Origin of the sequence: Geobacter metallireducens GS-15 (genome assembly GCF_000012925.1) — a bacterium.
In the GTDB taxonomy this organism is placed as follows: Bacteria; Desulfobacterota; Desulfuromonadia; order Geobacterales; family Geobacteraceae; genus Geobacter; species Geobacter metallireducens.
The window spans coordinates 57,672-173,014 of the sequence record NC_007517.1 but is presented as its reverse complement, the minus strand read 5'-3'; the positions used below and the strand labels follow the sequence as shown (position 1 = coordinate 173,014).

At 62.5% G+C, this 115,343-nt stretch carries 100 protein-coding genes, 1 tRNA gene, 1 pseudogene and 1 riboswitch (2 of these 103 cut by a window edge); of the genes and pseudogenes, 63 read left to right on the top strand and 39 right to left on the bottom strand.

All coding sequences use genetic code 11. From position 1 onward, the window contains the following. Positions 1-573, bottom strand: partial view of a hypothetical protein gene (locus GMET_RS00720; protein ID WP_004512728.1) — the 5' portion only. Its footprint begins 453 nt before the window's first position; only the first 573 of its 1,026 coding nucleotides appear in the window; its start codon is at positions 571-573; its stop codon lies beyond the left edge, outside the window. Positions 574-747: 174 nt separating this feature from the next. Continuing rightward, a complete protein-coding gene (locus GMET_RS00715) occupies positions 748-1,989 on the bottom strand; it encodes a multiheme c-type cytochrome (RefSeq protein WP_004512727.1) in 1,242 nt (413 codons plus the stop codon). A 171-nt stretch (positions 1,990-2,160) separates the two neighbouring features. Here GMET_RS00715 and GMET_RS00710 point away from each other — a divergent pair, with 171 nt between their 5' ends. From GMET_RS00710 to GMET_RS00700, 3 genes are all read left to right on the top strand, one after another. Further along, on the top strand, positions 2,161-2,880 hold the full coding sequence (locus tag GMET_RS00710; protein ID WP_004512726.1) for a cytochrome c biogenesis protein: 720 nt from the start codon (positions 2,161-2,163) through the stop codon (positions 2,878-2,880). Positions 2,881-3,160: 280 nt separating this feature from the next. Then, positions 3,161-3,871 (top strand): cytochrome c biogenesis protein ResB, encoded by a 711-nt coding sequence (locus GMET_RS00705; protein ID WP_004512725.1) that lies wholly within the window; start codon positions 3,161-3,163, stop codon positions 3,869-3,871. Between the two features lie 106 nt (positions 3,872-3,977). Next, the gene (locus GMET_RS00700) at positions 3,978-5,108 is read left to right on the top strand and encodes a hypothetical protein (RefSeq protein WP_004512724.1); all 1,131 of its coding nucleotides are present in this window, start codon (positions 3,978-3,980) and stop codon (positions 5,106-5,108) included. 9 nt (positions 5,109-5,117) lie between these two features. Here the strand turns inward: GMET_RS00700 and GMET_RS00695 are convergent, their stop codons facing one another. The 3 genes from GMET_RS00695 to GMET_RS00685 form a co-directional block, all read right to left on the bottom strand. Then, entirely contained in the window at positions 5,118-6,527 is a 1,410-nt protein-coding gene (locus GMET_RS00695; RefSeq protein ID WP_004512723.1) for a DUF4139 domain-containing protein, read from the bottom strand. A 104-nt stretch (positions 6,528-6,631) separates the two neighbouring features. Then, complete coding sequence (locus GMET_RS00690) at positions 6,632-7,231, bottom strand: peptidylprolyl isomerase (RefSeq protein ID WP_004512722.1); 600 nt, start codon at positions 7,229-7,231, stop codon at positions 6,632-6,634. 37 nt (positions 7,232-7,268) lie between these two features. After that, entirely contained in the window at positions 7,269-7,913 is a 645-nt protein-coding gene (locus GMET_RS00685; protein ID WP_004512721.1) for a 50S ribosomal protein L11 methyltransferase, read from the bottom strand. Between the two features lie 157 nt (positions 7,914-8,070). Between GMET_RS00685 and GMET_RS00680 the strand changes: the two genes are divergently transcribed. The 3 genes from GMET_RS00680 (at position 8,071) to ppk1 (ending at position 12,720) form a co-directional block, all read left to right on the top strand. Next, entirely contained in the window at positions 8,071-9,480 is a 1,410-nt protein-coding gene (locus tag GMET_RS00680) for a phosphoglucomutase/phosphomannomutase family protein (RefSeq protein WP_004512720.1), read from the top strand. Positions 9,481-9,578: 98 nt separating this feature from the next. Next, positions 9,579-10,532, top strand: a complete 954-nt coding sequence (corA, locus tag GMET_RS00675; protein ID WP_004512719.1) for a magnesium/cobalt transporter CorA — start codon at positions 9,579-9,581, stop codon at positions 10,530-10,532. 1 nt (position 10,533) lies between these two features. After that, positions 10,534-12,720, top strand: a complete 2,187-nt coding sequence (gene ppk1 / locus GMET_RS00670) for a polyphosphate kinase 1 (protein ID WP_004512718.1) — start codon at positions 10,534-10,536, stop codon at positions 12,718-12,720. Positions 12,721-12,789: 69 nt separating this feature from the next. Here ppk1 and GMET_RS00665 read toward each other — a convergent pair whose 3' ends face one another. From GMET_RS00665 to GMET_RS00655, 3 genes are all read right to left on the bottom strand, one after another. Then, complete coding sequence (locus tag GMET_RS00665) at positions 12,790-13,746, bottom strand: IS110-like element ISGme8 family transposase (protein WP_004513407.1); 957 nt, start codon at positions 13,744-13,746, stop codon at positions 12,790-12,792. Positions 13,747-14,053: 307 nt separating this feature from the next. Beyond that, positions 14,054-14,695 carry a YXWGXW repeat-containing protein gene (locus GMET_RS00660; RefSeq protein ID WP_004514136.1) on the bottom strand — a complete coding sequence of 214 codons (642 nt, stop codon included), beginning with the start codon at positions 14,693-14,695 and terminating at the stop codon, positions 14,054-14,056. Between the two features lie 73 nt (positions 14,696-14,768). Then, positions 14,769-14,845: riboswitch (cyclic di-GMP riboswitch) on the bottom strand. A 177-nt stretch (positions 14,846-15,022) separates the two neighbouring features. Continuing rightward, a complete protein-coding gene (locus GMET_RS00655) occupies positions 15,023-15,673 on the bottom strand; it encodes a LexA family protein (RefSeq protein WP_004514135.1) in 651 nt (216 codons plus the stop codon). 265 nt (positions 15,674-15,938) lie between these two features. On the opposite strand from GMET_RS00655, the gene GMET_RS00650 reads away from it, so the two are divergent. Both GMET_RS00650 and uvrA read left to right on the top strand, forming a co-directional pair. Continuing rightward, entirely contained in the window at positions 15,939-16,229 is a 291-nt protein-coding gene (locus GMET_RS00650; protein WP_004514134.1) for a hypothetical protein, read from the top strand. A 173-nt stretch (positions 16,230-16,402) separates the two neighbouring features. Beyond that, complete coding sequence (gene uvrA, locus GMET_RS00645; protein ID WP_004514133.1) at positions 16,403-19,216, top strand: excinuclease ABC subunit UvrA; 2,814 nt, start codon at positions 16,403-16,405, stop codon at positions 19,214-19,216. A 78-nt stretch (positions 19,217-19,294) separates the two neighbouring features. On the opposite strand, the gene GMET_RS00640 is transcribed toward uvrA, so the two are convergent. The 7 genes from GMET_RS00640 to GMET_RS00610 form a co-directional block, all read right to left on the bottom strand. Further along, entirely contained in the window at positions 19,295-20,026 is a 732-nt protein-coding gene (locus GMET_RS00640) for a DUF1847 domain-containing protein (RefSeq protein WP_004514132.1), read from the bottom strand. Between the two features lie 2 nt (positions 20,027-20,028). After that, a complete protein-coding gene (locus tag GMET_RS00635) occupies positions 20,029-20,316 on the bottom strand; it encodes a DUF2288 domain-containing protein (protein WP_004514131.1) in 288 nt (95 codons plus the stop codon). Positions 20,317-20,396: 80 nt separating this feature from the next. After that, a complete protein-coding gene (locus tag GMET_RS00630) occupies positions 20,397-21,143 on the bottom strand; it encodes a TIGR03915 family putative DNA repair protein (RefSeq protein ID WP_004514130.1) in 747 nt (248 codons plus the stop codon). Further along, a complete protein-coding gene (locus GMET_RS00625) occupies positions 21,140-22,435 on the bottom strand; it encodes a putative DNA modification/repair radical SAM protein (protein WP_004514129.1) in 1,296 nt (431 codons plus the stop codon). Before GMET_RS00625 ends, GMET_RS00630 begins: the two co-directional genes overlap by 4 nt. Positions 22,436-22,521: 86 nt before the next feature. Continuing rightward, on the bottom strand, positions 22,522-23,646 hold the full coding sequence (locus tag GMET_RS00620) for an NADH:flavin oxidoreductase (protein WP_011365627.1): 1,125 nt from the start codon (positions 23,644-23,646) through the stop codon (positions 22,522-22,524). 15 nt (positions 23,647-23,661) lie between these two features. Next, entirely contained in the window at positions 23,662-25,104 is a 1,443-nt protein-coding gene (gene pyk, locus GMET_RS00615) for a pyruvate kinase (protein ID WP_004514127.1), read from the bottom strand. A 16-nt stretch (positions 25,105-25,120) separates the two neighbouring features. After that, positions 25,121-25,456: a hypothetical protein gene (locus GMET_RS00610; protein ID WP_004514126.1), complete on the bottom strand. Its 336-nt coding sequence runs from the start codon at positions 25,454-25,456 to the stop codon at positions 25,121-25,123. Between the two features lie 208 nt (positions 25,457-25,664). Between GMET_RS00610 and hypB the strand changes: the two genes are divergently transcribed. The 7 genes from hypB (at position 25,665) to GMET_RS00575 (ending at position 32,540) form a co-directional block, all read left to right on the top strand. Beyond that, the gene (hypB, locus tag GMET_RS00605) at positions 25,665-26,399 is read left to right on the top strand and encodes a hydrogenase nickel incorporation protein HypB (protein ID WP_004514125.1); all 735 of its coding nucleotides are present in this window, start codon (positions 25,665-25,667) and stop codon (positions 26,397-26,399) included. A 16-nt stretch (positions 26,400-26,415) separates the two neighbouring features. Then, positions 26,416-28,698 (top strand): carbamoyltransferase HypF, encoded by a 2,283-nt coding sequence (gene hypF, locus GMET_RS00600; protein ID WP_004514124.1) that lies wholly within the window; start codon positions 26,416-26,418, stop codon positions 28,696-28,698. A 5-nt stretch (positions 28,699-28,703) separates the two neighbouring features. Next, a complete protein-coding gene (locus GMET_RS00595) occupies positions 28,704-28,934 on the top strand; it encodes a HypC/HybG/HupF family hydrogenase formation chaperone (RefSeq protein ID WP_004514123.1) in 231 nt (76 codons plus the stop codon). Next, complete coding sequence (hypD, locus tag GMET_RS00590) at positions 28,931-30,022, top strand: hydrogenase formation protein HypD (RefSeq protein WP_004514122.1); 1,092 nt, start codon at positions 28,931-28,933, stop codon at positions 30,020-30,022. Before GMET_RS00595 ends, hypD begins: the two co-directional genes overlap by 4 nt. A 35-nt stretch (positions 30,023-30,057) precedes the next feature. After that, positions 30,058-31,068, top strand: a complete 1,011-nt coding sequence (hypE, locus tag GMET_RS00585; RefSeq protein ID WP_004514121.1) for a hydrogenase expression/formation protein HypE — start codon at positions 30,058-30,060, stop codon at positions 31,066-31,068. A 75-nt stretch (positions 31,069-31,143) separates the two neighbouring features. Continuing rightward, on the top strand, positions 31,144-32,001 hold the full coding sequence (locus GMET_RS00580; RefSeq protein ID WP_004514120.1) for a patatin-like phospholipase family protein: 858 nt from the start codon (positions 31,144-31,146) through the stop codon (positions 31,999-32,001). A 137-nt stretch (positions 32,002-32,138) separates the two neighbouring features. After that, complete coding sequence (locus tag GMET_RS00575; RefSeq protein ID WP_004514119.1) at positions 32,139-32,540, top strand: PilZ domain-containing protein; 402 nt, start codon at positions 32,139-32,141, stop codon at positions 32,538-32,540. Positions 32,541-32,552: 12 nt separating this feature from the next. On the opposite strand, the gene GMET_RS00570 is transcribed toward GMET_RS00575, so the two are convergent. Continuing rightward, positions 32,553-32,915, bottom strand: coding sequence for a hypothetical protein (locus GMET_RS00570; RefSeq protein ID WP_004514118.1), 363 nt, complete (start codon positions 32,913-32,915; stop codon positions 32,553-32,555). A gap of 244 nt (positions 32,916-33,159) precedes the next feature. On the opposite strand from GMET_RS00570, the gene GMET_RS00565 reads away from it, so the two are divergent. The 8 genes from GMET_RS00565 to GMET_RS00530 all read left to right on the top strand — a co-directional run bounded on the left by GMET_RS00565 (position 33,160) and on the right by GMET_RS00530 (position 41,180). Beyond that, positions 33,160-33,924, top strand: a complete 765-nt coding sequence (locus tag GMET_RS00565; protein WP_004514117.1) for a J domain-containing protein — start codon at positions 33,160-33,162, stop codon at positions 33,922-33,924. 62 nt (positions 33,925-33,986) lie between these two features. After that, positions 33,987-35,099 (top strand): general secretion pathway protein GspE, encoded by a 1,113-nt coding sequence (locus tag GMET_RS00560; RefSeq protein ID WP_004514116.1) that lies wholly within the window; start codon positions 33,987-33,989, stop codon positions 35,097-35,099. A gap of 123 nt (positions 35,100-35,222) precedes the next feature. Then, a complete protein-coding gene (locus tag GMET_RS00555; RefSeq protein WP_004514115.1) occupies positions 35,223-35,951 on the top strand; it encodes an OB-fold nucleic acid binding domain-containing protein in 729 nt (242 codons plus the stop codon). A gap of 14 nt (positions 35,952-35,965) precedes the next feature. Next, positions 35,966-37,231 (top strand): M48 family metallopeptidase, encoded by a 1,266-nt coding sequence (locus GMET_RS00550; protein WP_011365626.1) that lies wholly within the window; start codon positions 35,966-35,968, stop codon positions 37,229-37,231. 290 nt (positions 37,232-37,521) lie between these two features. After that, on the top strand, positions 37,522-38,400 hold the full coding sequence (locus tag GMET_RS00545) for an AAA family ATPase (RefSeq protein ID WP_004514113.1): 879 nt from the start codon (positions 37,522-37,524) through the stop codon (positions 38,398-38,400). Beyond that, complete coding sequence (locus tag GMET_RS00540) at positions 38,400-39,572, top strand: vWA domain-containing protein (RefSeq protein WP_004514112.1); 1,173 nt, start codon at positions 38,400-38,402, stop codon at positions 39,570-39,572. The genes GMET_RS00545 and GMET_RS00540 overlap by 1 nt, the downstream gene beginning before the upstream one ends. A gap of 147 nt (positions 39,573-39,719) precedes the next feature. Continuing rightward, positions 39,720-40,664, top strand: a complete 945-nt coding sequence (locus tag GMET_RS00535; protein WP_004514111.1) for a D-2-hydroxyacid dehydrogenase — start codon at positions 39,720-39,722, stop codon at positions 40,662-40,664. 51 nt (positions 40,665-40,715) lie between these two features. After that, entirely contained in the window at positions 40,716-41,180 is a 465-nt protein-coding gene (locus GMET_RS00530; protein ID WP_004514110.1) for a hypothetical protein, read from the top strand. A 10-nt stretch (positions 41,181-41,190) separates the two neighbouring features. Here GMET_RS00530 and glmS read toward each other — a convergent pair whose 3' ends face one another. Both glmS and glmU read right to left on the bottom strand, forming a co-directional pair. After that, positions 41,191-43,020 (bottom strand): glutamine--fructose-6-phosphate transaminase (isomerizing), encoded by a 1,830-nt coding sequence (gene glmS / locus GMET_RS00525; RefSeq protein WP_004514109.1) that lies wholly within the window; start codon positions 43,018-43,020, stop codon positions 41,191-41,193. A gap of 36 nt (positions 43,021-43,056) precedes the next feature. Further along, positions 43,057-44,487, bottom strand: coding sequence for a bifunctional UDP-N-acetylglucosamine diphosphorylase/glucosamine-1-phosphate N-acetyltransferase GlmU (glmU, locus tag GMET_RS00520; protein ID WP_004514108.1), 1,431 nt, complete (start codon positions 44,485-44,487; stop codon positions 43,057-43,059). Between the two features lie 153 nt (positions 44,488-44,640). On the opposite strand from glmU, the gene GMET_RS00515 reads away from it, so the two are divergent. The 3 genes from GMET_RS00515 to GMET_RS00505 all read left to right on the top strand — a co-directional run bounded on the left by GMET_RS00515 (position 44,641) and on the right by GMET_RS00505 (position 49,311). Next, the gene (locus GMET_RS00515; RefSeq protein WP_004514107.1) at positions 44,641-45,195 is read left to right on the top strand and encodes an MXAN_5187 C-terminal domain-containing protein; all 555 of its coding nucleotides are present in this window, start codon (positions 44,641-44,643) and stop codon (positions 45,193-45,195) included. Positions 45,196-45,252: 57 nt separating this feature from the next. After that, positions 45,253-47,127, top strand: coding sequence for a B12-binding domain-containing radical SAM protein (locus tag GMET_RS00510; RefSeq protein ID WP_004514106.1), 1,875 nt, complete (start codon positions 45,253-45,255; stop codon positions 47,125-47,127). A 327-nt stretch (positions 47,128-47,454) separates the two neighbouring features. Continuing rightward, a complete protein-coding gene (locus tag GMET_RS00505; protein WP_004514105.1) occupies positions 47,455-49,311 on the top strand; it encodes a cytochrome c3 family protein in 1,857 nt (618 codons plus the stop codon). Positions 49,312-49,453: 142 nt separating this feature from the next. Here the strand turns inward: GMET_RS00505 and GMET_RS00500 are convergent. Beyond that, positions 49,454-49,529 (bottom strand) — tRNA-Phe (locus GMET_RS00500). Between the two features lie 101 nt (positions 49,530-49,630). Beyond that, positions 49,631-50,194 carry an elongation factor P gene (locus GMET_RS00495; protein WP_004514104.1) on the bottom strand — a complete coding sequence of 188 codons (564 nt, stop codon included), beginning with the start codon at positions 50,192-50,194 and terminating at the stop codon, positions 49,631-49,633. Between the two features lie 100 nt (positions 50,195-50,294). Here GMET_RS00495 and yaaA point away from each other — a divergent pair, with 100 nt between their 5' ends. From yaaA to GMET_RS00475, 4 genes are read left to right on the top strand one after another with little or no spacing between them, the layout of a single operon-like run. Then, positions 50,295-50,492, top strand: a complete 198-nt coding sequence (gene yaaA / locus GMET_RS00490; RefSeq protein ID WP_004514103.1) for a S4 domain-containing protein YaaA — start codon at positions 50,295-50,297, stop codon at positions 50,490-50,492. Between the two features lie 14 nt (positions 50,493-50,506). Beyond that, entirely contained in the window at positions 50,507-51,772 is a 1,266-nt protein-coding gene (locus GMET_RS00485) for a DUF898 family protein (protein WP_011365625.1), read from the top strand. Beyond that, positions 51,772-52,815 carry a M48 family metallopeptidase gene (locus GMET_RS00480; protein WP_004514101.1) on the top strand — a complete coding sequence of 348 codons (1,044 nt, stop codon included), beginning with the start codon at positions 51,772-51,774 and terminating at the stop codon, positions 52,813-52,815. The genes GMET_RS00485 and GMET_RS00480 overlap by 1 nt, the downstream gene beginning before the upstream one ends. Next, the gene (locus tag GMET_RS00475) at positions 52,812-53,525 is read left to right on the top strand and encodes a uracil-DNA glycosylase family protein (protein ID WP_004514100.1); all 714 of its coding nucleotides are present in this window, start codon (positions 52,812-52,814) and stop codon (positions 53,523-53,525) included. The genes GMET_RS00480 and GMET_RS00475 overlap by 4 nt, the downstream gene beginning before the upstream one ends. A gap of 48 nt (positions 53,526-53,573) precedes the next feature. Here the strand turns inward: GMET_RS00475 and GMET_RS00470 are convergent, their stop codons facing one another. Beyond that, positions 53,574-54,530 carry an IS110-like element ISGme8 family transposase gene (locus tag GMET_RS00470; protein WP_004513407.1) on the bottom strand — a complete coding sequence of 319 codons (957 nt, stop codon included), beginning with the start codon at positions 54,528-54,530 and terminating at the stop codon, positions 53,574-53,576. Between the two features lie 425 nt (positions 54,531-54,955). On the opposite strand from GMET_RS00470, the gene GMET_RS00465 reads away from it, so the two are divergent. Further along, the gene (locus tag GMET_RS00465) at positions 54,956-56,125 is read left to right on the top strand and encodes an IS481-like element ISGme9 family transposase (RefSeq protein WP_011365616.1); all 1,170 of its coding nucleotides are present in this window, start codon (positions 54,956-54,958) and stop codon (positions 56,123-56,125) included. Positions 56,126-56,214: 89 nt separating this feature from the next. Beyond that, on the top strand, positions 56,215-56,907 hold the full coding sequence (locus tag GMET_RS00460; protein ID WP_004514749.1) for a Crp/Fnr family transcriptional regulator: 693 nt from the start codon (positions 56,215-56,217) through the stop codon (positions 56,905-56,907). Here GMET_RS00460 and GMET_RS00455 read toward each other — a convergent pair. Both GMET_RS00455 and GMET_RS00450 read right to left on the bottom strand, forming a co-directional pair. Continuing rightward, a complete protein-coding gene (locus GMET_RS00455; RefSeq protein ID WP_011365623.1) occupies positions 56,904-57,878 on the bottom strand; it encodes a lysophospholipid acyltransferase family protein in 975 nt (324 codons plus the stop codon). The genes GMET_RS00460 and GMET_RS00455 overlap by 4 nt on opposite strands. Before the next feature lie 45 nt (positions 57,879-57,923). Then, positions 57,924-58,433, bottom strand: coding sequence for a methylated-DNA--[protein]-cysteine S-methyltransferase (locus GMET_RS00450; RefSeq protein ID WP_004514747.1), 510 nt, complete (start codon positions 58,431-58,433; stop codon positions 57,924-57,926). A 135-nt stretch (positions 58,434-58,568) separates the two neighbouring features. On the opposite strand from GMET_RS00450, the gene GMET_RS00445 reads away from it, so the two are divergent. Next, entirely contained in the window at positions 58,569-60,797 is a 2,229-nt protein-coding gene (locus tag GMET_RS00445) for an ATP-dependent helicase (protein WP_004514746.1), read from the top strand. A gap of 141 nt (positions 60,798-60,938) precedes the next feature. On the opposite strand, the gene GMET_RS00440 is transcribed toward GMET_RS00445, so the two are convergent. Continuing rightward, positions 60,939-62,414, bottom strand: a complete 1,476-nt coding sequence (locus GMET_RS00440) for a sigma 54-interacting transcriptional regulator (RefSeq protein ID WP_004514745.1) — start codon at positions 62,412-62,414, stop codon at positions 60,939-60,941. A 287-nt stretch (positions 62,415-62,701) separates the two neighbouring features. Between GMET_RS00440 and GMET_RS00435 the strand changes: the two genes are divergently transcribed. The 6 genes from GMET_RS00435 to GMET_RS00410 all read left to right on the top strand — a co-directional run bounded on the left by GMET_RS00435 (position 62,702) and on the right by GMET_RS00410 (position 72,695). Continuing rightward, a complete protein-coding gene (locus GMET_RS00435; protein WP_004514743.1) occupies positions 62,702-63,706 on the top strand; it encodes an amidohydrolase family protein in 1,005 nt (334 codons plus the stop codon). Then, complete coding sequence (locus tag GMET_RS00430) at positions 63,703-67,089, top strand: acyl-[ACP]--phospholipid O-acyltransferase (RefSeq protein ID WP_011365621.1); 3,387 nt, start codon at positions 63,703-63,705, stop codon at positions 67,087-67,089. Before GMET_RS00435 ends, GMET_RS00430 begins: the two co-directional genes overlap by 4 nt. A gap of 55 nt (positions 67,090-67,144) precedes the next feature. Beyond that, positions 67,145-67,753 carry a fused DSP-PTPase phosphatase/NAD kinase-like protein gene (locus tag GMET_RS00425; protein WP_004514741.1) on the top strand — a complete coding sequence of 203 codons (609 nt, stop codon included), beginning with the start codon at positions 67,145-67,147 and terminating at the stop codon, positions 67,751-67,753. 95 nt (positions 67,754-67,848) lie between these two features. Then, the gene (locus tag GMET_RS00420; RefSeq protein WP_004514779.1) at positions 67,849-69,345 is read left to right on the top strand and encodes a YiiX/YebB-like N1pC/P60 family cysteine hydrolase; all 1,497 of its coding nucleotides are present in this window, start codon (positions 67,849-67,851) and stop codon (positions 69,343-69,345) included. A gap of 72 nt (positions 69,346-69,417) precedes the next feature. Next, on the top strand, positions 69,418-71,910 hold the full coding sequence (locus GMET_RS00415) for an SPFH domain-containing protein (protein WP_004514780.1): 2,493 nt from the start codon (positions 69,418-69,420) through the stop codon (positions 71,908-71,910). 110 nt (positions 71,911-72,020) lie between these two features. Continuing rightward, positions 72,021-72,695 carry a hypothetical protein gene (locus GMET_RS00410; RefSeq protein WP_004514781.1) on the top strand — a complete coding sequence of 225 codons (675 nt, stop codon included), beginning with the start codon at positions 72,021-72,023 and terminating at the stop codon, positions 72,693-72,695. 223 nt (positions 72,696-72,918) lie between these two features. On the opposite strand, the gene GMET_RS00405 is transcribed toward GMET_RS00410, so the two are convergent. Next, positions 72,919-74,172: an ISL3-like element ISGme6 family transposase gene (locus GMET_RS00405; protein ID WP_004514804.1), complete on the bottom strand. Its 1,254-nt coding sequence runs from the start codon at positions 74,170-74,172 to the stop codon at positions 72,919-72,921. Between the two features lie 581 nt (positions 74,173-74,753). Between GMET_RS00405 and GMET_RS00395 the strand changes: the two genes are divergently transcribed. The 11 genes from GMET_RS00395 to GMET_RS00350 all read left to right on the top strand — a co-directional run bounded on the left by GMET_RS00395 (position 74,754) and on the right by GMET_RS00350 (position 88,372). Then, a complete protein-coding gene (locus GMET_RS00395) occupies positions 74,754-75,644 on the top strand; it encodes an adenylate/guanylate cyclase domain-containing protein (protein ID WP_004514203.1) in 891 nt (296 codons plus the stop codon). A gap of 134 nt (positions 75,645-75,778) precedes the next feature. Further along, a complete protein-coding gene (locus GMET_RS00390; protein ID WP_004514202.1) occupies positions 75,779-77,287 on the top strand; it encodes a phospholipase D-like domain-containing protein in 1,509 nt (502 codons plus the stop codon). Between the two features lie 84 nt (positions 77,288-77,371). Continuing rightward, positions 77,372-79,426 (top strand): hybrid sensor histidine kinase/response regulator, encoded by a 2,055-nt coding sequence (locus GMET_RS00385; RefSeq protein ID WP_238378958.1) that lies wholly within the window; start codon positions 77,372-77,374, stop codon positions 79,424-79,426. A gap of 159 nt (positions 79,427-79,585) precedes the next feature. Continuing rightward, the gene (gatC, locus tag GMET_RS00380) at positions 79,586-79,873 is read left to right on the top strand and encodes an Asp-tRNA(Asn)/Glu-tRNA(Gln) amidotransferase subunit GatC (protein ID WP_004514200.1); all 288 of its coding nucleotides are present in this window, start codon (positions 79,586-79,588) and stop codon (positions 79,871-79,873) included. Then, a complete protein-coding gene (locus GMET_RS18685) occupies positions 79,870-80,022 on the top strand; it encodes a hypothetical protein (RefSeq protein ID WP_187148459.1) in 153 nt (50 codons plus the stop codon). The genes gatC and GMET_RS18685 overlap by 4 nt, the downstream gene beginning before the upstream one ends. 22 nt (positions 80,023-80,044) lie before the next feature. After that, on the top strand, positions 80,045-81,502 hold the full coding sequence (gatA, locus tag GMET_RS00375; RefSeq protein WP_004514199.1) for an Asp-tRNA(Asn)/Glu-tRNA(Gln) amidotransferase subunit GatA: 1,458 nt from the start codon (positions 80,045-80,047) through the stop codon (positions 81,500-81,502). Further along, positions 81,475-81,912 (top strand): BRO family protein, encoded by a 438-nt coding sequence (locus GMET_RS00370; RefSeq protein ID WP_238378957.1) that lies wholly within the window; start codon positions 81,475-81,477, stop codon positions 81,910-81,912. The genes gatA and GMET_RS00370 overlap by 28 nt, the downstream gene beginning before the upstream one ends. 61 nt (positions 81,913-81,973) lie before the next feature. Continuing rightward, entirely contained in the window at positions 81,974-83,413 is a 1,440-nt protein-coding gene (gene gatB, locus GMET_RS00365) for an Asp-tRNA(Asn)/Glu-tRNA(Gln) amidotransferase subunit GatB (RefSeq protein WP_004514197.1), read from the top strand. A 59-nt stretch (positions 83,414-83,472) separates the two neighbouring features. After that, positions 83,473-84,513, top strand: a complete 1,041-nt coding sequence (gene mtnA, locus GMET_RS00360; protein WP_004514196.1) for an S-methyl-5-thioribose-1-phosphate isomerase — start codon at positions 83,473-83,475, stop codon at positions 84,511-84,513. Next, positions 84,510-87,701 carry a bifunctional [glutamate--ammonia ligase]-adenylyl-L-tyrosine phosphorylase/[glutamate--ammonia-ligase] adenylyltransferase gene (glnE, locus tag GMET_RS00355; RefSeq protein ID WP_004514195.1) on the top strand — a complete coding sequence of 1,064 codons (3,192 nt, stop codon included), beginning with the start codon at positions 84,510-84,512 and terminating at the stop codon, positions 87,699-87,701. Before mtnA ends, glnE begins: the two co-directional genes overlap by 4 nt. Further along, positions 87,701-88,372 carry an endonuclease III domain-containing protein gene (locus GMET_RS00350; RefSeq protein ID WP_004514194.1) on the top strand — a complete coding sequence of 224 codons (672 nt, stop codon included), beginning with the start codon at positions 87,701-87,703 and terminating at the stop codon, positions 88,370-88,372. The genes glnE and GMET_RS00350 overlap by 1 nt, the downstream gene beginning before the upstream one ends. Positions 88,373-88,404: 32 nt before the next feature. Here the strand turns inward: GMET_RS00350 and GMET_RS00345 are convergent, their stop codons facing one another. The 4 genes from GMET_RS00345 to rsmB are packed head-to-tail and all read right to left on the bottom strand — an operon-like array spanning position 88,405 to position 92,047. Continuing rightward, positions 88,405-89,349, bottom strand: a complete 945-nt coding sequence (locus tag GMET_RS00345; protein WP_004514193.1) for a diguanylate cyclase — start codon at positions 89,347-89,349, stop codon at positions 88,405-88,407. Positions 89,350-89,403: 54 nt separating this feature from the next. Continuing rightward, positions 89,404-89,988, bottom strand: coding sequence for an NUDIX hydrolase (locus GMET_RS00340; protein ID WP_004514192.1), 585 nt, complete (start codon positions 89,986-89,988; stop codon positions 89,404-89,406). Positions 89,989-90,025: 37 nt separating this feature from the next. After that, positions 90,026-90,691, bottom strand: coding sequence for a ribulose-phosphate 3-epimerase (gene rpe, locus GMET_RS00335; protein ID WP_004514191.1), 666 nt, complete (start codon positions 90,689-90,691; stop codon positions 90,026-90,028). A gap of 15 nt (positions 90,692-90,706) precedes the next feature. Continuing rightward, positions 90,707-92,047 carry a 16S rRNA (cytosine(967)-C(5))-methyltransferase RsmB gene (gene rsmB, locus GMET_RS00330; protein ID WP_004514190.1) on the bottom strand — a complete coding sequence of 447 codons (1,341 nt, stop codon included), beginning with the start codon at positions 92,045-92,047 and terminating at the stop codon, positions 90,707-90,709. A gap of 166 nt (positions 92,048-92,213) precedes the next feature. On the opposite strand from rsmB, the gene cls reads away from it, so the two are divergent. Then, on the top strand, positions 92,214-93,647 hold the full coding sequence (gene cls / locus GMET_RS00325; RefSeq protein ID WP_004514189.1) for a cardiolipin synthase: 1,434 nt from the start codon (positions 92,214-92,216) through the stop codon (positions 93,645-93,647). A gap of 45 nt (positions 93,648-93,692) precedes the next feature. Here the strand turns inward: cls and GMET_RS00320 are convergent, their stop codons facing one another. Together GMET_RS00320 and GMET_RS00315 are read right to left on the bottom strand one after the other, a co-directional pair. Further along, positions 93,693-94,463, bottom strand: a complete 771-nt coding sequence (locus GMET_RS00320) for a sugar phosphate isomerase/epimerase family protein (protein WP_004514188.1) — start codon at positions 94,461-94,463, stop codon at positions 93,693-93,695. Next, positions 94,456-95,511 (bottom strand): potassium channel family protein, encoded by a 1,056-nt coding sequence (locus GMET_RS00315; protein ID WP_004514187.1) that lies wholly within the window; start codon positions 95,509-95,511, stop codon positions 94,456-94,458. Before GMET_RS00315 ends, GMET_RS00320 begins: the two co-directional genes overlap by 8 nt. 165 nt (positions 95,512-95,676) lie before the next feature. Here GMET_RS00315 and GMET_RS00310 point away from each other — a divergent pair, with 165 nt between their 5' ends. The 6 genes from GMET_RS00310 (at position 95,677) to cysS (ending at position 102,334) form a co-directional block, all read left to right on the top strand. Further along, entirely contained in the window at positions 95,677-96,381 is a 705-nt protein-coding gene (locus tag GMET_RS00310) for a GntR family transcriptional regulator (RefSeq protein ID WP_004514186.1), read from the top strand. A 105-nt stretch (positions 96,382-96,486) separates the two neighbouring features. Then, complete coding sequence (gene selA / locus GMET_RS00305) at positions 96,487-97,875, top strand: L-seryl-tRNA(Sec) selenium transferase (protein WP_004514185.1); 1,389 nt, start codon at positions 96,487-96,489, stop codon at positions 97,873-97,875. Positions 97,876-97,990: 115 nt separating this feature from the next. Continuing rightward, the gene (gene ispD / locus GMET_RS00300) at positions 97,991-98,689 is read left to right on the top strand and encodes a 2-C-methyl-D-erythritol 4-phosphate cytidylyltransferase (protein ID WP_004514184.1); all 699 of its coding nucleotides are present in this window, start codon (positions 97,991-97,993) and stop codon (positions 98,687-98,689) included. Further along, positions 98,686-99,159 (top strand): 2-C-methyl-D-erythritol 2,4-cyclodiphosphate synthase, encoded by a 474-nt coding sequence (gene ispF / locus GMET_RS00295; protein WP_004514183.1) that lies wholly within the window; start codon positions 98,686-98,688, stop codon positions 99,157-99,159. The genes ispD and ispF overlap by 4 nt, the downstream gene beginning before the upstream one ends. A 36-nt stretch (positions 99,160-99,195) precedes the next feature. Beyond that, positions 99,196-100,857, top strand: a complete 1,662-nt coding sequence (locus GMET_RS00290; protein ID WP_004514182.1) for a glutamine--tRNA ligase/YqeY domain fusion protein — start codon at positions 99,196-99,198, stop codon at positions 100,855-100,857. A gap of 19 nt (positions 100,858-100,876) precedes the next feature. Beyond that, positions 100,877-102,334, top strand: coding sequence for a cysteine--tRNA ligase (gene cysS / locus GMET_RS00285; RefSeq protein WP_004514181.1), 1,458 nt, complete (start codon positions 100,877-100,879; stop codon positions 102,332-102,334). 89 nt (positions 102,335-102,423) lie between these two features. Here the strand turns inward: cysS and GMET_RS00280 are convergent, their stop codons facing one another. Next, on the bottom strand, positions 102,424-102,615 hold the full coding sequence (locus GMET_RS00280; protein ID WP_004514180.1) for a hypothetical protein: 192 nt from the start codon (positions 102,613-102,615) through the stop codon (positions 102,424-102,426). Positions 102,616-102,849: 234 nt separating this feature from the next. Further along, a complete protein-coding gene (locus GMET_RS00275) occupies positions 102,850-105,120 on the bottom strand; it encodes a sigma 54-interacting transcriptional regulator (RefSeq protein ID WP_004514179.1) in 2,271 nt (756 codons plus the stop codon). Between the two features lie 405 nt (positions 105,121-105,525). On the opposite strand from GMET_RS00275, the gene GMET_RS00270 reads away from it, so the two are divergent. Both GMET_RS00270 and GMET_RS00265 read left to right on the top strand, forming a co-directional pair. After that, complete coding sequence (locus tag GMET_RS00270) at positions 105,526-105,732, top strand: hypothetical protein (protein WP_004514178.1); 207 nt, start codon at positions 105,526-105,528, stop codon at positions 105,730-105,732. A 9-nt stretch (positions 105,733-105,741) separates the two neighbouring features. Then, on the top strand, positions 105,742-107,196 hold the full coding sequence (locus tag GMET_RS00265) for a transglutaminase-like domain-containing protein (RefSeq protein WP_004514177.1): 1,455 nt from the start codon (positions 105,742-105,744) through the stop codon (positions 107,194-107,196). Positions 107,197-107,330: 134 nt separating this feature from the next. Here the strand turns inward: GMET_RS00265 and GMET_RS00260 are convergent, their stop codons facing one another. Next, entirely contained in the window at positions 107,331-108,629 is a 1,299-nt protein-coding gene (locus tag GMET_RS00260; protein WP_004514176.1) for a M16 family metallopeptidase, read from the bottom strand. Then, positions 108,626-109,687, bottom strand: coding sequence for a hypothetical protein (locus GMET_RS00255; RefSeq protein WP_004514175.1), 1,062 nt, complete (start codon positions 109,685-109,687; stop codon positions 108,626-108,628). The genes GMET_RS00260 and GMET_RS00255 overlap by 4 nt, the downstream gene beginning before the upstream one ends. A 190-nt stretch (positions 109,688-109,877) precedes the next feature. Between GMET_RS00255 and GMET_RS00250 the strand changes: the two genes are divergently transcribed. After that, on the top strand, positions 109,878-110,333 hold the full coding sequence (locus GMET_RS00250) for a hypothetical protein (RefSeq protein ID WP_011365620.1): 456 nt from the start codon (positions 109,878-109,880) through the stop codon (positions 110,331-110,333). A 255-nt stretch (positions 110,334-110,588) separates the two neighbouring features. Here the strand turns inward: GMET_RS00250 and GMET_RS18925 are convergent, their stop codons facing one another. Together GMET_RS18925 and GMET_RS19220 are read right to left on the bottom strand one after the other, a co-directional pair. Beyond that, on the bottom strand, positions 110,589-110,666 hold the full coding sequence (locus tag GMET_RS18925; protein ID WP_238379009.1) for a hypothetical protein: 78 nt from the start codon (positions 110,664-110,666) through the stop codon (positions 110,589-110,591). Positions 110,667-110,718: 52 nt separating this feature from the next. Next, positions 110,719-110,814 (bottom strand): annotated as a pseudogene (locus GMET_RS19220) (diguanylate cyclase); the annotation flags it as partial. A gap of 257 nt (positions 110,815-111,071) precedes the next feature. Here GMET_RS19220 and GMET_RS00240 point away from each other — a divergent pair. Further along, a complete protein-coding gene (locus GMET_RS00240; RefSeq protein WP_004514172.1) occupies positions 111,072-111,593 on the top strand; it encodes an NUDIX hydrolase in 522 nt (173 codons plus the stop codon). Further along, positions 111,590-112,477 (top strand): RluA family pseudouridine synthase, encoded by an 888-nt coding sequence (locus GMET_RS00235; protein WP_004514171.1) that lies wholly within the window; start codon positions 111,590-111,592, stop codon positions 112,475-112,477. Before GMET_RS00240 ends, GMET_RS00235 begins: the two co-directional genes overlap by 4 nt. A gap of 33 nt (positions 112,478-112,510) precedes the next feature. Here the strand turns inward: GMET_RS00235 and GMET_RS00230 are convergent, their stop codons facing one another. Continuing rightward, positions 112,511-113,467: an IS110-like element ISGme8 family transposase gene (locus tag GMET_RS00230; protein ID WP_004513407.1), complete on the bottom strand. Its 957-nt coding sequence runs from the start codon at positions 113,465-113,467 to the stop codon at positions 112,511-112,513. A gap of 469 nt (positions 113,468-113,936) precedes the next feature. On the opposite strand from GMET_RS00230, the gene GMET_RS00225 reads away from it, so the two are divergent. Further along, complete coding sequence (locus GMET_RS00225) at positions 113,937-114,893, top strand: IS110-like element ISGme8 family transposase (protein ID WP_004513407.1); 957 nt, start codon at positions 113,937-113,939, stop codon at positions 114,891-114,893. 83 nt (positions 114,894-114,976) lie between these two features. Here the strand turns inward: GMET_RS00225 and GMET_RS00220 are convergent, their stop codons facing one another. Next, positions 114,977-115,343, bottom strand: the 3' portion of a protein-coding gene (locus tag GMET_RS00220; protein WP_004513811.1) for a BCAM0308 family protein. It continues 152 nt past the right edge of the window; the window shows 367 of its 519 coding nt (coding positions 153-519); its start codon lies off the right edge, out of view; it ends in the stop codon at positions 114,977-114,979.

Sequence of the window (115,343 nt, the reverse complement as noted above, 5' to 3'; positions counted from 1 at the left end):
GGCCCGGAAGTTGGGGTACTCCCAGAGGGTGGCGCCGTTGGCGTCGAGGATCTGGGCGGAGGCGGAGAGGACGTTGTAATCGGAATCGAGGTATTTGACCAGGTTGCTGGAGAAGATCCGGTCCCGCATGGTGAGGCCGCTCACCGTCACCAGGAGCACCGCGTCCACGTTGTTCTGGGTGACCAGGGTCCTGATTTCCTCGGGCTTGAAGAACTGCTTGTTGTAGACCACGCCGGCGTCGTCGCGGCGCTCGGCCCGCAGGAGAAGTGTGCGGTAGAGTTCGTCGGGGGCGGCGGCATCCAGGAAGCGGACCGAGAAGTAGGCCCCGGATTCCTTGATCATCTCCGCCAGTTCCTTCTCGTTCTTCCGGTTGTACTCCCGCACCAGGGTAACGAGGGTATCCTTCTCCGGGTGCCGGATGTCGGAATCGGCGTCCATGAAGATGGGAGCCACGCCGAGAACCTTCACCTTCTGCTCGTAGTCTGCCCGGGGGATGTTGAAGGGGTCGTGGGCGCAACCGAAGGCGGCAAGGGCCAGGGCCGCCAGGCAGATCCACTGAATGATCCGTTTCATCGCTTCCTCCTGATTCGATCTCGGATAAAATCTTTGCTTCAGATTTTCGCTTTATAGCAGAAGCGGCCCCCGAAGACCACCCCTTTCGCTTTCCGCGAACCGGCCTCCACCACCGGAAACTAAAAAGAGACGGGGCTTTCGCCCCGCCTCCCGTTTCAACATCATGGCCGCGGATCAGTGCTTTTTCGCCTCGGCCCTCAGGCGTTCCGCGTCCTCCTTGATCCTGGCGGAGGCCTCCTTCACCTTGGCCCAGCCGTACCAGTGCATGTAGTCGGGGTTTGCGTGGAAGGCCCCCTGGAAGGCCCGCTGCCGGTATTCCAGGAAGATCAGGTAGAGTTCCTGCTCGGCGGCGCTCTTCGCCTCGTAGAACTGGAGGAGATCAGGGGCGTACTTCCAGTCGGCCGGCTTTTTGAGTATGCCGTCGTCGTAGAGGGCCTTCACGGTCCGGATGGAGTCGGCGAAGATCTTGTCCACCTCGCGGATGATGTCGTCGCCCGCCTTCAAGTTGGCCTCGGCGTAGCTCCTGGAGTGGCACTTGGAGCAGACGTCGATCATCTTTTTCCGTTCCTTATCGAAGTCCTCCTTGGTGAGCCGGGCTATCTTGGCTGCCTTCACCGCCTCGAAACGTTCGGTGGGCTGCCCTTTCTCGTCAAGAACACCGATGGCCTTGAGGATGGTCACGCGATTGTCCCACCACTCTTTGTCGTCCTCGGGAACCCGCAGCGCCAGGAAGCCCCAGGCAGTCATGACCCCGTGACTGCCGTCGGGCATGTGGCAGGTCTGGCAGGTGGGGGCGCGACCGGTGGTCGGCTCGATCTCCCAGATGGTGCCGTGCTTGGAGGTTTGCCACATCTCCCACTGCGGATGGTCGAAGCCCATGTGGCAGGTGCGGCAGGCCCGAGGGTCTCTGGCTTCCTTCACCGAGAAGGAGTGACGGGTGTGGCACGAGTCGCAGGCTCCAGTGCCGTAGCGGGTGAGGTCGGCCATGGGCTTTTCGCCGACTTTGTGGCAGGCCGAGCACCCCTTGAGGTCGCCGCCACCCACAGACGATGGCTGGTGGTTGATCATTGGCATCGCCTTCATGGAGACCCAAGCCAGGGCGTGCTTCCCTTCGCGGTATTCCTTGACCCGTTTCTCGTGGCACTGGGCACAGGTTTCGGGGGTGGGAAGCTTCACCTTTGCCACGTCCTTCTCTGTCTGGTGGTCGGAGCCGTGGCAGGTGGAGCAGTCCAGGGTCTTGCCCATCTTGCCGGAGAGGAACTGGGTCACCACCCCCGGCGTCACCTTCTCGTGACAGCTGATGCACTTCGACTTCTGGGCCGCTTCCGTCGGCGCCGCCCGCAGCCCCAGGGATGCTGCGATCCCGAGGACGGCCACGACGGCAACCATGCCGTACCGCACGATGAGTCCTTTCATCTTTCTCCTCCTTCGCTCGCCGGATGGGTTGAATTGCCGGCGGCATTCCACCGACAGAGTTTACCACTTCCTTGACGCAGGTCAAAAAGCGCGGAAAGCACAGGTTGCGTTCGGCCCGCCAAGCGTTCTGCGGCTTCCCTTCTCCCGGCGAATGTGCTATAGCCGAACCCTATGAAATGGCTCCTCATTCTTTCGGCAGGACTTTACCTCTTCGGCGCCTTCCGCCGCCCCTTCTTCGCGGCGGGGCTCGCGGCCGGCGCGGCCTACTTGGCAGTCCGGGGGATCGAGCTGGGGCGGCTCCCCCTGGTGGGGCCCCACGACACCCTCGCGTTCTTCTCCGTCTCCATCGGCCTCATGGCGCTGCCGTTCCTCTTGTCGCCCGCGCTGCGGCAACAATCTTTCTTTTCCTGGGGAATGGGGTGCGCCGCGGCCCTCTTCGGGCTCATGGCCCTGCTCTTTCCCGCCTTCGCCATGCCGCTTCCCCCCGTTCTCCGCACCCTCTGGTTCGAGCTCCACGTGGCGCTGGCCTTTTTCTCCTACGCCCTCTTCGCCATCGGCGCGGTCCTCGGGGGCATCTTCCTGGCCGGCGGGGAGCGGCGGATTCTTGACCTCCAGTACCGGGCCGCGCTGGTGGGGTACACCTTTTTCTCCGCATCCATGGTATCGGGGGGGATCTGGGGGTACTTCGCCTGGGGGACCTACTGGCTCTGGACCCCGAAGGAGTTCTGGACCTCCATCCTCTGGATATTCTATACCTTCTGGCTCCATCTGCGACTCCGGGGGACGGGGGGTGACAAGGCCCTGGCCTGGAGCGGCATCGTCGGGTTCGCGGTCGCGCTCTTCACCTACCTGGGAGTGAGCATCCTGATGAAGAGCTCCCACAGTTTCTAAAAGGCCTGAATCCGCGACGGCTACCGCACCATTTCGCTCCGAGTGCCGCTCGCACCGCCGCTGTACAGCTCATTTCGCTAGCGGCCTGTAACTCACCCTGTTGGGTTCAAACAAACAGGCCACTGGACGCTCCATTTCGCATACAGCGGCTGGCGCTCGGGCACAGTCGCTCCGTCGGCGCGCTATCCGTCACGGATTCAGGAGAGGGTATGCCGCGTATCATATTTAGTGGCCCCGTTATTGCATTGGTGATCCCTGCGATCACATCGGGTTTTTCGCGATGATCAAGAGAATCTACGAATTTTTGGCCTCCCTCTCCCTCGGTCTCTGGCTCATGGGGGGAGTCATGGCCTTTCTGGCAGCAGGGTCGTTTGGTGGAGAGGACGCAGCGTCCCTGAACGAAATGCCCCTCTTCGTCTGGCTTGGCGCGGCCCCCTTCTCCGCCTCCTGGTGGCTCTGGGGGACTCTGGTCCTGCTGGCCCTCATGGTGGTGAACACGCTCTTGTGCAGCGTGGAGGCGATCCGGAAGCGCTACGGCAAGAGCGGACTCCTGGCTCTCCTGGCACCCCAGCTCATGCACGCGGGGTTCCTCCTCATCGTTCTGGCCCACCTTCTGAGCGCCAAAGGGGGGGAGAAACAGGCGATGCAGCTCTTCGAGGGGTCCAACCTCCGCTTTCCCGGCGGGAGTTTCGTCATGGTTGACGCCATCGAGGTGGAAACCGATCCCCGGGGGATGCCGCTCGATTACCGGGCCCGGATGCGGGTCGTGGAGCAGGGAAGATCAACGCCGGTGACGGTGCGGCCCAACGAACCCCTGTTCCATGACGGGGTCGGCATCTACCTGAAGCAGGCGGCGCCGTTCCCGTACCCAACCGCCTATGTGGAGATCCACCGGGAACCGGGCGCGGGGTGGGCCCTGGCCGGCGCGCTTCTCTTCACCGCGGGGAACGTCATGCTCCTGGCGGTGCGGCGGGAGCGGCGAACGGCGTAAATAGCCGTTGCGGCGAAGGATTGTTGTGGTAAGATGGATAGCCTGGCGGCAAAAGCCGGCTCTGCCGGATGCATGGCCCGTTTCGGAATACATGGGGAGGATATGGATGGGACAGGGAATCAGGACGGCAGTGGTCACGGTCGCGGCACTAGCGGCGTGGGGAGCGGGGAGCGGGGTCTTCGCCGCCGGAATCGATGACGGTGCGGTGACCGCGCCGAAGCTCGCCGACGGAGCCGTCACCTACCGGGCCATCGTCCCCGGCGCCGTTACCAACAGCAAGATCGTCGACGGCGCCGTCACCGACGAGAAACTCGGCTTCGGTGCGGTGACCACGCCGAAGCTCGCCGACGGCGCCGTCACCGACGCCAAGATCGCCGGACCCATCGCCGGCCACAAGATCGGCCGCCACGGCCACGACGCTGCCGACATCGTCCAGGGGACCATTGACGCCGCCCGTCTTCCCGTGGGGACCGCCCCCGGCACGGTTGCCGCCGGCGACCATACCCACGAAGGGCTTCTCAGAAGGCCCGCCGAACTCATCACCGTGGCCCTGAGCGGCGGTGATTTCACCAATCCCATCGACGCCCTCAATTCAATCACCGACGCATCCGCCGATAAACCCTACCTGGTGAAAATCATGCCCGGCACCTATGACCTCGGAATCGACACCCTCGTCATGAAGTCCTACGTGGACATCGAAGGCTCCGGCGAGCTGACTACCCGGCTGCGGGGGAACGCCGCCGATGCCGGCGTAGTGGCCGGGGCGTCCATGGCCGAACTGCGGAACCTCACCGTGCAGGCCAGCGGCACCGAGGGGACCATCGTCGGCATCTTCAACGGGAGCGCCGCGCCGCGCATCGCCCACGTGACCGTCAGCGCCGAGGGTGGCAAGGGGGCCTACGGCATCTACAACCTCATGGCGGCGCCGGTTATCGCGGACGTGACCGTCTTGGCCGGGGGGAGCGACACGGCCTTCGGCGTCTTCAACCTCCACTCCTCCCCCATTGTCAGAAACTCGGCCATCAAGGCTGGAAACGGCATCTACAGCTACTATTCCGGCACAGTGACCGTGGAGGGGACCTCGGTTAACGCCTCCCTCACCACCCTCTTCACCGATGTCGGCGCCACCACCCTCGTGGCGAATTCACGCCTCACGGGGGGACGGCCCGCATCCAACGGCATCATGAAATGCGTCGGGGTCTACGACGGGAACTACGAGCCGGTCTCCTGCCGCTGATAGGTTTTTTCAGTACCGCATCCGCACCCGGTAGACGAGGGTCGCCTCCCCGTCCTTGGGCACCGGCACCTTGAACACGGCGCTGAAGGCGTCCCCCTTCTCGTGGGGGTGGGATGAGGAGAGCATCTGCCAGTCGCCGGGGACCGGCTCCACCACCTTCACGGTGATATCCTCCTTCTTGTGGTTGCGAAGCCTTATCTCAAAGGCCGACTCGTAGGTGTCGCTGGCCACCTTCCGCCACTCGGTCTGCTTCCGCTCCCCCACCACGTCGAAGGCGTCCCCCAGCTTCACCCGCACCGTCTCCTTCTCCGGGGTGTGGTCGATGGTGTCCTCCCCCACGAACTGGAGGCTTCCCCCGGCATCCCGCTTGTAGACCCGCACGATCCCCTTGGGGAGCGGCATCCCCAGGTTGTGCTCCTTCCGGTTCTCCATCTCCACGAAGACCCCCACCTTCTGCTTCTCGACCTCGCCGGCGGGGCTCTGGTAGTAGAAACTCTCCCCCTTCAGGAGGAATTCCTTCTTCACCGGCACGGCATCGGCGGTCACCAGATTGATCTGCTTGGTCTGGTTCTCCTTGATGGTGGAGGGGCGCTGGAGGGTATAGAGGTGGTACTCGAAGAAGGCCTCCTCCTGGAACTGGGGAGCGGGTGCCATGGCTTCGGCCCGCACGGACTTGGCGAAGCGGGTGGACTGCTCCTGCACCCGGTTCACGTCGCCGGCCACGAGCTTGAGGGTGGCATTGCGGTAGGCGGCGCCGCTCCGGTTGTCGATGGTGACCCAGCCGGCAAGGTTCGCCTGGTCGTCCTTCTCGCTCAGGGTCACCACGTAGTCGGCCCGCCAGGAGATGCCGCCGGTGAGGTAGGAGGCCTCGATGGTCCGCTTCTCGACTGCAGCTCCCTCCAGGAGCCAGACCAGGGTCGGCCGGGCGATGAGGTCGTCGGGGACCCCGGGAAAGATCAGGCGTCCGGGGTGGCCGAAGGTGATCTCGTCGCCGATGCGGTAGACCGGCCCGCCGTTATTGGAGAGGAGCGTGGCGGTCACCACCTCTTCCCGCTCGGTGTAAGGGTTCTTCTGGTGGAGCTTCACCTCCTTCCCCACGTACTTGTCCATGAGCTTCTGGGGTGAGAGGAGGTCATACTCGTAGTTCTGCTCCAGGACCTGGAGTTCCCCGCCGGCGAGGGAGGCGATGGAGACGCTGGTGGGGATGATCTGGGCCGCCACGTCCATGAAGCGGAGCTCGCCGTTTCCCGGGGCGAGGCGGATCTCCCGACGGTCCTTCACGAGGCCGAGGTTCCGGTTGTAGATGGTGAGGGCGATGCCCGTCTGGTCCGCCACCGTGGAAACGGTGGGGGCGGCGGGTGCGGGAAGGGGGAGGAGAAGGGAGAGGAGGGCGAGTAGGGGAAGGAAGCGCTGTCTCATGGCATACCTCGCGTCATGGTTTGTTGCGGACACAGGAGGATATACCACAAAAAAGGGCGCCCGTCAGGACGCCCTCTTGTGAAACGTGCGTGTTGCCTGCCCCGTTATTTGACGGCCTTCATCGACGTGATGACCACCGGCGTCACCGGGAGGTTGGCAAAGACCATGTTGAGGCGCTGGGTGGGGGTGGCGACGATTTTGTCCACCACGTCCATCCCTTCGACCACCTTGCCGAAGACGGCGTAGCCGAAGCCGTCCGGGTTCGGGCGGTTGAGACCGTCGTTGTTCACCACGTTGATGAAGAACTGGGCCGTGGCGCTGTCGGGGTTGGCGGTGCGGGCCATGGCGATGGTCCCCCGGTCGTTCTTGAGGCCGTTAGCGGCTTCGTTCTTGATGGGGGCCTTCGTTTCCTTCTGCTTCCGGTCGGCGGTGAAGCCGCCCCCCTGGGCCATGAAGCCGGGGATGACCCGGTGGAAGATGGTGCCGTTGTAGAAGCCGCTGTTCACGTAGTCGAGGAAGTTCTTCACCGATACCGGCGCCTTGTCGGGGTAGAGCTCGATCTTCACGGGACCGAGGGTCGTCTCCATGAGAACCACGGGGTTCTTGGCCTTTTCGGCCTTTGCCGCGGCATCGGCATTGCCGGCGATGAGAAGCACGCTGAAAAGACCGCAGATTGTCAGGGCCAGGATAATCCGTTTGAACATAGTGTCACTCCTCCGAGTCGATAATCAAACCGCTGAATTATAATGAGGATGCAGCCTTCTCGTCAATCATTTCATCGCCTTCCGCGTCAGGCTTGCGCAGGACGATGGTGACGTATTCCTCCAGGATTTGCCAGTCGTGCTCGATGCATCCCAGGTTCCGGAAGCGGCGCTGGATGTCGAACTTGTCCTGAAGCGGAATGCCGGAGAGGATGAGCCACCCGCCGGGGCGCACGAGCCCCACCATCTCGTGGGCCAGGGCCAGGTGGATGTCGGCGTAGATGTTGGCCAGGAGGAGGTCGTAGGGTTCCCGCCCCACCGAGGCCAGTTCGCCGCAGACGGAGAAGATCCGTCCCTCCATGCCGTTGAGGCGCACGTTGGCGGCGCACGATTCAGCGGCCTTTGGGTCGATGTCCACCGCCACCACGCTGGCGGCTCCGAGGCGGATGGCGGCCACGGCCAGGATGCCGGTGCCGCTCCCGAGATCGAGGCAGCGCATGCCGGCGATGCCGGGGATTCGCTCCATCTCTTCCAGGCAGGAGGCGGTGGTCTCGTGCTCGCCGGAGCCGAAGGCCCCTTTTTTCCCCATGATGAGGGGGAGGCCCGCTGCCGGGTCCTCGGGATGATCCTCCGGCACGATGGTGAACCCCCCGATGGCAAAGGGGGTGAAGATGCGTCCGTACATAGGCATGGGCCTCCTCGGTGGCGTGGTGAAGGGAAAACCATACCCCAATTCGACGGTGAAAGAAATAAACAAAAGGTTGACTTGACGGGCGATAGTGCGGAAAATTGTCTAGTTTTACGTACGATTACCCATGAACTGACATTCAGGAGGAGAGACGGTGCAGATAAAGTTCGGAACTGACGGCTGGCGCGGGGTTATTGCCCGGGATTTCACCTTCGACAACCTCTCCCGGGTGGCCCAGGCTACCATGGAGTACCTCATCCGCGAAGGACTCGCTCCCCGGGGGCTCGTGATCGGCTACGACCGCCGCTTCCTTTCCCGGGAGTTTGCCGAGCGGGTGGCGGAGATCGCCGCCGGCAACGGCATCCGGGTCTGGCTCACCGCAGGCTACGCCCCGACCCCGGCGGTCTCCTGGGCGGTCCACGAGCTGGGGGCCGGCGGCGGCGTCATGATCACCGCAAGCCACAACCCCCCCGCTTACAACGGCTTCAAGGTGAAGGAGTCCTTTGGCGGCTCGGCCCGCCCCTCCACCACGAAGATCCTGGAGGAGATGGTGGCCGCCAACGACGCCGCCGGCCGCGAGATCAAGGCCCGCCCCCTGGCCGAAGCCCTGGCCGACGGGAGTGTCGCCACCTTTGACCCCAAAGGGGGGTATTTCCGGCAGCTGGCCCGTTATGTGGATCTGGAGGCGATCCGGAAGGCGAACCTCCCCGTGGTCGTGGACCCTATGTTTGGTGCCGGCGCCGGCTTCGTGCCGGAGCTCCTCCCCGGGGTCCGGGAGATTCACGGCGACGAGAACCCTTCCTTCGGGGGACAGCCTCCGGAGCCCACTGAAGAGCACCTGACGGAGCTGGCGGCCCTGGTGGCAAGCGGCCGGTACCGCATCGGCCTGGCCCTGGACGGCGACGCCGACCGGATCGGCGCCGTGGACGAGACCGGCGAGTTCTTCTCCTCCCACCGGATCTTCACGGTGATCCTCCGGCACCTGGTGGAGCGCAAGGGGCTCACCGGCGGGGTGGTGAAGACTGTCTCCACCACCCGCATGGTGGATCTTCTGGCCGAGAAGTTCGGCCTCCCCCTCCACGAGACCCCCATCGGCTTCAAGCATATCTGCGAGCTGATGCTCGACCACGACATCCTCATGGGGGGCGAGGAGTCGGGGGGGCTCGGCGTCAAGGGGCACATCCCGGAGCGGGACGGCATCCTCATGGGGCTCCTCCTCCTGGAGGCCATGGCCGTGAGCGGCAAGGGAGTCCGGCAGCTTCTCGACGAGACCATGGACGAGATCGGCCGCTTTTGCTACCGCCGCATTGACCTCCCCATCGCCGACGCCGCCAAGGAGCTCCTCATCGCCCGGCTGAAGCAGGGAGGGATTGCCTCTATTGCGGGTCGTAACGTGGCACGGGAGAATTTCCGCGACGGCTTCAAGTTCATTTTTGAGGATGGCTCCTGGCTCCTGATCCGTCCGTCGGGGACCGAGCCGGTGCTCAGGCTCTACAGCGAGGCCGGCGATGCGCAGACGGTGGAGGAACTCCTGGCCGCGGCCCGGGAGATCGCCGGGCTGTGACGTTATGGGGGAAATGTTCCCTTGACCGTCCTTCCCCTTCCATCTACAATTTTTTCGATGCGCCAACGGCGCGATTTTGAACCGGGAAATGGTGTTCCATGATCAAGGCCTACCTCCGCGCGGAGGATTCATTCAGAACGGTCTCCGTTGAGCCCGATGAGCTCGTGGACCTGGATGTCAGCTCCCTCATCTGGCTCGACCTCCTCTCCCCCTCCACGGACGAGCTCGCCACCGTGGAGCGGAGCCTGAAGATCGAGCTCCCGACCCGCCAGGAGTCGGAGGAGATCGAGTTCAGCTCCCGGTTCTGGGAGGACGAAAGCGGCATCGACATCAATACCTACTTCCTGGTGCGCCAGGAGGAAAAGTTCCACAACGAGACCGTCTCCTTCATTCTCCGGGGGAAGTTCGTGGTCACCATCCGCTTCAGCGACCACCGGATCTTCACCGAGTTTTCCCGCAAGCTGCGCCTCAGCCCCCGTTCGTTTCGGGATGGGGCCGATATCCTGTCGGGGATCCTCGCCATGCGGGTCGACATGGACGCCGACACCCTGGAGGCGCTCTCCCGGGGGATCGCCAGCCTTGGCCGGCGCGGTCCCCAGACCTTCGAGAACCCGACCGAGTACCTCTCCCACATCACCGACTACGAAGACATCAACATCACCATCCGGGAGAACCTGACTGACAAGCACCGGGTCCTGTCGTCGCTCCTGAAGAGCGCTTCCATCTCCGAGAACCTCAAGAAGGAGTTCAGCATGATGATGAAGGACGTGAACTCCCTCGTCATCTCGGCCAACTTCAACTTCGAGCGCCTCGACTACATCCAGAACCTCTTCCTCAACCACCTGAGTGTTGAGCAGAACAAGGTCATCAAGATCTTCACCGTCATGTCGGTGATCTTCCTGCCGCCCACCATGATCGCCAGCATCTACGGCATGAACTACAAACACATGCCCGAACTGGAATGGGTCTTCGGCTACCCCTTCGCCCTCACGCTGATCATCCTCTCGGCCGTGCTCCCCCTCTACGTCTTCAAGAAGAAGGGGTGGCTGTAACATGGCCCGCAAGCCCTCCTCCCCGAAGAGAACCGCCCCCGAAACAGCGGCGGGCGGGGAGTGGTCGGTCTGCGACCTGGCCGCCCCCGAGCTCTACCTGAACCGGGAGCTCACCTGGCTCGCGTTCAACCGCCGGGTCCTCCACGAGGCCGAGGACGAGCGGACGCCGCTTCTGGAGCGGGTCAAGTTTGCCGCCATCGTCAGCAGCAACCTGGACGAGTTTTTCATGAAGCGGATCGGCGGCCTCAAGCAGCAGGTGGGGGCGGGCATCCAGAACCTGACCGTGGACGGCCGCACCCCCCGGCAGCAGATCGAGGAGTGCTACGCCGTGGTGCGGGAACTGGGGGAGCGGAAGCGGCTCCTTTTCGGCGAGCTCCTGACGCTCCTGCGGTCGGCCGGCATCCAGATCCTCGGCTACAGCGAGATCCCGGCCCGGGAGCGGAAAGGGCTCCGCGACTATTACATCCGGAACATCTTTCCCCTGGTCACCCCCCAGTCCATCGACCCCGCCCACCCCTTCCCCTTCATCTCCAACCTCTCCCTGAACCTGCTGGTGACGCTCCGCTACCCCCGGGAGCGGGAGACCTCCCTGGCCCGGGTCAAGGTGCCGGTGGGGACCGGGATTCCCCGTTTCCTCCGGGTGGGTGACAAGGACCGGTTCGTCCCCCTGGAGGAGGTGATGCAGCACAACCTGGACCTCCTCTTCCCGGAGATGGAGGTGGTGGCCTGCGAGTTCTTCCGGGTCACCCGCAACGCCAATACCGAGCGGAACGAGGAGCAGGCCGACGACCTCCTCTCCATGATCGAGTCGGAACTCCAAGACCGGCGCTTCGCTCCCATCGTGCGGCTGGAGGTTGTGGCCGGCATGGGGGCGGTGCACCGGGGGATGCTCGCCGCGGAGCTGGAACTGAACGAGGCCGCCGACGTCTTCGAGGTGGAGGGGATGCTGGCCCTGCGGGACCTGTTCGAGATCGCCGGCCTCGGCTACCCGGAGCTCCACGACCCGTCCCACCACCCGGTCGACCACCCCCGCCTCATGACCGACCGGAACATCTTTCACGTGATCCGGGACGCCGGCGCCATTCTCCTCCAGCACCCCTACGACTCCTTCGCCACCTCGGTGGAGCGCTTCCTCTTCGAGGCAAGCGAGGATCCCAAGGTGCGGGCCATCAAGATGACCCTCTACCGGACCGCCTCCGACAGCCGGATCATCGATTGCCTGGTGAACGCGGCGAGTAACGGTAAGCAGGTGGCGGTGGCGGTGGAGTTGAAGGCCCGCTTCGACGAGGCGGCCAACATTCGGCTTGCGGAGCGGATGGAGGAGGCGGGGATCCACGTCACCTACGGCGTGGTGGGGCTCAAGACCCACTGCAAGGTGATCCTCGTGGTGCGGCAGGACTACGATGGGCTGCGGCGCTACGTCCACATCGGCACCGGCAACTACCATCCCGGCACCGCCCGGCTCTACTCCGACCTGGGGCTCCTCACCAGCGACGAGGCGATTGGCCAGGACGCCACCGAGCTTTTCAACTACCTCACCACCGGCTACACCCCCCGGCGCAACTATCAGAAACTGCTGCCGGCGCCGAAGCACCTGAAGCGGGCGCTCCTGGCCAGGATCGAGCGGGAGGCGGAACTCCACTCGGAGAAGACGCCGGGGCTCATCCAGTTCAAAATGAACGCCCTGGAAGACGCCGACATCGTGGCAGCCCTCTACCGTTCGGCCCGGAAGGGGGTGCGGATCGACCTCCTCATCCGGGACAGCTGCCGCCTGCGCCCCGGCGTTCCGGGGCTCTCGGAGACGGTGCGGGTGGTGAGCGTGGTGGGACGGTTCCTGGAGCACTCACGGATCTACTACTTCCGCAACAATGGTGACGAGGAGTACTACATCGGTTCCGCCGACGCCATGAAGCGGAACCTGGAATACCGGGTCGAGGTCCTCGCACCGGTGGAGGCCCCGGACCTGCGGAAGGAACTCCGAGCCATGCTCGACGCGCAACTCGGCGACCGGCGGAGCGCCTGGGAGATGCAGCCCGACGGCAGCTCCGTGCAGCGGATGCCGGGGGAAGGGGACGACCCGAGGGGAAGCCACGAGATCCTCATCGCCCTGGCCGAAAAACGCCGCAAGGCCGGTGCGCGCCTCAAAAAGAAAAAGGCCAGGGGAGTTGTCCGGCGCCCTGTCCGGTAACTCCCTCGGGCCTGCGATAATCAGAACAAGCATTTGAAACACAGAGCAACCGTGTTCTCAGTCAACAAATTAGTGCAGAAGTGGAGTGAATTTCGAGTGATCCCACTTCTGGTTGTTTTTCACCATGGCATTGAGGATGGTGAGTAGTTTTCGCATGCAAGCGGTGATCGCGACTTTGTGAAGTTTTCCGGCGCTTGTAAGGCGTTGATAGAAGGCTTTTATAACCGGGTTAAACCTGGCGGCACACAATGTTGCCATGTACAGGACAGAACGCACGGTTGCTCTGCCACCGGAGATTGCGCGCTTTCCACGGAATTTGCCACTGTCCCGATTATAGGGGCATACTCCGACCAGAGCGCCAAGCTGCTGTCGGGAAATGGTCCCCAACTCCGGAAGTGCTGCCAGTATGGTGGCCGCAGTCACAGGGCCGATGCCCTTGACACTGGTAAGGATTTCTTCTTTTGCCTTCCAGGATTCGCTGGACTGAATAAGAGTTGAGATGTCTTTATCAACGTCATCGATCTGCTGTGTCAGCCAGGCAATATGGGTCATGATGCCTTTGCGGACCGTAGGTGCAGCGGAAATCACGCGATTTTTTTCCGCCACAAGCATCTCGACCAACTGCCGGCGGCGGGCCAGCAGTGCTGCTAGATTTTGGCTTGTCTCGTCCTTGAGCGGCCTGATTTCAGGCTTGATGGCTTGGGCAAATCGGGCAATGATCTTGGCATCAAGAATATCGGTCTTCGCCAGCAGCCCGCATGCTTTGGCAAAGTTTCTGACCTGCCGAGGATTAACCACGACCACTGGCAGACCCGCTGCTGATAAGGTGCTGACAGCTAGCATCTCCAAGCCGCCGGTGGCTTCGAGAACAATCCGACAAGGGGCGTTCGTAATGAGCCACGTCGTCAGCTCAGCACAACCGGCATCATCGTTAGTCACCCTTTTCTGGTCACCAGTTGGCATGAGGTAGACATCAAGATGCTCTTTACTAACGTCGACTCCAACAACTGCATCATTGGGTTCCATATTCTCTCCAGTCCCTTTCTTGCGAAAATTCGGGCTCGTTTCGGCCCAAGCAACCGTTCGGGTTGAGGAAAGATGGACACGACGCATTACGCTCTGTGACGGGCTCAATTGGCCCAAGCAACGACCAAGCTGTCGTGTCCAATTCTGGAGAACATATAACCGGTTACTGAAACATACAAGCAACTGAGCAAATTCTGAGACAAATTCCTATTAAAACTGTTTCTGAACACACCCGGGAAAGTTTTGCATCAAATTGAATTAACCGGGTTGATTCCTCTGTTGCTCAGTTGCTCTGTGTTATTCGCCCTCAGTCCCTGTCGTCATCATCCCAGCGGTCGCGGCCGTGCTTGCGCCACTCCTTCTCCCGCCACTTCGCTTCCCTCCACCGTGCCTTCTCATCTTGCCGGATTTCGCGCCGTTCCCTCTCAGGACGGAAGCTGCGCCACTGGTCATGGTCGTCATCGCACCAGCGGCGGTAATCCCGGTCCCGCTGGTAGCGGATCGTTGCCACCGGGTAGCGCCTCAGCTCACGGGGCAGGGAGCGGTACGTCACCGTGGTCCACGGTCCCTGGTACGAGGCGCCGTTGTACCAGACGCCGTTGCGGCTCAGGTAGTAGCGGTTTCCCGCATAGAAGAGGTCGTAGGGTGTGCCTATGGCGACGTAGAAACCGAGTGAAGGGGAGAGGACGAATTCGGGAGGCTCGGCGATTACCACCGGTGGTGGGGCCGGCACGTAGACAGGCCGAGGAGCAGATGCGTAAACCGGCTCATAGCGGACTGGCGGGGCGGGAGCATAGACAGGCGGCGGGGCGGGGGCGTAGACCGGTTCGTACACCGCCACGGGCCTGTTCCCCAGGTTGATCCCGATGCTGAAGTCGACGTTTCCGGCGTGGGCCGTTCCTGTCAGGGCGGCGAGACAGGCGATAGATGCGATAATTTTGCTGGTCATGGTGTTTCCTCCTTTCATGTTACGCCCCTTTCGGTCATGAAAAAAGCCGGGGCCGGCATATCCTGTTGAGATATTTGGCGACCCGGCTGTCTCGGGGAGACCCTGTAGGCTTTCCGTCCCACCCTCGCGGATGGTTTAGTATTATCGTCTATCGGTGGCTATGCGGTTGTTGGTCTTGCCCTGGAAAGAGCAGAGAGCGTGCCAACACACGACCAAAGGTAATAACGTGCCGTTGCTTCTGAGGAATTCCGGGATGGCCGGATTGGCGGGGAATAGGAGTTCCGCCTGAAATCTGGGAACGGCTGCCCCATTTGGGGTAAAAAGCGTCTATAGTTTCACCTTGCGCCACACCTCCGCCACGGTGCCGATGATCCGCGTCTCCGGGGCGGGGGTGAAGGGGGAGTAGGTGGCGTTGTCGGGGGAGTAGACGATATCGCCGTTCCTGACCCGATACCGCCGCAGGATCGCCTCGCCCCACCGGTTGGTCACCAGGACCACTTCGCCGTTCTGGGGTTCTTCCCCGGGCCTGAAGATCACCAGGTCGCCGTCCCGGATGGTAGGGGCCATGAAATCACCGTAGGCGACGATGGCGTAGCATCCCTCGCTGACCTCCGGCAGGGCCACGCGATCACGGATGTCATCCTCCCCGACCCGGTGGGGAAACTCTGGCCCTATCCGCTCCAGGAGCGGGATTCCTTCGCCACCGGGAGAAGTTGCGGGCTGCCCGGCGCGGCGCGGCGTCCGGTACATTTCTCCCTCTCCCGAGGCGAGCCATGACGGGCTTATTTCATAGAGATTACAGAGGGCGATCAGGAGGGTGTCCGAAGGGGTCTTCTTCTCCCGCTCGATGCCGCTGAGGAATCCCTGCACGATCCCGAGGGAGTCGGCAAACTCCTTCTGAGTCAGTCCTTTGTTTATCCGGATTTCCTTGATCCGTCTCCCTGTGGATGGGGTCGGGACGATGGGGGAAACAGCCATAAAATATCTCTCCGATGAAACAATATTTCTGGATGAAAAATTTTCGTTGACAATATATTTCTTTGGAATAATAATAAAATTACCAAGGAAATAAAATATCCCCCTTACCGGCCCACGGGAGAAGAGGTTTTAAGGAAAAATGGGCTTAATTTGAAGCCTATCATGGTGTGCCGGGTGGGGCAAGGCTAAATTGCTGGGAGATAGTGACCTCCTCCGTCAATGGAGGAAAAAGGAAGGCCCGCAGCAGGCGGGCGGGGAGGACGCCATGAAAGGGGCTCACGGACGGTTTTGCGAGGTTTCACAGCTTCTTGCGGGGGATGCCCGGGGAGGACAGCTTGCCGATGATCTTCTGAATGCCTGTTTCGACCATGTGCTGCCGGAGGATGGCGGCGAGGGGAGCATGAAAACCCTGGCCCATCTCATGGTGACACTGGATCGGTTCAATGCCCACGTGCGACGAGAGGGGGGAGAGGGGCTCTTTGTCGGGTCGCCGGAAGAGGTCGCGGCCTGGGCCGAGGAGCTCACCCGGCAGATCTGGGAGAACCGCCCCAACTGACCGGCATCGCTCCGGTCAGCGGGGAGCGTCGACGCGCGTCTCAACAATTTCGCTGTTATGCCATGGGGTCGGCCGAAGGGTCGGCCCTTTTTTTATTCTGTTCCGTGCTATAGTATCTTTTTTGCCGGATGACTCCGGACCTAATCACCGCATACCGAAGGAACCGAACCCCCATGGCACACGACACCATCATCGTCAAAGGCGCCTGCGAGCACAACCTCAAGTGCATCGACGTGGAGATCCCCCGGGACAAGCTCGTGGTCATCACCGGCATCTCCGGCTCGGGGAAGTCGACCCTGGCCTTCGACACCATCTATGCCGAGGGGCAGCGCCGCTACGTGGAGTCACTCTCCGCCTATGCCCGCCAGTTTCTGGAGCAGATGGAAAAGCCCGATGTGGAATCCATTGAGGGGCTCTCTCCCGCCATCTCCATCGAGCAGAAGACCACGAGCAGAAACCCCCGCTCCACCGTGGGCACCGTTACCGAGATTTACGACTACCTCCGGCTTCTCTTCGCCCGGGTCGGCCATCCCCACTGCTACCAGTGCGGCAAAGAAATAACCTCCCAGACCGTCTCCCAGATGGTTGACCAGATCATGGCCATGGCAACGGGGACCAAGCTCCAGCTCCTCTCCCCCATGGTCAGGGGGCGCAAGGGGGAGTACCGAAAGGAGCTGGCCCAGCTCCGCAAGGACGGCTTCGCCCGGGTCATCGTGGATGGGGTACAGTACGAGCTTGCCGAGGAGATTCCCCTCGACAAGAACAAGAAACACGATATCGATATCGTGGTGGACCGGCTCATCGTTAAGGCGGGGATCGAGCGGCGCCTGGCCGATTCCCTGGAGACGGCCCTGAACCATGCCGAAGGGGTGGTGAAGGTGCAGGTCATCGACGGCGACACCATCCTCTTCTCAGAGGCCCTGGCCTGCATTGACTGCGGCATCTCCTACCCGGAGATGACCCCCCGGATGTTCTCCTTCAACAATCCCTACGGCGCCTGCCCCGACTGCACCGGCCTCGGCACGCGGATGTATTTCGACCAGGAGCTGGTGGTGCCGAACCCCGACCTCTCCATCCGCGACGGGGCCATCGTCCCGTGGGAGAAGCGGCTCTCCGGCTGGTACCACATGACCCTCGACGCCCTGGCCAAGGCCTATGACTTCGACATCCAGACCCCGTTCAGGGAACTGCCGCAGAAGGTTCAGGAGGTGATCCTCCGGGGCTCCGGCGGCCGGAAAATCGAATTCTGGTGGGAGGAGGACGGTGGCCGCCGCCACACCTACACCAAGGAGTTCGAAGGGGTGATCCCGAACCTGGAGCGGCGCTATCGGGAAAGCGACTCGGAGCAGGTCCACGAGGAGCTGGAGCGGTACATGAACGTGATGCCGTGCCCCACCTGCGAAGGGGCGCGGCTAAAGAAGGAGGCGCTCCACGTGAAGGTGGCGGGGCGCGACATCCGACAGGTGACGGCCCTCTCCATCAAGGATGCCCTGGAGTACTTTGCCTCCCTGGCCCTGACCCCCAAGGAGGAGGAGATCGCCCGCCGGATATTGAAGGAGATCCGGGAGCGGCTCAACTTCCTCGTGAACGTGGGGCTCGACTACCTCTCCCTGGACCGGGCCTCCGGCACCCTCTCCGGCGGCGAGGGGCAGCGGATCAGGCTCGCCACCCAGATCGGCTCCAGCCTCGTGGGGGTCCTCTACATCCTGGACGAGCCCTCCATCGGCCTCCACCAGCGGGACAACGGCCGGCTCCTCCAGACCTTGAAACACATGCGGGACATCGGCAACACGGTGCTCGTGGTGGAGCACGACGAGGAGACGATCCTGGAGGCGGACCACGTCCTCGACATGGGGCCCGGCGCCGGGGAGCACGGGGGCCGCGTGGTGGCCCAGGGGACCCCGGCGGAGATCATGGCGAACCCCGCATCCCTCACGGGGCGTTACCTCTCGGGGGAGCTCGCCATCGCGGTGCCGAAGAAGCGGAGAAAACCGAAACGCGTCATCACCGTGGCAGGGGCCACGGAGAATAACTTGAAGGATGTCTCCGTGGACATCCCCCTTGGGGTCATGACCTGCGTCACCGGGGTATCCGGATCGGGAAAATCGACCCTGGTCATCGACACCCTCTACAAGGTTCTGGGGCAGCGCCTCTACAAGAGCCGGGAGAAGGCCGGGGCGGTGCGTGAAATTCGGGGGCTGGAGCAGCTGGACAAGGTCATCAACATCGACCAGTCCCCCATCGGCCGCACGCCGCGCTCCAATCCCGCCACCTACACCGGCGTCTTCGCCGACATCCGTGACCTTTTCGCCCAGCTCCCCGAATCCAAGGTGCGGGGCTACAAGCCGGGGCGCTACTCCTTCAACGTGAAGGGGGGGCGGTGCGAGGCGTGCTCCGGGGACGGGATCATCAAGATCGAGATGCACTTTCTTCCCGATGTCTACGTCCAGTGCGAGGTCTGCAAGGGGGCCCGCTACAACCGGGAGACCCTGGAGGTGACCTATAAGGGGAAATCCATAGCCCAGGTCCTGGACATGACCGTCTCCGAGGCACTGCGGTTTCTGGAGAACATCCCGAAGATCAAAACGAAGCTCCAGACCCTGGAGGAAGTGGGGCTCGGCTACATCCGTCTCGGCCAGGCGGCCACGACGCTGTCCGGCGGCGAGGCCCAGCGGGTAAAGCTCGCCAAGGAGCTGGCCCGCCGCGCCACCGGCCGCACCATCTACATCCTCGACGAGCCCACCACCGGCCTCCACTTCCACGACATCGCCAAACTCCTGGAGGTGCTGCGAAAGCTCGTGGAGGGGGGAAACACCATCGTCATCATCGAGCACAATCTCGACGTCATCAAGACCGCCGATTACCTCATCGATCTCGGCCCCGAAGGGGGCGACCGGGGAGGTGAGGTGATCGCCACCGGCACTCCCGAGGAGGTGGCCAAGGTGACGCGATCATATACTGGGCAGTATTTGCGGAAGTTGCTCTGAGTCACCTTGAAAATCCTCCGTGATGCGGAGGATTTTCAAGGTGACTGACCGTGCGTGGATGTCAAAAAGGGGGGAGAACTACTTTTCTTCGGTAGGAACCGCGACGGGCTGTACCTTCAGCCGCTTGTAGTAGAAATTCTGTCCATAGAGAACCGCGGCGGGGTTATGGCCCGTGACCCGGTCCTTGCAGACCAGCGTCGTGACCGGTGCCTTCGAGTGCTTGGTGAAGAGCATGTCGTGCCCTACGCAGAGGCCGACGATGATGTTCATCTGGGTGCCGCAGCGGTTCAGTATCTCTGCCTGGGCGATGGGGTTGCAGGCCGGCTCGAAGGTGCCGGGGCGGACCTTGTCGCTCTCCTCCAGCCCCAGTTCCAGCTTGTCGATGCTCCCCGATTTGCAGCAGACGCTGGCGGGTTCCAGCCCCTGGGCCTCCAGGATGGTGACGAGCTGCTTCGTTTCCTCCAGGAGGCCGATGCAGGTGGCAATCCCTACCTTCGTCCACCCCATGAGCTTCGCCAGGGCGACAGTGTCCTCCACCCGGGTCCAGCGGGCCACCACGGCGTCGCTCCCCTGCATCTTCTGGTAGCAGAGCCCCTCCACCCTGGCCGCCACGCGGGCAAGGCGGGCGTCGTCGCCATCCCCCCGGTACTCGGCGAAACTCTCGTCGATGATGTCGGGGGAGGTTTTCGAGGGGCAGTTGGCCGGCTGGCCGGGGCGGTTGTCCGGGCTGCTCCAGCAGTTGGTGGTGCCGCTCTTCTGCCAGACTGCGCTGCAGTTGGCGCAGGAGGGTATCGTTTCGTTATCGGCCATGGTCAGTGCTCCTTCATGAGGACATAGGGGCTGATGATGAGGGTGCTGAAGCGGGCGGCCTTGTCGGCGTCCCAGGCGGCGATCTGCCCTTCGCTCGGCTTAGACAGCTTGCCGGTTTCGATCCATGCCCCCACGGTCGCCGTGTCGTCCCTGGCGATCCGCTCCCCCACCTCTGCTATTTCCAGTTCAGGGGCCACAACGATCAGGCCCCCCCGCTCCAGATGGGCCCGGAGCCAGTTCCACTCCGCCACGTCCACCTGAAGGGCCAGTTCTTCTTTTGTTGGTTTCACGCATTGTCTCCTTCACTTCGTGTTCGCGACTTCGACAGAATACCAGCATTGCGGGAAAAATCCAGACGGTAGCGTTCAGTTCACTCCCGCTCGAACTCCGGTAGGTGCCGGCGGTGCTTCAGGGGGAGGTTTTGCCGCTGGAGCTTCGGATTGTGGCGCTCCGCGATGGAGAGGCGGTCGAAGTAGCGCTGCCAGAGATCCCGAAAGAGCTCCTCTCCAGCGGAGAGGGGGAGGGGACCGGTCACCTCCAGGGGAATGTCGGCCCACTCGCGGCGGGCAGGGTCGAAGGCCACCGCCTCGTTCCGCCGTCGGTCGTGGATGATCCAGCGCTGGTCGGCGAACCGGGCCGCGAAGTGGGGAGCGATGAGGGGGAGGATCCGGTGATCGGGCTCCATGGCGGCGTACCAGACATCCCCCTCCAGTTGCCGGAAGCGAACAAGCCCCTTGTAGCGGTGGGCCTCGCGCCCCACTGCCCGGGCCAGCTTCCAGACCGGGATGACCGCCTCGTGGGCCAGCATGGCGCCGAACCGGGGCCCCGTTGTCAGCCCCAGTTGCAGGTAGCGGAAGAGGAGGATTTCCCGACCCGGTTCCCCGGCGTGGAAGGCGTAGCGGAGAGTCTGCACGGCCCCGGCGGGGAGGGTACGGCGGATGAGCTGATAGAGCTCCCCGGCCCGGTCCCGGTCCGTCTCCACTTCTTCGACGGCGGCGAAGAGCCCCTGTTGCTCCGGCTCCCGGTCAGTGATCGCCTCGGGCTCGGCGCTCCGCTCCCGTGCCAGGGCCACGGCCGTGAGAAATCCGGCAAAGGTGCCGTCGTAGCGGAGGATCACAGCTCCCCCGTGATGGTGGACCGGATGTCGATGGCGTTGGCGCCGTCGAAGAGGGAGGGCTGGCTCCAGCGAGGCCGGGGGGTAGTCCGCTCCGTGAGCCGCGCCTGGAGTCCCGCGGCGTCCGGGGTCATGTCGGCACCGAACCGTCCCCGGGCCGTGACGAAGTACCGGGCCCGCTTCATGACCACCCCAAGCAGGGCCAGATCATCCAGGGAGAGGTGTCCCCCCCGCCGTGCCCCGACGATCCGCTGGGCCGACCGGACGCCGATCCCCGGCACCCGCAGGAGAAGTTCCAGGGGGGCTCGGTTCACCTCCACGGGGAAGAGGTGGAGGTTCCGCAGGGCCCACCCCGCCTTGGGGTCCAGGGAGAGGTCCAGGTTGGGGTGCTCCTCGTCCAGAAGCTCCCCGGCGGCGAACCCGTAGTAGCGCATGAGCCAGTCGGCCTGGTAGAGGCGGTGCTCCCGCACCAGGGGCGGCGTGCCGACCACGGAGGGGAGGCGAGTGTCGGTGTTCACCGGAATGAAGGCCGAGTAGTAGACCCGCTTCATGGAGAGGCGCCCGTAGAGCCCGGCGGCCAGCGACACGATCTGCAGGTCGCTCTCCCCGCTGGCGCCGATGATGAGCTGGGTGCTCTGCCCCGCCGGGGCAAAGGGAGGGATCTTCCGGGATACCTTCCGCTCCTCCTTTGTCTGGACGATGAGCTCCCCCACCCGTTTCATGGGTGCGACGATGGCCTCGCGGCTTTTGTCCGGGGCCAGGAGTTGCAGGCTCTCCCTGCTCGGCAGCTCCATGTTGACGCTCACCCGGTCCGCCAGGCGCCCCAGCCGGTCAACCAGGAGAAGGTCGGCGCCGGGGACCACCTTCACGTGGATGTAGCCGTTGAAGCGGTGCTCCTCCCGCAGGATGCTGGTCGCCTCGATGAGGAGCTCCATGGTGTGGTCCGGATCCTTCACCACGCCGGTGGAGAGGAAGAGCCCCTCGATGGCGTTGCGGCGGTAGAAGCCGATGGTGAGTTCCGCCACCTCGGCGGGGGTGAGGAGCACCCGGCGGGTATCGTTGGAGCGGCGGTTCACGCAGTAGGCGCAGTCGTAAATGCAGGCGTTGGTCAGGAGGATTTTGAGGAGCGACACGCAGCGGCCGTCGGCGGTCCAGCTGTGGCAGATGCCGCACTGGGCGGCGTTGCCGATCCCCCCTTTGTTACGGCGCGAGCTGCCGCTGGAGGCGCAGGAGACATCGTACTTGGCGCCGTCGGCGAGGATTTCGAGTTTTTCGGCAAGGCTGAGTTCGGGCATGGTGCTCACTGTTTCCCGTCAGAATAATCAAGGCCCGGGCAATCCTACCCCGGGCCTGTGACGGAATGTGTCGCTAATGTATCGCCTCAGAGGGAAAACGCCCGGCTCTCCCGCTCCACCTTGTCCACCACGCAGTAGATTCCCCCTTCCTTCATCCCCGGCTTGAAGCAGCCGTTGCAGGAGATGCAGCGGGCCCGGCTCTCGTCCCCCTCCTCCCAGCGGCGAGGGAGGTTGGGCTCCCGGATGAGGGGGCGGGAAAGGGAGACAAAGTCGGCCTCTTCCCGTCGGATGACCCCTTCCACCAGCTCGAAGGTGCGGAACCCCCCCACCACCATGACGGGGCAGGAGACCACCTGCTTGATCCGGTAGGCGAGGGGGAGGTTGTAGGCCTCCTGCTCCCGGGTCTCGATCCCCTGGCGGACCGGGGTCTGTCCGCCCGAGGCCGGTGTGCCGCCGGAGACCTCGATGGCGTCGATCCCCTCCTCATCCAGCATCCGGGCCACCAGAACCGCCTCCTCCAGGTCGAGTCCCCCGTTCAGGTTGTCGGAGCCGTTGAGTTTCACCATGACCGGGAAATCCTTCCCCACGGCGGCACGTACAGCATGGGAAATCTCCAGGAGAAAGCGGCACCGGTTCTCCAGGGAGCCGCCGTAGCGGTCGGTGCGGCGGTTGGTGAGGGGGGAGAGGAACTGGTTGATGAGGTAGCCGTGGGCGGCATGGAGCTGGACCGCGTCGAAGCCCCACTCCCGGGCCCGGACGGCGCCGGCGGCGAAGGCTGCCACCAGATCCGCGATCTCGGCCTCGGGGAGTTCACGGGGAAGTTCCGGGTATTGATCGATTTGCACGGCGGTAGGGGCCACTGGCTGAGCGCCGGCCGCCCTGGCCGTGGTCTGGCCGCCGCAGTGGACCAGCTGGAGACAGATTTTACCCCCCTCCCGGTGGACCGCCTCGGTCAGGAGCCGTGCCTCGGGGGCAAAGGAGTCCTCGTGGATTCCCAGCTGTCCGGGAAGCTGCTTTCCGTCGGGACGGACGAAGGCGTAGCCGGAGATGATGAGCCCCACCCCGCCCCGGGCCAGGGTCCCGTAGTAGGCGGCCAGCTTCTCCGTGGGATGCCCTCCGGCCCGGCACATCCCCTCCCAGGTGGCGGAGCGGACCAGCCGGTTGCGGAGTGTCAGGTGGTGGATCTTTGTCTCGTCGAACACCTTGCGCATTGAATCAAACCTCCGTCAGAAAATCTCGAAAAACTTCCCCGTCCCCAGCTTGTGGACCTTCATAAGGTTCGTGGAACCTCGGGCCTCCACCGGCACCCCCATGGTTATGACGATCACGTCTCCCTTGCGGTACCCCGCCGAGAGGAACGTCGATTCCACGGCCGCGATCTGCTCGTCGGTGCCGGTCATGGGGCCAATGGGGAGCGGCTTCACCCCCCAGTAGAGGGAGAGGCGCCGCCGGGTCTCCAGGGACTGGGTAAAGGCGATGATGGGGAGCGGCGGCCGGAACTTGGAGATGAGGGCGGCGGTGCTCCCCGACTGGGTCATGACCGAGATGGCCCGGGCGTCCACGGTGACGGCGGCGCGGCAGGCGGCCTCGGCCACCGCCTCGGCGATGCTCGGGTTGTGGCGCCGCTGGGGGAGGGTGTCCTCCATCTGAGCGTAGCGCTCCACATCCAGGGCCACCTTGGCCATGGTCCGCACCGCTTCCAGGGGGAACTGCCCCGAGGCGGTCTCTCCCGAGAGCATGACCGCGTCGGTCCCGTCAAGGATGGCGTTAGCCACGTCGGAGGTCTCGGCCCGGGTGGGGCGCGGGTGGCTGATCATCGATTCCAGCATCTGGGTGGCGGTGATAACCGGCTTCCCCGCCTCGTTGCAGGCTCGGATGATTTTTTTCTGGAAGAGGGGGACCTTCTCGGCGCTGATCTCAACACCCAGGTCGCCCCGGGCCACCATGACACCGTCGGCCGCTTTGAGGATGCTCTTGAAATTGCGCAGGGCCTCGGGCTTCTCGATCTTGGCCACCACGGGGATGTGGATGCCGCGCTCGAAGAGGATCCGCTTGAGCCCCTCCACGTCCTCGGCGCTCCGGACAAAGGAGAGGGCGATGTAGTCCACCCCCTCGGCCAGGCAGAACTCCAGGTCCCGCAGATCCTTCTCCGAGAGGGAGGGGGCCGAGACATGGACTCCGGGGAGGTTGATCCCCTTCAGGTCCTTGAGGGTTCCCCCCTCCACCACGGTGCAGCGGACCAGGTTTCCCTCCACCGAATGGACCTTCAGCTCGATGAGGCCGTCGTCCATGAGAATGCGGGAGCCGGGCTTCACGTCATGGGGGAGGGCCTTGTAGATGGTGGAGATGAGGGTCGGGGTGCCGAGGACCTCATCGGTGACGATGTCGAGGGGGTCTCCCTTGCGCAGGGAGATGGCGCCGTTCTCCATGCGGCCGGTCCTGATCTTTGGCCCCTGGAGGTCGGCCAGGATGCCGATCTCCTTTCCCCGGGCGGCAGAAAGACGCCGGATGGTGGCAATGGTCTCCCGGCGCTGGTCGTTGGCCCCGTGGGAGAAGTTGAGGCGGAAAAGGTCTGCCCCTGCCTCCATGAGCTTGCTGATCATCTCCGGCGAGGAGCTGGCCGGTCCGAGGGTGGCTACGATCTTGGTTTTGCGCGACGATTTATCCATGGAAACGATGGTTCCCTCAGTGATGGAATTTCCCGACCCGCCCCTTGTGGGCCGGGGTGGGGGATTTGTGGCATTCGAAGCAGGGGAGTTCGTCCACCTTCCGGATGTCCAGGGGGGAGGCCGGCTTGGCGGGCTGGGGCATGGTATACCCTTCGGTCTGGAAGTAGGGGCGGTCGCGCTCGTCGGAAAGGATCGCCGGCTGGTAGGCCACCTGCCAGTTGGCGCTGATGGGGATCGTGTGGCACTGGTCACAGCCGCCGGGAGGGGGAATGCTCTTCCAGGACGTGAGCATGGCGCATCCGGTGGTCAGAATGGCTGTCAGGGCAACGAGGAGAGGGGGAGCTGTGCGCATGTGATCGTACTCCGTGATGGGAAATACCGCAAATGAGTGGTGATAATGATAGCACAAAGCGTGACTAAAACAAGCCGGCAGCGCGTCAAAACAGTGCCGGAGCCGATGCTTGACCTTTTGGGTCGAATACTATAGGCTCGTCGGTAACTAGCTGAGAGAAATGATGTTTTATCTTGCGAAGCAGCCATGGACAGGAGGAGTCTCGATCATGTGCACCACCTGCGGTTGCGAAACCGATACCCATCATCACCATCACCACCATCATCATGGCGAAGGGAAAGAAGCCCGCAAGATCGCCGTTGAACTGGACATCCTCGCCCGCAACAACCGCTTTGCCGCCGAGAACCGGGCACTCTTCGCCGCCAAGGGGATCTTCGCCCTCAATTTCGTGAGTTCACCCGGTTCGGGGAAGACCACCACCCTGGAGCGGACGTTAAAGGACTTGGCCGGCCGGTACCGCTGCGCCGTCATCGAGGGGGACCAGCAGACCGACAATGACGCCGTCCGCATCGCCGCCACCGGCGTGCCGGTGAAGCAGATCAACACCGGCGCCGGGTGCCACCTGGACGCCCACATGGTGGGCCACGCCGTTGAGGAATTCGACCTGGACGCCCTCGATCTCCTCCTGGTGGAGAACGTGGGGAACCTGGTCTGCCCCGCCTCCTTCGACCTGGGGGAGCATCACAAGGTGGTGGTCCTGTCGGTGACCGAGGGGGAGGACAAGCCCCTTAAGTACCCGAATATGTTCCACGCCGCCGACGTGATGCTCCTCAACAAGGTGGATCTCCTCCCCTACGTGGACTTCGACGTGGAGAAGTGCAAGGAAATGGCCCGCCGCGTGAGCCCCGACATCGCCATCTTCGAGATCTCCAGCCGCACCGGAGAGGGGATGGATGCCTGGTACGGCTGGCTTGCCGGCCGCATCGCCGCCGTGAAGGGATAACGCCGCGTTTCGTCCCATGACCGATGCCAGGCGCACCAGGATAACCATTGAGGGGATTGTCCAGGGGGTCGGCTTCCGCCCCTTCGTCTTCCGCCTCGCGGAGCACCACGGCATTGCCGGATGGGTGCAGAACACCACGGCGGGAGTTGTCGTTGAGGCGGAAGGGGATGCCCGGCGCCTCGCCTCCTTCGTGGCTGACCTCACGGGGAAAGCCCCCCCTCTGGCTGTCATCGTTTCGCTTGCAACCGAAGAGATCCCGCCGCAAGGGGGGACCGCCTTCGCCATCCGTTACAGCGAGGGGAGCGCCGGGCCGGTGCGGGTGGCCCCGGACGGCGACGTCTGCCCTGACTGCCTCCATGAGCTCTTCGATCCGGCCGACCGCCGCCATCGCTATCCCTTCATCACCTGCACCAACTGCGGCCCCCGCTACTCCCTCATCACCGCTGTCCCCTACGATCGCCCCAACACCACCATGGCCCCCTTCCCCCTCTGCGATGCCTGCCGGACCGAGTACGAGGACCCCCGGAACCGCCGTTTCCATGCCCAGCCGGTGGCCTGTCCGGAGTGCGGTCCCCGGCTCAGGCTCGTGGATGCCGACGACCGGGACCTGCCAGGGGATCCCGTGGAGGAGGCAGCAGGGCTCCTCTCCCAGGGAAAGATCGTTGCCGTGAAAGGGATCGGCGGCTATCACCTGGCCGTGGACGCCCTGAACGACGGGGCGGTGCGGGAGCTGCGCCGCCGCAAGGCCCGGGACGAGAAGCCCTTTGCGCTCATGGCCCCTGACCTGGCGGCGGTGCGGACCTTTGCCCTTCCCGACGCCGTGGAGGAGCGGCTCCTGGCCGCCCCCGAGCACCCCATCGTGCTCCTGCGCAAACGCCCCGACAATCCCGTCTCCCCCCTGGCGGCCCCGGCCAACGGCTATTTCGGCACCATGCTCCCCTACGCGCCGCTCCACCATCTCCTCCTGCGGGACCGGTTTACGGCCCTGGTCATGACGAGCGGCAACCTCTCCGATGAGCCCATTGCCTACCGGGACGCCGAGGCCCGGGAGCGGCTTGCGTACATCGCCGACGCGTTCCTTGTCCACGACCGGGAGATCCATACCCGAACCGACGACTCGGTGATCCGGGTGTTCCGGGGTAATCCCCTCTTCCTGCGCCGCTCCCGGGGATATGTGCCGCGGGAGGTGCGGATGCCCGTGGAGATTCCGGCTGTCCTTGCCGTGGGGGCCGAGCTCAAGGGGACCATCTGCCTCGCCCGGGGAGACCGGGCCGTCATGAGCCAGCACATCGGCGACCTGAAGAATGCCGCCACCCTCGATTCTCTGGCGGAGACCACCGCGCACCTCCAGGGGCTCCTGGGGCTAACCCCGGAGCTTGTTGCCCACGACCTCCACCCCGACTACCTCTCCACGGCCTTTGCCGAGGGGATCCCGGTGCTTCCGCGGGTGGCGGTGCAGCACCACCACGCCCACCTGGCATCCTGCATGGCCGAGAACGGCCTCGACGGGGAGGTGATCGGCGTCATCTTCGACGGCACCGGCTACGGCCGGGACGGCACGGTCTGGGGAGGGGAGTTTCTCGTGGGGGGATACGGGGGCTTCCGGCGGGCCGGCCACCTCCGGCAGGTTCCCCTTCTCGGCGGCGACGCGGCGGTGCGGGAGCCGTTTCGCATGGCCCTGTCCTACCTTTACGATGCCTTCGGTGCCGACTTTTTCGGCCTTTCCCTGCCGTGGCTTCGGGAGATCGGCGAAGCCGAGCGGCCTCTTTTTCTCCAGATGCTGGAGCGCCGGATCAACTCCCCCCCCACCTCCAGCTGCGGTCGGCTCTTCGATGCCGTGGCGGCCCTCACGGGGGTGCGGGGAAGGGTCTCCTACGAGGGGCAGGCGGCCATGGAACTGGAGGCTCTGGCCGAAGGGAGCGCTACGGCATCCATTTATCCCTATGCCATTGTTCGCAACGACGTCAGCGCCGAGGTCGATTTCCGGCTGATGGTCCGGGCGCTCGCGGAGGATGCGGCCGCCGGCCGGCCGGGGGGGGAGATGGCCCGGGCTTTCCACAATACCCTTGCCGCGGCAGTGACGGACCTCTGTGCCCAGATTCGCGCTGTGGACGGCCTGGACCGTGTCGTCCTCTCCGGGGGCGTTTTCCAGAACAAGCTCCTGACGGAAGGGGTTTTCCAGTCCCTGGCCGATCAGGGATTCCATGTCTACACCCACCGGCTCGTTCCTCCCAACGACGGGGGGCTGGCCCTGGGGCAGGCGATAATCGCAGGATACGGAGCACGAAAAGGAGAATAGGATCTATGTGTCTCGGAGTACCCATGCAGGTGGTCAGCGTCGGCGACGGCGACATCGTTGCCGAGATCGACGGCGTGAGGAAGGAAGCGAGCCTCATGCTCCTCGACGAAGAGGTGAAGGAAGGGGATTTCGTCATCGTCCACGCGGGTTTTGCCATCTCCCGCCTCGATGAGGAGGAGGCGCAGGAGACGCTGAGGCTCATGAGAGAGGTGTTCAAACCGGAGGACATGGCGTGAAATACCAGGACGAATTCCGCGACCGCCACGTGGTGCTGGGCCTTGCCGCCCGGATCAGGGAGCACGTGGCCGGGCGTACGGAGCCCATGACCTTCATGGAGGTCTGCGGCACTCATACCATGTCGATCTATCAGTACGGGCTCCGCACCCTCCTCCCTCCCCAGGTGCGGCTCATCTCCGGACCCGGCTGCCCGGTCTGCGTCACCCCCAATGAGTACCTGGACCGGGCCGTGGCCCTCTGCCGGCTCCCCGACGTTATCGTCGCCACCTTCGGCGACATGGTCCGGGTCCCCGGCTCCACGTCGTCCCTCCAGGAGGAGCGCGCCCGGGGGGCCGACATCCGGATCGTCTACTCCCCCTTGGACGCCGTTGCCATTGCTGCCAGGAATCCGGAGAAGCGGGTGGTCTTTCTCGGCGTCGGCTTCGAGACCACGGCCCCGGCCATTGGCGGGAGCATCCTGGCGGCGAAGAAGCAGGGGCTCGCCAACTACTTCGTGCTGGCAGCCCACAAGACCATGCCCAAGCCCATGGGGGTCCTCTCCGCCGACCCGGAGCTGAAGATCGACGGCTACATCTGCCCCGCCCACGTGAGCACCATCACCGGGCCGGAGATCTACCGCTTCCTGGCCGAGGAGTTTCATATCCCCTGCGTCATCACCGGTTTCGAGCCTGCGGACGTCATGCAGGGGGTCGAGATGCTCGTCCGCCAGGTGGTGGCGGGGGAGAGCCGGGTGGAGACCCAGTACAGCAGGGTGGTACGGCCTGAGGGGAACCGCAAGGCCCAGGAGGTGATCCGGGAGGTCTTCACCCCCTGCGATGCCCCCTGGCGCGGCATCGGGGTCATCCCGGGGAGCGGCCTGCGGATCGCCGACGCCTATGCCGTGTTTGACGCCGAGAAGGCGATTCCCGTGGCGGTGGAGGAGACCCGGGAACACGCGGGATGTCTCTGCGGCGAGATCCTCAAGGGGAAAGCGGCCCCAACCGACTGTCCCCTCTTTGGCGGCGCCTGCACCCCCGAGTCCCCCGTGGGGGCCTGCATGGTCTCCTCCGAGGGGACCTGCGCGGCGGCGTACAAGTATGGGCAGTGACCAGCAGCAAAGAATATGACCGCTCGGAGAATCCTGTGAACAAAGACCTCATCCTCCTGGGCCACGGCAGCGGCGGGAAGCTTTCCCACCAGCTCCTGGACGACCTCATCATCCCGACCCTCTCGGGCATCCCCCTCGCCGGGCAGAACGACGCGGCGGTGGTGGAGCATGGCGGCCAGAGGCTCGCCTTCACCACCGACTCCTACGTGGTGGACCCCATCTTCTTCCCCGGCGGCAACATCGGAAGCCTGGCCGTGAACGGCACCGTGAACGACCTGGCCATGATGGGGGCGCGCCCCCTCTTCATCAGCGCCGGCCTCATTGTCGAGGAAGGGTTCAGCCGGACCGAACTGGCCGGGATCCTCGCCTCCATGCGGGGTGCTGCCGACGCCGCCGGGGTCAGGATCGTCACCGGCGATACCAAGGTGGTCCCCCGGGGGAAGGCGGACCGAATCTTCATCAACACCTCCGGCATCGGGGCCGTGGAGCACGATTTCGCCATTAACGGCGCCAACGCCCGGGCCGGCGACGTGGTCATCATCAACGGCACCATCGGCGACCATGGTATCGCGGTCATGGCCGAGCGGGAGGGGCTTGACCTCCGGACCGCCATCCGGAGCGACTGCGCGGCCCTGAACGACCTCGTGGCCGAGATCATCGCTGCAGGGGGCGACGCGGTCCACGTTCTGCGGGACCCGACCCGGGGGGGAGTCGCCACGACCCTCAAGGAAATCGCCCTTCAGTCCGATAAGACTATTACCCTCCGGGAGGAGACCCTCCCCCTCAACGGAGCGGTGAAGGGGGTCTGCTCGATCCTCGGTCTCGATCCCCTCTACGTGGCCAACGAGGGGAAGCTTCTGGCCGTGGTGGCCCCCGAGGCCGCGGAGAGGGTGCTGACCCGCATCAAGGGGCATCGCCTCGGGAGGGATGCCGCCATCATCGGCCATGTGGCTGAGGGGGGAGGCCGGGTACAGATGGAGACCGCCGTGGGCGGCATGCGGGCCGTGGAGATGCTGGCCGGAGAGCAGCTCCCCCGCATCTGCTAGCAGTCAGCATCCATCAGCAGGATTGTTTTGTGCTATCTTTACTTCAGTGTTGAAGTATCTCAGGGGGGAAATGTCATGCCTAACCATCACACCATGTCCCCTGGGCCGTCCAACGGCCCGGTGACCCTCATGTTCATCGGCGGCGGAAGCCGCTGCCCCGCGTTCATCGGCGCCCTCAAGGCGGTGGAGGAACTGCGGATTCCCGTCGGAAAAATCATCGGCGCCTCGGGGGGGAGCATCGTGGCGGCCCTCTATGCCGCGGGGTATTCTCCCGATGAACTCCACCGCCTCTCCCTTGACACCGACATCGGGGCATTCCGGGACTTCTCGCCCCGGGGCGCCCTGGCCGGCATGGGAGTCTGCCGGGGGGACGCCCTGGAACGGTGGCTGGATGAAAAGCTGGGGGGGAAGCATCTCGGTGACGGCTTGCGCATCCCCCTCGGCATCGTTGCCACCGACATTCTCAACCACACCCCCCACCTCCTCTGCGGCGACAATCACCCCGACCTGAAGGTCTCTGCCGCCGTCCGTTTTTCCATGGGGATTCCCCTGGTTTTCGCCTGGAAGAAATATTCCCACCGGGGGCGGGACTACGTCTTCATCGACGGCTCCCTCATGGCGGGGATCATCGAGGGGCAGTGCGCCGACGCGGGACGCACCCTCACCATCAAGACCTTCGCCAAGCGGAGCATAAGCCGGCCGGCCTCGTCGGTTCTGAGTCTGCGGCGCTACGGATCAGACCTGCTCTCCATCTTTTACGGCGCCATGGACCGGGAATTTCTCAAGGGGGGGAGATGGAAGGACACCATTACCATCCACTGCGGCACGGTTTCCCCCCTCACCTTTTCCCTCAGTTCGGCGGAAAAGGAATTTCTCTTCGAGCAGGGATACCACCAGGTGGCCAAGTACCTTCGCTACAAGGGAGGGTTCTGACGACGGCAAGGTTTCCGTTGTCTCTGCCGGAGAATTTCTGTTAGGATGCCCTCATCCCTCTTTTTTGCTAAAGATTGCGCCGCGCCTGCCGATAGATATAGTGTTCAGTGTCGAGAGTGACCAAGGGAGGAGTTAGGGTGGAAAAGAGAAAGTTCGAGCGGGTTGACCTCCGCACCGAGGCCGTTGTCCGTCATCGGGACCTGACCTTCAGGGGCGAGGTGGAGAATCTGAGCCTGAAGGGGCTCTTCGTCAGGACCGACCAGAAGATTCCCCTCCATGAGAAGGTGGATGTGGCAATGTTTTTCCAGGGCTCGTCGTCGGAGCTTTCCTTCAGCCTTGAGGCCAATGTGGTGAGAGCCACCGACCAGGGGATCGGCCTCAATTTCCGCAAGATAGACATCGATTCCCTGGTCCGCTCCGACGTGTTGTCATCCGCCGGCGGCGACCGCCGGCAGGTGATCGAGGAGTTCTACGGCTTTGCGGAGAATAACGAAGCGACCGAGGAAGAAAAATCGAAAGTCCCCCCGGTCGCGTCATAGCAACCGCCTCTATCAGTCCACCGGGTTTCCCTTGGTGACCGCATCAAAGACCGAGATGAGCGAGTCGGGCGTGTAGGGGCAGGCCCGGTTCTTGGTGGTACCATCAGCCAGTGTCTGCTCCCAGAAGATAACCTCCTCGCCCCCTTTTTCCCCCCGCGATACCCCTTTCGGGTCGAACTCCTTGAGCACATTCCACATCTGGTCCATGGTCAGGAGTTCGTAGCTGGCGAACTCGTCGCCGCTCCCCACGCTGGCGAGGAAGCTGTTAACGAGTTCGTAGTCGACAAAGTCGTTCTCCTTCCGGCACCACTTGATAAACGGTTGGTCAGCCTTCCTCCCGTCGCGAATTTCCTTTTCAATCTCACGTCCTGTCATGTCTCCTCCTCTTCCGCCGCCTGGCCATGTCAGCCACACAGTGCCAGGAGCAATGATGGTTCGTGGCGTTTCCCGATCCGTGACCTTACTGGCTGGCGGCAATAATGTTGTATAGTAATAGTACAGCACTTTTGGGAGATGTCACCGGATGCGCGGAGCGAAAAGTGCTTTCTCGCTGGCTCGTAATTTGCTTGCCTGTGAACGGGAGTTTTTCGCTCGTTGAGGTGGGGATGGTTAGTGTGCCATGAACGATGTGCAACGTGCCTTTGATCTGTTGCAGTTGAAGCCGGGCGCGAGTCCCGCGGAGGTAAAACGTGCCTTTCGCGACCAGGTTGCAGCGTGGCATCCCGACCGGTTCTCCGCCGACCCCATCATGCAGCGGCGAGCCGAGGAACGGCTGCGCCTCGTCATCGAGGCCCATCGGTCAATCGTTTCATATCATGAAATGCGTGCATCGGGAGAGATGGCGGCCGGCCATCGCGTGCAGGGGGATGATCGGGGCCTTTCCTCGCCGGCCGGGAGCTTTTTTCGCTCGGTCCCGAATTGTGTATTCTGCGTCGTTGTGCTTGGCTGTGCCCTGCTGGGGCTGCTCCGGCATGGGATGACGATCCACGCCTGGATCTACGGAGTTGAGATGGCGCTTATACCGGCCCTCTTCTCCCTGGCCTACAATCTGGCGGGCCGCGGCAATCTGGTGGTGAGAAATCTCTATCTCGGCTTTTGCCTCTGTGCTTTGGCAGTCGTTGTGGTGGACGGCGCCATGATCGGTGTGGAGCGGTCTGCACCGGCCGGGGAAGGGGAAGTCTTTTCCCCCCGGGGTAATGACGGCGGAGCGGTTGGTGGCGGCTGGCCCCTCCCCCGCGGGGGAGGCAGGGACCTCATTGGCGAAGGTCTTGCGCCGGCTTCCCATGAACCGCCTTCTCCGCGGGCACCGGCTCTCCCTCTGGCGCCGATGGCCCCCGCGGCTCCCCATGCGCCCGCGGCCCCGCTGGCGCCATTGGCTCACTGATCCGCGGCTCTCTATCATGACGCGTCGCGAAGGCGCTCAGAATCAGGAGGTAAACGCACCGTATGGCGCTTAGACTTGGAGAAATGCTGGTCAAGACAGGCCGGATCACGCCGGACCAGCTTGATGAGGCTTTGAGGAGCCAGGTCATCTTCGGAGGACGGCTCGGAACGAACCTTGTCGAGATGGGATGCATCGACGAGGAGGAACTGGCGAGGGTCCTGAGTGAGAAGTTGCGGGTCCCCTGCGTCGACCCGGACGAGCTGATGAACATCTCCCCTGCCATTATAGAGGCGGTGCCGTTGGAGGTGGTGGAGCAGTACCAGGTGGTCCCCCTCAGACTGGAGAACCGGCGGCTGTTCCTCGTCATGGCCGATCCGTCCGATCTTCCCGCCATTGATCAGATAGCCTTCAGGACCGGCCATGTCATCGTGCCGCTGGTGGCCCCGGAGATCAGGCTCCTGATGGCCCTCGAAAAGTACTACGGCATCAAGCGGGAGTTGCGGTATCTGCCGGTGTCGAAGGGATTGGGGGGGAGAAGGGTCTGCAGCTACCAGCCGAAACCCGCTGACGCGGCCATCGCCGCTCCGCGCGAGGTGGTCGACTTTTCGACGCTCCCCGCGGAGGGGGAGGAATTTTTTCCGTGGGGAGAGGGGGGGTACGACGCTACCCGGATCGAAGCCGCCAAGCGGCACACCATCGACACCCTCTCCCGCGAGCTGGTCGATGCCCCTGACCGGGATGCGGTGGCGCGGGCCATCCTGAACTACGTGGGTCAGGAGTTCGGCCGGGCAGCGCTCCTCCTCGTCACCCGGGATGCCGTGGCGGGGTGGATGGCCCTCGATGGGGGAAACCCGGTCCCCCGGTTCGACGAACTGAGAATCGGCCTCGACGAGCCGTCAGTAATGCTGTCGGTGACCAAGGCCCGGGTCCTCTACCATGGTCCCGTGGCCGGTACTCCCGCAAACCTCAGGCTGCTGAAGGCCCTGGGGGGGGACAAGCCCGAGGGGATGATCCTCGTACCCCTGGTTATGAACAAGCGGGTGGTGGCCATCCTCTGCGCCGTGGGTGGGGTGGAGCTCCTCGGCGCCAGGCAGGAGAGCCTCCAGGTCGTTGCCCGCAAGGGGGTCCTTGCCTTCGAGGTTCTCATCCTGAAAAACAAGATCCTGATGACGTGACGGAAAAAGGCGCCCCCTGAAGAAGGGGGTTGTCTCTTTTTTCTGAAGCGGGTAGTCTGAAATCCACTGATCCCTTCCCCTCCGGTGAAGGGATCGATTACTCATTATTGAAGGAGTCCATTGATGAACAAAGCACTCAGCATCTCAGCCCTCGCGCTTGCCCTTTCGCTCCCCCTCGGTGCCCACGCCTTCGGTCCCGGCGCGTCCTCCATGGGAGGGGCCACCGCCCCGGCAGGCGTTCCCCTGGCGGGGAAGGTTGCGGAAACCATGGCGAGCGGCGGGTACACCTACCTTCTCCTGGAGCGGGACGGGAAGAAGACGTGGGCGGCCATCCCCGAAACCCCCGTGGAGGTGGGCCGAGAGATTACCCTCAAGCCGGGGATGGAGATGAAGAACTTCGCCAGTAAAGCCCTCAAGCGCACCTTCGAGAGCATCTATTTCTCAGAGGGTCTCGCATCGGCTGTGGAAAGCACGGCGGGTAAGAGCTCTCCGGGGAGCAAGGGGGTCGTGGTAGCCCCGGCCGAACAGGTGAAGGTTGAGAAAGCTGCCAGCCCCAACGCCCACACTATCGCCGAGACCTACGAGCAGAGGGGGAGCCTCGACGGAAAACCCGTGGCCGTGCGGGGGAAGGTCATGAGGGTGTCCGCGGGCATCATGGGGAAAAACTGGGTCCACCTCCAGGACGGTAGCGGCGATGCCAAGAAGGGAACCAACGACCTGACCGTCACCACCCAGGATCTTCCGGCCGTGGGTGACGTGGTGACCGCCACCGGCACCCTCCGCAAGGACAAGGATTTCGGCGGCGGCTACCGGTATCAGGTCATCATCGAGGAAGGGACCGTGAAGCGCTGACGCTCTCCTCCTCCATGACCGCCGTCATCATCCTTTTCTACCTCATTACCCTTGGCGCCGGCTTTTTCCTTCGGACGCTGAATCTCCGCCATCTGAAACGGTACGGCTCCACCGTCCCCTCCGGTTTCGAGGGGGCGGTGGAGCCGGAAACCCTCCGCAAAACGGTTGCCTATACCCTTGACCAGAGCCGCCTGGGGCTCGCCGAGTCCCTCTTCGACGCGGCGCTCCTCCTCATTTTTCTCTTCGGGCTTCTGCCGGCCTATGACCGGTGGCTCGCCTCCCTGGGAGGCTCCTTCGTCCTCTCGGGTGTCCTCTTCTTCCTGGGTCTCACCCTCATCCAGACGTTCCTCGGCATCCCCTTCGACCTTTACGGGACCTTTCGCCTCGAAGTCCGCTACGGCTTCAACACCACGACTCCCGGCCTCTGGCTCTCGGACCTGGCAAAGTCGACCCTCATCGCGGTGGTGCTGACCGGGCTCCTGGTGGCCGGGGCCTTTGCCCTCGTGGCGTGGAGTCCCCGCTTCTGGTGGCTCTGGGTCTGGGGGTTCTTCGCCATGGTCTCCCTCTTCCTCATGTACCTCTCCCCCTACGTCATCGAACCCCTCTTCAACCGGTTCGAGCCGGTCGCCGAGGAGGGGCTGGAGGAGGAGATCCGCGCCTTGTGTGAACGGGCCGGGCTGCGGGTCAGCCGGGTCATGCAGGTGGACGCCTCCCGGCGCAGCCGCCACTCCAATGCCTACTTCACCGGCATCGGCCGGGTAAAGCGTATCGTCCTTTACGACACCCTCATCCGCCAGATGAGCCACCGGGAGATCCTGGCGGTCCTTGCCCACGAGATCGGCCACTGGAAGAAGGGGCATATCCGCCGGCGGTTGATCCTCACGGAAGCCGGTGCCCTGGCCGGCTCGTGGTTTGCCTGGAAACTCACGGGATGGGAGGGATTTCCGGGGCTCATCGGCCTGACGGACGCCTCCTTCGCGGCGCGACTCGTCATCCTCGGTTTCCTGGGCTCCATCGTTTCCTTCCCCTTCACCCCCCTTTCCAGTTGGCTCTCCCGCCGCCACGAGCGGGAGGCGGACCGTTTCGCCACCGACATTACGGGGGATGCGGAGGCCTTGGCCTCAGCCCTCGTGAAGCTCTCCACGGAGAATCTCTCCAATCTCCACCCTCATCCCCTTTATGCGGCGTTCTACTATTCCCATCCTCCCGTGGTTGAGCGGGTGGGCAGGCTGAGGGCCGCCATGCCTCCGGCAGGAAAAGCGGGAGAGACCACGATGTAATCGGAAATTTTTTCATAATTCAGGTCCCTGGCGAGTCGTCACTGCCGTGGTTGAATGAATCTCTAACGATCTGCCATTCACTGTGGCTAATTATGATTTTACAATGTCGTATGTGGCGGAAGGGGTGGTTGGCCGCAGGAGTGGCAACATACCGAAGGCTGCCTACATCAGGTGGAACATGGAAAGGTAGAAGTGAGCGCCTATGTTGACAGTAAAATGGTAAAATGGTACCTTTATATTAAAATATGGCAGCACGCAATCGGCAAGAATAGCAAATAAAGGAGAGCACCATGAGCAATCTCCCGTTCCATCAATTTTGCGGTACCGAGGGGTACGTCGCCTCCAGGGCGCTCCAGGACGTGGTCAACGTGGCCATTGCCCTGGAACGGCCGCTGTTGCTCAAGGGGGAGCCGGGCACGGGAAAAACTCTTCTCGCCTACCATATCGCCAAGGCATTGGGGATGGAGATCATCCTGTGGAACGTGAAGTCCACCACAAAGGCCCGCGACGGCCTCTATACCTACGACACGGTCCAGCGCCTGAATGATGCCCGCTTCGGCGATGGAGACGTCCGGGACATCCGCCACTACATCAAGCTCGGTCCTCTGGGAAGGGCCTTCGGGAGCGCGGAGCGGGTGGTGCTCCTCATCGACGAGGTGGACAAGGCAGACATAGAGTTTCCCAATGACCTGCTGTTCGAGCTGGACGAGATGCGTTTCCACGTCTTGGAGACCGACGAATGGGTGTCGGCCGCCCATCGTCCGGTGGTGATCGTTACATCGAACTCGGAGAAGGAGCTTCCCGACGCGTTCCTGCGCCGCTGCGTATTCCACTACATCGACTTTCCGGACGAGACGCAGATGCGCGCCATCATCGATGTCCACTTTCCGGACCTGCCCGCCGAGCTCATGAGGAGTGCCTGCAAGGTCTTCTACGGTCTGCGCGAGGTGCCGGGATTGCGCAAGCGCCCTTCCACCTCGGAGCTGCTGGACTGGATCCGGGTGCTGCTGGCCAGCGGCGCACGGCTGCCGGAGGAGGAGACTCCCGCGCTCCAATCGGTGCCGTTTCTGGGCGCCCTCGTCAAGATACAGGAGGATGCCGACATCCTCGCCCACCACGCCAGCCGGTCGGCAGATGTCCGCACCGCGGGCCGCCGCTTTTTCCGCTGATGTTTCTGGCTCTCTACCACTCACTGCGGGCGCTCAAGGTGCCGGTGAGCCTCACCGAGTGGCTTACCCTGCTGGAGGGGCTTGCCAATGGGCTCCACAACCAGAGCCTCGAGGACTTCTATTACCTCTCCCGCAGCCTCCTCGTGAAGGACGTCGCCCACTACGACGCCTTTGACCAGGCTTTCGCCTACTGCTTCAAGGATGCACCGATACCCGAAGATCTTGCCACCAGGAAGAAGGTCCTGGAATGGCTCCGGGATGCGCAGGCTCCGCGGCGTCTTTCAGAGGAAGAGCTGGCCCGCCTGGAAGCGCTTTCCCTGGACGAACTGCTGCGGCAGCTGGAAGAGCGGCTGCGTACCCAGGACGGTGCCCACCACGGCGGGAAAAAGTGGATCGGCACCGGTGGGACGAGCCCCTTCGGCGCCGGCGGCAACCACCCCTCCGGGATATCCTTCGCTGCCGAGGGGGGCGGGGGAAGGGCCGTGCTCCAGGCCTTTGGCCGGCGCTACCGCAACCTGCGCAATGATCTGACCCTGGATGTGCGCCAGATCGGCGTGGCACTGAAGCGTCTGCGCGATCTGAGGGAATGCGGTGCCGAGGAACATCTCGACCTTGAGGGCACCATCGACAGGACCTGCAGGAACGCCGGGGAGATCGATCTGGTCTTTGCCCGCGAGCGGGAGAACCAGGTGCGCGTTCTGCTGATTATGGACTCGGGTGGTTCCATGGAGCCGTTCAGGGCCCTGTCGGAGCGGCTCTTTTCCGCGGCCCACGGACTCAACCATTTCAGGGATTTCCGCGCATTCTACTTCCATAACTGCGTCTACGAGGACCTCTATGTCGACCTCGATTCCGACGAATCCATCCCCACGGCCGAGGTGATCAGGGAGTACGGAAAGGAGTATCGACTCATCTTCGTGGGCGACGGGGCCATGGCCCCCTACGAACTGATGAGCCCTTCCGGCATTCTGGAGCGGTATCGTGCCGGCACCATGTCCGGCCTGGACTGGCTCCGCCAGCTTGCCGACGCCTTCGGCCGGCGGGCCTGGATGAACCCGCTTCCCGAGAATTCCTGGATGCACTACGAGACCGTCCCCGTGGTAGGAGGTCTCTTTCCCATGTTCCCCCTCACGCTGGAAGGGCTCACGCGGGCAGTGCGGCACTTGCGGTAGCGGCACGAGGGGGGCACATATATCTCCGAGAAAACAAGAGGGTACTGATTTGCCGCAGCAGATTGACCACGCCTGCCAGAATCGATATAGTCGTTACTCCTGTAACGCATTGATAAGACCGACGGTTTCTGAGAGCGAAACGCACCCATGAAGATCAGCAATCTCCTTATCCATCTGCACAACAACATTGACGCCTTCACCCTGAAGCCACGTCACGTCGAGCAGATACGCCAAGCACTCCCGGAAGTGGCCATTACCGTCTCGGCGAGCGACAGCGACTTCATGGACCGGCTTCCCGATGCCGAATATGCCCTTGTGTGGGTCTTCAAACCCGAGTGGTATGCGACCGCTCCCCGGCTTAAGGCACTCTTCACTCCTGCCGCCGGCCGTGACTGGGTTGCGGCAGACCCGTCAGGGAGGGTGATGACCTGTCATGGCAGCTTCCACGGTCGTATCATGCGCGAGAGTCTTCTCTCCATGATGCTTTATTTCAACCGGCGCCTCGGCCAGTCGCTTGAAGATCAGGGCCGCCGGATGTGGGGGCGTCCGGACTACAGCGGTTGTGTCGGCCTCTTCAGCCAGCGGGTCATGATCGTAGGTTTGGGGGCGCTGGGGCAGTCCATGGCGGAACTGCTCAAAGCCTTCGGTGCGCACGTAACCGGGGTCAAGCGCAACCCGGAATCCTTTGCGGGCAGCCCTTGTGTCGACAGGGTGATCTCTTTTGACGCGCTGGAGGAGGCGTTGCCTGAAGCCGATCATGTGGTTCTGCTGCTTCCCGGCGGGACGGCAACCGATGGTATTTTCACCGCACGACACTTCAATGCCATGAGGCCGGGAGCCTACCTTTACAACCTGGGTCGAGGGAACTGTTACCGGGAGGAAGACCTTGTGGCCGCCCTGGAGGATGGCCGCCTGGCAGGTGCCGGTCTGGATGTCTTTGCCGAAGAGCCGCTGCCGGCCTCCTCGCCTCTCTGGGAGCAACGCAACGTCCTGATCACGCCCCATTCCAGCGCCATCAGCCGGGAGTACCTCGACCTCTTTATTCAGGAGTGGCTAGAGACCCTGCGGAAGGGTGCGCCGCAGAACGCGTAAAGCAACACGTTACAAGCAAGAGGAGTAGATTTATTTCAGAGGAGAACTGCCATGCGCGACTTTTGTGATGCAGACCGGAAGAAAAAGAGCGGCAGGATCACGTTGCCGGAAAACCCGAGTAATCTCTCCGAAGAAGTCCTGGCACAGCTGGAAAGCGCCGTGAAAGCGGCCGTGAAAGACGGATACGTGAGTTGTCCGGCAGGCTGGAAGGTGGCCGGCAACGTGGGGGTTTCCCGCCTTGATGTGGGGGCGATGATCGACAAGCTCGGCATCCGCGTGACAGACTGTCAACTCGCCTGCTTCGCGGTGTCCAAGACTTCGCACCTGGGCTCGGCGACAGAGCCGGTCAGCGAAGATGTCTCCAGCCGCGTCGAGGATCTTGAGGAAAAGGGGGCGCTCACCTGCGCCAACGTCTTCGCCCTCGCCAACGAACTGAACGTAAAGCCGATGTCCGTCGCGAACGCGGCCAATAGCAAGAGGTATAAGATCCGGCAGTGCCAGCTTGGCTGTTTCTAGTAGTCAACCGCTATTCCACGGTCACGCTCTTGGCCAGGTTCCGGGGCTGATCCACGTCGGTTCCCTTGAGAACGGCCACGTGGTACGCCAGGAGTTGGAGCGGGACCGACAAGAGGATCGTCGCCAGTTCCTCGCCGTCTGAGGGGACTTCGAGGGTCTCCTCAGCCTTCTGGCTAACGCCGTCGTCGCCGGAGGAACAAATGGCGATGACCCTTCCCCCCCGGGCAATGACTTCCTCCATGTTGGAGAGAACCTTCTCGTAGGTGGAGTTCTTCGGCACGAGGACCACCACCGGCATGTTTTCGTCGATGAGGGCGATGGGGCCGTGCTTCATCTCGCCGGCGGGGTATCCCTCGGCGTGGATGTAGGAAATCTCCTTGAGCTTCAGGGCGCCTTCCAGGGCGATGGGGTAGCAGACGCCGCGCCCCAGGTAGAGGAAATCCCGGGCGTTCATGTAGCGGCGGGCCACCTTCTCCACCGTGTCGTTCATCTCCAGGGTCTTTTCGAGGAGGGCGGGGATCTTCACGAGCTCGCCGATCATGGCGCGCCCCTTGGCCTGGTCCAGGGTGCCCAGTGCCCGGCCGAGCCGGATGGTGAAGAGGTAGAGGGCCACCAACTGGGTAACGAATGCCTTGGTGGAGGCGACGCCAATTTCGGGTCCCGCGTGGGTGTAGACGACCCCCGCGGCCTCACGGGCGATGGAGGAGTCAACCACATTGCAGATGGCGATGTTCCTGGCCCCCCGCGCTTTTCCCTCGCGCATGGCGGCCAGGGTGTCGGCGGTCTCTCCCGACTGGGAGATGAGAACCATGAGGGTCCGGTCGTTCACCACCGGGTTGCGGTAGCGGAATTCGGAGGCGATGTCCACCTCCACCGGGAGGCGGCAGTGTTCTTCCAGGAGGAACTTTCCCACCAGGGCCGCGTGCCACGAGGTGCCGCAGGCGATGATGCAGATCCGGTCAATGCCCCTGAGCTCCTCATCGGTGAGTTTCAGGTCTTCGAGGTAGACATCTCCCTGCTCCTCCCGGAGCCGGCCGGCGATGGTGTCGCGGACTGCCCGGGGCTGCTCGAAGATTTCCTTGAGCATGAAGTGCTTGTATCCCCCCTTCTCGGCCATGAGGGGAGACCAGTCGATGTGGCGGGAGGCCTTTTCCAGCGGCTCGCCGCTCACCCGGCTGAAGGAGGGGGTGCCGTCGCGGAAGACGACCATCTCCCCGTCATCGAGAAAGACCATCTCCCGGGTGTGGGAGAGGATGGCGGGGATGTCCGAGGCCACGAAGAACTCGCCGGTGCCGAGCCCCACCACCATGGGGGAGCCCTGCTTGGCGGCGATGAGGACCCCCGGTTCCTTTTCGCAGAGGACGCAGACGGCGTAGGCCCCCCGCAGCTCCGCCAGGGCCTGCCGGGTGGCGCGCTCGAAGTCGCCGCAGGCCCCATACTTCTCGTCGATGAGGTGGGAAATCACCTCCGTGTCGGTTTCGCTCAGGAACTCCCGGCCGGTTCCCCTCAGCCGTTCCCGCAACTCCAGATAGTTCTCGATGATGCCGTTGTGGACCACGATGACGGAGCCCGCCTGGTGGGGATGGGCGTTGATCTCGGAGGGTCTGCCGTGGGTGGCCCAGCGGGTGTGGCCGATGCCGATCCGCCCCAGCAGGGGCTGGGCCGCCACGAGACGCTCCAGGTTGAAGAGCTTCCCTTCGCTCCGCCGTACCTTGGCCCGGCCGGCATCGAGGGTGCAGACCCCGGCGGAGTCGTACCCCCGGTACTCAAGGCGCTTGAGTCCGTCGAGGATGATGGGTGTCGCCTCCTGGGCGCCGATATAGCCGACGATTCCGCACATAGTCTCAATCTCCGTTAGTAAATGGATAAAAAGGGGTCACTGATCCCGCTGTTTGAGTTTCCACCCGTCCTTGTTCACCTGGGGGGCCCGGGCAATGGCCAGGGAGTCGGGGGGGACATCCCGGGTCACCGTGGTGCCGGCGGCGATGAGGGAGTTCCGCCCGACGGTGACGGGCGCCACGAACTGGACGTCGCTTCCCACGAAGACGTCGTCCTCGATGACGGTGCGGTGCTTGCGCACCCCGTCGTAGTTGCAGGTAATGGTGCCGCATCCAACGTTGACGTTGTTGCCGATGGAGGCGTCACCCAGGTAGGTGAGGTGGGAGGCCTTGGAGCCTTCGCCCATGGTGATTTTCTTGGTTTCGACGAAGTTGCCGATCTTCACGTGGGCCATGAGTTCGGTTCCGGGCCTGAGGTGCGCCATGGGGCCGATGGCCGTGTGGTCGTGGATGATCGCATCCTCCATGACGGAGCCGGCCTTCACCATGACGTGGCTCCCGAGGCGGCAGCTCCGGATGACGGCCCCCGGTTCCACGACGCAGCCGTTGCCGAGGGTGCTCCCCTTGATGACGGCCCCCTGTTCGATGGTGCACCCTTCGCCGATCCGGGTCTCGCCGGAGAGGTGGACTCCCGGATGGACCGTGGTGTCGCGCCCCACGACAGCCCCCCGGTCGATGTAGGTGGCGGCCGGATCCACGATGGTCACGCCGTCGAGCATGAGCTCCCGGTTGATCCGCTGCCGGGCAAACCGCCCCGCTTCGGCCAGCTGGGCCCGGTCGTTCACCCCCATGACCTCAACCGGGTCGGCCACGGGATGGGCGGTGCAGCGGAGCCCCTGCTCGTTGGCCATGGTGACGATGTCGGTGAGGTAGTATTCCCCCTGGGCGTTGTCGTTGCCGATCCGCGTGACCGCGTCGAAGAGAAACGCCGCCTCGGCGCAGTAGATGCCGGCGTTTACCTCTCTGCGGCCCCGCTCCTCGGGAGTCGCATCCTTCTCCTCGACGATCCGGATGACCCGGCCGTCAAAGCCGCGGATGATCCGGCCGTAGCCGAAGGGGTTTTCAAGACGCGTGGTGAGGACCGTGAGGGCCGCACCGGTGGCCCCGTGGGCGTCGATCATCCCCCGGAGCGTCTCGGGCCGGATAAGGGGGACGTCGCCGCAGAGGATGAGGACTCTCCCCGTAAAGCCGTCGAGGGCCGCGGCGGCGCTGGCCACGGCGTGACCGGTGCCGAGTTGTTCCTCCTGGAGGGCAAAGGCTACCTGTTCTGTTCCTGCGAAGTGCTCACGAATGGTGTCCGCCTGGTGGCCGACCACCAGCACCATGCGGGACGTCCCCGCCTGCCGGGCCGCCTCCACTGGCCACGCGACCATCGGTGCGCCGGCCAGGGGATGCATCACCTTGACCAGATCGGATTTCATTCTCGTTCCCTTGCCGGCGGCAAGGATTATCGCCGCAAGATCGCCCATGACGGCCCTCCTTTGAGGAGAAATCATTGGATTTGAAACCATTTACTCTATACGATGCCCCGCGCGGACGTCAAGCGAATAGACGGGTGCAACGGGAAGCTTTCGTCTTTACACCGAGGGGGGTTTCTGTCTATAGTCGAACCCGGAGAACCTATGGGAATTCCGGAAGACATAGCCCAGTTCGAGCAGTGCCTCAATGAGCTGATCATCAAGTACGAGCAGTACTTCCTCGGCCTTGAGAAGCGGGAGCCCCTGCGCCTGCTCGAGACGGTCGACCGGCTGGCGCGCAAGTACGTCAGCGTGAAGATCGTCAACACCATGCTGAACTTCAAGTACAACTCCCTCGTGGCAAAGCTGGGTTCCTACCGGCAGTACTGGAACCGGATCCTCCGGCTCATGGAGGAGGGAAAGTACTCCCGGGACCGGTTCCGCATGGCCATGCACGAACGTCCCGCCCAAGCTGCCAAGAATGACGCCTCTCCGTCCCCGTCCCACGACGAGGCGGACGAGCTCTATCGCCAGTTCATCGAGGCGCGCCGCTCCTGCAACCTCCCCGTCGAGACGGTGACCAGGGATATGGTCGCCTCCGCCATTGAAAAGCAGAAGCCGGCGATCGTGGCAAAATACGGCACCGACCGGGTGGAATTCCGCATCGTCATCGAAAACGGCGTCCCCAAGATCAAGGCCAGGCCCCGTCGGTCATCCTAACCATCACCGTCATGCCATTCCTGGCGGAGTGGTCTCATTTTACCCCCGGAGGAGTCCGTGAAGGTCGTCCTTGCCGCCATCCACCCAGTTCCCTCTCCCCAGGCCGTCCCTCTCGCCAACGCGTTCCTGAAGGCATACCTCGGCACCGACGAGGAGCTTGCCGCCCGCGTTGCTGTCACGCTCTGCGATTTTTTGCGTTCAACGCCAGCCGACGTCTGTGCTGCCGAGATTCTTGCCCACGAGCCCGATGCGGTCGGCTTTTCCCTCTATCTCTGGAACACCGAGGAGTCGGGGCGGATTGCGGCGGAGCTTCGGCGGAACCGTCCCGGCATCACCATCTTCGCCGGCGGCCCCCAGGCAACCGCAGACCCCCTCGGAACGCTCACCGGGGGGGGGTACGATTTTCTCATCCTCGGCGAGGGGGAGGTGCCGTTTCTCGAGGTGACGGCCCGGCTTGCCGACGGGCGTCCTTTCCGTGGCGCGCCGGGGACGGCCTGGCTTGACGATGGAAAACTGGCAAGCCGGCCCCAGAAGCCGGTGGCGCTCCTTGACACCATTCCGTCCCCCTTTTTGTCGGGAATCATCGAGCCCGGGCGCTACGGGGGGCTTCTCTGGCAACTCTCCCGCGGGTGCGACTTCGCCTGCGAGTACTGCTTCGACTACAAGGGGACCAAGGGGGTGCGGCGGTTCTCTCTGGAGCGGGTCGACGCGGAGCTCGATTTTCTCGTCCGCCACAACGTCCCCCAGGTGTTTGTCCTCGACTCCACCTTCAACGTCGATGCGAAGCGGGCCAAGACGATCCTGCGGATGATCCGCAAGCGCGCCCCCCATATCCACTTCCACTTCGAGGTGCGGAGCGAGTTTCTGGACCGGGAGATGGCCCGGCTTTTTGCCGGCATTACCTGCTCTCTCCAGATCGGCCTCCAGAGTGCCGACCCGGCCATCCTCAAGGGGATACGGCGGCATTTCGATCCGGACGACTTTCGAAAACGAGTCGCGCTTCTCAACGAAAGCGGGGCCGTCTTCGGCTTTGATCTCATCTACGGACTCCCCGGCGACTCCCTCGCAGGCTTCAGGCAATCCCTCGACTTCGCCCTCGCCCTCTACCCGAACCATCTGGACATCTTCCCCCTTGCCGTTCTCCCCGGCACCCCCCTTGCCGCCCGCGCGGCTCAGGCAGGGCTCGACCACCTTCCGGCGCCCCCCTACGCGCTTACCGCCACCCCGACGTTTCCGGCCCCGGACATGAAACGTGCCGCCCGCCTTGCCGGAGCCTGCGACATCTTCTATAGCCGGGGAAAAGCGGTCGCCTGGTTCAACGGCGTCATTGCCCCCCTTTCCCTGACGCCGGCAGAGTTTCTCGACGCCTTCGGCGGATGGCTCGCACGCCAAGGGATTGAAGCCCGGGAGGAGGCCTTGGGCGACGAGGCGATCTGGTCGCTGCAGCGCTCGTTTCTTGCCCACATCTTTGCCGACCGGCGGGTGCGTCGTCTTCTCCCCGTGGCTCTCGACCTGGTCGATTATCACTATCATTACGCGGCGGCGCTTCTGGCGCCGCCGCCGGAGCTTCCCACCGACCGCAGCCTCGCCGGCTTGAATATTCTCGATCAGGTAGTGTGTCTTGCTCCATCCACGAGGCTTGCCCGCTTCTCCTATGAAATCACCGATCTGCTGGAAGCGGGCAACGCAGACCTTCGGGAAATCTGTGCATGTTTCTCGCCCAGTCCGTCATGGGCCGTCATTTATCCCCGCGGCAACGACATATTTACCGAATCTCTCCTGGAGTCCTATTTCCTTCTTCTCGAGGGGCTCGACGGCTGCTGCCGGGCCGGTGATGTCGTTGCGCGACTCGCCCTTTCCGGAGAGGGGGCAGCGGAATTCCTCAAATTTGCCGCCGCGGAGGGGATTGTCACGGTACGGAACTGCCCCTGACGCAGCAGGGATAATGTTATGTCGTGTTTAAGCCGCTGCGATTGCCTCTATGTATAAAAAAAGTATACTATTTTGTTGCATTTTCCCCCCTTGGGTATTACTATCCCCGAGATTGATACTTATTCATTGAATGACTTTTAATATTTAGAATATCGTTTTATTTTCCGATTGTTCGGCATCTTGCTAATCCATTGAAATGGTTTTGGTTGGCATTGTCGAACAAGTTAATCTGGTGAGTCGAGACATTCTTTGATTTCTTTTGCAATACCTTGTTTTATCGATATTTATCGGGAAGCAAGAAAAAATACCTCACAAGGAGGAGCATGCATGTTGTCGAAGGTTTTTCGGCTGGTCCCCGCACTTCTGCTGCTCATGGCCGTTGCCCGGCCAGCGGCTGCCGAAAGTGGCATGGCAATTGACCCGGCCACCTGTCTCGGCTGTCACAGCAACAAGGTTTCCGCCTCGGCATTTGCCGCGTCGGTCCACGGCAAAAACGCCTGTACAAGCTGCCACGTGGAGATTACTGATCTCGCCAAGCACATGAAAGGCGAAACAAAGGTCCACAAGGTTCGGTGCGAGCGCTGCCACAAGAAGGAGAACTCCGAGCACTACGCCAGCGTCCATGCCCAGAAGGACGTGATGTGCGCCGACTGCCACACCGATATCCATACCCATACCTACTGGAACAAGGATAAACGGAAAGTTGTGGCCAAATGTATCCAGTGCCACGACAAGGAGGCGGGCTACCGCAACTCCATCCACGGAAAGTCCGTGGCTGGCGGCAACATGGACTCGGCGGCTTGTAACGACTGCCACAACCTCCATGCAATCAAGCCCCTTGGTGATCCGAAGTCCAAGGAAAACCGGGAGTTCCATACCAAGGTCTGCATGAAGTGCCATGCCGACGAGAAGATGATGGAGCGTAACAACGTCGTCACCGTTGCCGTCGAAACCTACATGGAAAGCTACCATGGCAAGAACTACCGCCTCGGCTTCCCTGAGAAGGTTGCCGGTTGCGCCGACTGCCACACCGCCCACGGCGTTCTCCCTGCCAAGGATCCCAACTCCAGCGTCAACCCCCAGAATCTCGTCGCCACGTGCGCCAAGTGCCATCCGAAGGCGACCCCCCTCTTCACCAAGTTCTACGCCCACGGTTCCCACGACCGTGTGAAATACCCGATCCTCTTCTACACCTTCGTGGCAATGACTGGCCTCCTCGTCAGTACCTTCGCCGTGTTCTGGGTTCACACCCTTCTGTGGATGTTCCGGGGCTTCGTGGAGAACCGCGAAAAGCAGCAGGCCCTCATCCAGGGCCACGAGGAGCATCACGTCCCCGACGGCCACAAGGTGTATCGCCGCTTCAAGAAGCGTCACATCTTCCTCCACCTCCTGGTGATCATCAGCTTCCTCCTCCTGTCGCTTTCGGGGCTTCCCCTTAAATTCAGCGACCAGCAGTGGGCGAAGTTCATGATGGATCACATATTCGGCCACTCAGCCAATGCCGGTCGTATTCACCGTCTTGGCGCCTGCATCACCTTTGTCTATTTTTTCAGCGCGATACTCCTGTCCCTCCACTTCCTCTTCGTGCGTAAGGATCTCAAGGGCAACTGGCTCCAGCGCATGTTCGGCCCCGACTCCCTCATGCCCAACTTCCGTGACATCAAGGACGTGGCCGGCATGGTTAGATGGTTCCTCTTCCGCGGGCCCAAACCGACTTTCGAGCGGTGGACCTACTGGGAGAAATTCGACTTCATCGCGGTCTTCTGGGGTATGTTCGCCATCGGCGGCTCGGGCCTGATGCTCTGGTTCCCCGAGTTCTTCGGCAGCTTCCTCCCGGGCTGGATGTTCAACGTCGCCACCATCGTTCACTCCGATGAGGCGCTCCTTGCCACGGGCTTCATCTTCACGGTCCACTTCTTCAACACCCACGGCCGTCCCGAGAAGTTCCCCATGGACTTCGTCATCTTCAACGGCCAGATACCGAAGCATGAATTCCTTGAAGAGCGGGGCGATCAGTGGAAGCGCTACGAGGAACTGGGGATCACCGAACAGTTCGCTGCCAAGAAAACGAGCGGCGTTGCCTACGACTTCATCGTCAAAGCCTTTGGCTTCTGCGCGGTTATCATCGGTATATCGCTGACGGTGCTGATGCTCTTCGCCTTCCTCTCCGGAGGGTCGCACTAAGAGAGAAGTCAGTAATTGACATGCAGTGAAAAAAGAAGGGGTGGCTTTTGGCCACCCCTTCTTTTTGTTGTTTGCCTGGGGAGAGGGAAATTCCAGGGACAAAAAAAGGCCTCGCGAGAAAATCGCGAAGCCTTGATTTTTCTGGTGCCCAGAGACGGAGTCGAACCGCCGACACGAGGATTTTCAGTCCTCTGCTCTACCGACTGAGCTATCTGGGCGAAAAGAGCTTTAACTTATAACCTCTGGCCGGGATTGTGTCAATACCTTTTTCGATTTTCCCGGTGCCGGCTCGGGAATTTTCACTCCGCTGCTCTGCGAATCAGGCTCGGGATACGAACCGGCAGTCCCGGGTGTCGACCTTGATCTTCTCTCCCACCTCCAGGTAGGGGGGGACCTGGAGGGTCAGGCCGGTTTCGAGGGTGGCCTCCTTGGTCTGGGCGGTGGCGGTGGCGTTCTTCATGATCGGGGGGGTGTCGGTGACGGTGAGTTCTACCACTTGGGGCGGATCTACGCTCACGAGGCGCTCCTGGAACAGGCCGAGGGTTACCTCAGTGCCGTCCAGGAGGTAGGGCTGGATGGCGCTGAAGGAGTCAGCGTCCATTTCGAACTGCTCGTAGGTTTCGAGATCCATGAATACCCCTCGGTCGCCGTCGGCGTAGAGGAACTGCCCCTTGTGGCGCTCGAAGTCGGCCTCCTCCACCTTGTCGCCGGAACGGAAGGTCTTCTCCAGCACCTGGGCGGTGAGGAGGTTGCGGTACTTGGTCTTGACCATGGTGCTGGCGCCCCGGGCTGAGGGGGACTGGAAGTGGACGTCGAGGATTACGCAGGGGGCACCGTCGAGCTTGATGACGAGGCCCCGCTTGAAGTCGGATGTGGTGAGCATGGCAAATCTCCTTTGGGCGTGAAAAATCTCCTCTTCATAACAAAAAAGTGCTACAAAGACAACCAACTTGGACGAATACCGTTGGGAGTGCCATAACACGATGAAGATCGAAACCGAATACATAAAGCTTGATAGTTTTCTGAAGGCCGAGAATATCGTTGCCTCCGGCGGCGAGGCGAAAATCATCATCGCCGATGGGGAAGTGCGGGTGAACGGCGAGGTGGAGACGCGGCGCGGCAGGAAGCTCCGGGTCGGCGACCGGGTCGAGGCGGGCGGTGAAACGCTCGTGGTGGAATGACGGTGGGGGCTCCCATGGAAACCGTAAGCTGCCCTCACTGTGGCTTCGCGAAGGAGATGCCCGCCGGGACCGTACCCAACGGGGCGCGGGTGAAATGTCCCCGTTGCAAGGAGACCTTCATCTTTACCCGGACGGCTGACCGGGGCACTCCTCCCGCTGCCGTGACAGCCGCGCGCGAATCGGCGGCAGTGGTCCCGCCATTGTCGGCTCCATCCGAACCACGGCGGCCGGCGCAGCCCCGGACCCTCCGCTTCACCTTCACCGGCACGGCCAAGGAATATTTCGGCATCTGGATCGTCAACACGCTTCTGAAGATCGTGACCCTCGGGGTCTACTCGGCCTGGGCCAAGGTCCGCAAGCGCCGCTACTTCTATGGCAATACGCTTCTGGATGGAAGCCCCTTCGACTACCTGGCCGACCCCAAGGCCCTCTTTCGCGGGTGGCTCATCGGGGTGCTGGCGTTTCTCGTCTACACGGCCGGAACCCGGTATACGCCGGGCATCTCCAAGATCCTCGGTTCTATTTTCTTCCTGACGGTGCCGTGGCTCGTGGTCCGTTCGCGACTTTTCAACAACCGCAACTCCAGCTACCGCAGCCTCCGTTTTGCCTTCCGGGACGACTACCAGGAGGCCTACGTAATATTTGCCGGCCTCGCCTTCCTGGTGCCGTTCACGCTGGGGCTCATCTTCCCCTACCTCATCTATCGCCAGAAGAAGTTTCTCGTGGAGCGGAGCTCGTTCGGTCGTACCCCCTTCACTTTCACGGCCACGGGAAAGGATTACTACGTCCTCTTCCTGAAGGCGGCTGGGTGGCTCGTGCTCCTGCTGGTGGTGGTGATGCCGGCGGCCTTCTACGTGATCTCCACCCTGGCCGAAGGGGGGGCGCTCCTGGCCGGCGGCGACCTGCACCGGACCCAGATGATGGTGGGTGCCCTCATGATCTTCACCCTGCCGTTTCTCTACTTCTTCATCGTGGTCTACGTGCAGACCGCCCTGGCGAACCTTACCTGGAACAGCACCGGCATCGCAGGAAGCAGCTTTGTGAGCCGGATGCGGGTCCGGGACATGGCCTGGCTCTATCTCTCCAACGCCGTGGCCATCATGGGGAGCCTCGGACTCATGATCCCGTGGGCGTCGGTGCGGCTGGCCCGGTACCGGTTCGAGACCCTTTCCGTCGAGGGGATTGCGGATATGGAGGCGTTCCGGGCAGGGTTCCAGGGGGACGTGAGCGCCACCGGCGAGGAGATCGGCGATATCTTCGGGATCGACGTGGCCCTGTGATGACGGCCCCAGGCATCTACTACGACGGCCGGACCTCGGCCCGGCGGACCGTACGCCTCACCCTGGAGGGGAACCGCCTCCTGGTGGCCGGGGAGGGGGTTGAGACCTCTGCGGAGCTCTCCCGCCTCGCCATCTCCTCCCCCCTTTCCACGGCGCGACGCTCGGTCCGGTTCCCGTCCGGGGCCCTCTGCGAGGTGAGCGACACCCGCTTCGTGGACGAGCTCATGCGGCGCCAGGGGAAAGGGCGCGCCTCGGCAGCCATCCACCGGTGGGAGCGGAGCCTCCCCCTGGCCCTGGTGGCCCTCGTGGCGACGGTGGCCGTGGTCTGGGGCTTTGTCGCCTTCGGGATTCCCGCGTTGGCTGACAAGGTCGCCCGGGCCGTTCCCCCGGTCACCGAGGTCTCCCTGGGGCGGGAGAGCCTGGCGATGCTCGACAAGCTTGTCTTCACGCCGTCCCGGCTCCCCGATGCCCGGCGCCGGGACATCGCGGCCCAATTTTCCCGCATGGGCCGGGATCTTCCCTTTGCTGCCGGCTACCGGCTGGAGTTCCGCCGGAGCGACCAGCTGGGGGCCAATGCCCTGGCGCTGCCGTCGGGGATCATCGTCGTCACCGACCGCCTCGTGGAGATTGCCCAAAGCGATGACGAGCTGATCGGGGTCCTGGCCCACGAGATGGGGCACGTGCGGCACCGCCACGCCCTGCGCCACGTGCTCCAGAACTCGGCCACGGGCCTCATTATCGCCGCCATCACCGGCGACATCACCTCCATCACCTCCCTGGCCGCCACGCTTCCCACGGTCCTCGTCGACGCCTCCTATTCCCGCAGCTTCGAGACGGAGGCCGACGACGCCGCGGTAGCCTACCTGAAGCGCCGCGGCATCCCCCTGAAGAGCTATGCCGCCATGCTGGGCCGCCTGGAAGCGGAGCACCGGAAGAAGCAGGAGGAGAAGGGGAAGAAGGAGAAAAAATCCCTGGGCGATTACTTCTCCACCCACCCGGTGACCGAGGAGCGGATCAAGCGGGTCCTGGAGGCGGGCCGATGACCGGTCTCGCGGCTATTTCCGATGCCCTTGCCGCTGACCTGGCGGGGCTTTCCTTCTCATCGCCGGTGGCCCACGTCTACAATCCCCTCCTCTACGCCCGGGAGCCCCATGTCGCCTATCTCTCCCGCTTCGGCTCCCCTCCCAAGGAAGTCCTTTTCGTCGGCATGAACCCCGGCCCCTGGGGGATGGCCCAGACCGGCGTCCCCTTCGGGGAGGTCGCGGTGGTGACGGAGTGGCTCGGGATCAACGGCACGGTCACGCGGCCGGCGGGCGAGCACCCCAAAAAGCGGGTCGACGGCTTTGCCTGCCGGCGGAGCGAGGTGAGCGGCCGGCGGCTCTGGGGGTTCATCCGGGAGCGGTTCGGGACGCCGGAGCGGTTTTTTGCCCGCTTTTTCGTGGCCAACTACTGCCCGCTCCTCTTCCTCACCGCCGAGGGTGGCAACATCACCCCGGACAAACTGCGCCGGGGAGAGCAGGAGCCCCTCTTCGCCGCCTGTGACCTGGCCCTGCGCCGGACCGTGGTACTGCTCCGGCCACGGGTGGTCATCGGCGTCGGAGCGTTCGCCGAGGCGCGCTGCCACGAGGCCCTGGAGGGCTTTGACGTGGAGGTGGGGCGGATCATTCACCCCAGCCCCGCCAGCCCCGCTGCCAACCGGGACTGGGCCGGCACGGCCCTGCGACAACTTGCGGAGCTTGGTGTCGATTTCTGACCCTGAAAAGTATTTGGAACACAAGCAACCGTGTTCTCAGTCAACAAATTAGTGCAGAAGTGGAGTGAATTTCGAGTGATCCCACTTCTGGTTGTTTTTCACCATGGCATTGAGGATGGTGAGTAGTTTTCGCATGCAAGCGGTGATCGCGACTTTGTGAAGTTTTCCGGCGCTTGTAAGGCGTTGATAGAAGGCTTTTATAACCGGGTTAAACCTGGCGGCACACAATGTTGCCATGTACAGGACAGAACGCACGGTTGCTCTGCCACCGGAGATTGCGCGCTTTCCACGGAATTTGCCACTGTCCCGATTATAGGGGCATACTCCGACCAGAGCGCCAAGCTGCTGTCGGGAAATGGTCCCCAACTCCGGAAGTGCTGCCAGTATGGTGGCCGCAGTCACAGGGCCGATGCCCTTGACACTGGTAAGGATTTCTTCTTTTGCCTTCCAGGATTCGCTGGACTGAATAAGAGTTGAGATGTCTTTATCAACGTCATCGATCTGCTGTGTCAGCCAGGCAATATGGGTCATGATGCCTTTGCGGACCGTAGGTGCAGCGGAAATCACGCGATTTTTTTCCGCCACAAGCATCTCGACCAACTGCCGGCGGCGGGCCAGCAGTGCTGCTAGATTTTGGCTTGTCTCGTCCTTGAGCGGCCTGATTTCAGGCTTGATGGCTTGGGCAAATCGGGCAATGATCTTGGCATCAAGAATATCGGTCTTCGCCAGCAGCCCGCATGCTTTGGCAAAGTTTCTGACCTGCCGAGGATTAACCACGACCACTGGCAGACCCGCTGCTGATAAGGTGCTGACAGCTAGCATCTCCAAGCCGCCGGTGGCTTCGAGAACAATCCGACAAGGGGCGTTCGTAATGAGCCACGTCGTCAGCTCAGCACAACCGGCATCATCGTTAGTCACCCTTTTCTGGTCACCAGTTGGCATGAGGTAGACATCAAGATGCTCTTTACTAACGTCGACTCCAACAACTGCATCATTGGGTTCCATATTCTCTCCAGTCCCTTTCTTGCGAAAATTCGGGCTCGTTTCGGCCCAAGCAACCGTTCGGGTTGAGGAAAGATGGACACGACGCATTACGCTCTGTGACGGGCTCAATTGGCCCAAGCAACGACCAAGCTGTCGTGTCCAATTCTGGAGAACATATAACCGGTTACTGAAACATACAAGCAACTGAGCAACGGAGAACAATCTGAGTCAAATAACGCTTCTATTTGTAGAGTCAGGCTGGATTTCGAATTACCCTTCTGATCTCTCTGTTGCTCAGTTGCTCTGTGTTATTTTTATTTCCTAATTGTTGAGTGCCACGACATCGTGGACAGAAAAATGTGCCAGCACATCGTAGACAAAGTTCTCTGACAATCGAATAGTCGCCACGGCATTCTGTGAACACCACATCAAACTCGGAGGTGTTCATGGAAGATAAAAACAAGCAGCTTCGGGTGTTGGCCGTTCAACGGTTCAGAAACGGCGAAACCCCGGAATCAATTTGCACATCACTCGGCAAGTCTCGTTCCTGGCTATACAAATGGGTTGCTCGCCAGAATGGAGATGACCCTGTATGGAGTGACGAGCGATCCCGATGCCCACAATCCATGCCGAACCGTACAACGGCAGAGATTGAAGAAATCGTCAAAATGGTTCGCCTCAATCTCTACAACAAGGGCTTGTTCTGTGGTGCACAGGCCATCCTGTGGGAGTTGGAGGACCTGGGTGTCAAGCCGTTGCCTTCTACCAGAACCATCAATCGGATTCTTGCAAGGAATGAACTGACACATCGGCGCACCGGCAAATACGAAGCCAAAGGGACGCTTTACCCAGTTCTGCCGTCAGCGTTGCCGAACCAGACGCACCAAGCTGATCTCGTTGGTCCATGCTATCTGACAGGGCCAATTCGCTTCTACAGCCTGAATGTTGTCGATACAGCAACCGTCAGGTGCGGGTTGCACTCATCTCGGTCCAAAGCTGGTCAGATGGTCATTGACGGTTTGTGGGAAGTCTGGAAACGACTAGGCATCCCAGAACGACTCCAGGTTGACAATGCCATGTCATTCTTCGGCAGCCCGACACATCCCCGCGGCATGGGACCACTGATTCGTCTTTGCCTGCATAACGATGTCGAACCATGGTTCATACCCATGGCTGAACCATGGAGAAACGGCATGATCGAAAAGTTCAACGACCGGTACCAACAACGGTTCCTCGGCAAAGTCATCATGACTTCAGAAGAGGAATTGAAAGTCGGCTCACTGACCTTTGAGCAGCGACACAACAGCAAGTATCGCTACAGCAAGCTAAAGGGGAGTACGCCGCTGAAAGCACTGGCCACCTCGCATGTGCAACTGAGGTTCCCGACTGAGGATGAACCTCCCAGGCATCGCCTGAAGAAGCCAGAAGTCGGAAAATATCATGCTGTCCGCCTTATCCGCAGTGACCTGAAGCTGAACATCTTCGGCGAATGCTTCTCGGTTCCACCGGAGACAGCGCTTGAATACGTGGTGGCGACTATCGATGTCAAAGAACAGAAACTGAAACTCTTCCTGGATAAAAATCAGGTCGAGGAATTCGATTACAAACTGCGGTGATTCAGATGAGTGTCCACGATGTCATGGCACAAAAAGTTGTCCACGATGTCGTGGCACTCAACACCTAATCCATATTGAAAGGATATTCCGTGGAACTAACCGAGATCCTGAAAAAATCCCTCCTCTTTTCCGGCCTTGACGGCGAGAACCTGTCCGACGTGGCGGCCATCGCCACGCGGCGCCCCTTTGCCCGGGGAGAGTCCCTCTTCTCGGAAGGGGAGCCGGCCAGCGGCTTCTACCTTTTGGCCCAGGGGAGCATGAAGCTCTGCAAGGTGTCCCCCGACGGGAAGGAAAAGGTCCTCCATTTCGTCCATCCCGGCGAGACCTTTGCCGAGGCGGCTTTCTTCGGCGACGGGAAGTACCCGGCCGAGGCCCGGGCCACGGAAAAGGGGGAGGCGATCTTCTTTCCGAGGGAGGGGTTCATGGGGATCCTGGAGCGGAACCCCCGCTTTTCCCTGAACCTCATCGTCTCCCTCTCCCTCATGCTCCGCCGCTTCGCCCGCCAGATCGAGGAGCTCACCTTCGCCGAGGTGCCGGCCCGCCTCGCCGCCCACCTGGTGGAACTGGCCGAACGCAAGTCCACCGCGTTCCAGGGAAAGACCTACCTGGATCTGGACATGAAGAAGGGAGAGCTGGCGTCGCGCCTCGGCACCGTGAGCGAGACTCTGTCACGGGCCTTCCGGAAGCTGAAGGAGGAGGGGCTCATCGAGGTGGAAGGGAGCCGGGTGGTGATTTTCGATATGGAGAAGCTGAAGGACGCCGCCGGGAGACGGCCGGCCTAGCCTTGCTGCTCCCGGGTCACCCGCTTCCAGCGGTTGTAGACCCAGAGCCACTGGTCGGGGTGGCGGGCGATGTACTGCTCGATGGCCCGGTTGAGAAGGCGGGTGGTGGCGATGGGATCGCCGGAAGGATCGGGGGCTATTTCAGGGAAGAACTCCACCACGTGGCGGTCCCCCTCCCGGTGGCCGAAACCGGGGACTAGGGCGGCGCCGGTCCTGGCCGCCATGAGGGCCGGCATGGTGGTGGTCCAGGCCTTTCTTCCGAGGAACTCCACCAGCTCCCCCTCGTGGAAAGGGACTGACTGATCCATGAGAAGGCCGATGGCCGCGTTCTTCCGGAGCCGGAAAAAGATCTGCCGGGCCGCACCCTCGGAGTAGATGATGCTGTTGCCGTGCCGGTTGCGGAGCCGTTCCAGCAGCCGTGTCAGGGGCTCGAACTTCTGCCGCCTCGCCACCACCGCCATCCCCTCGGCGTTGGTGCCGAAGGCGTGGGCCACTAGCTCCCAGTTGTCGCAGTGGCCGGTGATGAAGATGACCCCTTTCCCCCGCGCCTTTGCCGCCCGAACGTGCTCCAATCCCCGCAGTTCCGTCCGGTCGACAAGTCCCTTTCCCTGGCCGAAATAGAGCTTAATGATCTCCACAGCGGTCCGGCCGATGTTGGCGAAGGTGCGCCGGGCGATCTCCTCCGGCGTGCCGGCGGCGGGGTCCCACTCTTCCAGGGTGCCGAGGTAGGGATAGGCGCTCTCAATGTGTGCCACGGTCTTGCGCCGCAGCTTCCCCATGAGGAGGAAAACGAGCCGGCCCCCGCGGGCGCCGAGCCCCACGGCCAGGCGGCGCGGCAGGAGGAGGACCGGAATTGCGACCAAGGCGAACAGGACTAGCCCCAGCCGCCACTTGATGGCGCGGATCGTCTCCTTGGTGCGGTTGCGGGGGGGAGAGGGTGCTGCCTCGTGTTCAGGTGACTCCATCGACATGGACTCACCCTAGCACAGTTTTAGCGGGAGGGGAACCGCCTGGCATCAACCCGGCGGCAACCCGCCGCCCCGCTCCAGGGCCAGGAGGGCCGCCTTGCGCTTAAGCCCGCCGGCATAGCCGGTAAGGGAACCGTCGGCCCCTATCACCCGGTGGCAGGGGATAATGATGTCGATGGGATTGCGCCCCACCGCGCTCCCCACCGCCCGGGCCGACGTAATGCGCCCCCCCCTGCCCTGGGCCATGCGGACAGCCAAGGCGCCGTAGGAGGTGGTCGTCCCCGGGGGAATGGTGCGCAGAAGCTCCCAGACCGCCATCTGGAACGGGGTCCCCTGGGGCGCCAGCGGCAGGTCGAACGTCTGCAGCATGCCGGCGAAATAGGCGTCCAGCTGCCGGCGCAGCTCCGCAAAGAGGGGATGATCCTGGTCGTGCATCCGGTCTCCGGCATCCGCCGGCACGTACTTCTGATCCGTGAACCAGAGCCCGCTCAGTTCGTCCCCCTCCGCCAGCGCCACCATGTCGCCCAACGGGGTCTTGATGGTGCAGTACCGTTTCATCGTGGCTCCTCCTCGAATCCATGGCTGATGGATATTTAACCTGGCAACTATACCACAAACATTCTTGACTAAATTCCCCCGGGCCGTAAATATGGGCCGTTGATCCAAGTCTCCACTGTGTGAAAAGGTACTCCCATGGACCTTCTGAAAAATCTCAACCCGCCCCAGAAGGAGGCGGTTCTCCACGGCGAGGGGCCGCTCCTGGTTCTGGCCGGAGCCGGATCCGGCAAGACCCGGGTCATCGTCCACCGTATCGCTCACCTGATCTGCAACCTCGGCGTCCCCCCGTGGCAGATTCTGGCGGTTACCTTCACCAACAAGGCCGCCGGCGAGATGCGGGAGCGGGTGGAGCGGCTCGTGGGAGCCGGCGAGGCTCCCCTCATCGCCACCTTCCACTCCACCTGCGCCCGGTTCCTGCGCCGCGATATCCACCACCTGGGGTATGACTCCTCCTTCGCTATCTACGACGACAAGGACGCGGAAAAGCTTCTGAAGGAGGTGATCGCCGGCCTCGGCCTGGACGAGAAACGCTTCCCGGCCCGCTCCTTTGCCGCCGCCATCGACGACTGCAAGAACCGGGGCATCCCCCCCGGGGAGATCCCCACCGGCGACTACACCGGCGAGATGCTGGCCCGGGTCTACGGCGCCTACCAGGAGCGGCTGAAGAAGTGCAACGCCCTGGACTTCGGCGATCTCCTCATGCTGACGGTCCGTCTCTTAGAAGAGCACCCCGAGGTGCTGGCCCGCTACCGGGACAAATATCGCTGGATCCTTGTGGACGAGTATCAGGATACGAACCCGATTCAGTACCGGCTCGTGCGGCTTCTGGCCGGGGAGCGGCGCAACCTCTGCGTGGTGGGGGACGATGACCAGTCAATCTATCGGTGGCGGGGGGCCGACATCCGGAACATCCTCGACTTCGAGAAGGATTTTCCCGGCGTGGTCACAGTTAAGCTGGAGCAGAACTACCGTTCCACCCAAAACATCCTGGCCGCGGCCGGGGCCGTGGTGGCCAAAAACCGCGGCCGCAAGGCCAAGACCCTCTGGAGCGAGAACCCGGCCGGCGAGGCCATTGTCTACCGGCGCCTCTCCGACGAGCGGGAGGAGGCCCGCTTCGTCTGCCGGGAGGTGGAGAAGCATGTGCGGCGCGGCGGGGATCTGCGGGACGTGGCGGTCTTCTACCGGACCAACGCCCAGTCCCGGGTCATCGAGGACGCCATGGTGGCCGACGGGATTCCCTACCACATGGTGGGGGGGATGCGGTTCTACGAGCGGATGGAGGTAAAGGACATCCTCGCCTACCTGAAGGTCCTCGTGAACCCCGCCGACGAGGTGTCCCTCAAGCGGATCATCAACGTCCCGGCCCGGGGTATCGGCCACGCCACCGTGGACAAGGTGGCGGAGCTGGCATTCCGCAAGGGGATCATTCTCTACGACGCCTTCAGCGAGGCGTCCACCAGCGGACTCCTCTCCACCGGCCCCCGGGGGAAAATCGCCGGCTTCATGGCACTCATGGAGCAGTTTGCCGGCCTCGCCGGCACGGTACCCCTGTCGGAGCTCGCCTCCCGCATCATCGACGGGACCGGCTACGCCGCCAAACTGAAGGAAGAGCGGAGCGACGAGGCCCAGGACCGCCTCGACAACCTCCAGGAACTCTGTTCCGCCATGGAGGAGTTCGAGCGAACGAGCGACGAGAAGACCCTGGCCGCCTTCCTGGAGCAGGTGGCCCTCGTGTCGGATCTGGAGCGGGGCGAGGGGAAGCGGGAATCGGCCACCCTCATGACCCTCCACGCGGCCAAGGGGCTCGAATTCCCAGTGGTATTCATGATCGGAATGGAGGAGAAGCTTTTCCCACACGTCCGCTCCCTGGACGACCCCGAGGCCATGGAGGAGGAGCGGCGCCTCTGCTACGTGGGGATGACCCGGGCGAGGGAGCGGCTGATCCTCACCAACGCCCGCCGCCGGCGACTCTTCGGCCAGGACCAGGTGAACATGTCGTCCCGCTTCATCGCCGACGTTCCCCGGGATCTCCTGGATCTGGAAGACGAGTACCAGTCCTCCTTCGGCTTCGGCGCAGGACGGGGGCTGGAGCGGGAGACAACAGCCGCCGAACCGACGCGCCACAACCTGGCGAGCATCTTCGAAACGGAGATCGAGCCCGATTTCGACGACATCGAGGTGATCCCCGACGAGCCCGAGGACGGCGGCATCTGGCTCGGCATGAAGGTGCGCCACGGCAAGTTCGGCGTCGGCGTCATCCGCAAGATCGAGGGGAAGGGGGACGACCAGAAGGTGATCGTCTGGTTCAACTCCGTGGGGCCGAAGAAGCTGTTGGTGCGGTTTGCAGGGTTGGAGCGGGTTTGATCGCGGCCGTATTCAGGCCATCTTTGGCCGGTTCTCAATCGCACAATCCTCGACGTAGCGCTGCTACGCCTGCGGTTGTACTCATTCGGCCCGACCAAATCTGACCTAAATCCATCCGCGATTTGATTTTTTTGTTTGATATCACTCCCCTGCTTGCTGCAGATACTTCTTCACCGTCCGCCGGTCCAGGTTGGCCCGGCGGGCCACCTCCTCGTAGGTGTCGTGCCGCTCGTACAGGATGCGGCAGTAGCCGGCCAGAAGCCCCTGGGCATCGAGCCCCCCCGCCGCCACGTCCGCCAGGAACTGCTCCGTCACGCCGGACGGCGCCCCTTTCTCTTCCCCCCGGTAATGTCCCGTCACCAGTACCCGCCGCACCGCCTGCTCCAGCTCCCGCACGTTTCCCGGCCAGTGGTATCCCTTTCCCGTTTCCCGTTCGATGGCCTTGCGCAATAGCTGCACCTCCCGCTTCGGCGCGGTCCCGGTCAGGCGCGTGAGGATTCCCGCCACCAGCTCCCCCAGCTCGTCGGGGCATTCCTGGAGCCGCTGCCGCAGGGGTGGGATGGTGATGACGTCGGAACAGAGGCGGTAGTAGAAGTCGTCCCGGAACTCCCCCTGCTCCCGCAGGCGGGTCAGGTCCCGGTTGGTGGCGGCGATGACCCGGCCGCTGAAGCGGAGCCGCTGGTGGCTCCCCACCGGCGAGAAGCTCCGCTCCTGGAGCACCTGGAGGAGCTTCACCTGCACCGGCAGCGGCACCTCGCCGATCTCGTCCAGGAAGATGGCGCCGTGGGGGGTGCAGCGGCTGAAGACCCCCTCATGGTGATCGATGGCGCCGGTGAAGGCCCCCTTCCGGTGGCCGAAGAGCTCCGACTCCAGGACCCCCTCCGGGTACTGGGAGAGGTTCACCGCCAGGAAGTTGCGGGTGAAGCTTTCGCTGAACCGGCCGGTTTTCGGGTCGAAGGGGATGAAGCCCGACCGGCCGATGGCCGCGGCTGCGGCCCCCTTGCCGGTGCCGGTCTCCCCGAGGATGAGTACGGAGAAGTCCTCCATCCGGTCCCAGAGGTACTGGTCGAACCACCGGATGTTGTGGGTGAAGAGGGTCTGCCAGAGGTGTTCCCGCACCCGGCGCAGCGACGGGCTGGAACCGGCGAGCCCTTCCCGGATGAAGTAGAAGGCCCGCCGGAGCTGGTAGAAGAGGCCCAGGTAGCGGCGGCTTTCCGTCTCGGAGAAGCCCGCCTCCGCGAAGGCGGCCTGGAAGCCGCCGGCAAAGGGGACGGGGCAGGGGGAGTCGCCGCCGACGGCCTGCTCCCGGATCAGGCGGTCGAAGGAGTCCAGGAACCGATGAAAGAGATCGAAGAGGAGCACAGTCCGGACCGTTTCCCGGTCGGCAGCCGGCAGGCGGTGGTGGTTGCCCCGCAGTTCCCGCTGCAGGACGGCCGTCCGTTCGGCCACCCGGGCAATGATGGCGGCAAGCACTCCGCCCCGGTCACCGGCACCAGTTCCCGCCAGGAGCAGGTCCAGTTCGTCGCGGCTCTCGCCAAAGGGATTGAGGAAGGCGGCCCGGGCCACCTTGGCAAAAAAATCCCGCTCCGTCGCCAGTATTGTCTCGATAGCTTTCATACATTCGATGTATAGTTGCCATTCATAAAATGTCAATCACGATTTGCCGCTAATCAGCAGGAGCGATTGCCGTCTGACTGCAACAATCCAGAATCATTGGCAATCTCAGGCGGTAGCCGACTTGGCATGTTATCGGCAATCTTCTGAGCAGAAACCATTGTTCGGGAGGTTGCCATGTTCACCCCACTTGCCCTATTGTTGATGAGCGCCGTTGCCGCCGCCCCGGTCTTCACTGCCATGACCGTAAAGACCATCACCGACTGCCGCATGAACCACCGGAGCCGGAAATGACCGTCATCGACATTCACTGCCATGCCGCCGGCATCGGCGCCGGTGACAGCGGCTGCTTCATCTCCCCGAAGCTTCGCCGGAGCTGGAAGTACCGCTTCTACCTCAAATCCTTCGGCGTGACCAATGCGGACTTGGAGCGGGAGGGTGATAGCCTGGTGCTCCGGCGTATTTCGGAGCGGCTCACCGCTTCGTCCCAGGTCCAGCAGGCCGTGGTGCTGGCCATGGATGGCGTGGTGGACGGCAGCGGCCAGTTGGATCGGGACCGGACCGAGATGTACATTCCCAATGAGTTCCTGGCCCGGGAGTGCCGCCGCTACCCGAACCTCCTCTTCGGCGCCAGCGTCAACCCCCAGCGCCCCGACGCCTTGGAGCGCCTCGACGCCGCTGCCGCCGCCGGAGCGGTGCTCGTGAAGTGGCTCCCCTCCATCCAGGGGACCGACCCTGCGGATCGGTGCCTCGTTCCCTTCTATCGCCACCTGGCCCAGCTGGGGCTTCCGCTTCTGACCCACACCGGCCTTGAGGAGTCATTCACCCTGGCCGACAACGCCCTGGCCGACCCGGCGCGTCTCCGGCTCCCCCTGGAAGAGGGGGTGACTGTCATTGCCGCCCACTGCGCCACCAGCGGACAAAGCCACGGGGAGTCGAACCTGGCGCGCCTCCTTCCACTCTTTGCCCAATTCCCGAACCTCTACGCCGACATCTCGGCCCTCACCCAGCTGAACCGACTGGGGCACCTGGAGCGGGTCCTGGCGCACCGGGACATTCACGGCCGGCTCCTCTACGGCACCGACATGCCCCTGCCTGCCACGGGGCTCACCTCCCCCTGGTTCCACCTCCTCCGGCTCGGGCCGCTGGAGGCCCGGCGGTTGGCCGTCATCGGTAACCCCTGGGATCAGGATGTGGCCCTGAAGCTGGCCCTGGGGATGCCAGAGGAGATCCTGTTCCGGGCCGCAGGCGTACTCGGGATCGCTGACACCATCAAACACCGGAGCTTCCCATGAATACCACCGAACCGACCACCCTACCCGTCTCCTTCCGCCGCCTGAACCTGGCCCAGGCCCTGGGGGCGCTGAACGACAACCTCATCAAACTGATCATCGTCTTCTACCTCATCGGCCGCTACGGCCGGGAGGAGGCCGGCACCATTGCCGCCATGGGGAGCGCCGCCTTCGTTGCGCCGTTTCTCCTCTTCTCGGCCCTGGCCGGTTCCCTGGCCGACCGCTTTCCCAAGGGGCGGATCGTGGTGGGGGTCAAGGCGCTGGAAGTGGGGATCGCCCTCCTGGCCGTGAGTGGTCTCTTCCTGGCCTCCCCTCCACTTCTCTATGGGGCGGTCTTTCTCCTGGGTACCCACAGCGCCCTCTTCGCTCCGGCTAAGTACGGGGTGGTGCCGGAGCTGGTCCCCCGGGAGGGGCTCTCGAAAGCCAACAGCCTCTTGGAGATGGCTTCCTTTCTCGCCATCGTCGGGGGGACTGCTCTGGCCCCCTTCCTCGTGCAGCTGGCAGGGGGGCGCCACGGCGTGGCTCTTCTGGCGGGGGTGGCCATTGCCGTGGCCGGGCTTCTCATCGCCCGCACCCTCCCCCCGACACCGGCCGTGGCCCCGGACCGGGCGATTTCCTTCTTGCCGACCAGCTACTGGCGCACCCTCCGGAGCCTGAAACGCGACGGCTATCTCCTCCTGGCGGTGATCGGCGCCGCCTACTTCCTCTTTGTGAGGGCCTTCTGTCAGCTGAATCTCCTCCCCTACGGCATGAAGATCCTCGCCCTCTCCGAAGAGCAGAGCGGCTACCTCTTCCTGGCCGCTGCCATCGGCATCGGCGCCGGGTCACTCTGGGCCGGCCGGCTCTCCGGGCGCACCGTGGAGTTCGGCGTGGTCCCCATCGGGGCCGTGGGGCTCACCGTCTGCTCCTTCGTCCTGGCCATGATGCCGGCGAGCCTGTGGGCGGTCCTGGCCGTGGTGGCTCTCTTCGGCGTCAGCGCCGGCCTCTTCATCGTGCCGCTCCAGTCCTTCATTCAGCTGCGGGCACCGGCGGACCGGCGGGGGGAGGTCCTGGCCGCCTCGTCGTTCCTGAGCTGGGTCGGGGTGCTTCTGGCCTCGGGGCTCCTCTGGGTCCTCTCGGGCCCCCTGGGGTTCTCCCCCGGCAGCTGCTTCACGGTTCTCGGGGCGATCACCCTCGTCCTCACGGCCGTCACCCTCCGGGTCCTCCCCGATTTCCTCCTCCGCTTCATCGCCTTGGCGGTCATGCGGATCCGCTACCGGGTGACCACCATCGACGACCGCCACGTGCCGGTGGAAGGGGGGGCGTTGTTGGTGGCGAACCACGTCTCCTGGCTCGACGCCCTCATCCTCCTCGCCACCCAGCAGCGGCGGATCCGCTTCGTCATGGAACGGGAGATCTACAGCGCTCCCGGCCTCAAGCAGCTCTGCGCCCTCATGGGGGTGATCCCGGTTTCGTCCCGGGACGGGAAAAGGGGCCTCCTGGAGTTCATCGCCACCGCCCGCAAGGCCCTGGACGACGGCTACCTGGTCTGCATCTTCGCCGAGGGGGAGATCACCCGCACCGGCATGCTGAACCGGTTCAAGGGGGGCTTCGAGCACATCGTCAAGGGGACGAGCCACCCCATCATCCCGGTCTACATCGGCGGCGCCTGGGGGAGCGCCCTCTCCTACGCCCACGGCAGGCTCCTCTCCCGCCTCCCCTCCCTCATCCCCTACCGGGTGACGGTCCTCTTCGGCGCGCCCGTGCCGGCCGGGAGCACCCCCCACGACGTGCGCCGGGCCGTGATGGAGCTTTCCGCGGCCTGGTTCGAGGCCCGCAAGCCCCGACGCCGCGCCCTGGGGGAGCTCTTCGCCGAGACGGCCCGGGAGAACTGGCACCGCCTTGCCATGGCTGACACCGGGGGCCGGGAGCTGACTTACGGCAGGGCCCTCACCGGCGCCGTGGCCCTGGCGGCGAAGCTGAAGGACGCAACTCCCGGCCAGGAGATGGTCGGTGTCTGCCTCCCCCCCACCGTGGGGGGCGCCCTGGTGAACCTTGCCCTCACCCTGAACGGCATCGTGCCGGTGAACCTGAACTACACCGCCTCGCCGGAGGGTATCCGCTCGGCCTTGGCCCAGTGCGCCATTACGACCACCATCACCTCCCGCGTCTTCCTGGAGAAGCTCGGCACCCTGCCGGAATTTCCCGGTGTCCTCTACGTGGAGGACCTCCTCGCCGGCCTCACCGACGGCGACAAGCGCCGGGCGTTTCTCACGGCCCGCTTCCTCCCGCTTCGCACCTTCGCCCGCCCCGCCGGGTTCGATGCCGACCGCCTCGCCACGGTGATCTTTTCCTCCGGGAGCACCGGGGAGCCCAAGGGGGTCATGCTCTCCCACCACAACATCCTCTCCAACCTGGAGGCGCTCCGGATGGTCTTTCGCGCCACCCAGCGGGACAACATCTGCTCGGCTCTCCCCTTCTTCCACTCCCTGGGGTTCACCGGCACCCTCTGGCTCCCGCTCCTCTCGGGCTTCTCGGCGGTCTACCACACCAACCCCCTGGACGGCGAAACCATCGCCAAAACCGTGCGGGAGCGGCAGTCGACCCTCCTCATCGCCACCCCCACCTTCCTCATGGCCTACCTGCGGCGAGCCAAAAAGGAGGACTTTGCCACCCTGCGCCTCGTCATCACCGGCGCCGAGAAACTGAAGCCGAAGCTGGCCGACACCTTCCAGGAGAAGTTCGGCATCCGCCCCATGGAGGGGTACGGCGCCACGGAGCTGTCGCCGGTCATCTCCCTGTCGCTTCCCGACGTGGAGGTCAACGGGGTCCGCCAGATCGCCTCCCGGCAAGGGAGCGTGGGGCTCCCGGTCCCCGGCGTGGTGGTGAAGATAGTGGACCCCGACACCTTTGCCGCGCTTCCCGAGGGGGAGGCGGGGCTCATCCTCGTCAAGGGGCCCAACGTCATGCTCGGCTACCTCCACAAGCCCGAAAAGACCGCCGAGGTGGTAAAGGACGGCTGGTACGTCACCGGCGACATCGGCCGGCTGGACAACTACGGCTTTCTCCACATCACCGACCGCCTCTCCCGCTTCAGCAAGATCGCCGGGGAGATGGTTCCCCACGGCGCCGTGGAAGACGCTCTCCACGCCCGCCTCGGGATGACCGGCGTCGTGGCCGTCACCGGCATCCCTGACGAGAAGCGGGGGGAAAAGCTCGTGGTGGTCTTCGCCCGGGAGGCAGGCGATGCCGAAACCCTCCACCGGCTCATGGCCGAGAGCGACCTCCCCAACCTCTGGAAGCCGGGGCGGGATTGCTACGTGGCCGTGGACGCCCTGCCGCTGCTGGGGACCGGGAAGCTGGACCTGCGGGGGGTGAAGGAGGCGGCTCTGGCGGTAGTGGGGTGAAACCGGGTAAGCTATGGACAGTTTTCATTTAACTACGAGAACATAGGAGAACATCATGACATCAATCACCATTCGGCCAACCATCGTTGCCTGCCTGATCATTGCGCTGGGAGCGGGATCAGCCGTCGGTAGCGCGGTAACCGGCCAGACGCCTGCGGCCCAACCACAAGCGTCCGTCACTCTCCCTCCGGAAGCGAGGCTCTCCGAACGGATCTATCATCTGCCGGGGATATCAAATGGGGGACGAGTGGCGCCGGGAATCTACCGGGGCGCCCAGCCGGGACCCGAGGGGTACGAGACCCTGCGGAAGATGGGAATCCGGACGGTCATCGATCTCCGGACCACCGAAAGTGAACAGCGGGAGGTGGAAGCGGCCGGCATGAAGGCCATTGCAATCCCCATCGCCATGTCCCGCGACGGTCTCCGGGAGAAGGTGGACCGGGTGGTGGTGCTCATGGCCGACCCGGCTAACCAGCCGGTATTTGTCCACTGCCGCCATGGCCAGGACCGGACCGGCATCGTGGTGGCCGCCTATCGGATGAAGGTGGAGGGGTGGTCCCTGGCTGACGCCGAGGCCGAGATGCAATCCTTCGGCTTCAATGACGTCTGGATTAATTTCAAAAAATTTATTAAAAGTTATGGGGAACAATTGCCGAAGAGATGATTGTGACCCCCCTCAGTCCCCCCTACCCTGTAGGGGGGAAGCGAGCAAGGCGAGCAGGGGGGTCAAAAAATCATTCTATCAATGGAGACCACTGAATGAGGCGCATCACCGTTGCCGTGCTGCTCATGGCTGCCCTCCTCTCACCCTTCACAGCCCTGGCCCAGCGCCAGGCGGCCTGCCGCGAGCACCTTGCCGCGGCCCACAGCGGTGGCCGGGCGGCGGTGAACCAATCCCTCGCCAAGGAAATGACTGCTTTCCGGACCCTGGCGGAACGGGCCCTGGCACTCCGGGCCGAGACCATCAAGGTGGGAAATTCTGTCCACGCCAAAGTGGACCAGGGCAAACCCCTTACCGGCGATGACATCGCACTTCTCAACCAGGGGATCACCGAGCACCTGACCCTGCGGGACGAGATGCTGGCCGTGGCCGAGAGCCACGAATGCTGGCTCGATGCCTCGACCGCCGAACTCAGCAAGGCCGGCATCACCGATGAGGCCCGTCTCAAGGGGGTGATGGTATCCCTGGCCTCGGCCCTGGTCCTCTATGACAACTACCTCCTTGCGGTCTCCCTCTTTGAGGGGGACGCCAAGCTGCGCCGCATCCTCAATGAAAAAGATCCCGGCTATGCCGTGACCCGCGCCGCCCTCTCGAAGGTCACCCTCAACTACAACTCCATCGCCAACCGGCAGCGGGTCCGGCGGGCCATCTCGTTCTTCGAGAGCGAATCAAAGAAGCACCCGGCCCTCCTCCGCGACGGCGCGGAAACCTCCTACCTCGCCACCCTCATCGCCCAGAGCCCCTCGTACACCATGGTCGAGAAGGTATCGCCCCTCTACGTTATCGGCCGCAAGCTGGGCTTCCTGGGGGCCGCCACCACCGACACCCTCACCGTAATGGAGCGGGAAGGGGTCAACGTCTTCAGCATGCTCTTCGGCAACGCGGTGGGGCTGGTGGAGACCCGCAAGGGGAAGCTGGCCCTGCGGGGCGACGTGGCGCATGATGTTTCGGCAACCCTCAGGTCCGGCGACATCCTCCTGGAGAAGACCCCCTTCCGGCTCACCGACAAGCTCATTCCCGGTTACTGGGGTCATGCGGCGGTCTGGATCGGCAGCGAGGCGGAGCTGAAGGAGCTGGGGATCTGGGACAATCCCGTGGTGGCCCGCCACCACGGGGAGATCCGTGAGGGACGGCTCGTGGTGGAGGCCCTCCGTTCCGGGGTGGAGATGAACACACTGGAACACTTCATGAACGTGGACAGCCTCGGCATCCTGCGCAAGGCCGCCGCCGGCCGGGACGAGCGGGGGCGGATCATCATCCAGGCCCTGCGCCAGGTGGGCAAGCCCTACGACTTCAACTTCGACGTGGAATCCAAGGAGCGGGTCTACTGCTCCAAGCTGGTTTACCTCTCCTACAGCGGCATCGACTGGCCCACGAAAAAGTCCCTGGGAAGGGCCACCTTCAGCCCCGACGACGTGGCTGTCCGCGCCTTCAAGGGTGGCGACCTGCAATTGGTCACCTTCTACCACGACGGTAAACCGGTCAGCGACCGGCCCGCAGTCCGCATGGCGGAGCTGATGCGGGTGCGGGAGTAGCGTGCCCATTAAAACAGTCCTAGGGGCATTGCCCCCCATCCCTCTCACATCCGCACCACGAAAGGAATCCGAATGTTATTAAATGTCGTTCTTGACCACTGGGGGTACTTTGCCGCACTGGTGCCCATTGCCGTCCTCCTCTATGCCTCAATCGTCATTGTCGGCGGTAACGAAATCGCCCTCATCGAGCGGCGCTGGTTCGGGAGCAAGATGCCCCAGGGACGTGTCGTGGCCCTGGGGAACGAGGTGGGCATCCAGGCCCGCACCCTCGGCCCGGGGCTCCATTTCCTCATCCCCTTCATCTACAAGGCGACCAAGAGCGTTTTCACGGAAATCCTCGACAACGAGATCGGCCTCATCGAATCGGTGGACGGCAACGCCATTCCGGCGGGGCGGATTTTCGCCGAGGTGGTAACCGGTCACAACTCCTTCCAGGACGGCGAGGCCTTCATCAAAAACGGCGGCCAGAAGGGGCCCCAGATCGAGGTGCTCCCTCCGGGGAAATACCGGATCAACCCCTACCTCTTCAAGCTGACCAAGGGGACTGTCACCGAGATCAAGGACACGGAAATCGGCATCGTCGAGTCGGTGGATGGCGCCGCCATCCCCGAGGGTAAAATCTTCGCCAGGGCGGTGGAGGGGCACGCCTCCTTCCAAAACGGCGAGGCGTTCATCAAGAACGGCGGCCAGAAGGGGCCCCAGATCGAGATCATCCCGCCGGGCAACTACCGGATCAACCCCTACCTCTTCAAGGTCACCAAGAGCCTCGCCACCAAGATCAGCGAAGGGGAGATCGGCATGGTGGAGTCGTCGGACGGCTCGGCCATCCCCGCGGGGCGGATCTTCGCCAACGTGGTGCCGGGGCACAACTCCTTTCAGGACGGCGAGGCATTCATCAAGAACGGCGGCCAGAAGGGACCCCAGATCGAAATCCTGCCGCCGGGGGTCTACCGGATCCATCCCAATCTCTTCCGCATCATGAAGGCGGCGGCGGTGGTCATCGCCAAGGGTGAGGTGGGGATGGTCACGGCCCAGGACGGCGAACCGATCCCAATGGGGCGGCTCCTGGCCCAGAGCGTGCCGGAGCACTCCAACTTCGAGAACGGCGAGGCATTCCTGAAAAACGGCGGCCAGAAGGGGCCCCAGATCGACGTGCTCCTCCCCGGTACCTACCGGATCAACCTGAACCTGTTCCAGATCCAGATCGCCCCGGCGGCGGTCGTGGAGGCCAACAAGATCGGTCTGGTCACCGCCCTGGACGGCATCCCCCTGCCGGAGCGGGAGTATGTCGCCTCCCCCATCACCGGCCACAACGACTACCAGGACGGCTCCGCCTTCCTCACCAAGAGCGGCCAGCGGGGACCGCAGCTCGACGTCCTTCGCCCCGGCACCTACTACATCAACCCCCTCATGTTCAGCGTCGCCATTGACGATGTGGCCGTGGTGGAGCGGGGCCAGGTGGGGGTCATCGTCTCCAACGTGGGGGATGACCCGACGGAGGAGATGAAGAAGCGGCTCGGCTCATCCCAGACCGGCGCCTCCATCGAGGAGGGGAAAGAGAAGTACGTGGTCCCCAAGGGGTTCCGGGGGATCCAGGAGGAGGTGGCCGGACCCGGCCGTTACTACCTGAACCGCCGGGCCTTCATGTGCTACATCATCGACACCACCAACATCACCATCGACTGGGACGACCAGGAGGACACCCGTTTCGACCAGCTCACCGTCATCTCCAAGGACGGCTTCCCCATCCAGGTGGCGGTTAAGGTGGTCATCCGCGTCCGGCCCGACCAGGCCCCCTACATGGTGGCAAAGGTGGGATCCATCGACAACCTGATCCAGCACGTCATCCACCCCATGATCGACTCCTCCTTCCGCAACCAGGCCTCTACCGCCTCGGCCATGAACTTCCTCCAGAGCCGCTCCGAAGAGCAGTCCAAAGCCGAGAGCCGTGCCCGCATCGACCTGGAGAGGTACCATGTGGAGTGTGTCTCCGTACTCATATGCCAGATCAAGCTCCCCGAAGACCTGATGGAGACCCAGACCAAGCGGATCATCGCCGAGCAGCAGCAGGAGATGTACAAGATGGAGCAGCGCTCCCAGGCCGAGCGGACCGAGATGGAGAAGATGCGGGCCACCGCCGACCAGCAGCCTACCCTCGTGGCGTCTGAGATCGCCGTGAAGGTGGCCACCCAGAAGAAGGCCGAGATGATCACCCTGGCCGAAGGTACCGCCGAAGCCCAGGCCCTGGAAGGGACCGGCGAAGGGAAGCGGCTGAAGGCCATCGGCGACGGCGAGGCGTCAAAGATCGCCGCCATCGGCGACGCCACCGCCCAGGCCTACTCGAAACAGAAAGAGGCCATCGGCGAAGACGCCATCAAGCAGATCAAGATCGTCGAACTGATCTCCGCCGCCATCGAAAACGGCCAGATCAAGATCGTCCCCGATGTGCTCGTCTCCGGCGGCGGCACAGCCGGCGACGGGCTCATGGGGCAGTTGACCCGGCTGCTGCCGGGGGTGGATTTGAATGCGTTGATGGCGAAGGGGGGGAAGCAGCCTCAGGCGTGAGGCGGGAAATCCTGTTACGGGAGAAATGTTCTGTTTGGGGGGATGAGCGGTTCATGCGCGCGTGCGCGTGAACCGCTCAATAATTATGTTGAACAGAGGAGAATATACTAATGACACAAGAGTCTGACATGGCGCAGGAAGTTATGGCCGCTGTTTTAGTTTTCGACATATGCTCATCTACAGATATTCTTGAAGATCTTCATCGCACCGACAATTTGCAAAAATGGCGTAATTTGTTGATAGGTGTAAAGAAATTCATCGTAGAACAAGGAGATAACTTTCCTTTCCGACTCTATAACTTCACTGGCGATGGCTGGATTCTTCTATTTGATCACAATATTGACGGAGAAAAGCTTCTTCCATTCATTCGAAAATTGTGCACCACGTTTAAACATCTCTATGAGCAGAAAATCCACCCGGTTTTAGAAACTCCACCAGAAATTATAGGTCTAACAATCGGAATGGATCGCGGACGGTTAATCAAGATAAGGTTGAACCATCGTGACGAATATGTGGGACGGCCACTGAACGTTGCATGTAGGTTGCAAAGCGCAATAAAAGATCGCGACAAGAATCCTGCTAATAAGATGCTGATGACCAAAAATCTTTACAATTCTATCAAACAAGATACTATACAGTGGCGTTTTACCGAGGTAGAGAGAACCCTTCGTAATATTGCAGGTAGTAGGAGAGTCAGTTGCATGAAACTCATGAGTATAGAACCACAAAATGTAACAAAACGAATACTGCATCCTCCATTGCTACAGCGTAAGAATCGAGGTTAATAGTACATTTTGCAAGCCATTGAGTGATAAGCACAAGGGGTGTTAAAGGGTAATGATAATGAGCAAAGAGAATGATGGAAAAATATTGGCATTCCTATACGCCTCGATCACAGATATTCAATCTGCTATTAGGGTTAATGACACCAAAGCAGCTGTTGTGATGGGCATATTGATCTTGGCACTTACTAATTCAGGAAAGATATATCTCAATTTTTCGGGCTCTTTAGCAGAATCTGTGGTGACACAGGGGTTCTGGCAAGTCGCCAAGTGTGTGATATAGCGCCACTTGCAGGCACTTGATGGTTCGGAAACCGTACGCTTTTCTGATAGTCAGTTTTGCTTTGAGGTTCAGACCCTCTACCGCGCCGCTGGAAAGTCGGCCTTTTGCCTTGAACCAGTTGAGAATCATCGGTTTGTGGTTGCGTAACATCCTGGCAACCTTCTTCATCGGTTCCAGGTCAGTTTGCATTGTCCTGATGACCCAGTCGTCGAGGAACTTGCCAGCAAAGTCAGACCGCTGGTAGTCCCAGAACTGCTGAAAGTCCTCGCGCAGCAGATATGCCTTGATTGATGAGAGGTTGAGCTTGAGCAAATCTCCCAATCGTGACGTCTGCTTCTCGGACAGATTTTCCGGCCGTTTCAGCAGCAACCAACGGCCCTTTTCCAGGACGTTCTCCTGCTTGGCGGCCTTGAACTCCTTGGCTTCGGTGCGCCGAACCTCGTCAATCGCTTCGTTAAACTTCCGCATGATGTGGAAGCGGTCGAGGATGTTCACGGCATTGGGTGCCCGCTTGGCGATAACCTTGAGATACGGTGCCCACATGTCGCTGCAGACATACTTGAGCTTGGCGCTGCGTTCTTTGCCGAATTCCCGAAAGAAGCGCAGTAGCGTTCTTATCCGACGTTGCGGACCACACCAGAGAAGACGCCTGACGCCGGCATTGAGCTGATAGACCATCGTAAGATACTGATGGCCCTTGAAGACGGCAATTTCATCAACACCGATTTCCGTAACGCCATCAAGGTTTCTGTTTGCCAGGCCGTAATCGACAGCATACTGCACCGCCCGAAAGATGCTGTCCCAACTGGTCTTAAAGATTTCGGCAACTTCCTTCCAGGAGAGTCGCCGAGCCCACCGGGCAAGATAGACCTGGTACGAGATCGTCATTTGCTCTTTGCCATACCCCCAGGGGAGGGATTCAACCTTTACCCCATGGATTGGGCACAGAACCCGACGGGGAGCGTAGCGAAAGAAGACCTTGAACGCCCAGATCGGCACATACTCGAACAGTCGGGCCGGTTGCGTGTCGTATGTCTTGCCTCGCTTGCCACATTCCGGGCATTCGGGCTTGCTGTTGCGACGAGCCTTGATGTCAATGACCAGTGCTTCTGAGCCGCCGACTTTCGCCAGTCGGCAATCTCCGTAAATGAAGGACTTGAAACGCTCGAACTTGTTCAGTACAGTCTTGATAAGCATTGCTTCTCCCGTGTCGGACTTGATCGTTTCTCGCAAAAACAATCTTATCCTTCACGGAGGGGCAATGCCCTTATTTTTTCAGCCAACTACCCACAGATTCTGCGGACGAGGCATTTTTCGAAACTACATCAGACTGTATATTGTGGGCCTGGCCAGTGGCAACTTTGGGCGCTAATTATGTTGTTCCTTTGTACATGGTTTGCTGCCTTCGTTGCTGCAATGCGGTCCGTAATGGCAATTCACAATCCAAAATCCCACGTTACTTTCACGGACTGCCCCATCGGGACTTTCTACAATGATGGGTTGTACGATCTTGGATTACGTGATGCATTTATCAATAGGGATATTTCCTCGAAGGTACGCTTGGAGGACTATGTCAAAAAACTTCCAGACACCATTGATGCCATCAAACAAGAATTGGTGTTTGAGCAAATGAAGCTGGCATACATTAGAGACATGAAAGAAGTTAGATTGAAATGGGCATATATTCTTGTAATGGCATGGCTCGTCTGTGGTTTTTGGGGTCGGATGTTGTTTCTGTATTACTGTAGTAAATAACCAGCAACCCAGGGTATCTGACAATGGCTAAGACAATCGATGAGATTATAAATAAACATTATAACGAGGCTGCCGGCGGAATTGTAGACAAAGTTCCATCTGCCTTGAAACGCGGTGAGGGGACCGAGCGTGAGTTCTACATGCTCAAAATTGACCTCGTTGATTCGACGTTATTCACCTGGACGCGGACTCATAAGACATATCTCAAGCTAGCTCATACTTTTCTTTCCTCGGTTGATGAAATATCCCGCGAATTTGGCGCTGACGATGATCAGGTCGAATATGTCGGAGATAGCATCATTGCCTATTTCAGAGCAGACAAAGTGAACGCACTCTCTGTTCTTTATGCCGCATATTACTGCCGAATAGCAGCTCTACAGATGAAATCTCTCGATGCAACCTTCAGTAAATATCATTTTTTGACTAAAACAATTCTGCACCATGGGAAATTGATATTGGCCAAAATAGGGCCACGAGGAGATACGTTTGTGACAGCCATAGGCCCGGCGTTACATAGGGCGTGCAAAATGGAATCAAGGGTTTCCCCTGGACAGAGCAGAGTATCGAAGGAATTCAGAGAAAAGCTGCTGGGAAGAGAGAAACTGCTGTTAAAACCAAATTACAAAGAGACCCAAGTACCCAAGGTACCCGAGTTTCAACCGGCAACGCACAATTTATCAAACCTACTTTATCCTTCTTCGAGTCCGGCGACTTTACTTGGTATGAGCCCATCAGATTTGGCGCAGACCACAGAAAATTTGCTGGCTGGAGCAATTGCCCCTCGACGTGGGCTTATGGAATTCGCCCGTACCACTCCATCAGCGCAGACTAAATTCGAAGTCAAACGAGAATTGATTGATTTCTCTGTCAAATGGGATGATGTAGCGAGATACATCGCATTGCAGCGCAGGTAGAAGAAACTATGACATTCTCTGTCTGGGGACAGGTTATTCGACAGAGAAATAAACTGTCCCCAAAACTGCCGAAACTGCTGCGGGACTGCCCTTTTTGCGCGCTCTTCCCGACAATTGAAACGAGGCTCTTTGTAATGATCCGACCTCTGCTCCTTATCACCCTGTCACTCCTTCTCATACTCACCGCCGTTCCCGGCGCACGCCTGTCAGCCGCCGAAACCACCCCGGTAACGCTTCCCCTGGCCCGGAGCATCCAGCCCCTGCTGTCTGCCCACCCCGGCAAGACCGGCCTCTATGTCTTGGAAAAGGGGGAAGAGTCGCTCCTGGCCCGGGCGTGGCTCGCGGACCACGCCACGAAGAGCATCGACGTCCAGTATTTCATCTGGAGCAGCGACAACATCGGCATCCTGGCCTCGGAGGCGTTGCTGCGGGCGGCGGAGCGGGGGATACGGGTGCGGGTGCTGGTGGATGACCTCCTCATCGACGCGCCGCCGGAATCGCTCCTGGCCCTGGCCCGTCACCCCAACATCGACATCCGGATCTACAACCCGAAGATGACGGTGGGAACCTCGAAGGTGAAGCGGTTCGCCAACGTTGTGACCGGCTTCCGTTCCGTGAACCAGCGGATGCACGACAAGACCGCCCTCTTCGACGGCATGGTGGGGATCACCGGCGGCCGCAACATGGCCGACGAGTACTACGATTTCGACCAGGAGTACACCTTCCGGGACCGGGACATGCTGATGCTCGGCCCGACTGTGGCCGAGGCGGAGGCGAGCTTCGCCCGTTTCTGGGAGAGCCCCCTGGCTGTGCCGGTGGAGAAGCTGCTGAAAAAGCCCATGAAGAAGATGACGCCGGAGCGGACCGGCCAGGTCTATGCCGGCCTCCACGCCTATGCCGGGAAGCCGGAAAACTTCGCCCCGGAGGTCCGCCAGGCGCTCCAGAACCTCCCCCGCAGGTTCGACGGGCTGCTGCGGGAGATGGTCTGGGACGAGGCCCGCTTCATCTCGGACCTGCCGGGAAAGAACAGCGGCCGGGAGGGACTGGGGGGCGGCGGCCGGAGCACGGCGGCCCTGGTGGACGCGGTGAGCCGGGCCAAGCGGCGGGTCACCATCCAGTCCCCCTACCTGGTCATGCCCGAGGGGGGCGTGGAGCTGTTCCGGAAGCTGATCCGGCGCGGGGTGGAGGTGCGGATCGTCACCAACTCCCTGGCCGCCACCGACAACCTCCAGGCCTTCAGCGGCTACCGGAAGCAGCGCAACCGGCTCCTGAAGGCGGGGATCACCATCCGGGAATTCCGCCCGGACCCGGCCGTGCGGCAGGAGCTGATCGACCGCTACCCGAAGCTGAAGGAGAAGCCCCCCACCTTCGCCCTCCATGCAAAGACCATGGTGATCGACGGCGTGACTCTGTTCGTCGGCACCTTCAACCTGGACCCCCGTTCCGCCAACCTGAACACCGAGGTGGGGGTGATGGTCCGCAACCCCGCCCTGGCCCGCCAGGTGGAGGAGCGGATCGAGCGGGACATGCGCCCGGAGAACAGCTGGAATCCGGCCACGGACAACCCGGACCGCCGCGCCTCGGCGGCCAAGCGGAACAGGCTGCGCCTCTGGAAGTCGCTGCCGCTGACCCCCATCCTCTGAAGATTCCGGGAATGTGACGTGATGTGAAGTGAGAAAATTCTCAAGGATGCCGTTTTTTTGCCGAAAAGAGAGTAATGATGCGCGGTGCCGGAACCCGGCACGACTCCCACCTTTGATGCCTTCCATCGTTCGGCAGAAGGACTGCTGCGGGCCATGAATCTCGAAACCTGGCGGATACGCAACTGGCGACTCTTCACGAAAATATTCCTCATGTCGACGGTGGCGGTGTTCGTCATCATAGCGGGGCTGCTGGGGTTCTTCCTGCCGCTTCTGGAATCGAAGCTGATCCACGAGCGGACGGATAACGCGAGCCATATCGTGGACGCGGCACGCTCCATAGCCGCCCACTACCATTCCCTCCAACTCCGGGGGGAGCTCTCCGAGCCAGAGGCCCGCAGACTGGCCGTGAATACCCTTCGTGCATTGCGCTACAATGTCAACGGCTACGTCTGGGTCCATGACCTGGAGAACAGGATGGTGATGCACCCCCTGCAACCCGAATTGGAGGGGCACTATCTCACCCGCTTGGCCGACGCCCGGGGGAAGCCCCTCTTCCTGACCATGAACAACCTTGTGCGCCGGGAGGGGAAGGGAGAAGTCGACTACCTCTGGCCCCGCCCGGGCGAACAAGAGCCGAGCCGCAAAGTGTCCTATGTTTCCCTCTTTGAGCCGTGGCAGTGGGTTCTGGGGAGCGGCGTATACCTGGACGACGTGCAGGACGAAATTTCCATGCTGGAGGCGCGAGTCATAACGGGGGCACTGGTGACGCTGCTTCTCTCCGTGGTCTTTTCCGCCTATGCCGCCTACCGCATCAACCGCCCCCTCCGGCAGGCGCTCTTCTGTGCGGCCGCCGCCATGGGGCACGACACGTCGGTGGTGGAGGACAAAAGCCATGACGAGACACACCAGGTGCTCCATACCATCGAGCGGATGGTCAACGACCTGAAGCGTTCCCGAGACGAAGCGGAGTCCGCCAGCAGGATGAAGGGGGAGTTCCTGGCCAACATGAGCCACGAGATCCGGACCCCCATGAACGCCATCATCGGCATGACCGAACTGACCCTGGAAACGCCCCTTTCACCCTCCCAGCGCGAAAACCTGGAGATCATCGGTTCATCGGCCGAGAGCCTGCTGGGGCTGCTGAACGATATCCTGGATTTCTCGAGGATCGAGGCCGGGCGCCTCTTGCTGGAGAAGGTCCCCTTCGACCTCCGGAACACCGTGGAGGGAGCCCTGGACGTGGTAGCCCCCCAGGCCCACGGCAAGGGGCTGGAGCTGATCCTCGACGTGGCACGGGACCTCCCGGAGGCATTCATCGGCGATCCAACCCGCCTGCGGCAGGTGCTGATCAACCTCCTCAGCAATGCCGTCAAGTTCACCGCCAAGGGAGAAGTGGGCCTGAAGGTGGAGCGCGCCCCCTCTTCCGGCACGGACGACGGCGTGATGCTGCTCTTCACGGTTTCGGACACCGGCATCGGCATCCCCGCCGACAAGCTCTCCCTCATATTCGAGTCGTTCACCCAGGCCGACGGCTCCACCACCAGGAAATACGGGGGGTCGGGGCTGGGGCTCGCCATTTGCCGCGCCCTGGTGTCGATGATGGGAGGGGATATCTCCGTAAAGAGCGCCGTCGGAGTTGGGAGCACCTTCCGGTTCACGGCCCGGTTGGGGACCTGCGCTCTCCAGAACCGGGAAATCAGGCAGGCAGGGATACCCCGGTTTGGCCGGGAGGTGAAGATCCTTCTCGCCGAGGATAATCCCATGAATCTCAAGGTTTCCCGGCTCCTCCTGGAGATGATGGGGTGCCAGGTTGTTGCGGTGGAGAACGGCGGCGATGTCGTGAGCGCCATGAAGGGGGAGCGATTCGACGTGGTGCTGATGGATATCCAGATGCCGGTGCTGGACGGCCTGGAGGCGACCCGCGTGATACGGAGCGGCTCAGAGAGGGGCATCGACCAGACCACGCCAGTCATCGCCATGACCGCCCACGCCCTCAAGGGGTACGAGAAAGTCTGCCACGAGGCGGGGATGAACGATTTCATCTCCAAGCCGGTCCGGGCAGGGGAGCTGTACAACGTCATCCTCCGCAATCTCCCCCCGGCCCCCGGCGGTGGCGGGGTCACCCCTTCCGCGCTCTGAATTTCCCGACCAGCCCACAGCCACAAGAGAGAAGCGAACGCATCCCGGCCGTTTGAACGATGAGCCGCGGCATTCATGGCCGCGTCGCCTTGTCATTTTCCCCTGTTCGTGCTACAAAATACCGTTCATTTCACCAGGTTCACCCCACGGAGATCCCCCATGAAGATAACCAAAGCCGAAGTCGACGCCGTTGCCCTCCTGGCACGCCTTGAGCTGACCCCGGAGGAGACGGAGACCTTCACCGGCCAGATGGACGCCATCCTCGCCTACGTGGAAAAGCTGAACGAGCTGGACACGAGCGGCATCATCCCCACTTCCCACGCGGTGCCGGTGGAAAACGCCTTCCGGGACGACGCGGTCCGCCCCTCCATCGGCGTGGAGAACGCCCTGGCCAACGCCCCGGACCGGGTGGAAGGATTCTTCCGGGTGCCGAAGGTGATCGAGTGAATCCCTGCTCCCACCGACTGCTCCTTGGGCTCCTTGTCCTTGCTGCTGCGCTTCCCCTGGCCGGCTGCTTCACGTCGAGCTTCCACGGGTCGGTGGAGACGAGCGCCACCATAACGAACAACTCCCTGGGGAGGGAGACGGAAAAGTAAAATCGCACGCATCGGAGACCCCATGGAACTCTTTGATCTGACCATACACGAACTGCACGACCGGCTGAAGCGGAAGGAGCTCTCCTCCGTGGAGGCGACGAGAGCGATGCTCGCCCGCATCGAGGCGGTGGACCCGAAGGTGAACGCCTACATCACGGTCACCCCCGAGGAGGCCCTGGCCGCGGCAGAAGCGGCTGACCGGCGCATTGCCGCCGGCGACATGGCCCCGCTGACCGGCATCCCCGTCGCCCTCAAAGACATCTTCGTCACCAAGGGGATCCGCACCACCTGCGCCTCGAAGATCCTCGACAACTTTGTCCCCCCCTACGACGGGACAGCGGTGGCGAAGCTGAAGGAGGCCGGCGCGGTCATCGTGGGGAAACTAAACCAGGACGAGTTCGCCATGGGCTCCTCCGGCGAGTCGAGCGCCTTCGGCCCCACCAGAAACCCCTGGAACCTGGAGTGCATCCCCGGCGGCTCCTCCAGCGGATCGGCGGCGGCCATCGCAGCCCGCACCGCCACGGCGACGCTCGGCACCGACACCGGCGGCTCCATCCGCCAGCCCGCCTCCCACTGCGGCTGCGTGGGGCTTCGCCCCACCTACGGCCGGGTCTCCCGCTACGGGGTCATCGCCTACGCCTCCTCCCTGGACCAGGTGGGGCCCGTGACCCGGGACGTGACCGACTGCGCCCTCATGCTCCAGGCCGTGGCCGGCCATGACCCCATGGATTCCACCAGCGTCGAGGTGCCGGTCCCCGACTACGCAAAGGGGCTCACCGGCGACGTGAAGGGGCTGAAGCTGGGGCTTCCCAAGGAGTACTACATCGAGGGGCTCGACCCGGACGTGAAGAAGGCCCTGGACGAGGCCATCGAGACCTACCGGGGCCTCGGCGCCGAGTTTGTGGATATCTCCCTCCCCCACACCGACTACGCCGTGGCCACCTATTACCTGATCGCCACCGCCGAGGCCAGCTCCAACCTGGCCCGCTACGAGGGGGTCCGCTTCGGTCACCGGACGGAAGGGGCCGCAAACCTTATCGACATGTTCCGCAAGACCCGCTCCGAAGGGTTCGGAGACGAGGTGAAGCGGCGGATCATGATCGGCACCTATGCCCTCTCCTCCGGCTACTACGACGCCTACTACCTGAAGGCCCAGAAAGTCCGCACCCTCATCATGCAGGACTTCCTCAAGGCCTTCGAGGCCGTGGACGCCATCCTCACCCCCGTGGCCCCGACCCCGGCCTTCAAAATCGGCGAGAAGACGAGCGATCCGCTCCGGATGTACCTGTCGGACATCTTCACCATCCCCGTGAACCTGGCCGGCACCTGCGCCGTCTCCGTCCCCGCCGGGATGAGCGGCGCCGGACTCCCCATCGGCCTCCAGCTCATCGGCCGCCCCTTCGGGGAGGAAACCATACTGCGCGCCGCCCACGCCTTCGAGCAGGCCACGGCGTGGCATACGCAAAAGGCCGGGATATAGGGGCGATCACAAAAGGCGGGAATGGTGAGGGCTCTGAAATGAGCAAACGATTATCGAAAGACATTGCCGGTAAACACGTCTCTCCCTTCGAGCAGATCAAACGCACCAATGACGCGGGCAGTGAATTCTGGTCAAGCCGCGATTTTGCCCAGATTCTGGATTATGCTGACTATCGCAACTTCGAGCAGGTAGTCACCAAGGCACGTACCGCCTGCTTCAACAGCGGCCAGCGGATAGATGACCATTTCGTTGACGTCACCGAAATGGTCGATCTCGGCAGTGGCGCGAAACGCCAGGTAAAATCGGTATTTCTATCCCGCTACGCCTGTTATTTGATCGTTCAAAATGCCGACCCCAGCAAAGAAATCGTCGCCCTTGGCCAGACCTATTGCCGGTTGCCGACAGCATAAAGAAGTTGGAGAAAAAACAGAAAAAGCTACTATCCGAACTCCCTGAACCAGGAGAAACCGAATGAACTACCAAGCCGTCATCGGCCTTGAAGTCCACGTCCAGCTGAAAACCGACACCAAGATCTTCTGCGGCTGCTCCACCCAGTTCGGTGCCAGCCCCAACTCCCAGACCTGCCCGGTCTGCCTCGGGATGCCCGGCGCCCTGCCGGTCCTGAACCGGAAGGTGGTGGAGTTCGCCATCAAGGCCGGTCTCGCCACCAACTGCCGGATCGCGCCGCGCAGCGTCTTCGCCCGGAAGAACTACTTCTACCCGGACCTCCCCAAGGGGTACCAGATCAGCCAGTTCGAACTCCCCATCTGCCAGAACGGCCACCTGGACATCGAGGTGGAGGGTGAGACTAAGCGGATCGGCATCACCCGCATCCACATGGAGGAGGACGCCGGCAAGCTGGTCCACAGCGACATCCCCGGCCTGGGAAGCGGCTCCGGGGTGGACCTGAACCGGGCCTGCACGCCGCTCCTGGAAATCGTGTCGGAGCCGGACATCCGCAGCGCCGACGAAGCGGTGGCCTACCTGAAGAAGCTCCATCAGATCGTGGTCTACCTCGGCATCTGCGACGGGAACATGGAGGAGGGGAGCTTCCGCTGCGACGCCAACGTGTCGGTGATGCCGGTGGGCTCCACGACTTTCGGGACCCGCACCGAGACCAAGAACGTCAACTCCTTCCGCTTCGTGAAACAGGCCATCGAGTACGAGATCGAGCGGCAGATCGAGCTCATCGAGGAGGGGGGGAAGGTGGTCCAGGAGACCCGCCTCTTCAACCCGGACAGCGGCGAAACCCGCTCCATGCGCGGCAAGGAGGAGGCCCACGACTACCGCTACTTCCCCGATCCCGATCTCGTGCCGCTCGTCATCTCCAACGACTGGGTGGCCGACGTGGCCCTGTCGCTCCCCGAACTCCCCGAGGCCCGGCGCAATCGCTACCGCTCCGACTTGGGGCTTTCCGACTACGACGCCGAGGTCCTGACCGCGACGCGGGAAATGGCCGAGTACTTCGAAGCGTGCCTCGCCGCCGGCGCCCCGGCCAAGGGGGCCGCCAACTGGGTGATGGGTGAGGTGACTCGCTCCCTCAACGAGGCGGGCACGGGAATCGCCGACTGCCCGGTGACGCCGGAGCGCCTCACGGCCCTGCTCCAGCTCATCGAGAAGGGGACCATCTCGGGCAAAATCGCCAAGACCGTCTTCGACGAGATGTGGACGAACGACAAGGCCCCCGAGGCCATCGTGGAGGAGAAGGGGCTCGTCCAGGTCTCCGACACCGGCGCCATCGAGAAGATCATCGACGAGATCATGGCCGCCAACATGGGGCAGGTGGAGGAGTTCCGCGGCGGCAAGGAGAAGGTCTTCGGCTTCTTCGTGGGGCAGGTGATGCGGGCCTCCAAGGGGAAGGCGAACCCGGCGGTGGTGAACGAGCTGTTACTGAAGAAGCTCAAGGGGTGAGATTCAACTTGCTGTTCTCTGTGTCTCCGTGTCTCTGTGGCAGATTGTGAGGGTTATTTATGTCCTTTAGAACTATCGAATGGCGCGACGACAAGGTAATAATGATCGACCAGACCCGGCTTCCGGGCGAAGAGGTCTACTGCGAGTACGGCGACTACAAGAGTGTGGCCGAGGCGATCCGGGGGATGATCATCCGGGGGGCGCCGGCCATCGGGGTGGCGGCGGCCATGGGTGTGGCCCTGGGGGCCAGGGAGATCATCGCGGATACCCACGAGTCGTTCCTGCGGCAGCTGGATAACGTCTGCGACGTCCTGGCCCGCACCCGCCCCACGGCCGTGAACCTCTTCTGGGCCATCGAGCGTATGAAACGGGTGGCCGCCGATAACTGCGGCGGTTCCCTGGACGAGGTGCGCGAAGTCCTCAAGGCCGAGGCGATCCGCATCGAGGAGGAGGATCTGGCGCTCTGCAAGGCCATCGGCCGCCACGGCGCCGGCCTGATCCCCGAGGGGGCCACGGTACTCACCCACTGCAACGCCGGCGGCCTTGCCACGGCCGGCTACGGTACGGCCCTGGGGGTCATCCGGGCGGCCCACGAGGCGGGGAAGAACATCCAGGTCTTCGCCGACGAGACCCGCCCCTGGCTCCAGGGGGCGCGGCTCACGGCGTGGGAGCTCATGAAGGACGGCATCCCCGTGACCCTCATTTCCGACAACATGGCCGGCTTCTTCATGAAGCGGGGCGAGATCACCTGCTGCGTGGTGGGAGCCGACCGGATCGCGGCCAACGGCGACACGGCCAACAAGATCGGCACCTACAGCGTGGCGGTTCTGGCCAAGGAAAACAACATCCCCTTCTACGTGGCGGCCCCCACCTCCACCCTCGACCTGTCGCTCGAAAACGGCGACCAGATCCCCATCGAGGAGCGCCACGCCCGGGAGGTGACCCACCTCCAGGGGCTTCCCGTGGCGCCGGAGGGGATCGCGGTCCGCAATCCCGCCTTCGACGTGACGCCGGCCCGCTACATCGCCGGCATCATCACCGAGAAGGGGGTGATTACCGGCGATTACACGGCGAAGCTCAAGGCCCTCGTGAAACCATGACCCCTACCGATTCCCTGGCCCGCCGCCTGGAGGAGGCCATCGGCACCTCCCCCGACATCGACAACGACCAGCTCCTCATGGCGCTCCTGGAGGAGCTGGGGTTCACCTACGCGGCCCGGTCGGCCACGAACCTCCGCCTCCTTCAGCATGTCTTCCCCGACAGCCTCGTCCGCGGCATCGCCGCCGCCTCCCTGGCCGCGCCCCAGGCGGACATGGCCCTGAACGGGCTGGAGCGGGTGAGCGGCGTGGCGGACCGGGACGAGCTCCTCGACGTCTGCTCCCGGCGGGACGGGCTCTCCCAGCTCCTCACCATCTGCGGCTCCTCCCCCTTCCTGGTCAACATCCTCTGCCGCGACCCCTCCTACTTCCACTATCTCTTTATCCGCAAAGCACTGGCAATCCGCCGGAGCGAGACGGAGATGCTGGCGGAGCTCCGCGCCCAGGTGCCGAAGGATACCGACTACGCCGCCCTCTTCCCGCTCCTGCGCCGTTTCAAGTTCATGGAGATCCTCCGGATCGCGGCCCGGGACCTGACCGGCGTCGCCCCCCTGGAGGAGGTAACGGGGGAGCTGTCGTCCCTGGCCGCGGCCGCCCTCCAGGTGGCCCACGACGTGGCCCGGAAAAAGCTCGTGGCCGAGCACGGCCTCCCCCTCATGGAGACCCCCGACGGCCTCCGGGAGGCGGAGTTCACCATCCTGGGTATGGGGAAGTTCGGCGGCCGGGAACTGAACTTCTCCTCGGACATCGATCTCATCTACTTCTACTCCTCGGACCAGGGGGAGACGGCAGGCATTCCCGACGGCCGGGGAGGGGCAACGGGCACGACCACCCTCCACGCCTTCTTCGTGAAGCTGGGGGAGATGGTCAGCAAGGCGCTCTCCCAGGTGACGGCCGACGGCTTCGTCTTCCGGGTCGACATGGGGCTTCGCCCCGAGGGGAAGAGCGGCGACATGGCCTGCTCGTTCCACTCGGCGGTCACCTACTATGAGTACTGGGGCCAGTCATGGGAGCGGGCCGCCATGCTCAAGGCCCGCCCCGTGGCCGGCTCCATCGAACTGGGAAAACGAATCCTGGCCGCCATCGAGCCCTTCATCTACCGCAAGTACCTCGATTACAACCTGATCGAGGACATGATGGCCATGAAGAAAAAGATCGACGCCTCCCTGGCCCGGCAGCAGGAGGGGGAGCTGAACATCAAGCTGGGGCGCGGCGGCATCAGGGAGATCGAGTTTTTCATCCAGGCGCTCCAGCTCGTCTACGCCGGCAAAAACCCGGCCCTGCGGGAACGGAACTCCCTCAAAGCCCTGGAGACCCTGAAGGACGGCCGCATCATCGCCGAGGAGGATGCTGCGGCCCTGGCCGAGGCCTACCGGTTCCTCCGCACCGTGGAGCACCGGATCCAGGTGGTCCAGGAGCGCCAAACCCACTCCCTTCCCAAGAAGGACGACGAGATGCTGGCCCTGGCCCGGCGCTGCGGCTACCTGCGGCAGGACGGCCTGACTAAGTTCAGAGAGGTCCTGGAGGGGCATCGGGAGCGGGTCTCGTCCATCTACGGCGGACTCTTCCTCTCCCGGGATGAGAAGCTGAAGGAGGAAGTGCGGCCGGAGACGTATTACTTCTTCGACCGGGGCGCCGACCCAGACTTCATCAAGGACATGCTGGCGGAGCGGCGCTTCGAGAACGTGGATGCCGCCTACGAGAACCTGCTGCTGTTGCGGGACGGCCCTCCCCGGGCCCATCTCACCGAGCGGTCCCGGCGGCTTCTGGAGCAGATATCACCGCTCCTCCTCCAGGAGATCTTTGCCTCCCCCGATCCGGACATGGCCCTCACCAACCTGGAGCGGTTCCTCTGCGCCGTGGGCTCCCGCTCCTCCTTCTACGCCCTCCTGGCCGAGAACCGGGAGATACTGAAGCTCCTGGTCTCCTTCTTCGCCACCTCGGAGCTCCTGTCCAAGATCTTCATCGGCCACCCGGAACTGCTGGACAGCCTCGTCTCCCGTTCCTACGCCTCCTTCATCAAGGATCGGGAGGCCATGGAAGGAGAACTGGAAGGGATGCTCGCCGCGGCAGTGGACTACGAGGAGCGCCTCGACATCCTGCGGCGGTACCGCAACGAAGAATTCCTCCGGATTGGACTTACCGACATCTACGGCAAGCTGGGGCAGTCGGAACTCACCTACCAGCTGACGGGGCTCGCCGAGGTCTGCCTCTCCGCCGCCTGCCGCATGGGCAAAAAAGAGCTGGCCCGCTTTGGCAGGCCCATGTACCGGGACGCCGACGGCGATCTGCGCCAGGCCCACTTCGCCGTGGTGGCCATGGGGAAAATGGGGGGGAACGAGCTCAACTACCACTCGGACCTGGACATCATCTACATCTACGATGAGCAGGGAGAAACCGACGGCGAGAAGCAGATAACGAACCGGGAGTATTTCGCCAAACTGGGGCAGAAGATCATCTCCATCCTCACCACCCCCACCCGCGAGGGGTATGTCTACAAAATCGACACCCGGCTCCGCCCCTCGGGGAACGCCGGCCCCCTCGTCACCTCCCTGGAGTCGTTCCGGACCTACCACCGGGAGGAGGCCCAGGTCTGGGAACGCCAGGCCCTCACCAAGGCGCGGGTGGTCTTTGGCGACGAGCGCCTGCGGCGCCAGATCGAGGAGGTCATGCGGGGAACGGTCTACGGCTCCGGCGCCGACGAGACGGTACGCGGAGAGATCCACCGGCTGCGGACCCGCATGGAGGTGGAGCTGGCCAAGGAGAAAGAGGGGAGCTACAACATCAAGACCGGCCGGGGGGGAATCGTGGACATCGAGTTCATGGTCCAGTACCTCCAGCTTTGCCACGGGGTGAATCTCCCCGAGGTCCGGAGCACCAACACGCTCCTGGCCCTGAAGGCGATGCGGCTCTGCGGGGTGCTGACCGAGGAGGAATTCGCGACGCTCCAAGCGGGATACAAGTTCCTTCGCCGGCTGGAGAACCGGCTCCGCCTCATCCACGACTACTCCATCAACGACCTGGGGGGTCCCCGGGAGTACCTGGACAAGCTGGCCCGCCGCCTCGGCTACGACCCGAAGCTGCGGCACCCGGGAGATCTTCTCATGCGGGAGTACGAGGAGACCACCGAGGCGGTGCGGCGGATCTACGAGCGGATTATGGGGGGAGACTCCCCCGGCGGGACGGCCTGATGCTCGACGCGGTCCTGCAGGAGATCTTCGACATCCTCCATGCCGCCTACGGACCCCGCCACTGGTGGCCCGCCGACACCCCCTTCGAGGTCTGCGTCGGCGCAATCCTGACCCAGAACACCAACTGGGGAAACGTGGAAAAAGCCATCTCAAACCTGAAGCGTGAGAGCCTCCTCTCCCCCGAAGCCCTCCGCGACGTGCCGGCCGCCTCCCTGGCGGAGGCCATCCGGCCGGCCGGGTACTTCAATGTGAAGAGCCTCCGGCTCAAGGATTTCGCGGGGTATCTCTGGGAACGGCACGGGGGAAGCCTGGAGCGGATGTTCGCAGGGGATTGGCACGCGTTGCGGGAGGAACTGCTGGGGGTGCGGGGGATCGGCCCGGAGACCGCTGATTCGATCCTTCTCTACGCGGGGGGGAAACCGACCTTCGTGGTGGATGCCTACACGAAGCGTCTCTTCGCGGCCCTGGGGATTCTGAACGGGTCGGCCGGCTACGATGAGGTGCGAGATCTCTTCATGGCCAACCTGCCGCCCGACGTCCGGCTCTTCAACGAGTACCACGCCCTCATCGTGGAGCACGGCAAGCGCCACTGCCGCAAGCGCCCCCTCTGCCCCGGCTGTGGCCTCCACCTCTTCTGTCGAAGCCACGTTACGGAACGGCCGGCATCATAATTCCGTCAGTCAGAAACGAGCACCTGAGCGCCTTAAGGCACCCCTTTTTCAATGCTTGCCCCTGCCATGAGCTCAACGCGGTTGCGTCCCCCCTGTTTGGCACGGTAGAGTGCCTCGTCGGCCTGCCTGAAGAGCGAGTCGATGCTCTCCACCCGGGACGACGGGTACGTGGCCACGCCAAGACTGATGGTTATCACCAGCCCCCCGAGGCTTCCCTCGAAGACATGTTCCTGAACCTCCAGCCGCAACCGCTCAGCTATGGAGAGGGCCTCTTGGACGGGAGTTTCCGGCAGCAGCAGCACGAACTCTTCCCCGCCGTAGCGGGCCGCGAGGTCGTAGCTCCGAAGCCGCCTTCGGACGATGTCGGCCAGGATGGTGAGGACCCGGTCCCCCTCCTGGTGCCCGTAGGTATCGTTGATTTTCTTGAAGTAGTCGATGTCGAGGATGACGAGGGAGAGGGGCGCCCCCTTGCGGGAGGAGCGCTGGAACTCCTTATCCACCATCTCCATGAGGTGGCGGCGGTTGTGGAGGTGGGTCAGGGGATCGGTGATGGAGAGGGTACGCAGCATCTCGTTGGAGCGCTTCAACTCGTCCTGAAGTCCCTTCATCTTGAGTTGGACCCGCACCCGGGCCACCAGTTCCCCGGTGTCGAACGGTTTGGTCACGAAGTCGGAAGCCCCCTGCTCAAGGCCACGAATCTTCGTGTCCCGGTCCTCACGCCCCGTCAGGATGATGACCGGCAGGTCCTGAAACTCCTCCCGGGCCCGCATCATGGTAAGAAAACGGAAGCCGTCCATCCGCGGCATTTCCAGGTCGCAGAGGACCAGGTCCACCCGGTTGTTGAGGAGAACCTTGAACCCGTCAAGCCCGTCACCGGCCTCCAGGTAGGTGTCGAAAAGGGATACTCCCCGGAGTGACCGGAGGATCTCCTCCCGCAGGGTGTCCGAGTCGTCGATAACCAAGACTGTCTTCTTCATTTCAGCCCTATGCTCCCGTAGCACCTGGCTACGCGATTTCTCCTGCTCCACACGTTACCGCTGGAACGTCAGATCCAGGAACTGCTTGAGGATGGCAGCGGTCAGCCCCCAGATCTCGTCCCCTTCGTACGTGAAAAAACAGACCGGATGGGTACGTCCCTTCCAGTTCCAATCCTCGACCCGAAAGATTTCCGGCCTGAGGAGATGCGTCAGCGGCACCGTGATGATCCGCTCGATTTCGTCCGGGTTCACTTCCAGCGGGTAGCGGGGAGGGAAGATCCCCACCACCGGCGTCACCAGGTAGTTGTGGATGGAGAAATAATCATCCAGTTCCCCCAGCACGTCCACATCCCCCGGTCTGATGCCAACTTCTTCCCAGGTCTCCCGCAGGGCCGTCTCGCGGGGGCCCCCGTCGTCGGGGTGGCGTACCCCGCCGGGGAAGGAAATCTCTCCCCGGTGATGGTTCAGGTGCTCCGCCCTCTTGGTAAAGAGGATATGGTACTCACCCCCCTCCAGGAAGAGGGGAACGAGGATGGCGGCCGGAACCGGCCCCGGCGCCATGGGTACCCGCTTCCGGTTTGCCAGGGCGGTCCTGATCCGCTCCGGGAGTTCACTCTGCTTGACAACCAACTCTGTCATTTCTAAACGCTTGTCGAATAACGTGCACGACACGTAGTTACAGTATCGGCTCTTTTGCCCGGCGCTTTAGTTCTTTTATTGTTTCCTTGTAATCTTTGCTTCCGAAAACGGCGCTTCCGGCCACGAAGACATTGGCTCCCGCATGGGCGATCCGGTCGATGTTGTCGATCTTCACGCCGCCGTCCACTTCCAGTTCGGCATTGCATCCCCGCCGGTCGAGCATGGCCCGCAGGGCCTGGATCTTCGGCAGGCAGGCCTCGATGAATGACTGTCCCCCAAAGCCGGGGTTGACGGTCATGAGGAGGACCAGGTCCAGTTCGTCAAGGACATACTCCAGGACCGACAGGGGGGTGGCCGGGTTAAGGGATACCCCTGCCTTTTTTCCCAGGGACTTGATGAGCTGGATGGTCCGGTGGAGGTGAACCGATGCCTCGGCATGAACGACGATGATGTCGGAGCCGGCCTTGGCGAAATCGGGAATGTAGCGGTCGGGGTTTTCGATCATGAGGTGCACGTCGAGGGGAAGTTCGGTCACCTTCCGGACCGCCTCCACCACCGGGGGACCGATGGTGATGTTGGGCACGAAGTGCCCGTCCATGACGTCCACGTGGATATAGTCGGCCCCGGCGGCTGCCACGGCCCTGACCTCGTCGCCGAGCCGGGAAAAATCGGCGGACAGAATTGATGGCGCTATCTTCTTCATTGCATCCTCCACGTGCTAGAGCTTTCTGATCCGGGCGGCGAAAAAACCGTCCATGCCGTGCCGGTGGGGCCAGCTCCGGAAATGCCCCCGACCGGTAAATTGTCCGGGAAAATCGGGGGAAATGGCATTCAAATCTTCTAACACAAAATCTTCGTGCCGGGAAAGGAAATCATCCACGACGTCTTCGTCCTCGGCCACCATGGTCGAGCAGGTGGAGTAGAGGAGGACCCCGCCGGGCCGGAGCCTCGGGGCGACGGCAGCGAGGATGTTCCGCTGGGTGGCGGCGAGACGGGCCAGATCGTCGGGGGTCTTCCACCACTTCCCCTCGGGATTGCGGCGGATGACGCCGAATCCCGAACAGGGGGCATCGAGGAGGATCCGGTCGAAGGGGGGCTCACCGGCACCGGGCTTCGTTGCGTCGCCGGCCATGGTGCGGATGATGCCGATGCCGAGCCGGGCCGCAGCCTCGGCCACGAGCCGGAGCTTCTTGGCCGAGATGTCGCAGGCCAGGACCTCTCCCCGGTTTTCCATGAGCTGGGCCAGGTACGTGGCCTTGCCCCCGGGGGCGGCACAGACGTCGAGAATCCGCTCGCCGGGTTGGGGATCGAGAAAAAACGCCGCCAGCTGCGACGACTCGTCCTGCACCGTAAAGAGCCCCTCGGCAAAGCCGGGAAGGGTGGTGACTGCCGTACGGGAGAGGATGCGAACCCCGTGGGGCGCCCAGACGGTGGGCTCAGCCGTGATCCCGGCGGCGGCAAGCTCCTCCATGAAGGCCTCTCGGGTGGTCTTCAGCGTATTGACCCGGATGGTAAGGGGGGCCTGCTCGGCCATGGCGACCGCAAGCTCCTCCGCTTCCGGGATGCCGAGCTGCTCGATCCACTGCTCCACGAGCCAGCGGGGATGGGAGTGACGCACCGCGATGTAGGCAGCGGGGTCAGCCCCGCGATCGGGCCAGGGGAGGGAGTCCCGCTCCCGGTCGGCCCGGCGCAGCACCGCGTTCACGAACCCCGCGGCCCGGGGCGCCACGGCCTTGGCCAGGTTCACCGATTCGTTCACGGCGGCCGAAGTGGGGATCCGGTCCAGGAAGAAGAGCTGATAGAGCCCGAGCCGAAGGATGACCAGGATCGCCCGCTCCAGCTTGCCGCTGCGGCTGGCGGCAAAGGCGTCCACCAGAAAGTCGAGGGTTCCCTGGCGGCGGAGCACCCCGTAGACCAGCTCAGTCAGAAGCCCCCGGTCGGGCCCCGTAAGGGTCCCCAGGGAAAGCTCCCGGTCCAGGAGCTGCTCGGCAAAGGCGCGGTCCCGTTCGACCCGCAGAAGGATGTCGAGCGCCGTTCGGCGCGGATTGCTTCTCGTCACGGATAATTCCTTTATCGTTGTATTGGTTCTGAGTATAGTAATTCCCGCCCGAAACCTCAAGAAACGGCTTCGGCCTGCTGCTTGACTTGACCGGACGGTGAGCTAACCTTGACGTGTGCCGGCCGACCCGCCGCGGTTTTTGTGCATCTTGTTATGGAGAGGTGATGTGATCGACGAACTGGCCTTAGCACTGGGAACAGCGGCCCTCATTGCCCTCTCGCTCTTTTCGGCAGGGCACGCCTTGATCATGAAGCGCGATCCCCGTTCCTCCCTGGGGTGGATCGTCACCTGCCTCACCATCCCCCTGCTCGGCCCCTTTTTTTACTGGGGGATGGGGGTCAACCGGATCTTCCGCCGCGCCCGTACATGGCTCGAAAGTGGCCGTCGCCTGGCCGACCCCGAGTTCTTCAAATCGACCCTCGAACAGAACACCGCCACGGCCCTCCCCCCCGGCGCCGAGTACCTGAGCGAGCTCCGCCGTCTGGCCGACCGGGTGGTGAGCACTCCCCTCGTGACGGGAAATCGGTTCACCCCCCTGGTAAACGGCGAAGGTGCCTATCCTGCCATGCTCGAAGCCATCGCCGGCGCCCGCCGGTCGATCCACCTCTCCACCTACATCTTCGACTCGGACGCCGCGGGTCGCCGCTTCATCGATGCCCTGGCCGACGCCGCGAGGCGGGGGGTCGACGTGCGGGTCATCATCGACGGCCTCGGCGAAAAGTATTCCTTCCCCCGTGCCCGAACGCTCATGGAGAGGACCGGCATCCGGGTCGCCCGCTTCCTGCCGTTGAGGCAGGGGTTTTACATGAATCTGCGCAACCACAGGAAAATGCTGATTATAGACGGGGAACGGGCGTTCACGGGAGGGATGAACATCGGTGACCGCCACATGGTGGAGCGGCCGCTCCCGACGGTGGTGAAGGATCTGCACTTTGCCGTCGCAGGGCCGGTGGTGGGCGAGCTTCAACAGATCTTCCTGGAAGACTGGTACTTCGTTTCCGGAGAGCTCCTGGACAACCGGCACCACTTCCCCCCCCTCCCCGCGGCGGGGCACGCCATATCCCGGGCCATCGGCGACGGCCCCGACAAGGAGTTCCGCAAGCTCTTCCTGATCCTCATGGGGGCACTCTCCTGCGCCACCCGGCAGGTGCAGATCATGACCCCCTATTTCATTCCCGACCGGGCACTGGTGGCAGCCCTTGTCACCACTGCCCTGCGTGGCGTGGAAGTGACTCTCGTCCTCCCCGAGAAGAACAACCTTCCCTTTGTCCACTGGGCCTCCCGGGCCTACCTCTGGGAGCTCCTCCAGCAGGGGATCCGGGTCTTCTACCAACCTCCCCCCTTCGTCCACACCAAGCTCTTCATTGTGGACGGCCTCTGGAGCCTCATCGGCTCCGCCAATCTCGATCCCCGCAGCCTCCGCCTCAACTTCGAGCTGAACCTGGAGGTCTATGACCGGGAATTCGCCGGAACCCTGACCAAGCATGTAGCCGGCGTGCTGGCCCGGTCCCGCGAGGTAACCCTCGAGCAAATGGACAACCGCCCCCTGCCGGAAAAGCTGCGGGACGGGGTGGCCAAGCTCTTCTCCCCCTATCTGTAGCCCTCCACAGAAATCCATGAAAAAGCCCGCTTGCGCGGGCCATGGTCACGTGCGGTATTTCTCGATGGCGACCAGCGCCCGGTCGAGGGCGTCGCGGCAATGGGCCTCGATGGTCCACGCGGCGCCGGGGGCGTAACGCTCCATGAGGGAGAAAAAGAGGTCAAAGTCGATGGCTGCCTCCCCAAGGGGTAGGTGGTCATCCCGTTTGCCGAAATTGTCGTGGATATGGGCCTCGGCCACGAAAGAGCCCAGTTCGGCGAACCACTCCTCCATCCCCACGGTGTGGAACAGGTTCCAGTGCCCCACGTCGAAGCAGTGCCGCAGACGGGGGTGGTCGATTGCCTCAAAAAGCGCCTTCAGGGTCGACGGCTCCTCCTCGAAGATGTTCTCCACTGCGATGGTGGTGCCGAGGGAGTCGGTCCGCTCAAGCACCTGCCGCCACGCGACAATGCTGTGGGCAAGCCACTTGTCCTGGCTCTCACCATAGCGCCACTTGTCGTATCCCGGATGGAAGACGATGACGTCGGGTTTGAGGATTTGCGCCGCATCCAGCACCTGCCCGAAGCGGTGCATGGTCGCCTCGCGGATGAGGCGCTCCACCGACCCGGGATTCAGGTCGATAAAGGCCCCGTGGAAGGTACAGCGGAGCCCCGCCTCGGCCAGCTGCCCGGCGATTGCGCCCACTTCCTCGGGGACGAGGGTATCGAGGGTATCGCCGGAAAAAAATATCTCCGGGTTGATACGCCGGGAGATAATGGCTGGCAGGTTTGCCGCCAGCATCGAATAGGGGACGTGGGCATAGACGCAATTAGACATGATCGGGGTGCTCTTTTCGGTGTTTTTTGATGATCGTATCGGCGCACGATTCGCAGGCGACCAGTTGCTCCAGCTTTGTAATAGCCACCGGTTCGCCGAGGACGATAAGGGTGTCGAGGGCTTCTATCTTGGTGTGGGGATTCGGGTTGAAAACCATCTTGCCCGAGGCCTTTTTTATCCCCACAATGATGACGCCGGTCTCCTTGCGGAATCCGGAAGTTACCAGGTTCTCGCCAATAAAGGCTGATTTCTCGGGAATTTGAATCTCCTCCATCTGAAGATCCAGGTGCTCCCGGCCCGTGGCGATCTCGATGAAATCCACCACGTTGGGGCGAAGGATCGCCTGGGCCATCCGGCTCCCGCCGATGACGTACGGCGAAACCACCTTGTTGGCGCCGGCCCGCTTGAGCTTGAGTTCGGACCCCTCCTCGCCGGAGCGGGCCAGAATAAAGAGGTCGGGGTTGAGCCCCCGGGCCGTGAGGGTTATGTAGACGTTCTCCGTATCGGAGGTGACCACCGAGATCAGCCCCTTGGCCCGCTTGATCCCGGCCCGCAGCAGCGTCTCGTCCTCGGTGGCGTCGCCCCGGATGTGGAGGTACTCCTCATGGTGCAGTTTCTCGTGCACCTCCGGATGCTTCTCGATGACCAGAAACGGCATCGGCTTGGCCGCGAATTCCCGGCAGATGAGGGCGCCGATCCGGCCAAAGCCGCAGATGATGTAGTGGTCATGCAGGGCCTCTATCTTTCGCTCCACCTTCTTCCTCCCGATGATCCGCTGTATCTGCCCCTCGAACATGATCTGGGCGAGACTGCCGACGATGTAGCCGAGAACGCTCACCCCGAAAATTATCAACCCGATGGTGAATATCTTCCCCGCATTGCTTAGGTCGTGGACCTCCTTGAAACCCACGGTGCCGAGGGTGATGACCGTCATGTAGAGAGCGTCGAGGAACTGCCACCCCTCAATGGCCATGTAGCCGGCCGTCCCGACAGAGACGAGGAGCAGCAGAACAGCTATGGAAATTTTAAAATGGCGTACGGGGTCCATGGCCTCTCTTTCGCACTCAAGATACTATCGGACCAGCCTCCTTGGCAAGAGCGTAACCGGGCCACGAACCGCTCTTTTTTCTTTTTTTTAGGCCATGTTAACTCCTGCTTGACAATTCTTGTATACTGTATACAATAAGCAAGCACCCCCTACCGGAGTGATTCAATGAAAAAAACGCTGGAAAAGCACCTGACCCTCAGGGAAAAGATACTCGAAACCATCCGCGACGCCATCATGACCGGCGCGCTCAGGCCGGGGGAAAAGGTTGCCGAGCCCGACCTCGCCGAGCGTTTCGGCATCAGCCGCACCCCGATCCGCGAGGCGTTCCGCCAGCTGGAGTCGGAAGGGTACCTGACCGTCATCCCCCGCAAGGGTGCTGTGGTAACGGCCTTCTCCCCCCGGGATGTGGAGGAATTTTACGCCATCAAGAGCATCCTCGAAGGGTATGCGGCCCGCCGGGCCTGCGAAAAACTCTCCTCGAAGGATATCGAGCGACTCCGCAACATCAATGACCGGCTTCGGCACATGGCCGACGACGGTGACATCAAGCACTTCTTTCGAATCCATAATGACTTTCACGATCTTTTCCTCAAGGCAGCCGACAACGAAAAGCTCTACGAACTGATTACAAACCTCGTTCGCAAGTTCCAGCGCCTGCGCTACGCGTCCCTGAGCCTACCCGGACGGATGAAGATATCGGTGCAGGAGCACGATAAAATCATCGAGGCTTTCCTCAAGCGGGACCCGGACAAGGCCGAAGTTCTCGTCCGGAAAAACGCCGAGTACGGCGGCAAGGTCCTCATGCAGAACGACGGAGCGCCTCCCCTCAAGCCGGCGGAGCGCGCAGCCGCCCTCCATCTCGACCTCTAACACTTCCTTTTCCCTGTCACGGGGCGGCCTTGACAGGCCGGCATCGATCTGGTAGTGAGGTTTCTCGTTCCACAACCTCCACCTCCCCAGACAGAGGACGCCCCCGTGACGCTCTTTGCGCGTATCCCCAAAGTTGACAAAATTCTCGAATGGGATGGGACCAAGGTCCTTCTCGGCATTCATCCCCGCCCGACCGTCCTCAACGCTGTCAGGTCCGTTCTTGACTCCCTCCGCACCGCTGCCCGCAGCGGCTTTCTCAAGGAAGAGGAACTGCTCGAAGGTGCGGTAGCGTCGAGAATCGAGCGGGAAGTTGCCCGCTCGACCGCCTTCAGTCTGCGGCGTGTGGTCAACGGGACCGGCGTCGTGATCCATACGAACCTGGGGCGCTCCCCCCTGTCGAAGCGGGTGAAACCGCTCCTGGACGAGATCGCCTTCGGCTACTCCAACCTCGAATTCGACCTGGAAAAGGGAGAGCGGGGAAGCCGTTACAGCCACGTGGAACGGCTTCTCTGCGACCTGACCGGTGCCGAGGCGGCCCTGGTGGTGAACAATAACGCTGCCGCCGTGCTCCTTGCCCTGTCGGCCCTGGCGGCCGGGAAGGAAGTCGTCGTTTCCCGGGGGGAACTGGTGGAGATTGGGGGGTCCTTCCGCATTCCCGATGTCATGGGGCAGGGAGGCGCTATTCTCCGGGAGGTGGGGACCACCAACCGGACCCATCCCCGCGACTACCACCAGGCGGTCTCGGAGCAGACGGCGCTTCTCCTCAAGGTCCATTCCAGCAATTTTGCCGTGGTCGGCTTTACTGCCGAAGTGTCCGCCACCGAGCTTGTCGCCATCGGCAAAGAGCATTCCGTGCCGGTCATGGCCGACATCGGGAGTGGATGCCTCCTGGACCTCTCTCCCTTCGGCATCCGGGGCGAGCCGACGGTTCAGGAATTCGTCAAGGCGGGAGTCGACGTCATCACCTTCAGCGGCGACAAGCTCCTCGGCGGCCCCCAGGCAGGGATCATCGTCGGCCGCAGGGAATTCATCGCTCCCCTCACGCAGCATCCCCTCCTGCGGGCGCTGCGGATCGACAAGCTGACCCTGGCTGCACTGGAAGGAACGCTCCGCCTCTACCGGGACGAACGGCTGGCCCTGGCCGAGATCCCGACCCTCCGGATGCTTACCGCGTCGGCCGCGGAGCTGGCGACCCGTGCCAGGAGCTTTGCGCGACGCATCCGCCGGGCATCCCCGCCGGACATCCGACTCACCCTCACCAGCGGCATCTCCCAGGTGGGGGGAGGAGCCTATCCCCTCCTCGAACTGCCAACGACCCTCATGGCCATGGAGGCCGACGGCATCTCTCCCCAGGAGATGGAAATCCGCCTCCGGGGAATGGAGGTTCCGGTCACCGGCCGCATCCACAGGGGACGGTTCCTCCTCGATGTCCGCACCCTCCAGGATGACGATATCCCGTTCATAGCCGCGGCCCTCAGCAGTCTTGCCGACTAGGAACTCCTACCGTTGTGGCGCGACTTTTGTCTGGTCTTTTGCCTATCCTTTTGTATAATCGGATAATTCCGGCCGGCTGCTCCCGCAGCGCACCGGCCCGTAATGAGGTCGACACATGGCAGTTTTCGCCCTGATTCCAGCGGCAGGCATGGGCAAGCGGATGGGTGCCTCCATCAACAAGCAGTATCTGCTCCTGGGCGGAATGCCGATCCTTGCCCGCACCCTGGAAGTCTTCGAGCGCTCCCCCCTGGTGGACGGCATCTTCGTCGTGATTCCAGCGGACGAGATCCCTTTCTGCCGGGAGCAGGTGGTGGAGCGGCACGGCTTTTCGAAGGTGCGGAGCATCGTTGCCGGCGGAGCCGAGCGTCAGCAGTCGGTACTGAACGGCCTGCGGGCCATGGAGGGGACGGCGGGGGAGTACGACGTGATTCTCATCCACGACGGGGTCCGCCCCTTTGTCACGGAGGATATCCTCGGCCGGGCAACCGCAACGGCCCGGGAAAACGACGGAGCCCTTGTGGCGGTACCGGCCAAGGACACGGTGAAGGTGGTGGAGGACGGCATCATCACCGCAACGCCGTCACGGGAGACCCTCTGGCTCGCCCAGACTCCCCAGGCCTTCCGCTACGGCGTCATCCGCGCAGCCCACGAGGTGGCCGACGCCGAGCGGTTCCTCGGCACCGACGACGCCATGCTCGTGGAACGCCTGGGGCGACAGGTACGGATCGTTCTGGGAGACTACCGCAACGTTAAGATCACGACGCCGGAGGATATGGTTCTGGCAGAAGCGTTCATCAAGGAGAAGCTGCCATGAGAATCGGGCACGGCTACGACGTCCATTGCCTCGTGGAGGGGCGGAAACTGATTCTCGGAGGAGTTGATGTTCCCTACGAACGGGGGCTTTTGGGACACTCGGACGCCGACGTCCTCCTCCATGCCATCGCCGACGCCATCCTCGGGGCGTTGGCCCTTGGGGACATCGGGAAGCACTTCCCCGACACCGACCCCCAGTTCAAGGGGGCCGACAGCCGCAAGCTCCTGCGCCACGTCATGGCCCTGGCCGGCCAGAAGGGATATGTCCTCGGCAACGTGGATGCCACCATCGTGGCCCAGCGCCCCAAGCTGGCTCCCTTCATCCCGGAGATGCGCGCGAATCTCGCCGAAGACCTCATCGCTGAGATCGATCGGATCAACGTCAAGGCCACTACCACCGAGCAACTCGGCTTTGCCGGCCGAGGCGAGGGAATCGCCGCTTATGCGGTGGTCCTCATGGAGCGCAGGTAGCGCCCCCCCTGAAATCACGTCCAAAGGATCGAGTCCATGTCAACCGAAACGCCCCACACCGCCAACTTCCTCCGCACCATCGTTCAGGAGGACCTGAAGGGCGGCAAACGCGAAACCATCGTCACCCGCTTCCCCCCTGAGCCCAACGGCTATCTCCACATCGGCCACGCCAAGTCCATCTGCCTGAACTTCGGCCTGGCAAAGGAGTTCGGGGGCCGCTGCCACCTCCGCTTCGACGACACGAACCCGGTAAAGGAAGAAACCGAGTATGTGGAATCCATCAAGGAAAGCGTGCGGTGGCTCGGCTTCTCATGGGGGACGCACCTCTACTACGCCTCCGAGTACTTCGAGCAGCTCTACCAGTGGGCAGAGCACCTAATCCTCCAGGGGAAGGCCTACGTGGACGACCTGACGGCCGAGGAGATCCGGGCCCACCGCGGCACCCTGACCGAGGCGGGGAAGGAGAGCCCCTGGCGCAACCGCTCCCCGGAGGAGAACCTGGATCTTTTCCGCCGGATGCGGGCCGGGGAGTTTCCCGACGGCGCCAAGGTGCTCCGGGCGAAGATAGACATGGCCTCCCCCAACATGAACCTCCGGGACCCGGTCATGTACCGGATCATCCACGCCTCCCACCCCCACGTGGGTGACGCCTGGCGCATCTACCCCATGTACGACTACGCCCACGGCCAGTCCGACGCCATCGAGGGGATCACCCACTCCATCTGCACCCTGGAGTTCGAGGACCACAAGCCTCTCTACGAGTGGTTCCTGGACAACCTGCCGGTGCCCAACCGCCCCCGCCAGTACGAGTTCGCGCGCCTGAACCTCACCTACGCGGTCATGAGCAAGCGCAAGCTCCTGCAGTTGGTGAAGGACGGCGACGTCTCCGGCTGGGACGACCCGCGCATGCCTACCATCATGGGGATCCGGCGCCGTGGCTACACTCCCGAGGCGGTCAGAAACTTCTGCGAGACCATCGGCGTGGGGCGGAGCGACAGCTGGATCGACATGAGCATCCTGGAGGAGAGCGTTCGCCAGGACCTGAACGAGCGGGCACCCCGGGTCATGGCGGTGCTGAAGCCCCTGCGGCTCGTCATAGAGGATTATCCGGAAGGGGAGGCGGAGGAGCTCACCATCCCGTACCACCCCCAGAAGCCTGAGCTGGGGAGCCGGGTGGTCCCCTTCTGCAGCGAGCTCTTCATCGAGCAGGATGATTTTGCGGAAGTTCCCCCCAAGGGATTCAAGCGCCTCTCCCCCGGGGAGGAGATCCGGCTGCGGGGGGCATACATCATTAAGTGCGTCGACGTGGAGAAGGATGCCGAGGGCGCCGTCACCGCGGTCCGCTGTACCTACGATCCCGAAACCCGCAGCGGTCTCCCAGGGTCCGAGCGGAAGGTGAAGGGGGTCATCCACTGGGTGTCGGCCCGCCACGCCGAAACAGCGAAGGTGCGCCTCTACGACCGGCTCTTCACCGACCCTAACCCCTCCGGCGACGACTGGAAGGACCACCTGAATCCGGCATCCATGGAGATTCTGGCCGACTGCCGGCTGGAACCCTCCCTTGCTACAGCCCAGGCCGAGGACCGCTTCCAGTTTGAACGGCAGGGATACTTCTGCGTTGACCTGAAGGATTCACGACCAGGGGCGCCGGTCTTCAACCGGACGGTGACCCTGCGGGATTCCTGGACCAAGAAATAAACTCAAAGAGGTTAGTTGCATGTCTTTGCGCGTCTACAATACGCTTTCCGGAACCAAGGAAGAATTCACCCCCCTCGTGCCGGGAAGGGTCTCCATGTATGTCTGCGGCGTCACGGTCTACGACCACTGCCACATCGGCCACGCCCGGGCCAACGTGGTTTTCGACATGATCTACCGCTACCTGCGCCACGCGGGATATGACGTTACCTACGTCCGCAACTACACCGACGTGGACGACAAGATCATCAACCGGGCCAACCAGGAAGGTGTTCCCTACAACGCCATCTCCGAGCGCTTCATCGCCGAGTTCGACCGGGATATGGCGGCCCTGGGGCTCGATCTCCCCACCCACCAGCCTAAGGCTACGGAACACATCGCCGAGATGATCGATGTCATCAGCCGCCTCATCGAGAAAGGCTTTGCCTACGCAGCGGACGGCGACGTCTACTTCTGTGTGGAAAAGTTTGATCCCTACCTGAAGCTCTCCAAGCGCAACCTGGACGAGATGCAGGCCGGAGCCCGGATCGAGGTGGGGGAGAAGAAGCGCCACCCCATGGATTTCGCCCTCTGGAAGGGATCCAAACCGGGTGAGCCATTCTGGGAGTCCCCCTGGGGCCAGGGGCGGCCGGGATGGCACATCGAGTGCTCGGCCATGAGCATGAAGTACCTGGGGGAGACCTTCGACATCCATGGCGGCGGCAAAGACCTGGTCTTTCCCCACCACGAGAACGAGATCGCCCAGTCCGAGGCGGCCAACGGCAAACCCTTTGCCCACTACTGGATCCACAACGGCTTCGTGAACATCAACTCCGAGAAGATGAGCAAGTCCCTAGGGAACTTCTTCACCATCAAGGAGGTGCTGGAGAAGTACGATGCCGAGGTGCTCCGCTTCTTCCTCCTCTCGGCCCACTACCGCTCCCCCATCGACTTCTCCGACCAGAACCTGCGGGAGGCCGAGGCGGGGCTGGAGCGGATCTACGGGACCCTTGCGGGAATCGATGAGAATCTGACAAAAGGAGCGGAGGGTACGGCAGAAGAGACTGACAGGGAGCTGGCCGAAAAGGCGGTCACCTTTCCCGAGCGTTTCCGCGAAGCCATGGATGATGACTTCAACACGGCTCAGGCCCTAGGCTTCGTTTTCGATCTGGTGAGGTCGGCAAACCGGGTGCTGGGGGAAGGAAAGGGAGGAGGGAGCAATCGCGCTCTCCTGGCAGAGGCACGGGATCGCATCCGGAAGGTGGGGGCGGTGCTCGGCATCTTCACCTCCGAGCCCCGTGCGTTCGCGGAGCGGCTCAAAAACCGCAAGGCTGCGGAGCTTCCCATTACCGCCGAGGAGATTGAGCGGCTAATCGCGGAACGGATTGCCGCCCGCGCAAACCGGGACTTCAAACGCGCCGACGAAATCCGTGACAGTCTCGCCGCAAAAGGGATCATGCTGCTCGACTCCCCCCAAGGGACGACCTGGAAGGTGAAATGACATATGGTTGCCACAGGATTCCCATCCCCTGTGACACCTTTGGCACAATCAGCTTAAGAAAAAGGGCCGCAAGTAGCGGCCCTTTTTTCTTAAGCGGCCTTCTGGTGGTGGGGCTGCTCCGTCTTTTGCAATTGAACGGCGAAAATCTCCATGGCCTCGCGCATGATGTCGGAGACACTCTTCTGGGTTGCCTCCATTATCTGCTGGAGCCGATCACGCTCCTCGTCGCTGATTCTCATGGATATGACGTTGTACCGCGGATTTTCTCTCATTCTGCCCATGGTCTGTTCCTCCGTGTATAGTGTGCTCGGTTACGTTCAATCGTATGAGACAACACTATTGCCATTTGCATGCCAAAACACGGAAATCGATAACTCAGTCGCAACGGTTCAAAATTATTGCATTTTTAGAACATTGGTTTGAATTAATAAAATATTCTGTATACACAATTGTGTCACCGATGGCACAGAGTTGGCCAAAAGTGCACACTTTGTTTACGCTGCGCCATCAAGGAGTTAGCGAACATCCCGTTCCCTGAGGCGGTACTTATCGAGAAGCCGATAAAAGGTCCGCCGGGGGATGTTTGCCAGCTTCGCCGCCCGCGAAATATTGCCGTTGGCCTCCGTCAGGTAGCGCTGTATAAGCTTTTTCTCCAGCTTCCCCATATGTTGCTCCCGCTCGGACCGAAACGATGCTGCGTGGATGTCGAGCCCCGTGGCGAACCCCTCCTCAAGCCCCTCAGAGAGGGCAAGGGGAAAGTTCTCGACCCGGATCACGCCGTCATGGGTGAGAACGGCAGCCCGCTCGATGACGTTCTGCATCTCACGGATATTGCCGGGCCACGGGTACTTTGTGAGCGCCTTGACGGCACGGTCCTCGATGCCGACCATCCGCTTGTTGAGCTTGGTGCTTGCCTTGTCCATAAAGTGGTGGACCAGAATGGGAATCGACTCGACGCGGCTTCGCAGGGGGGGCATGGTAATGGTGAAGACGTTGAGCCGGTAATAGAGATCCTCCCGGAACCACCCCTCGCGGACCCCCTGTTCCAGGTTCTTGTTGGTGGCGGCAATGAGGCGCACATCCACCTTTTTTGCTGCAGTCCCCCCCACGGGGCGCACCTCCCCCATATCGAGAACCCGCAAGAGCTCCGCCTGGAGCTTGGGGGTTATGTCGCCGATCTCATCGAGGAAGATCGTCCCCCCGTCGGCGGCCTCAAAGAGCCCTTTCTTGTCGGCAACGGCACCGGTGAAGGCTCCCCGCTTGTGGCCAAAGAGTTCGCTCTCCAGGAGAGAGTCGGTGATAGTGGTGCAGTTGACGGTAACCAGCGGTTTGTCGTTGCGCTTGCTGTAGCGGTGGATCGCCCGGGCGGTGAGCTCCTTGCCGGTACCTGACTCCCCCCGAATGAGAACCGTTGTGGGGGTGGGTCCCACCTGTTTGATGAGGCCGAGCACATCCAGGGTCTTGCGGTCGTTGCCCACGATGAACTCGTCCCCGTACTCCCGTTCCAGTTCCCGCCGCGCCAACTCGTACTTCTGAATGAGGCGCCCCCGGTCCTCCTCCAGTTGCTGGAGGTTGTAAGGGAGGCACATCTCAATCTCCGCGAGCCCCTGAAAGACTGCCACAGCGTACTCGCGGCAGGTGCGGTAACCGCAGGCCCGGCAGTTGAGCTCGTCCTTCACCGTGAACTTGTTGGTGGCGTTGAGGATCTTGCGGACGTCGTTCGCCTTGGGGGCCTCCAGTTTCGCGTACTTGCTGGCGAAGCTGCGGCCAAAGGAGACCCGCCCTGCCTCAAGGAGGGAATTGGGGACCGTCCGGCAGGGGACCTCCTGCTTGAAGTGGGCAATCACCCGGTTGCGGCGGTAAAACTCCGTAAGCGCCCGGTTTCTGCCGGGGCCGCCGATGCAGCCGTCGTAGCAGAAACGGAGGTCGGCGATCCGGGGGGAGATGCGGCCAGCTGCCAGGTCATTGATGATACCCATGACGTTCACCTCGCCACAGGCGGCGACGATCTCGGTGTCCAGGGGATCAAAAGGGATGCCGAAGGCCCGGAACGTCCCGTCGGCAATGGGAAAAAGCCGGCCGGCCCCCGGCCTGATTCCGTCGAGGGGCTCGTCGGCAAGGGCCGGCAGGGCTATCTGGCGGCTCCGGAAGATACCCTCCAGTTCCCGGTAGGTCAGAACGATGTCAACGGCGCCGCGGGTCTCCTGGGTCTGCGTTTCCAGCTTGTTGGCAACGCAGGAGCTTATGTAGACAACCCTCACGTGCTGCCCCAGGGTCCCCTTGAGATACCGCCCCATGGCCACCATGGGGGACACCACCGGCACGAGGTTCCCCACGAGCTTCGGGTAGTGGCGCTCGATGAGATCGACGATGGCAGGGCAGTGGGACGAGATACGGGGGTGTCCCTTTTCCGACGTGATTCGGGCATAATCGTCGGCAATCAGTTCGGCCCCATAGGATCCTTCGTGGACCTCGGCAAAGCCGATCTTCCTGAGGCCCGCCACCAACTGACCGGGGGTAACATTGTGGAAAAAGGCGGGAAAAGAGGATCCGAGCACGGCGATAACTTCCTCCCCCGAGGAGAGGAGCTTTTCGGTCACCCCCACCTTGTCGGCCACCATCTTTGCCTGCTGGGGGCAGTTGCTGAGACAGTTGCCGCAGCCGATGCACCGGTCGACGATGATCTCGGTGTAGCTCTTGGCCACCTTGATCGCCTTGACCGGGCAACTCCGGACACAGCAGTAGCATTTACGGCACTTCTCTTTTACGGTAATGATCGGTTCCATGGTTCTCCCAGCTGATAATGTTAGGCCTGACACTCTGTTGATTGCCTGATCCACCGCTGGATCATATACCAGGCCCGCCTCCCTGTGCAACCAATGGCACACCCGGAGAGCACTGTGTCACACGTGGCACACCAGCAGGCAAAAAAACACCCTAGCGACTAGGAGGGAAAGTCAACTAGGGCATAATGAGGGCCTTGCGACCCTCGCAATTCTTTCACTTATAGTATACCGTGCTGCTGCCACCCCTGCAACAAAAAATATTTCTAACTAATTAATATACAAAGTTTTTTCATCTTTTCTCCCGCCAAAGCCTCCCCTTGCCTCCAATTGCTCCCCTCTGCGGTTTATGGTATAACCTCCTCAGATTCAGCCGATTTTCCAACAATTCCACCAAAGGAGCCCTCCATGGACCTGACCCTTGACGAACACCGTCTCATATCTGAATTTCGCCGTCTGAATCCTGCCGGAAAGCAGGAGATTCTCGACTTGGCCTCCCTCCTGCTCAAGCGCCAGGATGAAGGGGCGACGGCCTCTGCCACCCGGGACAGCTGTACTCTCGACCGCAAGGAGGAGCGTCCCGAAACGACCAAGGAACCGCTCTTCACGGAGTAACCTCACGCCATGCGCCTCATACACCTTTATTCCCAGAGCCTCGGCATCCTCATTTTCGTTCTCGTCACGGCGCTTTCCGTCAACGCCGAAACCAAAGCCTCTACCCTGCTGCAAAAGCCGCCCGTGGGGGAACGGTGGTTCGGCATCTTTCTCGGAAACGAGCGGACCGGCTTCGCTCACCAGAATATCACTGCAAAAGACGGCGGGTACGAGATCACGGTCGAGGGGAGCGTGAAGATGGTCGTCATGGGGTTCTCCCGCGAGGCATCTTCCCGGGAACGCTATATCGTGGGGACCGACCTCTCTCTCAGGTCATTCGCGGTGGAGCAGGTCATTGACGGGACCCCCATGGGAGTTACCGGGGAGGCGACACCCAAAGGAGTCAGGGTGGTTGTGAATGCGGGTGGAGAAAGGAAAGAGAAACTCCTGACGGCTAAAGGTCCCGTTTTCCCGCCGCCGGTCCTGAACATCCTCCCCCTCATGAAGGGGACCGCCAAGGGGAAGCGCCTCCAGGTCCAGATGCTCGATGTGGAGGCGGTGAAAGTGAAGAAGGTGACCGTGACGGTCGTGGGATTCGAGCCCCTCCCGGACGGGGCCCGCGCCCTCCACATCCGCAACGACCTTTTCCCCCTCGTTGACAACGACATCTGGGTGGACGCCGCGGGGAATACGATACGGGAGTCGGTGCGGGACGGCCTCGTGGAAACGGTGGCCGAGGATGAGGGACGCACCCGGCAGTTCATCGCCTCCGCGGCCCTCTCCCGTCGGGACCTTATCTTCGACTTCAGCCTGGTGCGGGTCGATCCCCCTCTTGCCAACGCAACCAGCCTGAGCCGGCTTGTGCTGGAAATTGACGGCGTGCCTGCCACCATGCCCCTCATCCAGGGGGGGGGACAAACCGCCCGCCGGACCGGTGCCGGAACGGTGGTGTTCACGGTGGAGCCGGCAAAGGCAGGCGCCTCGCCCCTTGACGAGCCGGAGCGGAAGCGTTTCTCGGAGCCCGCTGACCGGCTCCCGGCGGATCATCCCGACATCATCGCCCGGGCCAGGGAAGTGGTGGGGGAAGAGACAGCTCCTCTGAAGCAGGTGGAAAGGCTCGTCAAGTGGGTGGCAACCACCGTGGAGGACGCCGTCACCGATGCCCCCTCACCCCTTGACACCCTCAAATCACGGAAGGGGAACTGCCAGTCCCACGCCCGGCTCTATGCCACCCTGGCCCGTGCCGCGGGAATCCCGACCCGGTTCGTCTCGGGGCTCGTCTATCTGGAAGGAAGGGGATTTCTCTACCACAGCTGGGCGGAAAGCTACGTTAAAGGGGGATGGCTGCAGGTGGATCCCACCTTCGGTCAGGTTCCCGTCGATGCCACCCACGTGAAGCTGGTGGAAGGCGAGGGCCCCGACGACCTGGCGGCCATCGCCGGGGTGGTGGGTAAGATCAAAGCGCGGGTGATTGAGGCGAAATAAACCCTCGAAAACCTCAAGAATAACACGGAGAGACGGAGAACACGGAGGAGTCAACAAATCGGGCTCTATTAGTCCTCCGTGCTCTCAGTTTCTCCGTGTTATTGAATACTTGTCTTTTGCAGGTTAATGCATTTTTACCGAAACTCAGCCTCGTACCGCCTGACAATGCCGGCAATCTCCCGCTTGACCGCCGCCTTCACCGGACCCACGGCCACCAGGTTGAGCCGTGCCGGCGCGAAGAGCTCCCGGGCCGTGGCCATGACCGCCGCGGCATCCACGGCGCCGGCCTCGGCCTGATCCTCCTCGATGCTCCGCACCATCCCCATGAGCTCACCCCATCCGTAGCGAACCTGCATGTCAAAGGTGGAATCCCTGCTGTAATCCAGGTCGAAGAAATATCCCTGCCGAACCCGATCCAGTTCCTCATCCCCCACCGGCTCCGTTGCCAGGCGCAGGGTCTCGCGCAGCACTTCCGTCACTGCCACGGCCAGGTTCTCCGGGGCCGTGGAGAGTTCCACAGCGAAGCAGCCGGTGTCGTCGTAGGCGGCAAGCTGGGCGTCCACCGAATAGACGATGCCGAGCCGTTCCCGCAGGTTCAGGTGGAGCCGGGAGCACCCGCCGCCGGTGAGGATGCGCCGGATAAGCCGGGCAGCAGCCAGCCGCTGGTCCTCCCGGGGAAAGCTCCGGAAGGCAAGCTGGAGGTTCACCTGGCTGTCGGAGTCCTTGACGAACAGGGAAACCGGAGCGTCCTGGACATCGGAGACCGATTCCTGGACGGGTGCCGGGGGACCGCTCCAGGATGCGAAGGCCCGGCCGGCAGCGGCAAAAACCTCCTCGACAGAAACCCTCCCCGCCGCCACCACGACGGCGTTTTCCGGCACATAGTGGCGGGCCATGTGCCCCCGGAGATCCTCCTCGGTGAAGCCGGCAATGGTGTCAAGATAGCCGATGGTGGGCATGCCGATCCCGTGGCCGGGCCACAAGAGCCGGCTCGCCAGGTTGTCGGGATTGACCTCTTCCCCCTGTTCGTTGATATCCTCCAGGGCCTCCTCGGTGATGATCTTCTTCTCGATCTCGAGCCCCGTGAGGAGTGGTGAGAGGAGCATGACCGACAAAAGCCTCACCCCCTCGGCCACGTGATCAGGGTGGACCCGGGTGTAGTAGCAGGTGGTCTCGGCATCGGTGGCGGCATTGATGCAACCGCCGATGGCCTCGAAGTCCGCCTCCAGCTCCAAGCTCGACGGGTGCTCGGCGGTACCCCGGAAGAGCATGTGCTCCAGGAAGTGGGCAAGCCCCGCCTTCTCGCGGCTGTCGTGGCGGCCCCCCACCCGGAGGTAGACGGCGATCTCTGCCGAGTTGAGGTGGGGCATCTCCACGGCGACCACGCGGAGGCCGTTGGGAAGGGTTGTCAGGGATGGAGTGATGGTAGTCATGGGGCTTCCGCGCTGATGGTCCGGATGGCGTCGAAGACGACGGCGTCGTACTTGTCCTGGGAGATGGCCTGGGCCACGGGGGGGATCTTCAGGAGCGACTTCACGAGGCCGAACCGCATGTCCCGGGGGAGGATGTCGATGTAGCGGACCAGGTTCTCCTCCTGCTCCGCTCCGAGCCGCGGATCAGCGGTGAGGGTCGCCACGATGTCCCCCATGGTGGAAGCCTGCAGATCGTCCCGCTGGGCCTCCAGGCGCTCCCGCACCCCGTCACCGCCGTTGAGGACCTCGACGGCGGTGACGGGGCGGCGGGTGTTCTCGGCGCACCAGCGCAGAAACGCAATGGCCGCCTCCTTGCCGACGATGCCGGCGTAGATCTCCATCTCCAGGTCCCTGGGGAAGCGGCAGCTCTTCCTGAGGATGCTCACCATCTCCCATCCCCGCTCCGTGGGCTCGGCATCCATCTCCAGGGGGCTCCCCTGGCTGGCGAGGAACATGGAATTGGCGGCCAGGAAGTGGCGCACGCCGGTGTCCAGATCCCGGGCCGCGGCGTAGCCGGCCCAGCAGTGGTAGTCGGTTTCCACGTAGAGCATCACCATCCGGTCGATGAGGGCCCGGTCCAGGGTCGCCACCTGGTAGGTGCCGTCGGAGGGGTTGATGGTCACCACCACCTTGTGTTTCGGGTGGAGGGAGTGGGTGTGGAGGGCCCGGCGCATCCCCTCGGCCGGGGGCTCCACGAACTGGAAGATGGCCTGGAGGGTGTCCTCCTGCTGGGCCCGATTCAGCTCGTCGCAGTGGATGACCGTGGCCGGTTCGTCATCGGCGGGCCACCAGCAGGGGCGGGACCAGTTCATCACCTCCCCCTCCCGGTAGGGTATGCCGACCAGGTCCCCCACCTCCATCTGACCGAGGCGCAGCGGCACGTAGCTGCTCCCCAGCTCCCGGCAGAGCTGAACGATCCCGGCGGTCTTCCCGACCCCCCGGTGCCCCACCACGCAGGGGGTAAGGTCGGTCCTGGTCAGGATTTCCCGCAGGACGGTTTTCATCTGTTCGACGTTCATGACGTGCGCTACACCTCGTATGCATCCTGAAAATACTGAGCTTCACTACCGCAATGTGAAAGCATAGCATTGTTGCGGTAGCCAGGTCCATACCGACGTGCGCGACGGTGGGGGGGAACTCCCTTGACACGTCAGGGGCAAAGTGCTATAAACGCCGTCCCTTTCGGGGGAAATATTGCGAGGTGGAAGAATGATCGTCAGGAAGCGCTCAGCAGGAGATATTGTCGAGGCGAAATGCACCCGGTGCCGGGCGGTGCTGAACCACACCATCGTGGCGATGGTGGGGGAGCGGATTGTCCGGGTTCAGTGCAACACCTGTGGCGGCCAGCACAACTACCACCAGCCCCAGGAAGAAAAGAAGCCGGTCGAGCGTTCCTCTTCCCAGCGCACTGCCTCCCCCCGCACCCCATCGGCGGGTCGCCCCCGCAGGGAGCCGGTTCCGAAGGGGCCGTCGGAGTGGGAGCTGAGCATGGAGAGGGTCGATCCGGACACGGCCACCCCCTATGCCATGGACCGACCCTTCCGCACCGGCGAGGTCGTCTCCCATCCCGTCTTCGGCATCGGCATCGTTGTGACCGTCACCAAGCCCAACAAGGTGGAGATCCTCTTCAGGGACGGGGTGAAACTGCTGCGCTGCGCCCTGTAACCCCCCCCCGCCTCCCCCTGCCCCGAAACCGCCTCACCTCGCCTCCATCCCGGCTTTATGGAGAGACTTTGTCCTCGTACATCCGCCGGTCGGCCAGGCGCCAGGCGTCACGCAGGGTGCCGGGAGCATCGGTCGTTGCCGCGCCGAGCGAGAGGCTCAAGCCGCACTCCGCTGACCCGCCATTGAGTGCGGCTACGCTTCCCCGCAAGCGAACCAGAGCTTCAGCCGATGCAGCCCCGTCGGTACCTTCGAGAATCACGGCAAACTCATCCCCCCCACCCGCGCCACCACGTCCTCTGCCCGAAACGCCTCCTGGATCGCCCGGGCCGCCATGACGATCAGCCGGTCTCCGGCAGCATGCCCCGACGAGCCACTTGAGCCTGTCCACGTCGACCATGATGACGCTGGCCGGAAAGTGGCGTCCCCGGTCGATCCGGTCCATCTCAGCCTCGAAAAAGCGCCGGTTGTAAAGGCCGGTCATGGAGTCACGAGTGGAGAAGAGGAGAGGTGCGCGGCCAAGGGGATGCAGGTAGACATAATGAGCATCACGAAGGCTGCAATTTTGGTTTTGAGGCTCATCCGTCCCATGGGCACCCTTAGGTAACGTTCGCCATAAAGTTCATCATTACAGTATTATTCCGGTAACATGTCCCATTTCTTGAGAAATTAAACGCCCCTTCTTCCCTTCTCTCCCCGCTTAGTGATATGCTCGCCTCATTTGCTGAAAGGTGGAAAGCCATGGACACCCGCAACCGGACCACTCCCTTCAAGGGGCTGGTGGTCGACATTGAGCAGATGGACGTACGGATAGGCGACAAGGGATGGCACACGTTCCAGGTTGTACGCCATCCGGGAGGGGTGGGCGTCCTGCCGCTCCACGACGACGGCACGGTGACCCTCATCCGGCAGTTGCGTCCCTCGGTGGATGCAACGTTGCTTGAGATCCCGGCCGGCCGCCTCGATCCGGGAGAAGAGCCGGCGGCATGCGGCCTCCGGGAGCTGGCCGAAGAGACGGGGCTCTCCTCGACCCGGCTCGAATCCCTCGGTGTCATCCTCACCTCACCGGGAGTCTTTGACGAGGCGATCCATCTCTACCTGGCCACCGGACTCTCCCAGGGGGAGGCCGACCCGGAGCAGTACGAGGAGATTGAAACGGTGCGGGTCCCCCTTGAGGAGGCTGTCACCATGGCGACGGACGGCCGCATCCGCGACGGCAAGACTATCATTGCCCTTTTCCGGGCCAAGGCTGGATTGCCATGATCCTCACCGGCCGGGCAGGAGAAGGGGAGGCGGGGATGCGTCTCGACGACGGGGCGGTGCGGCTCTTCCCGCAGCTCTCCAAGACCCGTGTCCGCAAGATCATCGACTGGGGGGGATGCGCCGTGGCCGGCGCCATGGTGCGGGTCGCCTCCCGCACGCTGCGGGCCGGGGAGGAGATCGTCCTCGGCGTCATGGAGCCGGAGCGCTACCAGGAGTTGGCCTACACCCGTGATGACCTCCTCTTCGAGAATGACGACTACCTGGCGGTGAACAAGGCGGCCGGGCTCAACTGCCAGCGGACCCCCTACCAGCTCAAGGGGACCGTGGAGCATGCGGTCACCCTCTACCTGCGCACCCTCGGCAGCCAGGAGCCGGCCCGGGTGATCCACCGTCTCGACCGGGGGACCTCGGGGGTGATGATCTTTCCCAAGACAAAGCGGGCCGCGGCCCACATCTCCGCTCAGCTGAAAGAGGGGAGGGTGGAAAAGGTCTACTGGGCCCTTGTTACGGCCGAGCCGGCATCGGACCAGTGGGAGGTCAACGCCCCCATCGCCAAGGTAGGGAGCGCCCGCTACGGGGTGGCCACCCCAGGCCGTGAGGCGCTGACCCGTTTCGCGGTCATCGCCCGGGGGACCTGCGGCGTTCTCGTGGAGGCCCGCCCCCTCACCGGCCGCACCCACCAGATCCGGGTCCACCTGGCCCACTGCGGTCTTCCCATCGTCGGCGACCCCACCTACGGCGGCGAGAAGGCGCCGCGGATGATGCTCCACTGCCGGGCCATGTCCTTCACCGCTGCCGACAGGCGTCCCATCACTGCTGAGGCACCCCTCGACGACCCCTTCCGCGACGCATGCGCCAGCCGGGGTATAATATTGGAATTCTAATAACACAGAGCAACCGTGTTCTCAGTCAACAAATTAGTGCAGAAGTGGAGTGAATTTCGAGTGATCCCACTTCTGGTTGTTTTTCACCATGGCATTGAGGATGGTGAGTAGTTTTCGCATGCAAGCGGTGATCGCGACTTTGTGAAGTTTTCCGGCGCTTGTAAGGCGTTGATAGAAGGCTTTTATAACCGGGTTAAACCTGGCGGCACACAATGTTGCCATGTACAGGACAGAACGCACGGTTGCTCTGCCACCGGAGATTGCGCGCTTTCCACGGAATTTGCCACTGTCCCGATTATAGGGGCATACTCCGACCAGAGCGCCAAGCTGCTGTCGGGAAATGGTCCCCAACTCCGGAAGTGCTGCCAGTATGGTGGCCGCAGTCACAGGGCCGATGCCCTTGACACTGGTAAGGATTTCTTCTTTTGCCTTCCAGGATTCGCTGGACTGAATAAGAGTTGAGATGTCTTTATCAACGTCATCGATCTGCTGTGTCAGCCAGGCAATATGGGTCATGATGCCTTTGCGGACCGTAGGTGCAGCGGAAATCACGCGATTTTTTTCCGCCACAAGCATCTCGACCAACTGCCGGCGGCGGGCCAGCAGTGCTGCTAGATTTTGGCTTGTCTCGTCCTTGAGCGGCCTGATTTCAGGCTTGATGGCTTGGGCAAATCGGGCAATGATCTTGGCATCAAGAATATCGGTCTTCGCCAGCAGCCCGCATGCTTTGGCAAAGTTTCTGACCTGCCGAGGATTAACCACGACCACTGGCAGACCCGCTGCTGATAAGGTGCTGACAGCTAGCATCTCCAAGCCGCCGGTGGCTTCGAGAACAATCCGACAAGGGGCGTTCGTAATGAGCCACGTCGTCAGCTCAGCACAACCGGCATCATCGTTAGTCACCCTTTTCTGGTCACCAGTTGGCATGAGGTAGACATCAAGATGCTCTTTACTAACGTCGACTCCAACAACTGCATCATTGGGTTCCATATTCTCTCCAGTCCCTTTCTTGCGAAAATTCGGGCTCGTTTCGGCCCAAGCAACCGTTCGGGTTGAGGAAAGATGGACACGACGCATTACGCTCTGTGACGGGCTCAATTGGCCCAAGCAACGACCAAGCTGTCGTGTCCAATTCTGGAGAACATATAACCGGTTACTGAAACATACAAGCAACAGAGAATCAATGCCTTAGTCCGAAACTCCTCCTAACCCGGCAGGGGCGCTATCAAAACGGATTTAAATGGATTTTCTCGTCGGATCTTACTCAGTTGCTCCGTTGCTTGTATGTTTCAGTAACCGGTTATATGTTCTCCAGAATTGGACACGACAGCTTGGTCGTTGCTTGGGCCAATTGAGCCCGTCACAGAGCGTAATGCGTCGTGTCCATCTTTCCTCAACCCGAACGGTTGCTTGGGCCGAAACGAGCCCGAATTTTCGCAAGAAAGGGACTGGAGAGAATATGGAACCCAATGATGCAGTTGTTGGAGTCGACGTTAGTAAAGAGCATCTTGATGTCTACCTCATGCCAACTGGTGACCAGAAAAGGGTGACTAACGATGATGCCGGTTGTGCTGAGCTGACGACGTGGCTCATTACGAACGCCCCTTGTCGGATTGTTCTCGAAGCCACCGGCGGCTTGGAGATGCTAGCTGTCAGCACCTTATCAGCAGCGGGTCTGCCAGTGGTCGTGGTTAATCCTCGGCAGGTCAGAAACTTTGCCAAAGCATGCGGGCTGCTGGCGAAGACCGATATTCTTGATGCCAAGATCATTGCCCGATTTGCCCAAGCCATCAAGCCTGAAATCAGGCCGCTCAAGGACGAGACAAGCCAAAATCTAGCAGCACTGCTGGCCCGCCGCCGGCAGTTGGTCGAGATGCTTGTGGCGGAAAAAAATCGCGTGATTTCCGCTGCACCTACGGTCCGCAAAGGCATCATGACCCATATTGCCTGGCTGACACAGCAGATCGATGACGTTGATAAAGACATCTCAACTCTTATTCAGTCCAGCGAATCCTGGAAGGCAAAAGAAGAAATCCTTACCAGTGTCAAGGGCATCGGCCCTGTGACTGCGGCCACCATACTGGCAGCACTTCCGGAGTTGGGGACCATTTCCCGACAGCAGCTTGGCGCTCTGGTCGGAGTATGCCCCTATAATCGGGACAGTGGCAAATTCCGTGGAAAGCGCGCAATCTCCGGTGGCAGAGCAACCGTGCGTTCTGTCCTGTACATGGCAACATTGTGTGCCGCCAGGTTTAACCCGGTTATAAAAGCCTTCTATCAACGCCTTACAAGCGCCGGAAAACTTCACAAAGTCGCGATCACCGCTTGCATGCGAAAACTACTCACCATCCTCAATGCCATGGTGAAAAACAACCAGAAGTGGGATCACTCGAAATTCACTCCACTTCTGCACTAATTTGTTGACTGAGAACACGGTTGCTCTGTGTTTCAATGATTTTCTGACAAAACAAGGCGACGTTTCCGTCGCCCTTTTCTGTGTCAGCGTGTCCAGTTCACCCGAACGAAGCCCTCGTCCTGGCTCCACTGAAGACCGAGCTTCCCGCTGTGGGATTTGTAGATCTCCTTCCCCAGCTTTTCCGCCAGCTTCTCGTCGGTGGTGCGGATGGTGAGGACATTCGCCTCCTGGCCGATCTCCATGATCCTGGCCAGGGGATTCTTGGCCCGCGCCTTCGCCTCGACATTCTTGACGGCGTTCAGGATCACCTCCTCGTGCTTGAGGAGGTAGTCGCCGGACAGGGTGACGACCCCAGCGGGGTTATTGTCCTTCATCCGCTGGCAGGCCGGGCAGACCCCCTTGTGGGGCAGATGGCCGGCGGGGAACTTTGCCCCTTCGTCACCCTCGTTG

Excerpts from the sequence above, each read along its gene's own strand:
- GMET_RS00715 (WP_004512727.1), bottom strand. The coding sequence starts at position 1,989 with ATGAAAGGACTCATCGTGCGGTACGGCATGGTTGCCGTCGTGGCCGTC.
- GMET_RS00710 (WP_004512726.1), top strand. The coding sequence starts at position 2,161 with ATGAAATGGCTCCTCATTCTTTCGGCAGGACTTTACCTCTTCGGCGCC.
- GMET_RS00705 (WP_004512725.1), top strand. The coding sequence starts at position 3,161 with ATGATCAAGAGAATCTACGAATTTTTGGCCTCCCTCTCCCTCGGTCTC.
- GMET_RS00700 (WP_004512724.1), top strand. The coding sequence starts at position 3,978 with ATGGGACAGGGAATCAGGACGGCAGTGGTCACGGTCGCGGCACTAGCG.
- GMET_RS00695 (WP_004512723.1), bottom strand. The coding sequence starts at position 6,527 with ATGAGACAGCGCTTCCTTCCCCTACTCGCCCTCCTCTCCCTTCTCCTC.
- GMET_RS00690 (WP_004512722.1), bottom strand. The coding sequence starts at position 7,231 with ATGTTCAAACGGATTATCCTGGCCCTGACAATCTGCGGTCTTTTCAGC.
- GMET_RS00685 (WP_004512721.1), bottom strand. The coding sequence starts at position 7,913 with ATGTACGGACGCATCTTCACCCCCTTTGCCATCGGGGGGTTCACCATC.
- corA (WP_004512719.1), top strand. The coding sequence starts at position 9,579 with ATGATCAAGGCCTACCTCCGCGCGGAGGATTCATTCAGAACGGTCTCC.
- ppk1 (WP_004512718.1), top strand. The coding sequence starts at position 10,534 with ATGGCCCGCAAGCCCTCCTCCCCGAAGAGAACCGCCCCCGAAACAGCG.
- GMET_RS00665 (WP_004513407.1), bottom strand. The coding sequence starts at position 13,746 with ATGGAACCCAATGATGCAGTTGTTGGAGTCGACGTTAGTAAAGAGCAT.
- GMET_RS00660 (WP_004514136.1), bottom strand. The coding sequence starts at position 14,695 with ATGACCAGCAAAATTATCGCATCTATCGCCTGTCTCGCCGCCCTGACA.
- GMET_RS00655 (WP_004514135.1), bottom strand. The coding sequence starts at position 15,673 with ATGGCTGTTTCCCCCATCGTCCCGACCCCATCCACAGGGAGACGGATC.
- GMET_RS00650 (WP_004514134.1), top strand. The coding sequence starts at position 15,939 with ATGAAAGGGGCTCACGGACGGTTTTGCGAGGTTTCACAGCTTCTTGCG.
- uvrA (WP_004514133.1), top strand. The coding sequence starts at position 16,403 with ATGGCACACGACACCATCATCGTCAAAGGCGCCTGCGAGCACAACCTC.
- GMET_RS00640 (WP_004514132.1), bottom strand. The coding sequence starts at position 20,026 with ATGGCCGATAACGAAACGATACCCTCCTGCGCCAACTGCAGCGCAGTC.
- GMET_RS00625 (WP_004514129.1), bottom strand. The coding sequence starts at position 22,435 with ATGCCCGAACTCAGCCTTGCCGAAAAACTCGAAATCCTCGCCGACGGC.
- GMET_RS00620 (WP_011365627.1), bottom strand. The coding sequence starts at position 23,646 with ATGCGCAAGGTGTTCGACGAGACAAAGATCCACCACCTGACACTCCGC.
- pyk (WP_004514127.1), bottom strand. The coding sequence starts at position 25,104 with ATGGATAAATCGTCGCGCAAAACCAAGATCGTAGCCACCCTCGGACCG.
- GMET_RS00610 (WP_004514126.1), bottom strand. The coding sequence starts at position 25,456 with ATGCGCACAGCTCCCCCTCTCCTCGTTGCCCTGACAGCCATTCTGACC.
- hypB (WP_004514125.1), top strand. The coding sequence starts at position 25,665 with ATGTGCACCACCTGCGGTTGCGAAACCGATACCCATCATCACCATCAC.
- hypF (WP_004514124.1), top strand. The coding sequence starts at position 26,416 with ATGACCGATGCCAGGCGCACCAGGATAACCATTGAGGGGATTGTCCAG.
- GMET_RS00595 (WP_004514123.1), top strand. The coding sequence starts at position 28,704 with ATGTGTCTCGGAGTACCCATGCAGGTGGTCAGCGTCGGCGACGGCGAC.
- GMET_RS00580 (WP_004514120.1), top strand. The coding sequence starts at position 31,144 with ATGCCTAACCATCACACCATGTCCCCTGGGCCGTCCAACGGCCCGGTG.
- GMET_RS00570 (WP_004514118.1), bottom strand. The coding sequence starts at position 32,915 with ATGACAGGACGTGAGATTGAAAAGGAAATTCGCGACGGGAGGAAGGCT.
- GMET_RS00565 (WP_004514117.1), top strand. The coding sequence starts at position 33,160 with ATGAACGATGTGCAACGTGCCTTTGATCTGTTGCAGTTGAAGCCGGGC.
- GMET_RS00560 (WP_004514116.1), top strand. The coding sequence starts at position 33,987 with ATGGCGCTTAGACTTGGAGAAATGCTGGTCAAGACAGGCCGGATCACG.
- GMET_RS00555 (WP_004514115.1), top strand. The coding sequence starts at position 35,223 with ATGAACAAAGCACTCAGCATCTCAGCCCTCGCGCTTGCCCTTTCGCTC.
- GMET_RS00550 (WP_011365626.1), top strand. The coding sequence starts at position 35,966 with ATGACCGCCGTCATCATCCTTTTCTACCTCATTACCCTTGGCGCCGGC.
- GMET_RS00545 (WP_004514113.1), top strand. The coding sequence starts at position 37,522 with ATGAGCAATCTCCCGTTCCATCAATTTTGCGGTACCGAGGGGTACGTC.
- GMET_RS00540 (WP_004514112.1), top strand. The coding sequence starts at position 38,400 with ATGTTTCTGGCTCTCTACCACTCACTGCGGGCGCTCAAGGTGCCGGTG.
- GMET_RS00535 (WP_004514111.1), top strand. The coding sequence starts at position 39,720 with ATGAAGATCAGCAATCTCCTTATCCATCTGCACAACAACATTGACGCC.
- GMET_RS00530 (WP_004514110.1), top strand. The coding sequence starts at position 40,716 with ATGCGCGACTTTTGTGATGCAGACCGGAAGAAAAAGAGCGGCAGGATC.
- glmS (WP_004514109.1), bottom strand. The coding sequence starts at position 43,020 with ATGTGCGGAATCGTCGGCTATATCGGCGCCCAGGAGGCGACACCCATC.
- glmU (WP_004514108.1), bottom strand. The coding sequence starts at position 44,487 with ATGGGCGATCTTGCGGCGATAATCCTTGCCGCCGGCAAGGGAACGAGA.
- GMET_RS00515 (WP_004514107.1), top strand. The coding sequence starts at position 44,641 with ATGGGAATTCCGGAAGACATAGCCCAGTTCGAGCAGTGCCTCAATGAG.
- GMET_RS00505 (WP_004514105.1), top strand. The coding sequence starts at position 47,455 with ATGTTGTCGAAGGTTTTTCGGCTGGTCCCCGCACTTCTGCTGCTCATG.
- GMET_RS00495 (WP_004514104.1), bottom strand. The coding sequence starts at position 50,194 with ATGCTCACCACATCCGACTTCAAGCGGGGCCTCGTCATCAAGCTCGAC.
- yaaA (WP_004514103.1), top strand. The coding sequence starts at position 50,295 with ATGAAGATCGAAACCGAATACATAAAGCTTGATAGTTTTCTGAAGGCC.
- GMET_RS00485 (WP_011365625.1), top strand. The coding sequence starts at position 50,507 with ATGGAAACCGTAAGCTGCCCTCACTGTGGCTTCGCGAAGGAGATGCCC.
- GMET_RS00480 (WP_004514101.1), top strand. The coding sequence starts at position 51,772 with ATGACGGCCCCAGGCATCTACTACGACGGCCGGACCTCGGCCCGGCGG.
- GMET_RS00475 (WP_004514100.1), top strand. The coding sequence starts at position 52,812 with ATGACCGGTCTCGCGGCTATTTCCGATGCCCTTGCCGCTGACCTGGCG.
- GMET_RS00470 (WP_004513407.1), bottom strand. The coding sequence starts at position 54,530 with ATGGAACCCAATGATGCAGTTGTTGGAGTCGACGTTAGTAAAGAGCAT.
- GMET_RS00465 (WP_011365616.1), top strand. The coding sequence starts at position 54,956 with ATGGAAGATAAAAACAAGCAGCTTCGGGTGTTGGCCGTTCAACGGTTC.
- GMET_RS00455 (WP_011365623.1), bottom strand. The coding sequence starts at position 57,878 with ATGTCGATGGAGTCACCTGAACACGAGGCAGCACCCTCTCCCCCCCGC.
- GMET_RS00450 (WP_004514747.1), bottom strand. The coding sequence starts at position 58,433 with ATGAAACGGTACTGCACCATCAAGACCCCGTTGGGCGACATGGTGGCG.
- GMET_RS00445 (WP_004514746.1), top strand. The coding sequence starts at position 58,569 with ATGGACCTTCTGAAAAATCTCAACCCGCCCCAGAAGGAGGCGGTTCTC.
- GMET_RS00440 (WP_004514745.1), bottom strand. The coding sequence starts at position 62,414 with ATGAAAGCTATCGAGACAATACTGGCGACGGAGCGGGATTTTTTTGCC.
- GMET_RS00435 (WP_004514743.1), top strand. The coding sequence starts at position 62,702 with ATGACCGTCATCGACATTCACTGCCATGCCGCCGGCATCGGCGCCGGT.
- GMET_RS00430 (WP_011365621.1), top strand. The coding sequence starts at position 63,703 with ATGAATACCACCGAACCGACCACCCTACCCGTCTCCTTCCGCCGCCTG.
- GMET_RS00425 (WP_004514741.1), top strand. The coding sequence starts at position 67,145 with ATGACATCAATCACCATTCGGCCAACCATCGTTGCCTGCCTGATCATT.
- GMET_RS00420 (WP_004514779.1), top strand. The coding sequence starts at position 67,849 with ATGAGGCGCATCACCGTTGCCGTGCTGCTCATGGCTGCCCTCCTCTCA.
- GMET_RS00415 (WP_004514780.1), top strand. The coding sequence starts at position 69,418 with ATGTTATTAAATGTCGTTCTTGACCACTGGGGGTACTTTGCCGCACTG.
- GMET_RS00410 (WP_004514781.1), top strand. The coding sequence starts at position 72,021 with ATGACACAAGAGTCTGACATGGCGCAGGAAGTTATGGCCGCTGTTTTA.
- GMET_RS00405 (WP_004514804.1), bottom strand. The coding sequence starts at position 74,172 with ATGCTTATCAAGACTGTACTGAACAAGTTCGAGCGTTTCAAGTCCTTC.
- GMET_RS00395 (WP_004514203.1), top strand. The coding sequence starts at position 74,754 with ATGGCTAAGACAATCGATGAGATTATAAATAAACATTATAACGAGGCT.
- GMET_RS00390 (WP_004514202.1), top strand. The coding sequence starts at position 75,779 with ATGATCCGACCTCTGCTCCTTATCACCCTGTCACTCCTTCTCATACTC.
- gatC (WP_004514200.1), top strand. The coding sequence starts at position 79,586 with ATGAAGATAACCAAAGCCGAAGTCGACGCCGTTGCCCTCCTGGCACGC.
- gatA (WP_004514199.1), top strand. The coding sequence starts at position 80,045 with ATGGAACTCTTTGATCTGACCATACACGAACTGCACGACCGGCTGAAG.
- gatB (WP_004514197.1), top strand. The coding sequence starts at position 81,974 with ATGAACTACCAAGCCGTCATCGGCCTTGAAGTCCACGTCCAGCTGAAA.
- mtnA (WP_004514196.1), top strand. The coding sequence starts at position 83,473 with ATGTCCTTTAGAACTATCGAATGGCGCGACGACAAGGTAATAATGATC.
- glnE (WP_004514195.1), top strand. The coding sequence starts at position 84,510 with ATGACCCCTACCGATTCCCTGGCCCGCCGCCTGGAGGAGGCCATCGGC.
- GMET_RS00350 (WP_004514194.1), top strand. The coding sequence starts at position 87,701 with ATGCTCGACGCGGTCCTGCAGGAGATCTTCGACATCCTCCATGCCGCC.
- GMET_RS00345 (WP_004514193.1), bottom strand. The coding sequence starts at position 89,349 with ATGAAGAAGACAGTCTTGGTTATCGACGACTCGGACACCCTGCGGGAG.
- GMET_RS00340 (WP_004514192.1), bottom strand. The coding sequence starts at position 89,988 with ATGACAGAGTTGGTTGTCAAGCAGAGTGAACTCCCGGAGCGGATCAGG.
- rpe (WP_004514191.1), bottom strand. The coding sequence starts at position 90,691 with ATGAAGAAGATAGCGCCATCAATTCTGTCCGCCGATTTTTCCCGGCTC.
- GMET_RS00320 (WP_004514188.1), bottom strand. The coding sequence starts at position 94,463 with ATGTCTAATTGCGTCTATGCCCACGTCCCCTATTCGATGCTGGCGGCA.
- GMET_RS00315 (WP_004514187.1), bottom strand. The coding sequence starts at position 95,511 with ATGGACCCCGTACGCCATTTTAAAATTTCCATAGCTGTTCTGCTGCTC.
- GMET_RS00310 (WP_004514186.1), top strand. The coding sequence starts at position 95,677 with ATGAAAAAAACGCTGGAAAAGCACCTGACCCTCAGGGAAAAGATACTC.
- ispD (WP_004514184.1), top strand. The coding sequence starts at position 97,991 with ATGGCAGTTTTCGCCCTGATTCCAGCGGCAGGCATGGGCAAGCGGATG.
- ispF (WP_004514183.1), top strand. The coding sequence starts at position 98,686 with ATGAGAATCGGGCACGGCTACGACGTCCATTGCCTCGTGGAGGGGCGG.
- GMET_RS00290 (WP_004514182.1), top strand. The coding sequence starts at position 99,196 with ATGTCAACCGAAACGCCCCACACCGCCAACTTCCTCCGCACCATCGTT.
- cysS (WP_004514181.1), top strand. The coding sequence starts at position 100,877 with ATGTCTTTGCGCGTCTACAATACGCTTTCCGGAACCAAGGAAGAATTC.
- GMET_RS00280 (WP_004514180.1), bottom strand. The coding sequence starts at position 102,615 with ATGGGCAGAATGAGAGAAAATCCGCGGTACAACGTCATATCCATGAGA.
- GMET_RS00275 (WP_004514179.1), bottom strand. The coding sequence starts at position 105,120 with ATGGAACCGATCATTACCGTAAAAGAGAAGTGCCGTAAATGCTACTGC.
- GMET_RS00270 (WP_004514178.1), top strand. The coding sequence starts at position 105,526 with ATGGACCTGACCCTTGACGAACACCGTCTCATATCTGAATTTCGCCGT.
- GMET_RS00265 (WP_004514177.1), top strand. The coding sequence starts at position 105,742 with ATGCGCCTCATACACCTTTATTCCCAGAGCCTCGGCATCCTCATTTTC.
- GMET_RS00260 (WP_004514176.1), bottom strand. The coding sequence starts at position 108,629 with ATGACTACCATCACTCCATCCCTGACAACCCTTCCCAACGGCCTCCGC.
- GMET_RS00255 (WP_004514175.1), bottom strand. The coding sequence starts at position 109,687 with ATGAACGTCGAACAGATGAAAACCGTCCTGCGGGAAATCCTGACCAGG.
- GMET_RS00250 (WP_011365620.1), top strand. The coding sequence starts at position 109,878 with ATGATCGTCAGGAAGCGCTCAGCAGGAGATATTGTCGAGGCGAAATGC.
- GMET_RS18925 (WP_238379009.1), bottom strand. The coding sequence starts at position 110,666 with ATGGCGGCCCGGGCGATCCAGGAGGCGTTTCGGGCAGAGGACGTGGTG.
- GMET_RS00240 (WP_004514172.1), top strand. The coding sequence starts at position 111,072 with ATGGACACCCGCAACCGGACCACTCCCTTCAAGGGGCTGGTGGTCGAC.
- GMET_RS00235 (WP_004514171.1), top strand. The coding sequence starts at position 111,590 with ATGATCCTCACCGGCCGGGCAGGAGAAGGGGAGGCGGGGATGCGTCTC.
- GMET_RS00230 (WP_004513407.1), bottom strand. The coding sequence starts at position 113,467 with ATGGAACCCAATGATGCAGTTGTTGGAGTCGACGTTAGTAAAGAGCAT.
- GMET_RS00225 (WP_004513407.1), top strand. The coding sequence starts at position 113,937 with ATGGAACCCAATGATGCAGTTGTTGGAGTCGACGTTAGTAAAGAGCAT.